This is a genomic window from Pseudomonas sp. RIT-562, assembly GCF_026241895.1.
GTDB classification, from domain to species: Bacteria; Pseudomonadota; Gammaproteobacteria; order Pseudomonadales; family Pseudomonadaceae; genus Aquipseudomonas; species Aquipseudomonas mandelii_F.
The window spans coordinates 284,962-397,868 of sequence record NZ_JAPJIV010000002.1; the positions used below are offsets into that span (position 1 = coordinate 284,962).

Annotated in this window: 110 protein-coding genes and 1 tRNA gene (1 of these 111 running past the window's edge); 24 read left to right on the plus strand and 87 right to left on the minus strand. The window is 59.7% G+C overall.

Features of this window, described 5'->3' with window-relative positions:
* Positions 1–268: 268 nt before the first annotated feature.
* Positions 269–1,978, minus strand: a complete 1,710-nt coding sequence (gene recJ, locus ORL50_RS04105; RefSeq protein ID WP_266010064.1) for a single-stranded-DNA-specific exonuclease RecJ — start codon at positions 1,976–1,978, stop codon at positions 269–271.
* Between the two features lie 64 nt (positions 1,979–2,042).
* A complete protein-coding gene (locus ORL50_RS04110; RefSeq protein WP_008151638.1) occupies positions 2,043–2,585 on the minus strand; it encodes a YaeQ family protein in 543 nt (180 codons plus the stop codon).
* A 145-nt stretch (positions 2,586–2,730) separates the two neighbouring features.
* Here ORL50_RS04110 and ORL50_RS04115 point away from each other — a divergent pair, with 145 nt between their 5' ends.
* Together ORL50_RS04115 and ORL50_RS04120 are read left to right on the plus strand one after the other, a co-directional pair.
* A complete protein-coding gene (locus tag ORL50_RS04115; protein ID WP_266010074.1) occupies positions 2,731–3,930 on the plus strand; it encodes a CaiB/BaiF CoA transferase family protein in 1,200 nt (399 codons plus the stop codon).
* Complete coding sequence (locus tag ORL50_RS04120) at positions 3,857–4,828, plus strand: TIGR02285 family protein (protein WP_266010076.1); 972 nt, start codon at positions 3,857–3,859, stop codon at positions 4,826–4,828. The genes ORL50_RS04115 and ORL50_RS04120 overlap by 74 nt, the downstream gene beginning before the upstream one ends.
* 170 nt (positions 4,829–4,998) lie before the next feature.
* Here ORL50_RS04120 and ORL50_RS04125 read toward each other — a convergent pair whose 3' ends face one another.
* The 10 genes from ORL50_RS04125 to ffh all read right to left on the minus strand — a co-directional run bounded on the left by ORL50_RS04125 (position 4,999) and on the right by ffh (position 14,093).
* Positions 4,999–5,286, minus strand: a complete 288-nt coding sequence (locus ORL50_RS04125) for a DUF3509 domain-containing protein (RefSeq protein WP_266010078.1) — start codon at positions 5,284–5,286, stop codon at positions 4,999–5,001.
* Between the two features lie 221 nt (positions 5,287–5,507).
* Positions 5,508–6,917 carry a threonine synthase gene (thrC, locus tag ORL50_RS04130; RefSeq protein WP_266010081.1) on the minus strand — a complete coding sequence of 470 codons (1,410 nt, stop codon included), beginning with the start codon at positions 6,915–6,917 and terminating at the stop codon, positions 5,508–5,510.
* 66 nt (positions 6,918–6,983) lie between these two features.
* Positions 6,984–8,288, minus strand: a complete 1,305-nt coding sequence (locus ORL50_RS04135) for a homoserine dehydrogenase (protein WP_018926703.1) — start codon at positions 8,286–8,288, stop codon at positions 6,984–6,986.
* A gap of 133 nt (positions 8,289–8,421) precedes the next feature.
* The gene (gene dsbC / locus ORL50_RS04140) at positions 8,422–9,153 is read right to left on the minus strand and encodes a bifunctional protein-disulfide isomerase/oxidoreductase DsbC (protein WP_266010095.1); all 732 of its coding nucleotides are present in this window, start codon (positions 9,151–9,153) and stop codon (positions 8,422–8,424) included.
* Positions 9,154–9,478: 325 nt separating this feature from the next.
* Positions 9,479–10,375 (minus strand): site-specific tyrosine recombinase XerD, encoded by an 897-nt coding sequence (xerD, locus tag ORL50_RS04145; protein WP_266010097.1) that lies wholly within the window; start codon positions 10,373–10,375, stop codon positions 9,479–9,481.
* 99 nt (positions 10,376–10,474) lie between these two features.
* Entirely contained in the window at positions 10,475–10,825 is a 351-nt protein-coding gene (gene rplS, locus ORL50_RS04150; RefSeq protein WP_003175895.1) for a 50S ribosomal protein L19, read from the minus strand.
* A 45-nt stretch (positions 10,826–10,870) separates the two neighbouring features.
* Entirely contained in the window at positions 10,871–11,644 is a 774-nt protein-coding gene (gene trmD / locus ORL50_RS04155) for a tRNA (guanosine(37)-N1)-methyltransferase TrmD (protein WP_178076548.1), read from the minus strand.
* Complete coding sequence (rimM, locus tag ORL50_RS04160; protein ID WP_010463008.1) at positions 11,626–12,162, minus strand: ribosome maturation factor RimM; 537 nt, start codon at positions 12,160–12,162, stop codon at positions 11,626–11,628. The genes trmD and rimM overlap by 19 nt, the downstream gene beginning before the upstream one ends.
* A 5-nt stretch (positions 12,163–12,167) precedes the next feature.
* The gene (rpsP, locus tag ORL50_RS04165; protein ID WP_010463010.1) at positions 12,168–12,419 is read right to left on the minus strand and encodes a 30S ribosomal protein S16; all 252 of its coding nucleotides are present in this window, start codon (positions 12,417–12,419) and stop codon (positions 12,168–12,170) included.
* A gap of 297 nt (positions 12,420–12,716) precedes the next feature.
* Positions 12,717–14,093, minus strand: a complete 1,377-nt coding sequence (gene ffh, locus ORL50_RS04170; protein WP_266010291.1) for a signal recognition particle protein — start codon at positions 14,091–14,093, stop codon at positions 12,717–12,719.
* A gap of 195 nt (positions 14,094–14,288) precedes the next feature.
* Between ffh and ORL50_RS04175 the strand changes: the two genes are divergently transcribed.
* From ORL50_RS04175 to ORL50_RS04185, 3 genes are all read left to right on the plus strand, one after another.
* The gene (locus ORL50_RS04175; RefSeq protein WP_266010293.1) at positions 14,289–15,101 is read left to right on the plus strand and encodes a cytochrome C assembly family protein; all 813 of its coding nucleotides are present in this window, start codon (positions 14,289–14,291) and stop codon (positions 15,099–15,101) included.
* Between the two features lie 12 nt (positions 15,102–15,113).
* The gene (locus ORL50_RS04180) at positions 15,114–16,358 is read left to right on the plus strand and encodes a transporter associated domain-containing protein (protein ID WP_266010295.1); all 1,245 of its coding nucleotides are present in this window, start codon (positions 15,114–15,116) and stop codon (positions 16,356–16,358) included.
* A gap of 244 nt (positions 16,359–16,602) precedes the next feature.
* Positions 16,603–17,919: an MFS transporter gene (locus tag ORL50_RS04185; RefSeq protein ID WP_266010297.1), complete on the plus strand. Its 1,317-nt coding sequence runs from the start codon at positions 16,603–16,605 to the stop codon at positions 17,917–17,919.
* 114 nt (positions 17,920–18,033) lie between these two features.
* On the opposite strand, the gene purT is transcribed toward ORL50_RS04185, so the two are convergent.
* The 5 genes from purT to ORL50_RS04210 all read right to left on the minus strand — a co-directional run bounded on the left by purT (position 18,034) and on the right by ORL50_RS04210 (position 21,264).
* Positions 18,034–19,215: a formate-dependent phosphoribosylglycinamide formyltransferase gene (gene purT, locus ORL50_RS04190; protein WP_266010299.1), complete on the minus strand. Its 1,182-nt coding sequence runs from the start codon at positions 19,213–19,215 to the stop codon at positions 18,034–18,036.
* 100 nt (positions 19,216–19,315) lie between these two features.
* Positions 19,316–19,783, minus strand: a complete 468-nt coding sequence (locus ORL50_RS04195) for a 7-cyano-7-deazaguanine/7-aminomethyl-7-deazaguanine transporter (protein ID WP_266010301.1) — start codon at positions 19,781–19,783, stop codon at positions 19,316–19,318.
* 91 nt (positions 19,784–19,874) lie between these two features.
* Positions 19,875–20,090 (minus strand): DUF1289 domain-containing protein, encoded by a 216-nt coding sequence (locus ORL50_RS04200; RefSeq protein ID WP_266010303.1) that lies wholly within the window; start codon positions 20,088–20,090, stop codon positions 19,875–19,877.
* A complete protein-coding gene (locus ORL50_RS04205) occupies positions 20,087–20,611 on the minus strand; it encodes a gamma carbonic anhydrase family protein (protein ID WP_216744785.1) in 525 nt (174 codons plus the stop codon). Before ORL50_RS04205 ends, ORL50_RS04200 begins: the two co-directional genes overlap by 4 nt.
* 53 nt (positions 20,612–20,664) lie before the next feature.
* Positions 20,665–21,264 carry a CoA pyrophosphatase gene (locus ORL50_RS04210; RefSeq protein ID WP_266010307.1) on the minus strand — a complete coding sequence of 200 codons (600 nt, stop codon included), beginning with the start codon at positions 21,262–21,264 and terminating at the stop codon, positions 20,665–20,667.
* Positions 21,265–21,410: 146 nt separating this feature from the next.
* Between ORL50_RS04210 and ORL50_RS04215 the strand changes: the two genes are divergently transcribed.
* The 3 genes from ORL50_RS04215 (at position 21,411) to leuA (ending at position 24,605) form a co-directional block, all read left to right on the plus strand.
* On the plus strand, positions 21,411–21,962 hold the full coding sequence (locus ORL50_RS04215; protein WP_266010309.1) for an NUDIX hydrolase: 552 nt from the start codon (positions 21,411–21,413) through the stop codon (positions 21,960–21,962).
* A gap of 95 nt (positions 21,963–22,057) precedes the next feature.
* Complete coding sequence (locus ORL50_RS04220; protein WP_266010311.1) at positions 22,058–22,561, plus strand: L,D-transpeptidase family protein; 504 nt, start codon at positions 22,058–22,060, stop codon at positions 22,559–22,561.
* A gap of 364 nt (positions 22,562–22,925) precedes the next feature.
* Positions 22,926–24,605: a 2-isopropylmalate synthase gene (gene leuA, locus ORL50_RS04225; RefSeq protein ID WP_266010313.1), complete on the plus strand. Its 1,680-nt coding sequence runs from the start codon at positions 22,926–22,928 to the stop codon at positions 24,603–24,605.
* A 155-nt stretch (positions 24,606–24,760) separates the two neighbouring features.
* Here the strand turns inward: leuA and ORL50_RS04230 are convergent, their stop codons facing one another.
* From ORL50_RS04230 to trmJ, 21 genes are all read right to left on the minus strand, one after another.
* Positions 24,761–25,552 carry an amidohydrolase gene (locus tag ORL50_RS04230; RefSeq protein ID WP_266010315.1) on the minus strand — a complete coding sequence of 264 codons (792 nt, stop codon included), beginning with the start codon at positions 25,550–25,552 and terminating at the stop codon, positions 24,761–24,763.
* The gene (locus ORL50_RS04235) at positions 25,540–26,688 is read right to left on the minus strand and encodes a pyridoxal phosphate-dependent aminotransferase (protein WP_266010317.1); all 1,149 of its coding nucleotides are present in this window, start codon (positions 26,686–26,688) and stop codon (positions 25,540–25,542) included. Before ORL50_RS04235 ends, ORL50_RS04230 begins: the two co-directional genes overlap by 13 nt.
* A gap of 226 nt (positions 26,689–26,914) precedes the next feature.
* The gene (gene der / locus ORL50_RS04240; protein ID WP_266010318.1) at positions 26,915–28,384 is read right to left on the minus strand and encodes a ribosome biogenesis GTPase Der; all 1,470 of its coding nucleotides are present in this window, start codon (positions 28,382–28,384) and stop codon (positions 26,915–26,917) included.
* Positions 28,385–28,616: 232 nt separating this feature from the next.
* Entirely contained in the window at positions 28,617–29,768 is a 1,152-nt protein-coding gene (gene bamB / locus ORL50_RS04245) for an outer membrane protein assembly factor BamB (RefSeq protein WP_266010320.1), read from the minus strand.
* Complete coding sequence (locus ORL50_RS04250) at positions 29,761–30,402, minus strand: tetratricopeptide repeat protein (RefSeq protein ID WP_266010322.1); 642 nt, start codon at positions 30,400–30,402, stop codon at positions 29,761–29,763. Before ORL50_RS04250 ends, bamB begins: the two co-directional genes overlap by 8 nt.
* Before the next feature lie 42 nt (positions 30,403–30,444).
* Positions 30,445–31,734, minus strand: coding sequence for a histidine--tRNA ligase (hisS, locus tag ORL50_RS04255; protein ID WP_266010324.1), 1,290 nt, complete (start codon positions 31,732–31,734; stop codon positions 30,445–30,447).
* Positions 31,735–31,771: 37 nt separating this feature from the next.
* Entirely contained in the window at positions 31,772–32,881 is a 1,110-nt protein-coding gene (ispG, locus tag ORL50_RS04260) for a flavodoxin-dependent (E)-4-hydroxy-3-methylbut-2-enyl-diphosphate synthase (RefSeq protein WP_266010326.1), read from the minus strand.
* 3 nt (positions 32,882–32,884) lie between these two features.
* Positions 32,885–33,892, minus strand: coding sequence for a RodZ domain-containing protein (locus ORL50_RS04265; RefSeq protein WP_266010328.1), 1,008 nt, complete (start codon positions 33,890–33,892; stop codon positions 32,885–32,887).
* Positions 33,892–34,650: a type IV pilus biogenesis/stability protein PilW gene (gene pilW / locus ORL50_RS04270; protein ID WP_266010330.1), complete on the minus strand. Its 759-nt coding sequence runs from the start codon at positions 34,648–34,650 to the stop codon at positions 33,892–33,894. Before pilW ends, ORL50_RS04265 begins: the two co-directional genes overlap by 1 nt.
* Positions 34,651–34,667: 17 nt before the next feature.
* A complete protein-coding gene (rlmN, locus tag ORL50_RS04275) occupies positions 34,668–35,810 on the minus strand; it encodes a dual-specificity RNA methyltransferase RlmN (protein ID WP_225570637.1) in 1,143 nt (380 codons plus the stop codon).
* 28 nt (positions 35,811–35,838) lie between these two features.
* Positions 35,839–36,264 carry a nucleoside-diphosphate kinase gene (ndk, locus tag ORL50_RS04280; RefSeq protein ID WP_007916882.1) on the minus strand — a complete coding sequence of 142 codons (426 nt, stop codon included), beginning with the start codon at positions 36,262–36,264 and terminating at the stop codon, positions 35,839–35,841.
* Positions 36,265–36,352: 88 nt separating this feature from the next.
* A complete protein-coding gene (iscX, locus tag ORL50_RS04285; protein ID WP_266010355.1) occupies positions 36,353–36,553 on the minus strand; it encodes a Fe-S cluster assembly protein IscX in 201 nt (66 codons plus the stop codon).
* A gap of 14 nt (positions 36,554–36,567) precedes the next feature.
* Positions 36,568–36,909, minus strand: a complete 342-nt coding sequence (gene fdx, locus ORL50_RS04290; RefSeq protein ID WP_064392064.1) for an ISC system 2Fe-2S type ferredoxin — start codon at positions 36,907–36,909, stop codon at positions 36,568–36,570.
* Entirely contained in the window at positions 36,909–38,774 is a 1,866-nt protein-coding gene (gene hscA, locus ORL50_RS04295) for a Fe-S protein assembly chaperone HscA (RefSeq protein ID WP_266010358.1), read from the minus strand. Before hscA ends, fdx begins: the two co-directional genes overlap by 1 nt.
* Positions 38,775–38,825: 51 nt before the next feature.
* Positions 38,826–39,338, minus strand: coding sequence for a co-chaperone HscB (gene hscB, locus ORL50_RS04300; RefSeq protein ID WP_266010602.1), 513 nt, complete (start codon positions 39,336–39,338; stop codon positions 38,826–38,828).
* An 8-nt stretch (positions 39,339–39,346) separates the two neighbouring features.
* Positions 39,347–39,670, minus strand: coding sequence for an iron-sulfur cluster assembly protein IscA (gene iscA / locus ORL50_RS04305; protein WP_028620147.1), 324 nt, complete (start codon positions 39,668–39,670; stop codon positions 39,347–39,349).
* A gap of 28 nt (positions 39,671–39,698) precedes the next feature.
* Positions 39,699–40,085 carry a Fe-S cluster assembly scaffold IscU gene (gene iscU, locus ORL50_RS04310; RefSeq protein WP_028620148.1) on the minus strand — a complete coding sequence of 129 codons (387 nt, stop codon included), beginning with the start codon at positions 40,083–40,085 and terminating at the stop codon, positions 39,699–39,701.
* A gap of 84 nt (positions 40,086–40,169) precedes the next feature.
* Positions 40,170–41,384, minus strand: a complete 1,215-nt coding sequence (locus ORL50_RS04315; RefSeq protein ID WP_266010367.1) for an IscS subfamily cysteine desulfurase — start codon at positions 41,382–41,384, stop codon at positions 40,170–40,172.
* A 50-nt stretch (positions 41,385–41,434) separates the two neighbouring features.
* Positions 41,435–41,926, minus strand: a complete 492-nt coding sequence (gene iscR / locus ORL50_RS04320; RefSeq protein WP_007903581.1) for a Fe-S cluster assembly transcriptional regulator IscR — start codon at positions 41,924–41,926, stop codon at positions 41,435–41,437.
* 238 nt (positions 41,927–42,164) lie between these two features.
* Positions 42,165–42,941, minus strand: coding sequence for a serine O-acetyltransferase (gene cysE, locus ORL50_RS04325; protein WP_266010378.1), 777 nt, complete (start codon positions 42,939–42,941; stop codon positions 42,165–42,167).
* 4 nt (positions 42,942–42,945) lie between these two features.
* Positions 42,946–43,716, minus strand: a complete 771-nt coding sequence (trmJ, locus tag ORL50_RS04330) for a tRNA (cytosine(32)/uridine(32)-2'-O)-methyltransferase TrmJ (RefSeq protein ID WP_122837619.1) — start codon at positions 43,714–43,716, stop codon at positions 42,946–42,948.
* Positions 43,717–43,862: 146 nt separating this feature from the next.
* Here trmJ and suhB point away from each other — a divergent pair, with 146 nt between their 5' ends.
* Together suhB and ORL50_RS04340 are read left to right on the plus strand one after the other, a co-directional pair.
* The gene (suhB, locus tag ORL50_RS04335; RefSeq protein WP_008014726.1) at positions 43,863–44,681 is read left to right on the plus strand and encodes a type III secretion system regulator SuhB; all 819 of its coding nucleotides are present in this window, start codon (positions 43,863–43,865) and stop codon (positions 44,679–44,681) included.
* A gap of 257 nt (positions 44,682–44,938) precedes the next feature.
* Positions 44,939–46,567 carry a hypothetical protein gene (locus tag ORL50_RS04340; protein ID WP_266010383.1) on the plus strand — a complete coding sequence of 543 codons (1,629 nt, stop codon included), beginning with the start codon at positions 44,939–44,941 and terminating at the stop codon, positions 46,565–46,567.
* A gap of 86 nt (positions 46,568–46,653) precedes the next feature.
* On the opposite strand, the gene ORL50_RS04345 is transcribed toward ORL50_RS04340, so the two are convergent.
* From ORL50_RS04345 to queA, 6 genes are all read right to left on the minus strand, one after another.
* Positions 46,654–47,202: a glycine zipper 2TM domain-containing protein gene (locus ORL50_RS04345; RefSeq protein ID WP_266010385.1), complete on the minus strand. Its 549-nt coding sequence runs from the start codon at positions 47,200–47,202 to the stop codon at positions 46,654–46,656.
* A 121-nt stretch (positions 47,203–47,323) separates the two neighbouring features.
* Positions 47,324–48,238, minus strand: coding sequence for a protein translocase subunit SecF (gene secF / locus ORL50_RS04350; RefSeq protein WP_266010387.1), 915 nt, complete (start codon positions 48,236–48,238; stop codon positions 47,324–47,326).
* Positions 48,239–48,247: 9 nt separating this feature from the next.
* Positions 48,248–50,116: a protein translocase subunit SecD gene (gene secD / locus ORL50_RS04355; protein ID WP_266010389.1), complete on the minus strand. Its 1,869-nt coding sequence runs from the start codon at positions 50,114–50,116 to the stop codon at positions 48,248–48,250.
* Between the two features lie 63 nt (positions 50,117–50,179).
* A complete protein-coding gene (gene yajC / locus ORL50_RS04360) occupies positions 50,180–50,515 on the minus strand; it encodes a preprotein translocase subunit YajC (protein WP_007982729.1) in 336 nt (111 codons plus the stop codon).
* 43 nt (positions 50,516–50,558) lie between these two features.
* Positions 50,559–51,674 carry a tRNA guanosine(34) transglycosylase Tgt gene (gene tgt / locus ORL50_RS04365; RefSeq protein ID WP_163019375.1) on the minus strand — a complete coding sequence of 372 codons (1,116 nt, stop codon included), beginning with the start codon at positions 51,672–51,674 and terminating at the stop codon, positions 50,559–50,561.
* Positions 51,675–51,688: 14 nt separating this feature from the next.
* The gene (gene queA / locus ORL50_RS04370) at positions 51,689–52,738 is read right to left on the minus strand and encodes a tRNA preQ1(34) S-adenosylmethionine ribosyltransferase-isomerase QueA (RefSeq protein WP_266010397.1); all 1,050 of its coding nucleotides are present in this window, start codon (positions 52,736–52,738) and stop codon (positions 51,689–51,691) included.
* A gap of 108 nt (positions 52,739–52,846) precedes the next feature.
* Here queA and ORL50_RS04375 point away from each other — a divergent pair.
* Together ORL50_RS04375 and ORL50_RS04380 are read left to right on the plus strand one after the other, a co-directional pair.
* Positions 52,847–52,931, plus strand: a tRNA-Leu gene (locus ORL50_RS04375).
* 178 nt (positions 52,932–53,109) lie between these two features.
* Positions 53,110–53,439, plus strand: coding sequence for a hypothetical protein (locus ORL50_RS04380; RefSeq protein ID WP_266010399.1), 330 nt, complete (start codon positions 53,110–53,112; stop codon positions 53,437–53,439).
* A gap of 224 nt (positions 53,440–53,663) precedes the next feature.
* On the opposite strand, the gene ORL50_RS04385 is transcribed toward ORL50_RS04380, so the two are convergent.
* Entirely contained in the window at positions 53,664–54,047 is a 384-nt protein-coding gene (locus tag ORL50_RS04385) for a hypothetical protein (protein WP_266010401.1), read from the minus strand.
* A gap of 862 nt (positions 54,048–54,909) precedes the next feature.
* Here ORL50_RS04385 and ORL50_RS04390 point away from each other — a divergent pair.
* Positions 54,910–56,064, plus strand: coding sequence for an RHS repeat-associated core domain-containing protein (locus ORL50_RS04390; protein ID WP_266010403.1), 1,155 nt, complete (start codon positions 54,910–54,912; stop codon positions 56,062–56,064).
* 505 nt (positions 56,065–56,569) lie between these two features.
* Here the strand turns inward: ORL50_RS04390 and ORL50_RS04395 are convergent.
* The 9 genes from ORL50_RS04395 to ORL50_RS04435 all read right to left on the minus strand — a co-directional run bounded on the left by ORL50_RS04395 (position 56,570) and on the right by ORL50_RS04435 (position 68,702).
* Positions 56,570–56,938, minus strand: a complete 369-nt coding sequence (locus ORL50_RS04395) for a PH domain-containing protein (RefSeq protein ID WP_150583123.1) — start codon at positions 56,936–56,938, stop codon at positions 56,570–56,572.
* Between the two features lie 54 nt (positions 56,939–56,992).
* Complete coding sequence (locus tag ORL50_RS04400) at positions 56,993–57,352, minus strand: potassium channel family protein (RefSeq protein ID WP_266010405.1); 360 nt, start codon at positions 57,350–57,352, stop codon at positions 56,993–56,995.
* A 120-nt stretch (positions 57,353–57,472) separates the two neighbouring features.
* Complete coding sequence (locus ORL50_RS04405; RefSeq protein WP_266010406.1) at positions 57,473–59,116, minus strand: fatty acid--CoA ligase; 1,644 nt, start codon at positions 59,114–59,116, stop codon at positions 57,473–57,475.
* Between the two features lie 22 nt (positions 59,117–59,138).
* Complete coding sequence (locus ORL50_RS04410) at positions 59,139–60,917, minus strand: acyl-CoA dehydrogenase C-terminal domain-containing protein (protein WP_266010407.1); 1,779 nt, start codon at positions 60,915–60,917, stop codon at positions 59,139–59,141.
* A gap of 6 nt (positions 60,918–60,923) precedes the next feature.
* Positions 60,924–63,434, minus strand: a complete 2,511-nt coding sequence (locus ORL50_RS04415; protein ID WP_266010408.1) for an efflux RND transporter permease subunit — start codon at positions 63,432–63,434, stop codon at positions 60,924–60,926.
* A 16-nt stretch (positions 63,435–63,450) separates the two neighbouring features.
* Entirely contained in the window at positions 63,451–64,539 is a 1,089-nt protein-coding gene (locus tag ORL50_RS04420; protein WP_266010409.1) for a WD40/YVTN/BNR-like repeat-containing protein, read from the minus strand.
* A gap of 69 nt (positions 64,540–64,608) precedes the next feature.
* The gene (locus ORL50_RS04425; RefSeq protein ID WP_266010410.1) at positions 64,609–65,967 is read right to left on the minus strand and encodes a DUF1329 domain-containing protein; all 1,359 of its coding nucleotides are present in this window, start codon (positions 65,965–65,967) and stop codon (positions 64,609–64,611) included.
* A gap of 41 nt (positions 65,968–66,008) precedes the next feature.
* Positions 66,009–68,012, minus strand: a complete 2,004-nt coding sequence (locus ORL50_RS04430) for a DUF1302 domain-containing protein (protein WP_266010411.1) — start codon at positions 68,010–68,012, stop codon at positions 66,009–66,011.
* A gap of 123 nt (positions 68,013–68,135) precedes the next feature.
* Positions 68,136–68,702 carry an RBBP9/YdeN family alpha/beta hydrolase gene (locus ORL50_RS04435; protein WP_266010608.1) on the minus strand — a complete coding sequence of 189 codons (567 nt, stop codon included), beginning with the start codon at positions 68,700–68,702 and terminating at the stop codon, positions 68,136–68,138.
* Between the two features lie 220 nt (positions 68,703–68,922).
* On the opposite strand from ORL50_RS04435, the gene ORL50_RS04440 reads away from it, so the two are divergent.
* Entirely contained in the window at positions 68,923–69,930 is a 1,008-nt protein-coding gene (locus tag ORL50_RS04440) for an AraC family transcriptional regulator (protein ID WP_266010412.1), read from the plus strand.
* Between the two features lie 133 nt (positions 69,931–70,063).
* Here ORL50_RS04440 and ORL50_RS04445 read toward each other — a convergent pair whose 3' ends face one another.
* The 7 genes from ORL50_RS04445 to ORL50_RS04475 form a co-directional block, all read right to left on the minus strand.
* Positions 70,064–71,074, minus strand: a complete 1,011-nt coding sequence (locus ORL50_RS04445) for a YeiH family protein (RefSeq protein ID WP_266010413.1) — start codon at positions 71,072–71,074, stop codon at positions 70,064–70,066.
* Positions 71,071–71,397 carry a Rieske (2Fe-2S) protein gene (locus ORL50_RS04450; protein ID WP_266010414.1) on the minus strand — a complete coding sequence of 109 codons (327 nt, stop codon included), beginning with the start codon at positions 71,395–71,397 and terminating at the stop codon, positions 71,071–71,073. Before ORL50_RS04450 ends, ORL50_RS04445 begins: the two co-directional genes overlap by 4 nt.
* Positions 71,394–72,056: a DsbA family oxidoreductase gene (locus tag ORL50_RS04455; protein WP_266010415.1), complete on the minus strand. Its 663-nt coding sequence runs from the start codon at positions 72,054–72,056 to the stop codon at positions 71,394–71,396. Before ORL50_RS04455 ends, ORL50_RS04450 begins: the two co-directional genes overlap by 4 nt.
* Positions 72,053–73,372: an MFS transporter gene (locus ORL50_RS04460; RefSeq protein ID WP_266010416.1), complete on the minus strand. Its 1,320-nt coding sequence runs from the start codon at positions 73,370–73,372 to the stop codon at positions 72,053–72,055. Before ORL50_RS04460 ends, ORL50_RS04455 begins: the two co-directional genes overlap by 4 nt.
* A 91-nt stretch (positions 73,373–73,463) precedes the next feature.
* A complete protein-coding gene (locus ORL50_RS04465; RefSeq protein WP_266010417.1) occupies positions 73,464–74,516 on the minus strand; it encodes a beta-keto acid cleavage family enzyme in 1,053 nt (350 codons plus the stop codon).
* Positions 74,517–74,603: 87 nt separating this feature from the next.
* The gene (locus ORL50_RS04470) at positions 74,604–75,452 is read right to left on the minus strand and encodes a TauD/TfdA dioxygenase family protein (protein WP_266010418.1); all 849 of its coding nucleotides are present in this window, start codon (positions 75,450–75,452) and stop codon (positions 74,604–74,606) included.
* Between the two features lie 13 nt (positions 75,453–75,465).
* On the minus strand, positions 75,466–76,446 hold the full coding sequence (locus ORL50_RS04475) for a quinone oxidoreductase family protein (RefSeq protein ID WP_266010419.1): 981 nt from the start codon (positions 76,444–76,446) through the stop codon (positions 75,466–75,468).
* Between the two features lie 208 nt (positions 76,447–76,654).
* On the opposite strand from ORL50_RS04475, the gene ORL50_RS04480 reads away from it, so the two are divergent.
* Positions 76,655–78,568: an alkaline phosphatase D family protein gene (locus ORL50_RS04480; RefSeq protein ID WP_266010420.1), complete on the plus strand. Its 1,914-nt coding sequence runs from the start codon at positions 76,655–76,657 to the stop codon at positions 78,566–78,568.
* A 55-nt stretch (positions 78,569–78,623) separates the two neighbouring features.
* Complete coding sequence (locus ORL50_RS04485; RefSeq protein WP_266010421.1) at positions 78,624–79,046, plus strand: bleomycin resistance protein; 423 nt, start codon at positions 78,624–78,626, stop codon at positions 79,044–79,046.
* A 225-nt stretch (positions 79,047–79,271) separates the two neighbouring features.
* On the opposite strand, the gene ORL50_RS04490 is transcribed toward ORL50_RS04485, so the two are convergent.
* Positions 79,272–80,438, minus strand: coding sequence for an aspartate aminotransferase family protein (locus ORL50_RS04490; RefSeq protein ID WP_266010422.1), 1,167 nt, complete (start codon positions 80,436–80,438; stop codon positions 79,272–79,274).
* A 102-nt stretch (positions 80,439–80,540) separates the two neighbouring features.
* Between ORL50_RS04490 and ORL50_RS04495 the strand changes: the two genes are divergently transcribed.
* Positions 80,541–81,446: a LysR family transcriptional regulator gene (locus tag ORL50_RS04495; RefSeq protein WP_266010423.1), complete on the plus strand. Its 906-nt coding sequence runs from the start codon at positions 80,541–80,543 to the stop codon at positions 81,444–81,446.
* Between the two features lie 66 nt (positions 81,447–81,512).
* On the opposite strand, the gene msrA is transcribed toward ORL50_RS04495, so the two are convergent.
* Positions 81,513–82,217, minus strand: a complete 705-nt coding sequence (msrA, locus tag ORL50_RS04500; protein ID WP_266010424.1) for a peptide-methionine (S)-S-oxide reductase MsrA — start codon at positions 82,215–82,217, stop codon at positions 81,513–81,515.
* Positions 82,218–82,240: 23 nt separating this feature from the next.
* Entirely contained in the window at positions 82,241–82,753 is a 513-nt protein-coding gene (msrB, locus tag ORL50_RS04505; protein WP_266010425.1) for a peptide-methionine (R)-S-oxide reductase MsrB, read from the minus strand.
* Between the two features lie 151 nt (positions 82,754–82,904).
* Between msrB and ORL50_RS04510 the strand changes: the two genes are divergently transcribed.
* The gene (locus tag ORL50_RS04510) at positions 82,905–83,621 is read left to right on the plus strand and encodes a response regulator transcription factor (RefSeq protein ID WP_266010426.1); all 717 of its coding nucleotides are present in this window, start codon (positions 82,905–82,907) and stop codon (positions 83,619–83,621) included.
* A complete protein-coding gene (locus ORL50_RS04515; RefSeq protein ID WP_266010427.1) occupies positions 83,618–85,132 on the plus strand; it encodes a sensor histidine kinase in 1,515 nt (504 codons plus the stop codon). Before ORL50_RS04510 ends, ORL50_RS04515 begins: the two co-directional genes overlap by 4 nt.
* A gap of 112 nt (positions 85,133–85,244) precedes the next feature.
* Here the strand turns inward: ORL50_RS04515 and ORL50_RS04520 are convergent, their stop codons facing one another.
* Positions 85,245–86,000, minus strand: a complete 756-nt coding sequence (locus ORL50_RS04520) for a class II aldolase/adducin family protein (protein ID WP_266010428.1) — start codon at positions 85,998–86,000, stop codon at positions 85,245–85,247.
* Positions 86,001–86,197: 197 nt separating this feature from the next.
* Between ORL50_RS04520 and ORL50_RS04525 the strand changes: the two genes are divergently transcribed.
* The 3 genes from ORL50_RS04525 to ORL50_RS04535 all read left to right on the plus strand — a co-directional run bounded on the left by ORL50_RS04525 (position 86,198) and on the right by ORL50_RS04535 (position 89,151).
* A complete protein-coding gene (locus ORL50_RS04525; protein ID WP_266010429.1) occupies positions 86,198–86,707 on the plus strand; it encodes a DUF6622 family protein in 510 nt (169 codons plus the stop codon).
* A 90-nt stretch (positions 86,708–86,797) separates the two neighbouring features.
* Positions 86,798–87,502 carry a hypothetical protein gene (locus ORL50_RS04530; RefSeq protein ID WP_266010431.1) on the plus strand — a complete coding sequence of 235 codons (705 nt, stop codon included), beginning with the start codon at positions 86,798–86,800 and terminating at the stop codon, positions 87,500–87,502.
* 227 nt (positions 87,503–87,729) lie between these two features.
* On the plus strand, positions 87,730–89,151 hold the full coding sequence (locus tag ORL50_RS04535) for an aminotransferase-like domain-containing protein (RefSeq protein ID WP_266010433.1): 1,422 nt from the start codon (positions 87,730–87,732) through the stop codon (positions 89,149–89,151).
* A 142-nt stretch (positions 89,152–89,293) separates the two neighbouring features.
* On the opposite strand, the gene ORL50_RS04540 is transcribed toward ORL50_RS04535, so the two are convergent.
* From ORL50_RS04540 to ORL50_RS04585, 10 genes are all read right to left on the minus strand, one after another.
* Positions 89,294–90,094 carry an N-acyl homoserine lactonase family protein gene (locus ORL50_RS04540; RefSeq protein WP_266010435.1) on the minus strand — a complete coding sequence of 267 codons (801 nt, stop codon included), beginning with the start codon at positions 90,092–90,094 and terminating at the stop codon, positions 89,294–89,296.
* A 14-nt stretch (positions 90,095–90,108) separates the two neighbouring features.
* The gene (locus ORL50_RS04545; RefSeq protein ID WP_266010437.1) at positions 90,109–91,068 is read right to left on the minus strand and encodes a diiron oxygenase; all 960 of its coding nucleotides are present in this window, start codon (positions 91,066–91,068) and stop codon (positions 90,109–90,111) included.
* Positions 91,069–91,135: 67 nt separating this feature from the next.
* Positions 91,136–91,891: a TauD/TfdA family dioxygenase gene (locus ORL50_RS04550; protein WP_266010439.1), complete on the minus strand. Its 756-nt coding sequence runs from the start codon at positions 91,889–91,891 to the stop codon at positions 91,136–91,138.
* Between the two features lie 17 nt (positions 91,892–91,908).
* Positions 91,909–92,784, minus strand: coding sequence for a branched-chain amino acid aminotransferase (locus ORL50_RS04555; RefSeq protein WP_266010441.1), 876 nt, complete (start codon positions 92,782–92,784; stop codon positions 91,909–91,911).
* Between the two features lie 24 nt (positions 92,785–92,808).
* Positions 92,809–94,149 carry a KamA family radical SAM protein gene (locus ORL50_RS04560; RefSeq protein ID WP_266010443.1) on the minus strand — a complete coding sequence of 447 codons (1,341 nt, stop codon included), beginning with the start codon at positions 94,147–94,149 and terminating at the stop codon, positions 92,809–92,811.
* A 29-nt stretch (positions 94,150–94,178) separates the two neighbouring features.
* Complete coding sequence (gene yfcF / locus ORL50_RS04565) at positions 94,179–94,823, minus strand: glutathione transferase (RefSeq protein ID WP_266010445.1); 645 nt, start codon at positions 94,821–94,823, stop codon at positions 94,179–94,181.
* Positions 94,824–95,027: 204 nt separating this feature from the next.
* On the minus strand, positions 95,028–95,495 hold the full coding sequence (locus ORL50_RS04570; protein ID WP_266010447.1) for a cupin domain-containing protein: 468 nt from the start codon (positions 95,493–95,495) through the stop codon (positions 95,028–95,030).
* 82 nt (positions 95,496–95,577) lie between these two features.
* Complete coding sequence (locus ORL50_RS04575) at positions 95,578–96,072, minus strand: RidA family protein (protein WP_266010449.1); 495 nt, start codon at positions 96,070–96,072, stop codon at positions 95,578–95,580.
* 29 nt (positions 96,073–96,101) lie between these two features.
* Positions 96,102–97,382 carry an ATP-grasp domain-containing protein gene (locus tag ORL50_RS04580; protein ID WP_266010451.1) on the minus strand — a complete coding sequence of 427 codons (1,281 nt, stop codon included), beginning with the start codon at positions 97,380–97,382 and terminating at the stop codon, positions 96,102–96,104.
* 57 nt (positions 97,383–97,439) lie between these two features.
* Entirely contained in the window at positions 97,440–98,540 is a 1,101-nt protein-coding gene (locus ORL50_RS04585) for an MFS transporter (RefSeq protein WP_266010453.1), read from the minus strand.
* Positions 98,541–98,689: 149 nt separating this feature from the next.
* Between ORL50_RS04585 and ORL50_RS04590 the strand changes: the two genes are divergently transcribed.
* Positions 98,690–100,108, plus strand: coding sequence for an aminotransferase-like domain-containing protein (locus ORL50_RS04590; protein WP_266010455.1), 1,419 nt, complete (start codon positions 98,690–98,692; stop codon positions 100,106–100,108).
* Between the two features lie 177 nt (positions 100,109–100,285).
* Here ORL50_RS04590 and cyoE read toward each other — a convergent pair whose 3' ends face one another.
* The 12 genes from cyoE to ORL50_RS04650 form a co-directional block, all read right to left on the minus strand.
* Complete coding sequence (gene cyoE / locus ORL50_RS04595) at positions 100,286–101,173, minus strand: heme o synthase (protein ID WP_266010458.1); 888 nt, start codon at positions 101,171–101,173, stop codon at positions 100,286–100,288.
* 11 nt (positions 101,174–101,184) lie between these two features.
* Positions 101,185–101,520 (minus strand): cytochrome o ubiquinol oxidase subunit IV, encoded by a 336-nt coding sequence (gene cyoD, locus ORL50_RS04600; protein WP_247290809.1) that lies wholly within the window; start codon positions 101,518–101,520, stop codon positions 101,185–101,187.
* Positions 101,521–102,147 (minus strand): cytochrome o ubiquinol oxidase subunit III, encoded by a 627-nt coding sequence (locus ORL50_RS04605; RefSeq protein ID WP_045062707.1) that lies wholly within the window; start codon positions 102,145–102,147, stop codon positions 101,521–101,523. It abuts the gene before it with no gap.
* A gap of 3 nt (positions 102,148–102,150) precedes the next feature.
* Complete coding sequence (gene cyoB, locus ORL50_RS04610) at positions 102,151–104,181, minus strand: cytochrome o ubiquinol oxidase subunit I (protein WP_266010468.1); 2,031 nt, start codon at positions 104,179–104,181, stop codon at positions 102,151–102,153.
* Between the two features lie 3 nt (positions 104,182–104,184).
* On the minus strand, positions 104,185–105,129 hold the full coding sequence (cyoA, locus tag ORL50_RS04615) for a ubiquinol oxidase subunit II (protein ID WP_266010470.1): 945 nt from the start codon (positions 105,127–105,129) through the stop codon (positions 104,185–104,187).
* A gap of 828 nt (positions 105,130–105,957) precedes the next feature.
* Positions 105,958–106,467 (minus strand): disulfide bond formation protein B, encoded by a 510-nt coding sequence (locus tag ORL50_RS04620; protein WP_266010472.1) that lies wholly within the window; start codon positions 106,465–106,467, stop codon positions 105,958–105,960.
* Between the two features lie 240 nt (positions 106,468–106,707).
* Positions 106,708–107,484, minus strand: a complete 777-nt coding sequence (locus ORL50_RS04625; protein ID WP_266010474.1) for an ABC transporter substrate-binding protein — start codon at positions 107,482–107,484, stop codon at positions 106,708–106,710.
* 271 nt (positions 107,485–107,755) lie between these two features.
* Entirely contained in the window at positions 107,756–108,205 is a 450-nt protein-coding gene (gene moaE / locus ORL50_RS04630; protein ID WP_266010476.1) for a molybdopterin synthase catalytic subunit MoaE, read from the minus strand.
* Between the two features lie 2 nt (positions 108,206–108,207).
* Positions 108,208–108,450 carry a molybdopterin converting factor subunit 1 gene (moaD, locus tag ORL50_RS04635; protein WP_266010478.1) on the minus strand — a complete coding sequence of 81 codons (243 nt, stop codon included), beginning with the start codon at positions 108,448–108,450 and terminating at the stop codon, positions 108,208–108,210.
* Positions 108,447–108,920, minus strand: coding sequence for a cyclic pyranopterin monophosphate synthase MoaC (gene moaC, locus ORL50_RS04640; protein WP_266010480.1), 474 nt, complete (start codon positions 108,918–108,920; stop codon positions 108,447–108,449). Before moaC ends, moaD begins: the two co-directional genes overlap by 4 nt.
* Positions 108,921–109,160: 240 nt before the next feature.
* Complete coding sequence (locus tag ORL50_RS04645; RefSeq protein WP_266010482.1) at positions 109,161–110,555, minus strand: PhoH family protein; 1,395 nt, start codon at positions 110,553–110,555, stop codon at positions 109,161–109,163.
* Between the two features lie 337 nt (positions 110,556–110,892).
* Positions 110,893–112,017, minus strand: coding sequence for a polysaccharide deacetylase family protein (locus ORL50_RS04650; protein ID WP_266010484.1), 1,125 nt, complete (start codon positions 112,015–112,017; stop codon positions 110,893–110,895).
* Positions 112,018–112,273: 256 nt separating this feature from the next.
* Here ORL50_RS04650 and yaaA point away from each other — a divergent pair, with 256 nt between their 5' ends.
* Positions 112,274–112,907 carry the 5' portion of a peroxide stress protein YaaA gene (gene yaaA / locus ORL50_RS04655; protein WP_266010486.1) on the plus strand. The gene runs 146 nt beyond the window's last position, so the window shows 634 of its 780 coding nt (coding positions 1–634); it begins with the start codon at positions 112,274–112,276; its stop codon lies off the right edge, out of view.

Consider the following 112,907-nt stretch of genomic DNA (forward strand, 5'->3'; position numbering starts at 1 on the left):
GGGCACCTCTCGAATCAGTGGGCAGGCTCCAGGGTTCTGTTTGACAGTCGACGAGTGACAGTAAGGAGATGCAGCACCCGCCCCCGCGGGCAAAAAATTCGACAAGACGTCACAAGGAAAATCAAGCAGTGCTTAGAGCCTAGTCGACAACGGGGGATCGAGGAGGGTTCAGATGTAATGGGTGTCAGAAACATCGAATCGCGAGCAGGCTCACTCCTACACTGGATATGGCGGTGCGCCTGTAGGAGTGAGCCTGCTTGCGAGAGCCTTAACGCGGTTCGATATGGGCAATCATCAACTGCACGGTTTCATTGCCACGAAACTCGTTGAGGTCGAGCTTGTAGGCCAGTTCCACCCACTTGATGGTCGGATTGGGCCAGATGTCGCGATCGATGCCGAAGGCGATGCCATCCAGTTTCACCGAACCGCATTCGCTCCTGAGCACCACTTTCAAGTGGCGTTCGCCAACCACGCGCTGTTCCACCAGCTGGAACATCCCATGGAACAGCGGCTCGGGGAAATGCTGGCCCCAGGGCCCGGCGTGCCGCAGGGCTCGCGCCAGTTCCAGATGAAATTCCTCGACCGCCAGGGTACCGTCCGACAACAGGCGTCCCGTCAGGTCTTCCTCGCGCAGTTGGCGGCGCACTTCGGCGTCAAACGCTTCGGCGAACAGTGGGAAATTCGCTTCCGGCAGAGTCAGGCCCGCCGCCATGGCATGGCCGCCGTACTTGCTGATCAGCGTCGGATGTTGCGCCGCCACCACGCTCAGCGCATCGCGGATATGAAAGCCCTGCACCGAACGCCCGGAACCCTTGAGCAGGCCATCGCCGGCATCGGCAAAGGCGATGGTCGGGCGGAAATAACGCTCCTTCATTCGCGACGCGAGGATGCCGATCACGCCCTGGTGCCACTCGGGGTCGAACAGGCACAAACCGAACGGCATGGACTCGACGGGCAAATCCTTGAGCTGGGCCAGCGCCTCACGCTGCATGCCCTGTTCGATGGATTTGCGGTCCTGGTTCATGCCGTCAAGCTGCACCGCCATTTCCCGGGCCAGGTCCTGGCTGTCGGTCAGCAGGCATTCGATGCCCAGGCTCATGTCGTCCAGGCGCCCCGCCGCGTTCAGCCGCGGGCCGACGATGAAACCGAGGTCGGTGGAGGTGATACGCGCGTGGTCGCGCTTGGCCACTTCGAGAATCGCCTTGACCCCCGGGCGGGCGCGGCCGGCGCGAATCCGCTCTAGCCCCTGATGCACCAGGATGCGGTTATTGGCATCCAGGGGCACCACGTCGGCGACGCTGCCCAGCGCCACCAGGTCGAGCAGCTCACCAATGTTCGGCTGTGGCGTGGTCGCGTACCAGCCAAGGTCGCGCAACCGCGCACGCAAGGCCATCAACACGTAGAAGATCACCCCGACACCGGCCAGCGCCTTGCTCGGGAATGCACAGCCCGGCTGATTCGGATTAACAATGGCATCGGCCAGCGGCAACTCATCGCCCGGCAAGTGGTGATCGGTGACCAGCACCTGCAGCCCCGCCTGTTTCGCCGCCGCGACGCCCTCGACACTGGAGATCCCGTTGTCCACAGTGATCAGCAGTTGTGGGGTGCGGGTCAACGCGACTTCGACGATTTCCGGAGTCAGGCCGTAGCCATATTCGAACCGGTTGGGCACCAGATAGTCGACGTGGGCAGCACCCAGCAGGCGCAAACCCAGCACGCCGACGGTGCTGGCGGTGGCGCCATCGGCATCGAAGTCACCGACGATCAGGATGCGCTGACGCTGCTCCAGGGCGGTCACCAGCAGGTCCACCGCAGCATCAATGCCCTTGAGTTGCTGGAACGGGATCAGCCGCGCCAGGCTCTTGTCCAGTTCAGCCTCGGATTGCACGCCTCGTGCCGCGTACAAGCGGGTCAACAGGGGCGGGATATCACCGAGGAAAGGCAGGATGTCGGGCAGCTGGCGAGGTTCGATGCGCATGGGGTGACGGGTGCTTCTCTTGAATACGTAGGAAAAAACTGATTACCGCGACGGCCGAAGCCGATCAGCCGCGTTCGCCGCTCAGCCACTGCAGCTGGACTTCGTGCTGACCACGGTCATCGGTCACAAAAATGGTGCCTTCGCTGATCATCACGTCCCACTTGATTACGCGCGGCATGTCCTTGGCCAGGGTTTCCAGGACGTCCTGAGGAACAGCAGCGATGTGCACGTTTTTCAGGTTCTTGATCGCTGGGATCACCTTGGTTTCCCAGACCCGCAGGCTGCCGTAGGCCAGCAGACTGGTGCGCTCGGTGCGACGCGAGCACCAGGTCAGGCGATCGGCGTCCGGCTGGCCGACTTCGATCCAGTGCAGAACCCGATCATCCAGGCTCTTTTCCCATAGGGCAGGCTCGTCTACGTCCGACAGACCGCGACCGAAAGACAGCTGTTCGTTGTACCAGAAGGCGTAGGCCAGCAGCCGCACGGTCATGCGCTCTTCGGTTTCCGAAGGGTGCCGGGCGATGGTCTGCTTCACGCTCTCGTAGACGCTGCGGTCGAGGTCGGTAAGGTTCAGTTCAAACTTGTAGGTCGTGGACGGCTGGGCCATGAACGGGCTTCTTGATACGAGGAAAGGCGGCAAGTCTAACCGATGCGACCACCAATCAACGAATTGTCGCGATGAACCTTGGGCGACTGGCGCCCGGCTATGCTAAAACGCTCTACCAGTCAGCCTTTGTCCTACAGGATCCAGCATGCCGTTCACCGCCAAACCGCTCTCAGGTCTGAAAGTCATCGAATTGGGCACCTTGATCGCCGGGCCCTTTGCGTCGCGGATTTGCGGCGAGTTCGGCGCTGAAGTGATCAAGGTCGAATCACCTGACGGCGGTGATCCATTGCGCAAGTGGCGCAAAATCTATGAAGGCACTTCGCTGTGGTGGTTTGTTCAGGCGCGCAACAAAAAATCCCTGACCTTGAACCTCAAGCACCCCGAAGGCCTGGCCATCCTGAAAAAATTGCTCGGCGAAGCAGACATCCTGATCGAGAACTTCCGCCCCGGTGTCCTGGAAAAGCTCGGGCTGGGCTGGGACGTGCTGCACGCCCTGAACCCCAAGCTGGTGATGGTGCGACTGTCGGGATTCGGCCAGACCGGGCCGATGAAAGATCAGCCGGGCTTTGGCGCAGTCGGCGAGTCCATGGGCGGCCTGCGCTACATCACCGGATTTGAGGATCGGCCTCCGGTGCGTACCGGGATTTCCATCGGCGACTCGATTGCCGCGCTCTGGGGCGTGATCGGCGCGCTGATGGCCTTGCGTCATCGCGAGGTCAATGGCGGCCAGGGCCAGGTCGTGGACGTTGCACTGTATGAAGCGATTTTTGCCATGATGGAAAGCATGGTGCCGGAGTTCGACGTGTTCGGCTTTATCCGCGAACGCACCGGCAACATCATGCCGGGCATCACGCCCTCTTCGATCCACACCAGCGCCGACGGCAAACATGTGCAGATCGGCGCCAACGGCGATGCGATCTTCAAGCGCTTCATGCTGATTATCGGCCGCGAAGACCTGGCCAACGATCCTGCCCTGTCCAGCAACGACGGGCGCGACACCCGGCGCGACGAGCTCTACGGGGTGATCGATCGCTGGGCCAACTCGCTGCCGCTGGACACCATCATCGAGCAATTGAATCAGGCGGACGTACCGGCCAGTCGAATCTTCAGTGCCGAAGACATGTTCGCGGACCCGCAGTACCTGGCCCGGGAAATGTTCCTGCAGGCCAAGTTGCCGGACGGCAAGGACTTCAAAATGCCGGGGATCGTGCCGAAACTCTCCGACACCCCAGGGTCCTCGGAGTGGGTCGGCCCGCAACTGGGCGAACACAATGCCCAGGTACTCAACGACCTTGGCTACGACCAGGCCCAGATCGCCAAGCTGCGCGCAGACGGAGCCATTTAAGCTGAAACGCCTGTTGCCATCTGCCCTGCACAACCGCCCGGCCCTGGCGGCTCTCGCGCTATTGACCGGGCTGGTCGCGCCCAATCTGGCACAGGCCAGGGACACGCTGATCTGGCTGCTGCGTGACCTGCCGCCCACGATGATCTTCGAGGGGCCGAAAAAGGGCCAGGGCATCATTGACCAGATGCTGCCGCTGTTGATCGCCGGCATGCCGCAATATGACCACGTGCTGATGCGAGTCAACCGTGCCCGCGGCATGCAGATGCTCCAGGAACAATCGTTTACCTGCGATCCGTCATTGGTCTGGACCAAGGAACGAGCCCAGTGGATCACCTTTTCACTCCCGGCCTTTCGCGCGGTCAGCAACGGCCTGGCGGTGCGCCAGACTGACCGAGCAGTGCTGGATGAGTTTGTCAGCGACGGCGAGGTCGATCTGTCGGCGCTGCTGGCCAGCGGTCGAACCAAAGTCGGGATCGTCGCCGAACGCAGTTACGGCCAGCGCATCGACGCCCTGCTCAAACAGGCATCACCTGCAGCCCTGACTTCCCATCACGGCAACGAAGCCCTAGGCAGCCTGCTGCAGATGCAACGCCTGGGTCGCCTGCAGGTGGTGTTGGGCTACTGGCCGGAAATCCGTTACCTGGCCAATCGCGAACAGATCACTGACGATCAACTGGCGTTCCTGCCGATCAAGGGCACCGATCAATACCTGTCAGGGCACATCGGCTGTTCCCACACGGCACAGGGCAAACAGGCGATCAGCGAGATCAACCAACTGCTGCGCGCATTGCCCCGAGACCGGCTCGACCCGCTCTACGCCGACTGGCTCGATCCGCAAATGCGCAGCGATTACCTGAAGGACACTCGAGTATTTTTCGAGCATCAGGCGCAGCCGTGACAAATCGCAGGCAAAAAGAAACCCCGAGAAGTGGGGAGACAACTCGGGGTTAAACGTGGCCTACATAAAGACCAGTAACAGCAAGCGGCAAGCACCGGAGCACAATGCTTGATCCTACTGTTACATCCTCTGACTGACTGTCCTGCAAATAGGTTCCCGCCTGACGCGATTCAATTTCGACTGGCGAGGAGCTTGTCCTGTGCTGCGTTGCGCAAGGCTGCGATAACACAGGGTTCCAGACGACCTTCGGCGATCATCAGGTCGCGCCGCAAACCGTCGACCACATCCGTGAGCAAGCGCTTGTCGCTCAACTGAGCCTGGTTGAAAGCCCGTTCGACCACGATGGCGCCGGTCGAACTCTTCAGGGTCACCAGGCATTCACCCTGCAGACCCGAAGGGGTCAGCGTGACTTGATACGGGCTCAGAGCCTCACCGAGCAATAGACTGATACTTTCCAAATCGATCACCACTCATTAGTCCGAAAACAAAGTGCCTGGGGCAGGTCTACATTAAATGACCATCGGCCTCAGAAGAAAGTTCTGAATGGTAACTGCAGGGGCGTCGACGTCTCTGGTTGGTGAAGCATGCATGACGAAGATGACAGGGAAAAAACAGCGATGCGCCGCACCAACGAAAAAGCCCGTCGGAAGACGGGCTTTTCAGTTTGCAGCGTTGTCGCTTACAGCGGTTTGCCGCGATTGCCATGCTGGCTGACGAACGCCTGGACGGCTTTCAGATCGTTTGGCAGGACGGTGCAGCGCTCATCGCGTTCGAACAGGTCAGCGAGGTGCACCGGCAGTTCCAGCGCCTTGCCGACACCGGCCTTCAGCACCGCATCGGGGAATTTGACCGGGTGGGCGGTGCCCAGGATTACCATCGGGATGTCCAGGCTGCGACGGCATTCGCGCGCGGCCTTGACGCCGATCGCGGTGTGCGGATCGAGCAGTTCGCCGGTTTGCTCGTAGACTTCGGCGATGGTTTCGCAAGTCTGTGCGTCGTCCACGGCCAGGGAGTCGAACAGCTTGCGGGCTTCGGTCCAGCGTTCCTGTTCGACGCTGAAACCGCCACCTTGCTTGAAGCTGTCCATCAGCCCGGCGATCGCCGCGCCGTTACGACCGTGCAGGTCGAACAGCAGGCGTTCGAAGTTCGAGGAGACCATGATGTCCATCGATGGCGACAGCGTGGCGTGCAGGGTTTCCTTGACGTACTGGTTGCCGCTCATGAAGCGATGCAGGATGTCGTTGCGGTTGGTGGCGACAATCAACTGGTTGATCGGCAGGCCCATGTTGCGCGCCAGGTAGCCGGCGAAGATATCGCCGAAGTTGCCGGTCGGCACCGAGAACGACACCGAACGCGCCGGCCCGCCCAACTGCAGGGACGCGTGGAAGTAGTAGACGATCTGGGCCATGATTCGCGCCCAGTTGATCGAGTTCACGGCCACCAGGCGAGTGCCCTTGAGGAAGCTTTGGTCGGCAAAGCTGGTCTTGACCATTTCCTGGCAGTCGTCGAAGTTGCCTTCGATGGCGATGTTGTGGATGTTCTCGCCAAAGATGGTGGTCATCTGCCGACGCTGCACTTCGGACACGCGGTTGTGCGGGTGCAGGATGAAGATGTCGACGTTTTCGCAGTGTTTGCAGCCTTCGATGGCAGCCGAACCGGTATCACCGGAAGTGGCACCGACGATGACCACGCGCTCGCCGCGTTTTTCCAGCACATAGTCGAGCAGGCGACCGAGCAGTTGCAGGGCGAAATCCTTGAACGCCAGGGTCGGGCCGTGGAACAGCTCCAGGACCCATTCGTTGCCGTTCAGCTGACGCAATGGAGCGACGGCGCTGTGGGAGAACACGCCATACGTTTCTTCAAGAATCTTTTTGAAATCGGCATCCGGAATGCTGCCGGTGACGAATGGGCGCATCACCCGGAAGGCCAGCTCGTGATACGGCAGGCCGGCCCAGGAAGCAATTTCTTCCTGGGTGAAACGTGGCAGGTTTTCCGGGACGTACAGACCGCCGTCGGTGGCGAGACCGGCCAGCAGGACGTCTTCGAAATTCAGGGCCGGTGCCTGGCCGCGGGTACTGATATAACGCATGACTGGCTCCAATAGACAGTGTTCGCAAATCCGGGCCCGCACGCGAGCCCGGTGAACGATAACGGCTTAGTTCAGGTGCTCGACGCGGATCCGCACAACCGGACCGACCACGCCAGCCAACGCTTCGAGGGCGGCGATCGCATCGTTGATGTGCTGCTCCAGGACGCGATGAGTCAACAGGATCATCGGCACCAGGCCGTCATGCTCTTCGACTTCCTTCTGCATGATCGATTCGATGTTGATGCCGCGCTCCGACAGGATGCTCGCCACCTGGGCCAATACACCCGGATGATCCTTGGCCTGAATGCGCAGGTAGTAGGCGCTTTCACAGGCTTCGATCGGCAGGATCGGATGCGCCGACAGCGAGTCCGGCTGGAAGGCCAGGTGTGGCACACGGTTCTCCGGGTCGGAGGTCATGGCGCGAACCACGTCCACCAGGTCGGCGATCACCGACGAAGCGGTCGGCTCCATGCCGGCGCCAGCGCCGTAGAACAGCGTCGAACCGGCAGCATCACCGTTGACCATCACCGCGTTCATCACGCCGTTGACGTTGGCGATCAGGCGATCGGCCGGGATCAGTGTCGGGTGTACGCGCAACTCGATACCGGCGGCAGTGCTGCGCGCCACACCCAGGTGCTTGATGCGATAGCCCAGCGCTTCGGCGTAGTTCACGTCGGCGGTGGTCAGCTTGGTGATGCCTTCGGTGTAGGCCTTGTCGAACTGCAGCGGGATGCCAAAGGCGATGGAAGCCAGGATCGTCAGCTTGTGGGCCGCGTCGATGCCTTCGACGTCGAAGGTCGGATCGGCTTCGGCATAACCCAGCGCTTGCGCCTCGGCGAGCACGTCTTCGAAGGTGCGACCCTTCTCGCGCATTTCCGTGAGAATGAAGTTGCCGGTGCCGTTGATGATGCCGGCGACCCAGTTGATGCGGTTGGCCGACAGGCCTTCACGGATCGCCTTGATCACCGGGATACCACCGGCCACCGCTGCTTCGAATGCCACGATCACGCCTTTCTCGCGTGCCTTGGCGAAGATTTCGTTACCGTGAACGGCAATCAGTGCCTTGTTCGCGGTGACCACATGCTTGCCATTCTCGATGGCTTTGAGTACCAGCTCGCGGGCAACGGTGTAGCCGCCCATCAGCTCTATGACGATGTCGATCTCAGGGTTCGTGGCCACTTCGAAGACATCGTTGGTAATCGCAATACCGGTCGTTTGGAACTGAGGCTTTGGCGTGCGCATGGCAATTTGTGCCACTTCGATTCCACGCCCGGCACGACGAGCAATTTCCTCGGCGTTGCGCTGAAGTACGTTGAAGGTACCGCCACCGACGGTTCCTAACCCACAGATGCCTACTTTGACCGGTTTCACTGTGAACTCCCCATAAAACGGCCGACGCATGGTCGGCCGTGAAAACAACCGCATGCTCGCGGTTCTCTATTAATGGCCCGGCGCAACCGCCGCCGGACCATGATCGTCAAAGGCTGACCGTGACGATGCGAATTTACTTCGCGCCCAGCGCCAGTTTGGCGACTTGTGGCGCAGGCTGGTAGCCCGGAATGACCTGACCGTCAGCCAAAACGATGGCCGGCGTACCGTTCACGCCGATCGACTGACCGAGGGCGAACTGCTTGGAAACTGGGTTCTCGCATTTGGCGGCCTTGATTTCCTTGCCGTCGACCATTTTATCCATGGCGGCTTTCTTGTCCTTGGAGCACCAGACCGCCTGCAGCTGTTCGTCACCCGGCGAGCCCAGGCCCTGGCGCGGGAACGCGACGTAACGCACTTCGATGCCGCGCTTGTTCAGCTCAGGCACTTCGGCGTGCAGTTTGTGGCAGTACGGGCAGGTGGTGTCGGTGAACACGGTGATGTGCGACTTGGTTTCGCCGATGGCCGGGTAGACCACGGTTTCAGCGACAGGGATTGCGTTGACCAGTTTGGAAACACCCAGGCGCTCGGTTTTCTCGGTCAGGTTGACCGGTTTGCCGTCCTTGAGCTGGAACATGTAGCCCTGCATGACGTACTGGCCATCAGCGCTGGCGTAGAGCACACGGCTGCCTTGCAACCTGACCTCATACAGGCCTGCCAGGGGGCTGGCGGAGATGCTTTCTACCGGAACCTCAAGGTCGAGGTTCGCCAGGCTTTTACGAATGGCTTTGTCAGCCGCGTCATCGGCGACGGCAAAGGTGCTGACCAACGCAATGGCTGCGGCGGCGAAAATCTGGGTCAGACGCATGAGAACTCCTGAAGGCGGACAAATGGGACGATCAGAACGCCCGTGCCGAAACACCGGGTCACAACCGCCCACCGTGCAAACCGGCAAAGCCTATCACATAAGGCTGGTGGGGCCGAATGCGGGTGATGCAAGACATCTCGCTGACGGTGGCACGACGCTTTTATGTAGCAGCTGGCGAAGCCTGCGTCCGGCTGCGCAGCAGTCGTGAAATCAAACGCTGCGGTTGTTCAGTTAAATCGTGAGCTCAGGGTTTACGACTGCTGCGCAGCCGGACGCAGGCTTCGCCAGCTGCTACACAAGCATGCGGGCGCGGCCAGGGGTTGTGTCAACCGCGCGGGTGGTGTTTGGCGTGCAGGTCCTGCAAGCGGGCGCGGGCGACGTGGGTGTAGATTTGCGTGGTCGACAGGTCACTGTGGCCGAGCAGCATCTGCACCACACGCAGGTCGGCGCCGTGGTTCAGCAGGTGCGTGGCAAACGCATGGCGCAAGGTGTGCGGCGACAGCGACTTGCCGATCCCGGCGACCTTGGCCTGGTGCTTGATGCGATGCCAGAACGTCTGGCGAGTCATCTGCTCGCCGCGCAAACTGGGAAACAGCACGTCACTGGGACGCCCGCCGAGCAACTCACTGCGAGCGTCGCGCATGTAGCGCTCGACCCAGACAATCGCCTCCTCCCCCATCGGCACCAACCGCTCCTTGCTGCCTTTGCCCATCACCCGCAGCACGCCCTGGCGCAAGTTCACCTGCTCCAGGGTCAGGCTGATCAGCTCCGTCACCCGCAGCCCGCAGGCATACAACACCTCGAGCATGGCACGGTCGCGCTGGCCGATGGCTTCACTGAGGTCCGGTGCTTTCAACAGCGCCTCAACGTCTGCCTCCGACAAGGATTTTGGCAGCGGCCTGCCAAGTTGCGGCATGTCGATACGCAAGGTCGGATCGACCGCGATCAACTTTTCCCGGAGCAGATAGCGATAGAAGCCACGCACTCCGGAGAGAAAGCGCGCAGTAGACCGTGGTTTGTAGTTTTGCTCAAGGCGCCAGGCCAGGTGATCGAGGATCAACTCGCGTCCGGCGTTGATCAACTCCAGTCCCTTGTCCTGCAGCCAGCCGTTGAACAGGGCGAGGTCGCTGCGATAGGCACCGCGGGTGTTATCGGACAGGCCTTTTTCCAGCCACAACGCGTCCAGGAACTGGTCTATCAATGGATGATCGATGGCAGGCATAAGCGCTCAGGCAAGACCGTCAGTACAGTCGGGGGAAGATAAATCGCAGGCAACAAAAAAGCAGCCCGCAGGCTGCTTTTTTTGCATCGGAAGCTGGACTTAAGCCAGTTTTTCCTTGATGCGAGCTGCTTTACCGGACAGGTCACGCAGGTAGTACAGCTTGGCTTTACGTACGTCACCGCGACGTTTAACGGCCATGCTGTCGATTTGCGGGCTGTAGGTCTGGAAAGTACGCTCTACGCCAACACCGTTGGAGATTTTACGAACGGTGAAAGCACTGTTTACGCCGCGGTTACGCTTGGCGATAACAACACCTTCGAACGCTTGCAGACGCGAACGGTCGCCTTCCTTCACTTTCACCTGAACGACAATGGTGTCGCCCGGGGCAAAGGTAGGGATCTCTTTGGTCATCTGCTCTGCTTCGAGTGCAAGGATGATTTTGTTAGTCATGCTGTGCTCCTAAGGTAAATCAACGGATTTACCATCGATACGTTGTTAACTATCGTCCCGCTCGCGGATGTATTCCTCGAGCAGCTTCTTCTCTTCTCCAGAAAGCGAGCGGCTTTCCAGAAGATCGGCGCGTCGTTCAAAGGTCCTACCAAGGGACTGCTGTAAACGCCAACGCCGGATATGCGCGTGATTGCCACTTAGCAACACGTCGGGAACACGCTGATCCGCATACACCTCAGGTCGGGTGTAGTGCGGGCAATCCAGCAAACCATCCGTAAAGGAATCTTCCTCGGCGGAGTCCGCATGCCCTAAAGCTCCAGGCAGCAGTCGTGTAACCGCATCGATCAGGACCATCGCCGGCAGCTCGCCGCCAGACAGTACATAGTCGCCAATCGACCACTCTTCATCGACATGAGCATCTATGAAACGCTCGTCAATGCCTTCATAACGGCCGGCAATCAGGATCAATGCATCCAGATTCGCCAACTCGCGTACCGCCGACTGATTCAGTTGACGGCCTTGGGGGGACAGGTAAATCACCTTCGCCGCCTCCCCGGCTGCTGCCTTGGCCTGAACCAGAGCATCTTCCAGGGGCTTGATCTTCATCACCATGCCCGGGCCACCGCCAAATGGGCGATCGTCCACAGTGTGATGTCGATCCGTCGTGTAGTCTCGCGGATTCCAACAGGTAAGCTGCAACAGCCCCTGTTTCACCGCACGACTGGTGATGCCGTACTCGCTGATGGCGGAGAACATCTCGGGAAACAAACTGATCACTTCTACGCGCAAATTAGCCACGCTTAGAAGTCCGCATCCCATTCCACCTTCATCTCGCCTGCTGCGAGGTCGACTGCCAACACACATTGCTCGGTATAGGGCAACAGGCGTTCGCGATCATCCAGGCTGCCAGCGCAAGGCTTGACCACCATTACATCATTGGCGCCGGTTTCCAGAAGATGATCGATTTTCCCGAGCAATTGCCCGAGTTGATCAATAACCTTCAGACCTTCCAGCTGGTACCAGTAGTACTCGCCGTCGGTCAATTCAGGGAACAGGTTGCGCGGCACGCAGATCTCATAACCGGCCAGAAGACGAGCTTCTTCACGATCATCAAGACCCTTGAGCTTCGCGACCAGGAACTTGTCGTTCCCGCGTCCGCTGACCAGCTCGACCTGTTTGACATTGCCTTCGCGCTTGAGCGTCCAGGTTTTGTACTGCAACAGGTTTTCAGTCGGATCAGTAAAGGAATACACCTTCACTTCGCCGCGAACGCCATGGACAGAGTAAATCTTGCCGATAACGATCAAATCATCAGCAATGGCAGGCGTCGCGTTCATATCGCTCAGGCCGCAGCCTTAGATGCATCCTTCAACAACTGAGCAACGCGCTCAGAAGGTTGTGCACCAACGCTCAGCCAGTAGGCTACGCGCTCTTGGTTCACGGACAGACGAACTTCTTGACCACGAGCAACAGGGTTGAAGAAACCAACCTGTTCCTTGTGCGAACCGTCGCGCGGGTTGCGGCTGTCGGTTACGGTCAAGTGGTAAAACGGGCGCTTTTTGGAGCCGCCAAGGGCAAGACGGATTGTTAGCATGTGAACATCGTTCCTGTAGTCGGTGCTGCAAATCTAAAGGCACAGCGGGCATAGGTGCCCGAAAGGCCGCATATTCTAAGGAATATCCGGACTTTTGCAAATGTCTTTTTCCGGCGGCCTATCGGACGCCATGCAGATTTGCTATAGAGCCGTCGTTGAAAACGGCCAGTCAGCTCCCGCCAAGTGCGGGTTTGCTGTTGATCCCACATCGCTGTGGGTCTGCGCCGACATGACTGCCGGCGCGGATTCTTTGTGTCCAGTCTCGCCAAAATTGAGCAGTATTGGCGTGACTGGACACTAAATTTTCGGCATACCGCCGCCGGGCAACATACCGCCCATGCCGCGCATCATTTTGGCCATTCCGCCTTTGGCGGAGAATTTCTTCATCATCTTCTGCATCTGCTTGTGCTGCTTGATCAAGCGACCAATGTCCTGCACCTGAGTGCCGGAACCCATGGCGATCCGGCGCTTGCGCGAACCGCTGATCAGCTCAGGGTCACGGCGCTCGGCCGGGGTCATGGAGTTGATGATGGCTTCCATTTGCTTGAACTGCTTCTCTGCCGCGCCCTGGGCATTGCCCATTTGCGCCAGGTTCACACCACCGATATTCGGCAGCTTGTCCATGAGGCCGCCGAGGCCGCCCATGTTTTTCATCTGTTGCAGCTGATCGCGGAAGTCTTCGAGGTCGAAGCCCTTGCCCTTCTTCAGCTTCTTGGCCAGCTTGTCGGCCTTGTCCTTGTCGAGGGTCTGTTCGGCCTGCTCGATCAGGCTGAGCACGTCGCCCATGCCGAGGATGCGCGAAGCGATACGCTCCGGGTGGAACGGCTCGAGCGCTTCGCTCTTCTCGCCCATACCGATGAACTTGATCGGCTTGCCGGTGATGGCGCGGACCGACAGTGCAGCACCGCCACGGGCGTCGCCGTCGACCTTGGTCAGGATCACACCGGTCAGCGGCAAAGCGTCGCCAAAGGCCTTGGCCGTGTTGGCGGCGTCCTGGCCGGTCATGGCGTCGACCACGAACAGGGTTTCCACCGGGTTGATCGCAGCGTGCAGCGCCTTGATCTCACCCATCATCTCTTCGTCGATGTGCAGACGACCGGCGGTATCGACGATGACCACGTCGATGAATTTGAGTTTTGCTTCTTTAATAGCCGCTTGCGCGATCTCGACCGGTTTCTGGCTCAGGTCGGAAGGGAAGAAGGTCACGCCTACTTCACCGGCAAGCATTTCCAGCTGCTTGATTGCCGCAGGACGGTAGACGTCGGCGGACACAACCATGACCGACTTCTTCTTGCGCTCTTTAAGGAAGCGCGCAAGTTTACCGGCGGTGGTGGTTTTACCCGCACCCTGCAAACCGGCCATCAATACGACGGCTGGCGGTACGGCGCTCAGGTTCAAGTCTTCGTTGGCCGCGCCCATCAGGCTTTCGAGTTCGGCCTGGACGATCTTCACGAACGCCTGGCCCGGGGTCAGGCTGCGCGACACCTCGGTGCCGACGGCACGTTCCTTGACCGAATTGACGAAGTCCTTGACCACCGGCAAGGCCACGTCGGCCTCGAGCAGCGCCATGCGCACTTCACGCAAGGTGTCCTTGATGTTGTCTTCGGTCAGCTTGGCCTTGCCGGTGACATGGCGCAGCGTCTGCGAGAGACGGTCGGTTAAGTTTTCAAACATTGCGCGATCCTTTCAGGCCCTGTGTAGACCGGGATAATGGCGGCCCAGACCGGAATAAACATGTGCTCGGCGAGCCTGCGGCGTGGGCAGGTCGCGGATTATAGCGAAGACTGCGTCTGGCGGACACCTCGCACTTTCGTGCGATGAGGGTTCTATGCCAAACTCAGCGCCTTTCGGGCTTGCCTAACAGGATTTATGCTCCCCTTGTCACCCAGTTTGCTAACTACCCTCGCCGCCGCCTGCCTCTACGCCGCTGCGACCATCTACCAGGGCACTCGCTTGGCCACCGGCGCCAAGGCGAACAAGCGCCTGTTGGTCACGCTCGGCATCCTGGCTGTCCTGGCCCATAGCGCGAGCCTGCTCACCCACCTGTTGACGCCGATCGGCCTGGGCCTGGATTTCTTCAGCGCCGCCAGCCTGATTGCAGCAGCGGTCATTGCCCTGACCCTGCTGGCCTGCTCGCGTATTCCGGTGGAGAACCTGCTGATCCTGCTGTTCCCGCTGGGCGCCGCGACGGTGCTGCTCGCGCAGTTCGCGCCTGCTGGCACGGTGCAGATCATCGACGAAGCGCCGGGTATCCTCGCGCATATCCTGCTGTCGATCCTGGCTTACGGGATGTTCACCATTGCGGTGTTCCAGGCATTGCTGCTGCTGGTTCAGGATCATCAGCTCAAGCACAAGCACCCTTCTGGGCTGATCAAAAACTTCCCGCCGCTGCAAACCATGGAAAGCCTGCTGTTCGGCTTCCTCTGGGCTGGTTGGACCCTGCTGTCGCTGTCGCTGATTTCCGGCTGGCTGTTCGTCGACAATCTGTTTGCCCAGCACCTGGTGCACAAGACCCTGCTGGCGTGCCTCGCCTGGATCGTCTTCAGCGTGCTGCTGTGGGGCCGCAATCGACTCGGCTGGCGCGGGCACAAGGCTATCCGCTGGACCCTCGCCGGCTTCTGTCTGCTGATGCTGGCCTACTTCGGCAGCAAGCTGGTCCGTGAATACATTCTGCACATCTGACGGGCGGCATTAATGGACGACTTGCCCATAGGGCCGATGCTCGCAGTGATTGCCCTGCTGATTTTGTGGTCGGGGCTGTTCACCGCCATTGAGGTCGCACAACAACACCTGCTGGCCCAGCGCACAGCCTCGCGCGCGAGCGACAAGCCGGTGGCGAAGCTGAATTTCCCGCTCAATAGCCTGATCCTTTGCAACACGCTGTGTCGTGCCCTGGTGATGGTCATCAGCACCCTGCTGGCGATTTTCACCTGGGCGGAAAATGGCCCATGGGCGGCCTGCATCGGCGCGGGCGCAATTCTGCTGGTGTTCGCCGACTATCTGCCGCGTGCGCTCGCCGTGCGTTATCCCGACGCTGTTCTCAGCCTGGGCAACACCTTGCTCGGTGCACCGCTGAAAATCGTCTATCCCGCCGCCTGGTTACTCAACGGCTTGAGCCAGCTGCTGATGCGCCCGTTCGCGCGCAAGGTCAAGGTGGTGCGCCAGAGCGCAGACGAATCCACCACGGATCGCCACGAAGACCACGAACCTGCGTCCTGCCGCCCGCACGTGCTGGCCGGTATCCACGCGCTGGACAACATCACGGTCAATGACATCCTGGTGCCGCGCAGTGACGTCGACGGAATCAACCTCGACGACGATCTCCCGGAGATCATCGAACAGTTGCGCAACAACCGCCGCACTCGCCTGCCGGTGTTTCACAGCGATATCAATCAGGTCGAGGCGGTGCTCAATACCCGGCAGATCCGCCATCTGCTGGCGGACGCCAGCCTGACGATCGAGGCATTGCTCGCGGCCTGCCACGAACCGTACTTCGTGCCGGAGAGCACGCCGCTGCAGCTGCAGCTGCTGAACTTCCACAAGCAACAGAGACGCCTGGGCATGGTGGTGGACGAATACGGCGAAGTGCTCGGAATCGTCACCCTGGAAGACATCCTCGAAGAAATCGTCGGCGAGTTCGAAAGCCAGCACAGCCTGGCCAACCCGCACGTTCATCCACAGCCTGATGGCCGGCTGATGATCGAGGGTGCCGCGTCGATTCGCGAGCTGAACAAGAGCCTGGGCTGGCACCTGCCAAGCGACGGCCCGAAAACCCTCAACGGCCTGGTGACCGAAGCCCTGGAGACCATTCCAGAGAGCTCCGTATGCCTGAAGATCGGGCGTTATCGACTGGAGATTCTCGAGACTGAGGATAACCGCGTGACCCAGGTGCTGGTCTGGCACACCAGTTCGGTGCCGGCCCTCGTGCCCGTCCGTTAGATAACCAAAAGATCGCAGCCTGCGGTAGTTCCTACAGTGGAATGCATTCCGGACGTAGGAGCTGCCGAAGGCTGCGATCTTTTTGCCTCTTGTTGAATCGTTAGCCACCTTCCTATAATCGAGCCGCTTACCCAAGCGCCGCCCCACCCCAGTGCTATCCGCACTCCGCGTTAAACCCACATCCCTGGGTGTTCGACCATAATAATTCGCTCCACTGGGGCACATGACTGTCAGGGATAACCGCATGACAACCAGCACGACTTACAGCGAAACCACGCCTGCACAACCCACCAACTCCGCCACCCGCGTGGCCACGGCGAGCTTTATCGGCACCGCCATCGAGTTCTACGACTTCTACGTCTACGCCACTGCCGCTGCACTGGTGATCGGCCCGGTATTTTTCCCCCAGACCTCCGGCACCGCGCAAATGCTGTCGGCCTTCCTGACCTTTGGCATTGCGTTCCTGGCCCGTCCTCTCGGCTCGGCGCTGTTCGGCCATTTTGGCGACCGCATCGGGCGTAAATCGACCCTGGTCGCTTCGCTATTGCTGATGGGCGTGTGCACCACGCTGATCGGCGTATTGCCGGGCTACGACAGCATCGGAGCCTGGGCACCCATCCTCCTTTGCGTGTTGCGCTTCGGCCAGGGCCTGGGCCTTGGCGGCGAATGGGGCGGTGCGGCGCTGTTGGCGACGGAGAATGCGCCCAAGGGCAAACGCGCCTGGTTCGGCATGTTTCCCCAGCTTGGGCCTTCGATCGGCTTCCTTGCGGCCAACGGCCTGTTCCTGACCCTGGCGATGACCCTGAGCGACGAGCAGTTCCGCTCGTGGGGCTGGCGGATTCCGTTCCTGCTGAGTGCGGCGCTGGTGATGGTGGGTCTGTATGTACGCCTCAAACTCCACGAAACACCGGTGTTCGCCAATGCCATGGCGCGCCAGGAACGGGTGAAGATGCCCCTGGTCGAGTTGTTCAGCCAGTATTGGGCCCCTACGTTGCTGGGGGCTGGCTCCATGGTGGTGTGCTATGCGCTGTTCTACATATCCACAGTGTTCTCGCTGAGCTATGGCGTCTCAACCCTGGGCTACACCCGCGAGACTTTCCTGGCCCTGCTGTGCTTCGCCGTGCTGTTCATGGCGGCTGCCACTCCGCTGTCGGCCTGGGCCAGTGACCGCTACGGACGCAAACCGGTGCTGATCATCGGTGGCGTGCTGGCGATTCTGTCCGGGTTTCTGATGGAGCCGCTGCTGACCCAGGGTTCGACCTGGGGCGTGGCGCTGTTCCTGTGCATCGAACTGTTTCTGATGGGCGTGACGTTTGCGCCGATGGGAGCGCTGTTGCCTGAGCTGTTCCCGACCCATGTGCGCTACACCGGCGCGTCGGCGGCCTACAACCTCGGTGGCATCGTCGGGGCCTCGGCTGCACCGTTCTTCGCGCAGAAGCTGGTGGCGATGGGCGGGCTGAGTTATGTGGGGGGATATGTGTCGGGGGCGGCGGTGTTGAGCCTGATTGCGGTGCTGTGCTTGAAGGAAACGCGGCATAACGATTTGAACAAGGTGGCCTGACAGACCGCCATCGCGAGCAGGCTCACTCCTACACCGGACTTGGATGCGCACAAAATGTATGCCCAACCAGCATTCCCGTAGGAGTGAGCCTGCTCGCGATAGCCGCGCCTCGGTTTACAACTCTACTACGACGGCCTGAGAAGCCCGGGTAGCCTTGGCCCGAGCCGCTTCGATCGACTCATCCCGCGCCAACGCCACACCCATGCGGCGCTGACCGTTAACCTCAGGCTTGCCGAACAAGCGTAGCGCGGTATCCGGTTCGCTCAACGCCGCACCAAGATTGGCGAACGCCGTCTGGGTCGACTGCCCTTCCACCAGAATCACCGCCGAAGCCGAAGGCCCGAACTGACGGATCAACGGGATCGGCAAGCCCAGGATGGCCCGGGCGTGCAGCGCGAACTGCGACAGGTCTTGGGAGATCAGCGTGACCAGGCCGGTATCATGTGGCCGTGGCGACACTTCGCTGAACCACACCTGATCGCCCTTGATGAACAACTCGACGCCAAACAGGCCACGGCCACCCAGGGCCTCAGTCACGGCTTTGGCGACTCGCTCGGACTCTGCCAGCGCGACCGGGCTCATGGCCTGTGGCTGCCAGGACTCCTGGTAATCGCCCTTCTCCTGACGATGCCCAACCGGCGCGCAGAACGTGGTGCCGCCGACGTGGCGCACGGTCAGCAAGGTGATTTCGTAATCGAAATCGATGAAGCCCTCGATGATCACCCGACCTTTGCCGGCTCGGCCGCCTTCTTGCGCGTAGTCCCACGCAGTCTTCACGTCATCGACACTGCGCAGCAGGCTCTGGCCCTTGCCCGACGAACTCATCACCGGCTTGACCACACAAGGGAAGCCGAGGTCTTCGACCGCCTTGCTGTAATCCTCGAAGGTGTCGGCGAAGTGGTAAGGCGAAGTCGGCAGGTCCAGCTCTTCAGCGGCCAGGCGACGAATGCCTTCACGGTTCATGGTCAGCTGCGCGGCGCGCGCGGTCGGAATCACGGTGAAACCTTCGGCCTCCAGCTCGACCAGGGTCGCGGTGGCGATGGCTTCGATTTCCGGCACGATGAAGTGCGGTTTTTCTGCTTCGATGACCGCACGCAGGGCGGCGCCATCGAGCATGTTGATCACGTGGCTGCGGTGCGCGACCTGCATGGCCGGTGCGTTGGCATAACGATCCACGGCGATCACTTCAACGCCCAAGCGCTGCAGCTCGATCACCACTTCCTTGCCCAACTCGCCACAGCCACACAGCAATACGCGGGTCGCGGTTGGCGACAATGGAGTTCCGATACGGGTCATCTCAGGTCCTCAAAGAAGCGGATCATCGAGGGAAGCAACGCCGGGCGCGCATCCCATGGGGAGAAAGCGCGGCATTTTACATGAACCGGCGGGTTTGGCTTCAGCTGGCGACGGCCTGTTTGCGCAGGCGCCAGGCCATGATCAGCCAGACGGCGGTCACGCCCGCGAACTTGGAGGCCATGGCGGTGAGGATCACGGCCGGGGTGAACGCGTCGATCATGCCGAAGAAGATGAAGGTATCGAGCGGAATACTCAGCGCCGAACTTATCCACAGACGGTCGTGCAGTGGGCGCTTGGTGATGCTGAATACCAGCCAGTCAATGCACTCGGAAACCGCGAAAGCCGTGGCGCTGGCCAAGGCGATGGAAGGGTCCGAGGTGACATAGGACAACACCAGCGCCGCCAGCATGGCGATGATTGCCCCATGCCCGAAGCGGGTTTGAACCATGTCGCGCAGCACGAACACCAAACCACCCCAGGCCGACCAGATGATGTCCAGGTGCGGGGCGGAGGAAAAGGCATAGTTGATCAGCACGACGCTGCTGATGTAGGCGATCAGGAAGAGCATGGGGCGTGGAGATACCTGTCAAATTTGCTGCGCAGGGTACTTCAGACATACACCAGCGCCAAATCCAAAACAGAGGTGTTCTGCCGATCATCTACAGGCCTGGGGTTTTGCCGATCATCCAGATCAGCCCACTGGACTTGGCCCGCTCATGGCACAACCCCAACACCTTGCGTCGTTCGTCGTTGTCCATCCGGCTCCAGCGCGTGATCTCGTCGACCGTGCGCTGGCAACCGGTGCAGATGTCATCGTCATCCAGCGCGCAGACGTTTACGCAAGGCGAGCGCACCGGGCGTTCGGCGGTGGTCATTGTTCCTGCTCAACCAAATCGCGGGCATAGCGCTGGGAGTTGTGCACATAGTGCGCGGCGCTGGCCTCGAGCATTTTCTTCTGCTGCTCGGTCAACTCACGCACCACTTTCCCCGGCGAGCCCATCACCAGTGAGCCATCGGGAATTTCCTTGCCCTCGCCGATCAGCGAATTCGCACCAATAATGCAGTTCTTGCCAATTTTTGCGCCGTTGAGAATTACCGCATTGATCCCGATCAGGCTGTAATCACCCACGGTGCAGCCGTGCAGCATCGCATTGTGGCCGATGGTCACGCCGGTGCCGATGGTCAACGGGTAGCCCATGTCGGTGTGCATCACCGTACCGTCCTGGACGTTGCTGTTTTTGCCGATCAGGATCAATTCATTGTCGCCGCGCAGCACAGCGTTGAACCAGACGTTGGCACCCTCTTCCAGTTTGACCTTGCCTACCAGCACGGCGTTGGGGGCAACCCAGCTCTGCGGGTGGGTCTCGACTCGGGCGTCGCCCAGGCGGTATTTCATCTTGTTGTCCTCAGGGCCAGGCCGGCTCGGGTATTGCCATACGAACGATGGCTTCAGGTGTTGATAAAACTTTTGGGCGGCTGGTGCAGGCTGATTTTCGCGTCATACAGCAAGTTGATCAACTCAACGATCATGATCGCCGTCAGGCCCCAGATCTTGAACTCGCCGTACCGATAGCTCGGCACATACCAGCTGCGCCCCTGATAATCGATGCGATGGGTATGCTCGCGGGGATCTTCGCGGAAAAACTGCAGCGGTACACTGAACACCGCCGCGATCTCGGCATCGTTGGCCCGATACTCGACGAAATCAGGGATCACTCCGACATACGGCGTAACCTTGATGCCATGCAGCGAAATCAGCGGGCTGAGAGGCCCGATCACCTCGACCAACCCGGGCGGCAGGCCAATTTCTTCTTCGGCTTCGCGCAGGGCGGTGAAAATCAGGTCAGGGTCTTCCGGGTCACGACGGCCGCCGGGGAAGGCCACTTCTCCGCCATGGGTCGAGAGCCCGCTGGCGCGCAGGGTCAGAACCAGTTCCGGTTCGTCACTGCGGGTGATGGGCACCAGTACGGCGGCCTCGGGAAAACGTTTGTCGGTTTCCAGGGTTCGCGGTGTGTGGTTGCTTACCCGATGCAGTAGCTCGTCCAGCATGAGTGATCTCGATCTGTAACTTACCCTGCATCATGCACCAATCACACCGGCCGCCCAACCCCCGAATAGCCGTCTGTCGCGAAACGACAACTTGCCGACCGGCACTGCCGCACGCCAAGATAGGCGCAGCATTCAGGAACCCAAGCATGAAATTTTGCAGCCAGTGCGGCAACCCGGTGACCCAACGCATTCCCGAAGGCGATTCGCGCCTGCGGTTTGTCTGTGACAGCTGTCACACCATCCATTACCAGAACCCCAATATCGTCGCCGGCTGCGTGGCCACCTGGGGCTCGAAGGTATTGCTGTGCCGGCGGGCCATCGAGCCACGGCTCGGCTACTGGACCCTGCCCGCCGGGTTCATGGAGAACGGTGAGACCATCGAACAGGCCGCCATCCGCGAAACCGCCGAGGAAGCCTGTGCCCGGGTTCGCGACCTGAACATCTATACCCTGATCGACGTGCCGCACATCAGCCAGGTACACGTGTTCTATCGCGCCGAACTGGTAGACCTGGATTTTGCAGCTGGCATAGAAAGCCTGGAAGTGCAGCTTTTCGAGGAAGCCGACATCCCTTGGTCCGACCTGGCTTTCCGCACAGTGGGACGTACTCTAGAATGCTTCTTCGCTGACCGGCGGTCCGAGGTCTACCCAGTGAGGTCGGAATCGATTCCGCCGCTGACTCAGGCGGTCATTGTTTGATTTGTAGTGCGAAATATTGCCAAAGCGAAAAGATCGCAGCCTGCGGCAGCTCCTACAATAAGATAGTTGCGACACCTCTTAGGGATATCGTTTTAATGCGCTGGTTGCTTGCCCTGTTTTGCCTGTCGTTCATTACCCTGTCCCAGGCCTCCACCGTGGTGACCCTGGACGGCAAACGTATCGAAAAGGTGTTGGTGCTCAAGTCTGCTCATCAATTGCAATTGATTGCCGATGGCCAGCCCGTGCGAACCTATCGAATTTCCCTGGGCAAGCAGCCCAAGGGCGCCAAGCTGATGGAAGGCGACAAGCGCACGCCGGAAGGTTTCTATTGGGTGGACTGGCGCAAAGTCAGCGACCGCTTCAACCTGGCCATGCACATCTCCTACCCGAATGCCGCCGACTCCGCGCGCTCGCAGCGTGAAGGTGTGCCGCCCGGGGGCATGATCATGATCCACGGCACTCCCGATACCTACGACTACCCGGAAAACCTGTTCCACACCCTGGACTGGACCGACGGCTGCGTCGCCATGCGCAACATGGACATGCGCGAAGTGTGGGGCCTGGTCCCGGATGGCACGATGATCGAGATTCGTCCGTAACCCGGCTCAGGCCCCCAACCCTTTTAGTCCCCGAGACCACCCGATCGATTGCGCAGTGTTTAGACCCTGAGCAATCATTGGGATAATCAGGCTGAATCCAAGCAATAAAATCTCGTGAATTCTCCTCCCAAGAGTATTCCTCTCAATTTTTTTCGACCGCTTGCCAACCTTCACCCTCGCGGTTAGGGTTGAAGGCATGAAAACCTCTCACACCCTCATTCAGCTTCGCCAGCACCGCAGTCTGTGCCTCGTCAGTGCACGACTGCCGGGCTGAATCGCGGTGCCTCGTCCTACGCTTGACCCCCAGAACTTTTGATCTACCGGCAGGCCGCCTTTTTTCGGCCCCTACAACAAGGATTTCCCGATGAGCATGCTCAAAGACCCGTCTTCGAAGTACCGCGCGTTTCCGACCATCGATATCCCGGACCGCACCTGGCCATCGAAGACCATCACCGCCGCGCCGATCTGGTGCAGCTCGGACCTGCGCGACGGCAACCAGTCGCTGATCGAGCCAATGGACGCGGTTAAAAAGCTGCGCTTCTGGAAAACCCTGGTGCAGGTCGGCGTGAAAGAAATCGAAGCCTCGTTCCCGGCCGCTTCGCAAACCGACTTCGACTTCGTGCGTACCCTGATCGAAGGCAACCACATCCCGGATGACACCACTATCCAGGTGTTGACCCAGGGCCGTGAAGACCTGATCGAGCGCACCTTCGAATCCTTGCGCGGGGCGAAGAAAGCCATCGTTCACTTGTATAACGCGACCTCGCCGTCGTTCCGTCGCATTGTCTTCAACCAAGACAAGGACGGCATCAAGGAAATCGCTGTCAGCGCCGCCAAGTTGTTCGTCAAGTATGCCGCCCAGCAGCCGGACACCGAGTGGACCTTCGAATACTCTCCGGAAACCTTCAGCGCCACCGAACTGGAGTTTGCCAAGGAAGTGTGTGATGCGGTGATCGAGGTCTGGAACCCGACGCCCGAGCACAAGATGATCCTCAACTTGCCGGCCACCGTCGAGTGCGCCACCCCGAACATCTACGCCGACCAGATCGAATGGTTCGGCCGTCACATCAACCGTCGTGACAGCGTGATCATCAGCCTGCACACCCACAACGACCGTGGCACTGGCGTTGCCGCTACAGAATTGGGCCTGATGGCCGGCGCTGATCGCGTCGAAGGCTGCCTGTTCGGCAATGGCGAGCGTACCGGTAACGTCGACCTCGTGACCGTGGCACTGAACCTCTACACCCAGGGCATACACCCTGAGCTGGACTTTTCGGACATCGATGGCGTGCGCAAGGTTGTCGAGGAGTGCAACCAGATCCAGGTGCACCCACGCCACCCATATGTCGGCGACCTGGTCCACACCGCGTTCTCCGGCTCGCACCAGGACGCCATCCGCAAGGGCTTCGCCCAGCAGAAACAGGGCGCCTTGTGGGAAGTGCCGTACTTGCCGATCGACCCGGCCGACATCGGCCGCAGCTACGAGGCGGTGATCCGCGTCAACAGCCAGTCGGGCAAAGGCGGTATCGCCTACTTGCTCGAACAGGAATACGACATCAGCCTGCCGCGTCGCATGCAGATCGAGTTCAGCCAGGTAGTCCAGGCCGAAACCGACCGCGTGGGCCTGGAGATGACCGCGCCGCAGATCTACGCCTTGCTGCAGCGTGAATACCTGCAAGCCAACACCCCGTACGCGCTGGTCAGCCATCGCCTGCAGGAAGAAAACGGCAACAGCTCGGTGGAAGTCGAAGTGTCGAGCAAAGGCCAGGGTGAAACCAATCTGCGCTGGCAGGGCAAAGGCAACGGCGCCCTCGAAGCCCTGGTGGCCGGCCTGCCAATTCCGGTGGAGATCATGGACTACAACGAACACGCGATCGGCGCGGGCACCAATGCCAAGGCGGCGGCCTACATCGAACTGCGAGTCAATGGTGAGCGTGCGGTGCACGGCGTCGGTATCGACGAGAACATCACCACCGCCAGCTTCAAGGCCCTGTTCAGCGCGCTGAACCGGTCGTTGAGCCAGCCGGAAGCAAAAGCGGCGTAAAAGCCTCAACCGCAATGCAAAAGGCCCCTTGGTGCGAACCTTGGGGCCTTTTTGTTTGTGCTGTTTCATGATCAATAGATCGCAGCCTTCGCCAGCTCCTACCTCGGAATGCGGTCTCCTGTAGGAGCTGCCGCAGGCTGCGATCTTTTCCGGTATCAGGTGAACTCGAAGGTATCAGCATCCAGATTCGCCGGAAACCTGGTGCGATACGCCGCCAGCTCGGCTGCATTCAGCACCACCTGAAATACCCCGTCGGCCTCCCCCGCGCTCAGCAAGGTCTCACCCTGGAAATCCAGCACCTGGCTGTCGCCGGTATACGCGAACCCTTTGCCATCGGTACCGACACGATTCACTGCCGCGACATAACACAGGTTCTCGATGGCCCGCGCCGGCAGCAAGCGGTTCCAGTGCTGACGCCGCGCTCCGGGCCAGTTAGCGGTGTACAGCAACAGGTCAGTGTCCTGGGCATCACGACTCCAGACCGGGAATCGCAGGTCGTAGCAAATCAGCGGACGCACCCGCCAGCCTTTCAGCTCGAACTGCACCTGGCGCTCGCCCGGGGTGTAATGGTTGTGCTCACCCGCCATGCGAAACAGATGGCGCTTGTCGTAGTGCAGCACCTCGCCGTCCGGGCGCGCCCATAAAAGGCGATTGCGATGGCTGCCATCACTGGCTTGCACAATGACGCTGCCGGTAATCACCGCGTCGAACTTCGCCGCCTGCAGCCGCAGCCATTTGCTGGTGGGGCCGTTCTCCGGCTCGGCCAAGGTCTCGGATTCCATGGAGAAACCGGTGGTGAACATTTCCGGCAGGATGATCAGATCCGCGCCGCGTGCCTGCTCCAGCAGTTGCTCGAAGTGCTCCAGGTTGGCCTGGCGGTCATGCCAGGCGAGCGTGGTCTGGATCAGCGCGATGTTCAGGTTCGGCAAGGCACTCAGATCACGCATAGTTTTTCCGCTGCTTCACGCAGGGTCTCCTCGCGTTTGGCGAAGCACAGGCGTATCAGGCGCTGCCCTTCGGGCGGAGTCTGGTAGAACACCGAGATCGGAATGCTGGCCACCCCGTGTTCGCGGGTCATCCACAACGCCATGTCGACGTCGTTGAGGTCCGGGCGAATCTGCGAATAGTCGACCAGCTGGAAATAGGTGCCTGCCACTCGCTGGAAACTGAAACGCGACGGCGCCAGCAAGTCGCAGAACAGGTCGCGCTTGGCCTGATAGAACGCCGGCAGCTCCTCGACATGTTCCGGGTGCTCGGCCATGAAGTCGGCCAGGGCGAATTGCAACGGAGTCACCCCGCAGAAACTGACGTACTGGTGAACCTTGCGCATTTCTGCGGTGAGGGCCGGTGGCGCGACCACGTAGCCGGTTTTCCAGCCGGTGACGTGGTAGGTCTTGCCGAAGGAGCTGATCACGAATGCGCGCTGGTACAGCTCTTCGTGGGCGAGCACGCTGACGTGGGGCACTGCGTCAAACACCAGGTGCTCGTAGACCTCGTCGCTGATGAGGTAGATGTCGCGGTCCCGAATCAGCTGCGCCAGTTGGTCCAGCTCGGCGCGACTGATCAGTGCACCACTGGGGTTATGCGGGGTGTTGAGAACGATCATTCGCGTGCGCGGCGTGATGGCTTCAGCGAGTTTCTGGAAGTCGATGGCGAAGTCATCCAGACCCAGCTGCACATGAACGCAACGACCGCCGGCCAATTCCACCGAAGGTTCGTAGCTGTCGTAGCACGGGTCGAACACGATAACTTCGTCGCCGTTATTGATGACTGCCTGTATCGCGCAGAAGATCGCCTGGGTCGCGCCAGGTGTGATCGTCACTTCGCTGTCGGCATCAACGTTGATGCCGTAGCTGCGAGCGATCTTGGACGCTACCTGCTGGCGCAGCGCCGGCAGGCCGGTCATTGGCGAATACTGGTTATGGCCTTGGGCGATGTGGCGGCCGACCGCATCGCACAGTGCCTGCGGGGCGTCGAAATCGGGGAAGCCCTGGGACAGATTCAACGCGCCGGTTTGCGCCGCGAGCTGCGACATCTGAGTGAAGATAGTGATGCCGACATTCGGCAGCTTACTGGTGATCATCGGTGATTCCCTGCTCTGCACCCGGCTCTAACGGCGGCGCGGGAGAGCCCGAGGATAGCCCATACGGCGCCCATAAAAAAAGGGCGCCGGATGGCACCCTTTTTTTGAGATTTCCGTGTGGGAGCGGGCTTGCTCGCGAATGCGATTCTCCAGCCGGCGAATGTGCTGGCGGACAGATCGCATTCGCGAGCAAGCCCGCTCCCACAGGAGTCAGGCCAGACCTGAATCAGCGCTTGTCGCGGCGCTTCTTGTCGGCTTTCTTGTGGTGCGACATCATCCGGCGTTTCTTGTTGACCTGGCGGTCGGTCAGCGAGTTCTTGTTGCCTTCGTACGGGTTCTCACCGCCTTTGAACTCGATGCGAATCGGCGTACCGACCAGCTTCAGCACGCGGCGGTAAGTGTTCTCCAGGTAACGAACATACGACTTCGGCACCTTCTCGATCTGGTTACCGTGGATCACGATGATCGGCGGGTTAGCACCACCCAAGTGGGCATAACGCAGCTTGATCCGACGGTTGTTGACCATCGGTGGTGCGTGCTCGCCAACCGCATCTTCCAGAATCTGGGTCAGACGGTTGGTCGGCCAGCGGGTGACCGCAGACTTGAACGAGTTCTGTACCGACGCGTAGAGGTTGCCTACGCCAGTGCCGTGCAGCGCCGAAATGAAGTGGATATCGGCGTAGTCGACGAAGAACAGTCGACGTTGCAGCTCGACCTTGACGAAGTCGCGCTCGCTCGGCGTCATGCCGTCCCATTTGTTGATCGCGATAACCAGCGCGCGACCCGACTCAATGGCGAAGCCCAGCAGGTTGAGGTCGTGGTCGACCACACCTTCACGGGCATCCATCACGAAGATCACGACGTTGGCGTCTTTGATCGCCTGCAGGGTTTTCACCACGGAGAATTTTTCAACTTCTTCGTGGATCTTGCCGCGCTTGCGCACACCCGCTGTGTCGATCAGCGTGTACTTCTCTTCATTACGCTCGAACGGGATGTAGATACTGTCGCGGGTGGTGCCCGGCTGGTCATAGACGATAACCCGGTCTTCACCGAGCATGCGGTTGACCAGGGTCGACTTGCCAACGTTCGGACGGCCGATGATGGCGATCTTGATCCCGTCTTTTTCGCTTGGGCCAGGAATGCGCTTGGCTTCCTCACCTTCGGCAACGATCTCTTCTTCGCCTTCTTCCAGCTCTTCTTCGTCTTTAGGGAAGTCGCTGAGGGCGATTTCCAGCATCTGAGTGATGCCACGACCGTGGGCGCCAGCGATCGGAATCGCGTGGCCCATGCCCAATGGAGCGAATTCGGCGCGGGCCATTTCCGGGTCGATGTTGTCGACCTTGTTGGCCACCACGTAGGAACGCTTGTTACGTTTGCGCAAATGCTCGGCGATCATCTGGTCGGCGGCGGTGAAACCAGCCTTGGCATCTACCAGGAACAGCACCACATCGGCTTCTTCAATGGCCAGCAGCGACTGCTCGGCCATTTTTTCGTCCATACCGTGCTCGTCACCGGAGATACCACCGGTGTCGACCAGAATGTAGGAACGCCCTTGCCATTTGGCCTCACCGTATTGGCGATCACGGGTCAGACCGGACAAGTCGCCGACGATGGCGTCACGAGTCCTGGTCAGGCGGTTGAACAAGGTGGACTTGCCGACGTTGGGTCGGCCCACCAGGGCGATTACGGGAACCATGCGGCTCTCCACTTCGTTATTTCAGAAAATACAAAAGCCGCTGCTAGGCAGCGGCTGGTGCTCGGGGCAATCATCTCGAAATTTTGTAGGAGCGAGCTTGCTCGCGAAAAACGCCAGGACAACGCGTTTATTCAGGATGCCAACGTAATCGTTGACGTCCATCGCGAGCGAGCTCGCTCCTACAGTCCTACCAAGATGAAGCCGCTTGGGGGTTAAACCCCAAGCATAGTTCTTACTTGATGGTCAGGGCTTCCAGTTTGCCGCTGTTGCCATACACATAAATCGTGTCACCCACCACCAGCGGTCGGGCACGCAGGCCGTCGCTGTCGATGCGTTCGCGACCGACGAAGCGACCGTCCACCTGGCTCAGCAGGTGCAGGTAGCCTTCCAGGTCACCGACAGCCACGTAGCTGGAGAACACTTCCGGAGCCGACAGTTGGCGGCGAGCCAGCGAATCGTTGGTCCACAAGGCTGTGGTGGTACGTTCGTCAACGCCTTCAACGGTGCCCGAGGACAGGCTGACGTAGACGCTGCCAAAACCCTGGGCGACACCGGCATAGCTGGAAGCATCACGCTGCCAGAGCTGACGACCGCTTTCCAGGTCCAGTGCCGCAACACGACCCTGGTAGCTGGCCACGTACAGCGTACCGCCGGACAGCAGCAAGCCGCCGTCGATGTCGACCACACGCTCCAGTTCCGAACGACCCTGTGGAATGGCAACGCGTTGTTCCCACACCGGTACGCCGTTGGAAATGTCCAGGGCGACCACTTTACCGGTCGACAGGCCAGCCACCGCGAGGCGGTTGGTCACGATCGGCGCACTGGTACCGCGCAGGGTCAGGACCGCCGGAGTGCTGTCATACAACCAGCGCTGGTTACCGGTAGCGGCATCCAGGCCGATCAGACGATCATCCTGAGTCTGGACCACCACCACATCACCATTGCTGGCAGGCGGAGCGAGGACTTCACTGGACACGCGAGCGCGCCATTTCTCTTCACCGCTGCTGGCATCCAGGGCAACGATCTCGCCCTTGAGCGTACCGATCATGACCAGCCCGTAACCCACGCCAACGGCGCCGGAAACTGGCAACTCAAGATCTTTTTCCCATTTGACGTCGCCGTTGCTGCGATCCATCGACATCACCACGCCAGTGACGTCGGCGGCATAGATGGTATCGCCATCGATCGCCGGCACCAGCATGTTATAGGTTTCGCCCTGACCGTCACCGATCGAACGACTCCACTGCTTCTGCAAAACCACTTCTTCTTTGAAGTCGGTCAACTCGGCCGGTGGCAATTCCTTTTTGCTGTTGCTGCTGCAACCCGCGGCCATAATGGCCAGGGCCAGCAATGCTGCATGTTTCCAACGGATCACGTCACGCATCCCCTTTGGCCAGGTCATCCAGCTTGATTTGTAGGCCACCTACTGCCGCTTCATCCGACAGTGCCGCCTTGGCTTTTTGATACGCCGTGTTTGCTTCATCTGCGCGACCCAGTTTCACCAGCAGGTCGCCCTTGAGCTCTTCTCGGGTGGCCAGGAATGCGGTGTCGGCGTCGCCTTCGAGCAATTTCAGGGCTTCTTCAGCCTTGTCCTGCGCCGCCAGAACCTGCGCCAGGCGCTGACGGGCGATTTCGCCCAGTGCCGGGTTGGCCGGTTTGGCAACGATCGCCTTCAGTTCGGTTGCCGCGTCATCGAGCTTGCCGCTGTCGACCGCAACCTTGGCCACGAACAGGCTGCCGTACTGCGCGTAAGCACTGCCGCCGAACTCGCTGTTGAGCTTGCCGGCCAGGTCCGAGACACGGGCCGCATCAGGCTTGCCGTCAGGGGTCAGCGTGGTTTCGAGCAGCTGCTGATAGAGAATCGAGGCACCTTGTGCCTGATTGCTCTGATACTTCTGAAAGGCCTGCCAACCGAACACGATGACCAGCGCCAACAGGCCGCCAGTAACCAGGGGCTTGCCGTTGCGTGTCCACCAATCCTTCAAATCCGCCAGGTTTTCGTCTTCGGTACTCGACACCCCAATACTCCTTAATCGCTAAATCGGCTGTTTATGACAGCTTCAACCCTGCACGACGCAGGTGGCCAGGTGTGCAGCAAGCGCATCCCAGGCAATGCTTTGTTGTTCGCCCTGGCCACGCAGGGGTTTGAAACCTACCACTTGCTGGGCCATTTCGTCGTCACCGAGGATCAGCGCGTACAACGCACCGCTCTTGTCGGCCTTCTTGAACTGGCTCTTGAAGCTGCCGGCGCCGGCATTGACTTGCAGGCGCAGGTTGGGTAATTGATCACGCACTCGTTCGGCCAGGGTCAGGCCGGCCAACTCGGCCGCTTCGCCGAAGGCACAGAGGTAGACGTCGACCTGACGGGAGATCTCTTCCGGGATCTGCTCCAGGGTTTCCAACAGCAGCACCAGGCGCTCGATACCCATAGCGAAACCCACGCCCGCAGTCGGCTTGCCGCCCATCTGCTCGACCAGGCCATCGTAACGACCACCGGCACACACGGTGCCTTGGGCGCCCAGCTTGTCGGTGACCCATTCGAAAACGGTCTTGCTGTAGTAATCCAACCCGCGCACCAGCTTGGGGTTGATCACATAAGGAATACCGGCAGCATCCAGGCGAGCCTTGAGGCCCTCGAAGTGCACACGAGACTCTTCGTCGAGGTAGTCGGCCATTTTCGGCGCATCGACCAGCACGGCTTGAGTGTCGGCGTTCTTGGTGTCCAGCACGCGCAACGGATTGGTCTTCAGACGCCGTTGGCTGTCTTCGTCCAGCTGATCCAGGCGCGCCGAAAGGTACTCGACCAGCGCCTCGCGGTAACGCCCACGGGACTCGGCGGTGCCCAGGCTGTTGAGCTCAAGTTTGACCGCATCACGAATGCCCAGCTCGCCCCACAGGCGCCAGGTCAGCACGATCAGCTCGGCGTCGATGTCCGGACCGTCGAGGTTGAACACCTCCACGCCGATCTGGTGGAACTGGCGATAACGGCCTTTCTGCGGACGCTCGTGGCGGAACATCGGGCCGATGTACCAGAGCTTCTGCACCTGGCCACCACCGGTGATGCCGTGCTCCAGCACCGCACGTACGCAGGCCGCCGTGCCTTCAGGGCGCAGGGTCAGCGAGTCGCCGTTGCGGTCGTCGAAGGTGTACATCTCTTTTTCGACGATGTCGGTCACTTCACCGATAGAGCGCTTGAACAGCTCGGTGAATTCAACAATCGGCATGCGGATCTGCTTGTAACCGTAGTTATCCAGCAGGCGCGAGACGGTGCCTTCGAAATGACGCCACAGGGGCGTCTGTTCGGGCAGGATGTCGTTCATGCCACGTATGGCTTGCAGAGACTTGCTCACTATAAATCCTTAAATTCGTTCGGCTCTTCAGTCGGCCTCAGCCGCGCGCGATGACCGCTGCGTCAGCTTCGACCTTCTCGGCCGCTTTCTGGCGGATCAAGCGTTCAAGCTCATCCACCAGATTGTCATTCGTCAGTTTCTGCGACGGCTTGCCGTCGATGTAAATCAGGTTCGGTGTACCGCCGGTCAAGCCGATATGGGCTTCCTTGGCTTCGCCGGGGCCGTTGACCACACAACCGATCACCGCGACATCCAGCGGCACCAGCAGATCTTCAAGGCGCACTTCCAGTTCGTTCATGGTTTTCACCACATCGAAGTTCTGCCGCGAGCAGCTCGGGCAGGCGATGAAGTTGATACCACGGGAACGCAGGTGCAGGGATTTGAGAATGTCGTAGCCGACTTTCACTTCCTCGACCGGATCAGCCGCCAACGAGATGCGAATAGTATCGCCAATCCCTTCGGCGAGCAGCATACCGAGGCCCACGGCGGATTTCACCGTGCCCGAACGCAGACCACCGGCTTCGGTGATCCCCAGGTGCAACGGCTGGACGATTTCTTTCGCCAGCAAACGATAGGCTTCGACGGCCATGAACACGTCGGAAGCCTTCACGCTGACCTTGAAGTCATGGAAATTCAGGCGTTCAAGGTGCTCGACGTGACGCAGCGCAGACTCGACCAGCGCAGCCGGGGTCGGTTCGCCGTATTTTTTCTGCAGGTCTTTTTCCAGGGAACCGGCGTTGACCCCGATGCGAATCGGAATTCCGCGATCGCGCGCAGCATCGACGACCGCGCGCACCCGGTCTTCACGACCGATGTTGCCCGGGTTGATGCGCAGGCAATCCACACCCAGTTCGGCAACGCGCAAGGCGATTTTGTAGTCGAAGTGGATGTCGGCAACCAGCGGCACCTTGACCAGTTGCTTGATCTTGCCGAACGCCTCGGCAGCGTCCATGTCCGGTACGGAAATGCGCACGATGTCGACGCCCGCCGCTTCCAGACGATTGATCTGGGCTACGGTGGCCGCGACGTCGTTGGTATCGCTGTTGGTCATGCTCTGCACAGCGATAGGGGCATCGCCGCCCACGGGCACATTACCGACCCAGATCTTGCGCGATTCGCGACGTTTGATTGGAGATTCGCCGTGCATGACTTATTGACCCAACTTCAGGCGAGCAGTCTCGCCACTGGTGAACGGAGCGACATCAACCACCTGCCCGTTATAGCTGACCTGTGCGCCACGGGCGTAGCCCAGTCGCACGGCGAAGGGTGGCTTGCCGCTGACGGAAACATTTTCGCCTTTACGCTTCAGACCACTCAACAGCACTTTGCCGGTGCCATCGGTGACTTGCGTCCAGCAATCGGCGCTGAATTGCAGGGAAACCTGGCCCTGGCCGGCAACTGCAGCGGCCGGTGCGGCAGCGGGAATAGATGGCGCAACCGGCGCAGTCACCACCGGTGCTGGCACGGCCGGAACGGCCGGAGCCGGAGTCGCCGGAGTCGCGGCAGCCGGCGGTGTAGCCTGCACAGGCGCGGAAGGCGTGGTGGGTGCAGCGGCTGGCGCAGTCACTTCAGCTTCCGCCGGCGTATTGGCCTGCGGCAGTGCCAGGGCAGTAGCGCCCTCGGCCTGGCTTTCAACCACGGCCTGGTCTTCCGGCTCGTCCAGCTGATGGATCTGCGTAGTGCCGTCGGCGCCTTCGACTTCGACGTGCTCCGGACTCAAGGTGGTGAGGTCCTTGGCGCGCTGGGAGGTTTGATCCTGCCACCAGACAAAACCGCCGCCGATCACCGCAACCAGCAGCAACAGACTGACGATGCGCAAAATGGTGTGGGAAACCCGCACCGGCTCTTCGATACGTCCCAGGCTGTGCACATTGCTGCCCTGGGAGTCGGTGCCGGTGGATTGGTCGAACTGTTGGACGAGGACGGTCTGGTCCATGCCGAGCAACTTGGCATAGGCGCGGATATAACCACGCGCAAAGGTGTGCCCCGGCAGCTTGTCGAATGCGCCGGCTTCAAGATTGCTCAGGGAGTTAACGGTGAGGTTGAGCTTGAGCGCCACTTCGGCGAGCGACCAGCCATTGCTCTCGCGGGCCTGGCGCAGGGTTTCACCGGGGTTTACGCGATTCGCTGCTACAACTTCGGGATGCGCCGCTTTCATCATTGCTCCGACAGGTATTGCTGATATTCCGGCGTACCGGGATAGAGTCGTTTTAGTTGCAGGCCATAACTGGCAGCCTTGTCGCGATCTTCAAACACTTTTGCCAACCGAATGCCGAGCAATAGACTACGTGCATTTTGCTCGGTGAGCAGGCTAAAACGATCGTAATAGTCACGCGCGGGCACATAATGCCTGTCTTCGTAAGACAACTCAGCCATTTCCAGCAAAGCGCGTGGCTGTTGACGATTCAAGCGCAGGGCTTTTTCCAGTTGCTGCAGGGCAAGGTCACGCTCTCCCAGCTTCGCAGCGGTCATCCCAAGGTTCTCGAACACTCGCGAACGTTCAGGATACAGGGAGTCGGAAGCGGCTTGTTCGAAGCGCTCGTAAGCTTCCTTGTAATGCTTTTCTTCGTAAAGAAAACTGCCGTAATTGTTGAGGATTCGCGCATCTTTCGGGCGCGAAGATAACGCCTTGCGAAAATGCTCATCAGCCAGCTGCGGCTCCATTTCGGCCTGGAACACCAGGCCCAGTGCCGCATTGGCGTCAGGGTCCGAACTGTCCAGGTCCAGGGCCTTCTTCAGCGGGACCTTGGCGCGTTCGGTCATGCCCTGCTGCAAGTACCCCAGGCCCAACTGCACGTACGCAGCACGCGCTTCGTCGCGGCCCTTGCTGGTCTTCATCGGGTTGTAATCACCCGACAGGACACAACCAGCACACAGGCTGGCCAACAGCAAAAGCAGCGCTAAGCGCAGGGACATAGAGATCCTCTCTTAATTTATTTCGCGGCGTTCTGTGCGATATCGTTCTCGGCGCTCAACTCGCGCACGGCGATATAACGTTCGCTGCGACGGGTGCGATCCAGCACCTGCCCTACCAATTGGCCACACGCGGCATCGATGTCCTCACCACGAGTGGTGCGTACGGTGACATTGAAGCCGGCATGGTGAAGCTGATCCTGAAAACGGCGAATCGCGTTGTTGCTCGGGCGTTCGTAACCGGAATGCGGGAACGGGTTGAACGGAATCAGGTTGATCTTGCACGGAATGTTCTTGAGCAGTTCGATCATTTCAACCGCGTGCTCGACCTTGTCGTTGATGTCCTTGAGCAAGGTGTACTCGATGGTCAGCACGCGCTTTTCGCCCAGGGACGACATGTAGCGCTGGCACGACTCAAGCAGCATCTTAAGCGGATACTTCTTGTTGATCGGTACCAATTGATTACGCAATGCGTCATTTGGTGCGTGCAGCGACAACGCCAGGGACACGTCGATGTGCTTGGACAGCTCATCGATCATCGGCACCACGCCCGAAGTGGACAGGGTCACGCGGCGCTTGGAGATTCCGTAGCCCAGGTCATCCATCATCAGATGCATGGCGGCCACGACGTTGTCGAAGTTCAGCAGCGGCTCACCCATGCCCATCATCACCACATTGGTGATGGCACGGTCGGCGGTCGCCGGGATGCTGCCGAACGATTTGTTGGCAATCCACACCTGGCCGATGACTTCGGCGGCGGTGAGGTTGCTGTTGAAACCTTGCTTGCCGGTGGAGCAGAAACTGCAATCCAGGGCACAGCCTGCCTGGGACGAAACGCACAGAGTGCCGCGTTTGCCCTGGGGAATGTAGACGGTCTCGACGCAGCTGCCGGACGCCACGCGCACTACCCATTTACGGGTACCGTCGGTGGAGATGTCCTCGCTGACGACCTCAGGACCGCGAACTTCGGCAATAGCCTTGAGCTTGTCGCGCAAGGCCTTGCTGACGTTCGTCATGGCGTCGAAATCATCGACGCCAAGGTGGTGAATCCATTTCATTACCTGACCGGCACGGAAACGCTTCTCCCCGATTGAGTCGAAGAATTTTTCCATTTCCTGTTGAGTCAGACCCAGCAGGTTGGTTTTTACAGTCGATGTAGTCATGGATTCACCTTCACTCTTAAGCCAATGCTTAGCGAGTGGTTACTTCAGTAGCTGCGAAGAAGTACGAGATTTCGCGAGCAGCAGCGGCTTCGGAGTCCGAACCGTGTACAGCGTTGGCATCGATCGAGTCAGCGAAGTCAGCACGGATGGTGCCGGCAGCAGCTTCTTTAGGGTTGGTAGCGCCCATCAGCTCACGGTTCAGAGCGATAGCGTTTTCGCCTTCCAGAACCTGAACAACAACCGGGCCGGAGATCATGAAAGCAACCAGGTCGCCGAAGAAACCACGAGCGCTGTGCTCAGCGTAGAAGCCTTCAGCTTCAGCTTTGGACAGTTGCTTCAGTTTCGAAGCTACAACGCGCAGGCCGGCTTTTTCGAAACGGGTGGTGATCTCGCCGATGACGTTTTTTGCTACTGCGTCAGGCTTGATGATGGAGAAAGTACGTTGAACAGCCATGGTGTAACTCCAGAAACGGTAATTTGTGAAAAATTAAACCCGCGAATTATACGCGGGTTCTTGGGTATTGCCTAACCTGCGAGGACGATCAGTCGGCTTCTTCGATCCAGAGCGCCTGAACCGCTTCCAACACCTTCTCACCGCAACGGCCCGAAGTGTTGTCGAAATCCGGAAGTTCCATGATCCATCGCTGCAGGTCCACGAAATTGACAGAAAGTGGATTCACATCCGGCTTGGATTCGGCCAATTCTTCTGCAATGCGCTGAACATCATTCCAACCATAACTCATGACAGTAGTACCAATCAGTGCGGCGCTTCGGCAGCGTGGTTGAGCGAATACTTCGGAATCTCGACAGTGATGTCTTCTTCACCAACGATAGCCTGACACGCCAGGCGCGACTGCGCTTCCAGACCCCAGGCGCGATCGAGGAAGTCTTCTTCCAACTCGTCAGCCTCTTCCATCGAGTCAAAACCCTCGCGGATGATGCAGTGGCAGGTGGTGCAGGCGCAGACGCCACCGCAGGCGCTTTCCATTTCGATATGGTGTTCGTGAGCCAGTTCGAGGATCGACGTGCCGGGTGCAGCGTCGACCACCATGCCTTCAGGGCAGAACTTCTCGTGGGGCAGAAAAATGACCTGCGGCATCAGATATCCTCGATTTCATTCAGATTGCGCCCCGACAGAGCGGCTTTCACCGTCAAATCCATGCGGCGGGCAGCAAAAGCATCGGTCACTTGCGACAGACGCTTGGTCTGCTGCTCGATGGCATAACCATCGGTGCCTTTCATCAATTCGGTCAGTTCCTGCACCTGCATGTCGATAACCATGCGCTCTTCGGCGTCGAGCAGGCGCTCACCATCGACCTCAAGGGCAGCCTGCACCGCCTCGATCAGGCGCTGGGCATCGACCTGCTGCTCGCGCAGTACGCGGGCGACCTTGTCGTCATTGGCATGCTGGAACGAATCCTTGAGCATCTTGGCGATTTCGCCGTCGGTCAGGCCGTACGACGGCTTGACCTGGATGCTGGCTTCAACGCCCGAACCCAGCTCACGAGCCGACACGCTGAGCAGACCGTCGGCATCGACCTGGAAGGTCACGCGGATCTTCGCCGCACCCGCGACCATTGCCGGGATGCCCCGCAGCTCGAAACGCGCCAGGGAACGGCAGTCGCTGATCAGCTCGCGCTCACCCTGCAGCACATGAATCGCCATGGCCGACTGGCCATCTTTGTAAGTAGTGAAATCCTGGGCGCGGGCGACAGGGATGGTGGTGTTACGCGGAATCACCTTCTCCATCAGGCCGCCCATGGTTTCCAGGCCCAGGGACAACGGAATCACGTCCAGCAGCAGCAACTCGCCGCCATCGCGCTTGTTGCCAGCCAGGGTATCGGCCTGGATCGCGGCACCGATGGCCACCACTTGATCCGGGTCGATTTCAGTCAGGGGCTGACGACCAAACGCTTCAGCAACCGCTTCGCGAACACGCGGCACACGGGTCGAACCACCGACCATAACCACGGCATGCACTTCTTCGAGCTCGATACCCGAATCACGCACCGCACGACGACAGGCTTTCAGGCTGCGAGCGACCATTGGCTCGATCAGCGCATTAAAGGCTTCACGCTTCAGCTCAGCTTTCCAGGCGCCATAGGCCACTTCAACCGATGCGGCGTTAGTCAGCGCTTCCTTGGCTGCACAGGCTGCTTGCAACAGGCTGCGTTGCGCACCCGGGTCGAGGTCGGCGGACAAGCCGGCTCTCTCGATGATCCAGCCAGCAATCGCGTGATCGAAGTCATCGCCGCCCAGGGCGCTGTCGCCACCGGTGGCCAATACTTCGAACACACCACCGGTGAGACGCAGGATCGAAATATCGAAGGTGCCGCCGCCCAGGTCATAAATAGCGACCAGACCTTCGGCATGCTGATCCAGACCGTAGGCCACCGCAGCGGCAGTCGGCTCATTGAGCAAGCGCAGCACGTTAAGCCCGGCCAACTTGGCCGCGTCCTTGGTAGCTTGGCGCTGGGCATCGTCGAAATAGGCCGGAACGGTGATTACCGCCCCTACCAGCTCGCCACCCAGAGCCGCTTCAGCACGCTCACGCAACACCTTGAGGATATCGGCCGAGACTTCGACCGGGCTTTTCGGGCCTTGGATCGTCTCGATGAACGGCATGTGCGACTCGCCACCGACAAATCGGTACGGCAGCTGGTCGCCCAACTGCTTGACGTCGGACAGACCACGACCCATCAAGCGCTTGACCGACAGCACAGTGTTCAACGGATCGGTAGCGGCAGCCAGCTTGGCCGACTCGCCCACTTCGACGCGATCGGCGTGGTAGCGCACGGCGGACGGCAGGATGACCTGCCCGTCAGCGTCGGCCAAAGGTTCGGAAAGACCACTGCGCAATGCAGCGACCAGCGAATTGGTAGTGCCCAAGTCAATCCCCACAGCCAGACGACGCTGGTGCGGTTGAGGACTTTGGCCGGGTTCGGCGATCTGCAGTAGGGCCATCGTAATCAGGACTTATCTGTATATCAGGCGTGCGACCGGAGCGGCACTGGGTTAATCGTCGAGGCGCTCTTCTAACTGGCGCACTTCGTAGGTGAGCTTGTCGAGAAACTGCATGCGACGCATCAGGCGTTCGGCCTGATCACGGTGCGCTGCATCATCCCAACAGGCTGCGAAGCTTTGGTTCAGTTCATCCTGGGCGAGCTTCAGGCGGCGCTTGAAGGCTGCGACACCGTCCAGATCGGCCAGGTCTTCGAGCTCTTCGCGCAGCTCCATCTGCTGCAGCAGGAAGTCCGGATCGTGCACCGTGACCTCCAGCGGCAACTCGTGACCACCCATGGCGAGCAGGTATCGCGCGCGCTTTGGGGGGTTCTTGAGCGTCTGGTAGGCCTCGTTGAGGCTCGCGGATTGCTCGAGCGCCAGCCGCTGCTCGCGCTCGGAAGCGTCTGCAAAGCGGTCCGGATGAACGCTGCGCGCCAACTCACGGTAGCGCGTAGCCAGCTGGTCGAGGTCCAGGTTGAAACTCGGCTGCAGCTCAAATAAAGCGAAATGACAAGGAGTACCCACGATCAGCCTCAGATATTGAAGCTTTCGCCGCAGCCACATTCACCGCGCACGTTGGGGTTGTTGAACTTGAAGCCTTCGTTCAACCCTTCCTTGACGAAGTCGAGCTCGGTGCCGTCCAGGTAGGACAGGCTCTTTGGGTCGATGATCACTTTCTCGCCGTGACTCTCGAACACCTGGTCCTCTGCAACCACCTCGTCGACAAACTCCAGCACGTAGGCAAGGCCGGAACAGCCCGTGGTGCGAACACCCAGACGAATCCCCTCACCTTTGCCGCGCCCGTCAAGGGAGCGTCGCACGTGTCGAGCAGCCGCTTCTGTCATGCTGATAGCCATCGTTGACTCCTTACTCGTCGCCCAATGCTTAGATCAAGCCTTTCTTCTGCTTGTAGTCGCGAACAGCGGCCTTGATGGCGTCTTCAGCGAGTACGGAGCAGTGAATTTTTACCGGTGGCAGGGCCAGCTCTTCAGCCAGCTGAGTGTTCTTGATGGTCTCTGCTTCGTCCAGAGTCTTGCCTTTCATCCACTCGGTCGCCAGGGAGCTGGAGGCGATAGCCGAACCGCAACCGTAGGTCTTGAACTTGGCGTCTTCGATGATGCCAGCTTCGTTGACCTTGATCTGCAGGCGCATGACGTCGCCGCACGCCGGAGCGCCGACCATGCCGGTGCCGACATCAGGGTCTTCCGCGTCCATCTTGCCGACGTTGCGCGGGTTTTCGTAGTGGTCGATGACCTTTTCGCTGTAAGCCATGATTCTTAATCCTCACTCATCAGAGAGTCGCTCTTGAAGCCCTGCGCCCGAAGACTGGCAGGGCCGGTTTGCGGCGACTTGAAATCAGTGTGCCGCCCACTCGATTTTCGAAATGTCGACACCGTCTTTGTACATGTCCCACAGCGGCGACAAAGTGCGCAGCTTGGTAACGGCCTCGCAGACTTTCTGCGCGGCGTAGTCGATTTCTTCTTCGGTGGTGAAACGGCCGAAGGTGAAGCGAATCGAGCTGTGTGCCAGTTCGTCGTTGCGGCCCAGGGCGCGCAGTACGTACGAAGGCTCAAGCGATGCCGAGGTGCAGGCCGAACCGGACGAAACTGCCAGATCCTTGAGCGCCATGATCAGCGACTCGCCTTCGACGTAGTTGAAGCTCAGGTTCAGGTTGTGCGGTACGCGGGCGGTCATGCTGCCGTTGATGTACAGCTCTTCCAGACCTTCGACCTGCTTGAAGAAGCGATCGCTCAGGGCTTTGATCCGGACGTTTTCGGCAGCCATGTCTTCCTTGGCCACGCGGAAGGCTTCACCCATGCCAACGATCTGGTGGGTCGCCAGGGTGCCCGAACGCATGCCGCGCTCGTGACCGCCGCCGTGCATGGTCGCTTCGATGCGCACGCGCGGCTTGCGGCTGACGTACAGCGCGCCGATGCCTTTAGGGCCATAGGTCTTGTGCGCCGAGAACGACATCATGTCGACTTTCAGCTTCTGCAGGTCGATCTCGACCTTGCCGGTAGACTGGGCGGCATCAACGTGGAACAGGATGCCTTTGGAACGAGTCAGCTCGCCGATGGCCGCGATGTCGTTGACGGTGCCGATTTCGTTGTTCACGTGCATGATCGAAACCAGGATGGTGTCGTCACGCAGGGCAGCTTCAACCATTTCGGGAGTGACCAGGCCATCGGTGCGAGGCTCGATGTAGGTCACTTCGAAACCTTCACGCTCCAGTTGGCGCATGGTGTCCAGGACAGCCTTGTGCTCAATCTTGGTGGTGATCAGGTGCTTGCCCTTGGTGGCATAGAAATGCGCCGCACCCTTGATTGCCAGGTTGTCGGATTCGGTGGCACCGGAAGTCCAGACGATTTCACGCGGATCGGCGTTCACCAGGTCAGCGACCTGCCGGCGAGCATTTTCGACCGACTCTTCGGCTTTCCAGCCAAACACGTGGGAACGGGACGCCGGGTTACCGAAGTTTCCGTCGACCAGCAGGCATTCACTCATTTTTTGCGCTACACGCGGATCAACCGGGGTGGTCGCAGAGTAATCAAGGTAAATCGGCAATTTCATGGACTATCTCCTAAATCAGGCTGGCTGGCGTGCCGCTAGCTCTTTGGCTGTCATTCGACGGCGGACGCTTCAATCTTGTCCAGGCGCGGCGCCTTGCTGTTGCAACGACGCTGATCCTGACGCTGGGCTACTTCTTGCACCTCACGGCGAGTGACAAGATCAGCCAAGCTGATACCGCTCAGAAATTCGTGGATCTGCAAGCTCAGGTCGCACCACAGGTGGTGGGTCAGGCAGGTGTCGCCTTGATGGCAATCCCCTTGGCCCTGGCACTTGGTGGCATCGACCGATTCGTTCACCGCATCGATCACCTGGGCCACCTGGATGCCCTGCATGTCGCGCGACAGCTGGTAGCCGCCGCCCGGACCGCGGACGCTGGAAACCAGGTTGCTACGACGCAGCTTGGCGAAAAGCTGTTCGAGGTAGGACAGGGAGATGCCTTGGCGCTCGGAGATATCGGCCAGGGACACCGGCCCGTGCTGCGCGTGCAACGCCAGGTCGAGCATGGCGGTCACGGCGTATCGGCCTTTTGTAGTCAGTCGCATGGACAATTACCACGGAGTTCGGAATGGGGCGAGTATGCAATTCCCGAGTATTTAAGTCAACTATAAGACCTAGTACTTTAGTCAGGATTACCCGCAAAAGAGCGGCGGTATCATAGCAAAGGCCTGGCTCTGACAGCCAGTAGTACCGAGCTATCGTTCTTTGCGAGCAAGCCCGCTCCCACATTTGAAATGCATTTCCCTGTAGGAGTGAGCCTGCTCGCGATGCAGTCGAGTCGGTTTAGCTGGCCTGACTTTGGTCTTTGTCCTTCACACAGGCGAAGTCTTCCTCGCGCAACTCAGGCAGATCTTTCGCACAGTAATTACTGCCCAGATCCTTCAACGCCCCACACATCCCCTCCAGCCGCCCATCAACTGCCTGCAGATGATCGAGCAACTGGTTGATCGCGCGAGCCACCGGGTCGGGCATGTCCTCGCCGACTCCGTAGGCATCAAAGCCGATCTTTTCGGCCATGGCCTTGCGTTTGGCATCAACCTCATCATCAGACTTGACGATGATCCGGCCCGGAATCCCCACCACAGTCGCGCCCGGCGGCACGGCCTTGGTCACCACGGCATTCGAGCCGACCTTGGCGCCCGCACCGACCGTGAACGGCCCCAACACCTTGGCACCGGCGCCGACCACCACACCATCCTCAAGGGTCGGGTGGCGTTTGCCCTTGTTCCAGCTGGTGCCGCCCAGGGTCACACCCTGGTACAGCGTGACATCGTCGCCGATCTCGGCAGTTTCACCGATGACGATGCCCATCCCATGATCAATAAAGAACCGCCGCCCGACCTTGGCCCCCGGATGAATCTCGATACCGGTCAGCCAACGACCGAAGTTCGATACCAGCCGCGCCAGCCATTTCAGCTCGGCACGCCACAGGGCACCCGCCAGCCGATGAATCCAGATGGCATGCAGGCCCGGATAGCAGGTCAGGACTTCAAAGGCGTTGCGCGCTGCCGGATCACGATGGAAAACACTCTGGATATCTTCACGCAAACGCTCGAACATTTTTTCAATCCTTCCGCTTTAGAAGCTCACCACGGGCCGCTTTCTGGGTCTCCGTGAGGATGCCACGCAATATATTCATTTCCGCCCGGCTCACCGAGCTTCGTCCGTACAACCGACGCAGGCGCGCCATCAAGTGCCGTGGCTTTTCCGGGTCGAGGAATTCGATGGCCACCAGGGTCTGCTCCAAGTGCTCATAGAATCGCTCCAGCTCATCCATGGTCGCCAACTCGCCACTCTTGGTGGAAGCCACTTCATCCTTCTCGACCTTGCTCGGCTGGCCTTGGGCCGCGAGCCAGGACATGCGCACTTCATAACTCAACACCTGCACCGCTGCCCCGAGGTTCAGCGAACTGAATTCAGGGTCTGATGGGATGTGCACGTGATAATGACATCGCTGCAGCTCTTCGTTGGTCAGGCCGGAATCTTCACGACCGAACACCAGGGCGATCTCGGCACCCTGCCCCGCCTCCTCGACCACTTTGGTCCCGCATTCACGCGGATCCAGCAGCGGCCAGGGGATGCGCCGGTCACGGGCGCTGGTACCGAGCACGAGGTTGCAGCCGACCAGGGCGTCTTCCAGGGTGGCGACGACCTGGGCGTTTTCCAGGATATCCCCGGCCCCGGAGGCCCGGGCATCGGCCTCGTGGTGCGGGAACAACCGCGGTTCGACCAGCACCAGCCGCGACAGGCCCATGTTCTTCATGGCACGCGCAGCCCCGCCGATGTTACCGGGATGGCTGGTATTGACCAGGACGACACGAATGTTTTGCAGCAAGGGAGGCGCTCTCGAACACAATAAAGGGGAGCCGAATCTTACAGCGCCTACTACCGTTAAGCTACGAAAGCGAACGTCGTCCTTCACCTGTAGAAACTTTCTGATAGAATGCCCGGCTTTCTTTAACAACCTTAGGTGACACATCCATGCAGCCCATGCTGAATATCGCGCTGCGCGCCGCCCGCAGCGCCAGTGAATTGATCTTCCGCTCCATCGAGCGCCTGGATACCATCAAGGTCGACGAAAAAGACGCCAAGGATTACGTATCCGAGGTGGACCGCGCAGCCGAACAGAAAATCATCGACGCGCTGCGCAAGGCCTACCCGAATCACTCGATCATGGGTGAAGAAACCGGCATGCACGCTGGCACCGGTATCGAAGGCGAAGAATACCTGTGGATCATCGATCCACTGGACGGCACCACCAACTTCCTGCGCGGCATCCCGCACTTTGCAGTCAGCATTGCCTGCAAATACCGTGGTCGCCTGGAACACGCAGTGGTTCTCGACCCGGTACGCCAGGAAGAATTCACCGCCAGCCGTGGTCGCGGCGCCCAACTGAACGGTCGTCGCCTGCGCGTCAGCGGCCGCACCAGCCTGGACGGTGCCCTGCTGGGTACCGGCTTCCCATTCCGTGACGACCAGATGGACAACCTCGACAACTACCTGGGTATGTTCCGCGCCCTGGTTGGCCAGACTGCCGGCATCCGCCGCGCTGGCTCGGCGAGCCTGGACCTGGCCTATGTGGCCGCCGGTCGTTTCGATGCATTCTGGGAGTCGGGCCTGTCCGAGTGGGACATGGCTGCAGGCGCCCTGCTGATCCAGGAAGCTGGCGGCCTGGTGAGCGACTTCACCGGCGGTCACGATTTCCTTGAGAAAGGCCACATCGTTGCCGGTAACACCAAATGCTTCAAGGCAGTCCTGACGGCCATCCAGCCGCACCTGCCAGCTTCACTGAAACGCTAAGCGACAGCGCCACACAGCACTCTTCGAAGACTGTGTGAAAAACTGCTAATCCGCGTTAGCACAGAAAATGCCCCACATCGAAAGATGCGGGGCATTTTTCGTTTTGGCCTCAATCCCAGGAGCCCGTCGCACCAGCAAGCAGCGATAAATAGTTAGCGCACCGTGCACTGAAGCGCGAGGGATATTGAACAGCCGCCCGAGCGATCCAATCGCCCAGGTGCAATCGACCACTATCCGCTGATTTCTGGAGCAACCTCATGGGCATGAAGCCGCCGAAAAAAGTTACAAACCCCGACAGACCAAAAACGGACCAGCCAGATCGAAACAACCCTGCCGAGGGCAGCACACATCCTCAGACTCCCTTGCCCAGTACTGGCATGACAGGACTGCACCCGGACGGTCGATTGATAACTCCGGAACATCCTCTTACACCTGGCAGCCAGGCGCCAGCCATTGAGATCTTCGATCTCCCTGGCGATACACTCATCAGCCGAACCACAACAGGCCTGTCGCTAACTAACTACTATCTTGCCCCAAGACTGGCAGAACGGTTACCCGCTGCAGATCCCGCAACCGCACTGCGCTCGATTGCCTCAGGACGTCAGTACGTAGATCTCGAAAATGGCTGGACGGTCCTTGTGGGCCTGGATGCACAAGGTCATCTGAGGGCAAGACAGACGTCCGAACTTGCACCCTCCGGGCCGCGCCTGGAGCGGGTGGCAGGCACTCTTGAATGGCGCCCGGTGCAACCAGACAGTCATGCCACCGGCGATTCGGAACTGATTATTTCGCGCCGACCGCTTCCAGATGAAGACGAGGCGACCCCAGCGAAGCGCCCCCGCCGTACCGACGAAAGCGAAATCGACGAAACAAGCCCCACAGACCCGCCCGCGCCACTCGTTCCGCAGCCCCCCAGAGCCGAGCCCTGGAAAAACTGGGGAATCAGCCCGCAACATATGTCCCCCGAAGACATCACCGCAGGAGACCTACGCTACAGAGTACTTCCACACGGCTCAGTACCAGCCCCGCTCGTTGTTTACGTCAAAAATCCTGCGCACCCCGATTACGACTTTGACTCACTGCAGGGAATTCTCATACACGACATCGAACAACAACCCCGAGGCGCCATTCAGATCCCGCCGACCCAGCGCTGGGAAGTCGATCCGACGCTGCCTTTTCGGGGCCCGCTTCCCACTTATGTCGCCACTTACTTCCCGGAGCTGACCACAGCCTCCCTGGTTAATGTTGCCAGACAGCAGTTTTACCTCGCCAACGGCTCGGACAAGGCAACAAGCGCCGGACTGACGACCCTGCGGCAAACATTCAACGACTGGAAGACCTCAAACATCTCTCCACGGCCAGGGCTAGCGGATCCACTACTCATGCTTGCGGTGACGCAAATGACCCCGGGCTTAAAGGCCAACAGAATACTGGAGTTTCCTGCGCTTCCCGACCGTTCGCCCCTGCACCGACTGGAGTTTGATCCCGAAAAATTTACTGATGCATGGCAATACTTCATTTCGACCCAGTCCGCCGTAGATTTGAAACGATTCATGGCCCGCCTGCTGATCCGCAATGGATACACCGTCTTCAAGCCAACAGACGCCACTACTTTTCCGGCACTGGTGTTCAAGCGCACGGGACATGATTTTGTGTTCTACATGACCTTGCATCGCGCTCACGGTCGACGCCTTCACATCCCTGAGTCGAGTAACCAGGCGTTGTTGGAGCACAGGATGTCGGACTTCATTGGCCAGCGGGCAGTGCGAGCGGTCCAGGACGCCAGGACAGCGAACAAGCTGATCTGGCTGAGGGGCGGTAGTCACATCGTGTCGGGGAGCCCATCATCGGTGTTTATCGTGCGAATGGATAACTTGGAGATCTGACCGCTCGCACCTCGCGAAGAGGCGATATCAAAAATGTGGCATTAAAAAGCACTCCGAAGAGTGCTTTTTTAGTCTGTTCCAGCGACTTACTGGCCAGGCTCATTCTGCGAAAGAATCAACTTGCCTTCCTTATCCACCGGAATCTGATTTCCCGGATCGCGATCCATCCGCACCTTGCCTTCCTTGCCATCCAGCGAATAACGAACGTCATAACCAACGACCTTGTCGCTGATGTCATTCACTGTATTACAGCGAGTCTGGGTCGTGGTGTAGGTATCGCGGTTCTGCATACCTTCCTGCACCTTGTTACCGGCATAACCGCCGCCAACCGCGCCCGCAACGGTGGCAATCTTCTTGCCCGTACCGCCGCCGACCTGATTGCCCAGCAGACCACCGGCGACTGCGCCAATGGCAGTGCCGAGGATCTGGTGTTGATCCTTGACCGGCGCCTGGCGGGTCACGGCTACGTCCTTGCACACTTCACGTGGCGTCTTGATCTGTTTCTTGACCGGGTCAACGGCTAGAACTTGCGCATACTCAGGGCCGCTTTTAACCAGGCTGTAGGTGGCAACAGCACCCCCGGCAGTCACACCGACAGCACCTAATACCGCACCAACCAGCAACGACTTGTTCACATGAACCTCCTGACCATCACATGCGGGACAAAGCCCGCGCTTCTCCCAGCCTTGGAGCACAAAAAAAGGCGCGAGTTCAATACTCGCGCCTTTCAGGCCGACAGCTGGAAGACGATAGCCGTTATGGGCGGTCGTCAACTTCCTTGTCAGTAGCCACCGGAGGAATCAGATCCTCAGTGCTCAGGTTCAGCCAGATCAGCACCACGTTGGCGATGTAGATCGACGAGTAGGTACCCGCCAGAACACCGATAAACAGCGCAATGGAGAAGCCCCACAGGTTGTCACCACCAAAGAACAGCAGCGCGGCGATGGCCAGCAGCGTGGACACCGAAGTGGCCACGGTGCGCAGCAGGGTCTGGGTGGTCGAGATGTTGATGTTCTCGATCAGCGTCGCCTTGCGCAGCACCCGGAAGTTCTCTCGAACCCGGTCGAATACCACGATGGTGTCGTTGAGCGAGTAACCGATGATCGCCAGCACCGCCGCCAGCACCGTCAGGTCGAAGGTGATCTGGAAGAACGACAGGATACCGATGGTCACGATCACGTCGTGGATCAGGGACAGGATGGCACCGACCGCAAACTTCCACTGAAAGCGGAAAGCCAGGTAGATCAGGATACCGCCGAGCGCCATCAGCATGCCGAGGCCGCCCTGGTCGCGCAGCTCTTCACCCACCTGCGGGCCAACGAACTCGACGCGCTTGACCGACGCCGGGTTATCGCCGCCGACCTTCAGCAGCGCTTCCGCTACCTGATGGCCCAGCTGCGGGTCTTCACCCGGCATGCGCACCAGCAAATCGGTAGTCGCACCGAAGTTCTGCACGATCGCATCGTGATAACCGGACGTCACCAGCTGCTCGCGCACCTTGGTGACATCGGCCGGACGCTCGTAGGTCAGCTCGATGAGCGTACCGCCGGTAAAGTCCAGGCCCCAGTTCATGCCCTTGGTAGCGACACTGAACAAGGCCAGCAACGTGAGGAACAATGTGACGCCGAACGCAACGTTGCGAACGCCCATGAAGTTGATTGTACGTAACATGGCAGCCCCTTAAATCCACAACTTCTTGAAGTCACGACCGCCGAAGATCAGGTTGACCATCGCGCGGGTCACCATGATGGCCGTGAACATCGAGGTAAAGATCCCGAGGGACATGGTCACTGCGAAGCCCTTGACCGGGCCGGTGCCCATGGCGAAGAGAATCCCGCCGACCAGCAACGTAGTCAGGTTGGCGTCGAGAATCGCGGTGAATGCCCGGCCGAAGCCTTCGTTGATTGCCCGCTGGATGGTCATGCCTGCGGCAATCTCTTCACGAATCCGCGAGAAGATCAGCACGTTGGCGTCGACCGCCATACCCATGGTCAATACGATACCGGCGATACCCGGCAGGGTCAGCGTTGCACCCAGCAGCGACATCAGTGCCAGCAGCAACACCATGTTCACAGCCAGAGCGACCGTGGCAATGATGCCGAAGAAGCGGTAGATGGCGATGATGAACAGCGAGACGAACAGCATGCCCCACAGCGACGCATCGATACCCTTAGTGATGTTGTCCGCACCCAGGCTCGGGCCAATGGTGCGCTCTTCAGCGAAGTACATTGGCGCGGCCAGACCACCGGCACGCAGCAACAGCGCCAGCTCGGACGACTCGCCCTGGCCGTTCAGGCCAGTGATGCGGAACTGAGCACCCAGTGGCGACTGGATGGTCGCCAGGCTGATGATCTTCTTCTCTTCCTTGAAGGTCTGCACCGCTACGTCTTTCTCGACGCCATCCACCACTTGCTTGGTGTAAGTGGTGACCGGGCGCTGCTCGATGAAGATCACCGCCATGCTGCGACCGACGTTGTTACGGGTCGCACGGCTCATCAGCTCGCCACCGTGACCATCCAGGCGGATGTTCACTTCTGGCGTACCTTGTTCGCCGAAGCCGGCCTTGGCGTCAGTCACCTGGTCGCCAGTGATGATCAGGCCACGCTCGATCTGCGCCGCAGGACGATTGCCTTCACGGAACTCGAAAGATTCCGAAGTGGCTTTCGAAGCACCAGGCTCTGCAGCCAGACGGAACTCAAGGTTGGCCGTCTTGCCGAGGATACGCTTGGCTTCAGCCGTGTCCTGCACGCCTGGCAGCTCAACCACGATGCGGTTGGCGCCTTGGCGCTGCACGATCGGTTCGGCAACACCCAGCTCGTTGACGCGGTTACGTACCGTGGTCAAGTTTTGCTTGATGGAATATTCGCGGATTTCCGCCAGCTTGGCCGGGGTCATCGCCAGACGCAGTACCGCCTGACCGTTAAGGTCGGCCGGAACAATGTCGAAATCGCTGAAATTCTTGCGGATCAGTGCACGGGCCTGTTCGCGGGAAGCTTCATCACTGAAACCCAGCTGAATGGCACCGTTGAGTTGCGGCAGGCTGCGATAGCGCAGTTTCTCTTTGCGCAACAGGCTCTTCACATCGCCTTCGTAGACTTTCAGGCGAGCATCCAGAGCTTTGTCCATGTCCACTTCCAGCAGGAAGTGCACACCACCGGACAAGTCCAGGCCCAGCTTCATCGGGTGCGCGCCCAGGTTGCGCAGCCATTGCGGAGTAGTTTGCGCCAGGTTCAGTGCAACGACGTAGTCATCACCCAATGCCTTGCGCACGACGTCCTTGGCCGGCAGCTGATCTTCAGCCTTGACCAGGCGAATCAGACCGCCCTTGCCACCCGCCGTCAGCGAAGTCGCCTTGACGTTGATCCCGGATTCCTTGAGCGCAGTGCTCACACGATCCAGATCAGCCTGATTGACCTGCAGCGCAGTGCTTGCACCGCTGACCTGAATGGCCGGGTCATCAGGATAAAGATTGGGAGCGGAATAAATCAGACCGACCGCCAGCACCGCCAGGATCAGAATGTATTTCCACAGAGGGTATTTGTTCAGCATCACGCCGCCCGCTTATGACGCGGGGCGCCTTGCGCGCCCCGTCGATTGAGTAGAAGTTGAAACTTAGATCGCTTTCAGCGTGCCTTTTGGCAGCGTGGCGGCGATAGCGCCTTTCTGGAACTTCATTTCGACGGTGTCGGAAACTTCCAGAACCACGAAATCGTCAGCTACTTTGGTGATCTTGCCGGCGATGCCGCCAGTGGTCACAACTTCGTCGCCTTTCTGCAGGCTGCTCAGCAGGTTCTTCTGCTCTTTGGCGCGCTTGGCCTGTGGACGCCAGATCATCAGGTAGAAGATGACCAGGAAACCGACCAGGAAAATCCACTCAAAGCCGCCGCCCATTGGGCCTGCAGCAGGTGCAGCAGCGTCAGCCATGGCGTTAGAGATAAAAAAGCTCATTTAGCACTCCAGTTGCAAATGTTGAATCTTGGGGTCAGAAAACTCAGTCCAAAGGCGGAACGGGAAGTCCGCGTTTGGCGTAGAAGGCATCGACAAAGGCGGCCAATGTACCCTGTTGAATAGCCTCGCGCAAACCAGCCATAAGCACCTGGTAATGGCGCAAATTGTGGATGGTATTCAACATGCTACCCAGCATTTCGCCGCACTTGTCCAGATGATGCAGATAAGCACGGGAGAAGTTCTGGCAGGTGTAGCAATCGCAGGTCGGATCCAGCGGCGAATCATCATGGCGATGGAACGCGTTGCGGATCTTCAGCACGCCTGTATCAATGAACAGATGCCCATTGCGGGCATTACGGGTTGGCATCACGCAATCGAACATGTCCACACCGCGGCGCACACCCTCAACCAGATCTTCCGGTTTGCCAACGCCCATAAGGTAACGAGGTTTGTCAGCCGGCATCTGGCCCGGCAGATAATCCAGCACCTTGATCATCTCGTGCTTGGGCTCGCCCACCGACAGGCCGCCAATGGCCAGGCCGTCAAAACCGATCTTGTCGAGCCCTTCCAGGGAGCGCATGCGCAGGTCCTGGTGCATGCCGCCCTGAACGATGCCGAACAGCGCCGCCGTATTGTCGCCATGGGCATTCTTCGAACGCTGGGCCCAGCGCAACGACAGCTCCATGGAAATGCGCGCGACGTCTTCGTCAGCCGGGTACGGCGTGCATTCGTCGAAAATCATCACGATGTCCGAGCCCAGGTCGCGCTGGACCTGCATCGACTCTTCCGGGCCCATGAACACCTTGGCGCCATCTACCGGGGAGGCGAAGGTCACGCCCTCCTCCTTGATCTTGCGCATGGCGCCCAGGCTGAACACCTGGAAACCACCGGAGTCGGTCAGAATCGGGCCTTTCCACTGCATGAAATCGTGCAGGTCGCCGTGTTTCTTGATCACTTCGGTCCCAGGACGCAGCCACAGGTGAAAGGTGTTGCCCAGAATGATTTCCGCGCCAGTGGCGGTGATATCCCGCGGCAGCATGCCCTTGACCGTGCCGTAGGTGCCCACGGGCATGAACGCCGGGGTCTCGACGGTACCGCGCGGGAAGGTCAAGCGACCGCGACGAGCCTTGCCGTCTGTGGCAAGCAACTCAAACGACATACGACTTTGGCGACTCATTCTTTGTCCTCAGGGCCACGTGGTGCGGGGTTACGGGTGATAAACATCGCATCACCGTAGCTGAAAAAGCGGTATTCATGCTCCACGGCGGCTTTATAAGCGGCCATGGCTTCGGGATAACCGGCGAACGCCGAAACCAGCATCAACAGCGTGGATTCAGGCAAATGGAAGTTGGTGACCAGGGCATCGACCACATGAAACGGCCGGCCCGGGTAGATGAAGATGTCCGTATCGCCACTGAACGGCTTGAGCACGCCATCGCGCGCAGCACTTTCCAGGGACCGCACGCTGGTGGTCCCCACCGCCACCACCCGCCCACCGCGAGCGCGACAGGCCGCCACCGCATCCACCACGTCCTGGCCGACTTCCAGCCATTCAGTGTGCATGTGGTGATCTTCGATCTTCTCGACGCGCACCGGCTGGAACGTGCCTGCACCCACGTGCAAAGTCACGAACGCCGTCTCGACGCCCTTGGCGGCAATCGCCTCCAGCAGCGGCTGATCAAAATGCAGCCCCGCCGTCGGCGCCGCCACCGCGCCCAGGCGCTCGGCGTACACCGTCTGATAACGCTCGCGATCCGAGCCTTCATCCGGGCGGTCTATATAAGGAGGCAACGGCATGTGCCCGACGCGGTCGAGCAGCGACAACACCTCTTCGGCAAACCCCAGCTCAAACAATGCATCGTGCCGCGCCAGCATCTCGGCCTCGCCACCGCCGTCGATCAGGATCTTGGAACCCGGCTTCGGTGACTTGCTGGACCGCACATGGGCCAGCACGCGATGACTGTCGAGCACCCGCTCAACCAGAATTTCCAGCTTGCCGCCGGAAGCTTTCTGGCCAAACAGCCGCGCCGGAATCACCCGGGTATTGTTGAACACCATCAAGTCGCCGGGGCGCAAATGCTCCAGCAAATCAGTGAATTGACGGTGTGCCAGGGCGCCGCTGACCCCATCAAGGGTCAACAGGCGACTGTTGCGACGCTCAGCCAAAGGATGGCGAGCAATCAGCGAATCAGGGAGCTCGAAAGTAAAGTCAGCAACGCGCATGATGGGGTTCGTCTAGCAGGGCCGGGAAGTCTAGCGGAAATATCAAAAATTCTCCATGAAACGTGATTGACCAACGGTAATCTCATCTCTATACTTCGCCGCCATTGAGCCCTGATGGCGGAATTGGTAGACGCGGCGGATTCAAAATCCGTTTTCGCAAGAAGTGGGAGTTCGAGTCTCCCTCGGGGCACCAAAATTAAGAAAGGTCTTGCTTTGCAAGGCCTTTTTTTTCGCCTGCGATAAAGCCACCCCGGTGCGAACCCACGTAGGAGCTGCCGAAGGCTCGGGCCGCGATCGGACGATCTTTTGATCTTGCTCGTTGCGCGCGCCCTCCCCCCACCCGGTGAACCATTTCACAAGGATTCCCCACCATGGAATTGCTCCTGGAAGCCGTTGCCCTGTATTGCCTGAAGCTCGCTTATGAGACGGAGGGGTCGAGCCCGATTCTGCGGGATGATCCGATCATGAGTGATTATGAGCGGGAGGTTTTTGGGTTGTTGGTTCGGCGGGGGGATGTAGAGGCGATTCAGGGGAAAGTGGGTGAATGTCTGACCTTGGCCCTGAGCACTGTCGGTGGTGTTGATACAGCACTGGGTCGCGAGCTGCAAAAACTATCAGCGGCTTTCAGCGCTGTGCGGACGATCGACCAGCTTGAAGCGCCCCTTATCGCGCTCAAGGACTATCTGAAAGACATTCAATGAATGAAGGCGGCGCCCGCATTGCGACCGAGGTTCAGGGCGGAAGAAAGACTTGTTTCTTCGAACACACGGCAATGCCGCTAGGGTTGGGGTTGGGGTGCATGGACCAAAAAAGGTGAGAACCTAAAGAGGACCAAAACCTCCAAATTCGTCCATGCCCCAGCGCATGCTACAAGTTGGAATGATTAAAGTGCGCGTTGACTGGCGGAGCACAGGCTTTGAGATCGCTAAAGCCAACCGGCAACTCCACCAATGCCACCAAATAAAAAAAGCAGCCCACAAAGAATTATTATCCCCCAGCGCCAAATAACAAGTAGGCGTTTAAGGGAAGCAGGAAGACTGTTTAAATCTTCACCACTTAGAGTACCGTTTGTTACATGCCGCTTGGGGCATGTGACGAGTGCTGCTATCTCCGCAATCAAGTGCAGTTGGCCCCACACCCCTTGACGCCGGTAATGAGATAACGCCAAGACGGCAGTGCTGTTTTTCAAATATTTAAGCACTACATCCATCTTGGTGTAGGCCAAGTAAAGTGCGAAGCCCATCCAAATGAATATCATTATGAGAAGCGCACCACCTAAAAGTCCGAAAGTCAATTTCGCCGGGCTCATCTACGCATCTCGTAAACGACATCTCCAAATAAATCACCAAGCCCAATACCCACCGCACCACCTGCTAACGATCCCGCCGTCATCACTACCACGCCACATACCAAGGTTCCAATTCCGGCTGTGGGTACGCCAACCGCCAGACAAATCCCACCAACAGTCTGAGCAGTTAAGGCCGCACCTACTAGAGCACCGCCTGCGATTCCGCCGACGAAACTTCCCGCCTCAGTGAATTTAACCCGCTCGCAAGCTTCGGATTTTCCTGTCGTACACACATCCTGCACCTTCAGGGCCGACGCCCCTCCCCCGACCGCTGTACCGACCCAGCCACCGTACTTAAGGTATTTGGAAGCCTTGGCCACTCCCTCAAGATGAGTGGCGTATCCCGGCACCGGCCCCACGCCGCCGACTTCCGTCCACCGATGAACCAGGCTGGGAGGCGAGAGGAACATTTGCCGCCCCGATCATGGGAAGCGCGCCACTGTTAACGATCGATAAACCGCCTCGGGATGAGCGGTTTAACGCAAAGTACAAGGCCGGATAGAAAACCCAAGATGGTCTAGAAAATCAGGAATAATCCTACAAGCCGGGCAGAAAAAACCGACGCAAATGGAGATGGGACAGGTACCCCTTCTGGTGTAGGCCGTAAAAATCAAGAAAAGGGAAGAGGTGAAAAAAAGGAAAATGGACGTGAGGCGGAAAATAATTCGTTCCTTTTTGCGCTCCCCTTTTTGCGCGCTAGCGCACCCCGCTTCTTATGCGCCGACTACTCCCCAGCCGCAGGGCATTCGGATTCTTGGTATCTGCACTATCAGTTCTGCTAGTACCCCGATCTGACGATTCATTCGATACTGAGCGCCTTCATATGGGATTTCCGAGCGCTTATCGCATGTCAATCCAATGTAACCCGTTTCGCCATTATCGCTACGACGCTCTCGACCGCCTTGTTGCCAGCGCACTCTACGGCGAAGCGGAGTGTCAGCGCTTCTACTGCAAAAGACTCCTAACCACAGAGGTAGAGGGGGAGGAACATTGCTCGATCTTTCACAACGACGGCCAAGTGCTAGCACAAAAACAAGGCAGGGGTGACGCTCTTTTCATATCATTACTGACCACGGATCAAAATCGCACTGTCCTGCAGACATCCTCAGGTAAAAATACAACTCACCACATTCTTTATACACCCTATGGTTACACCCAACCTGAAAGCTGGCAAACAAGCTTGCTAGGCTTTAATGGCGAGCGGCCAGATTCGTTAACCGGGCATTATTTATTGGGAAACGGATATCGGGCGTTTAACCCAGTATTGATGCGATTTAACAGTCCTGACAGCTTCAGCCCATTTGGTAGCGGCGGTCTAAACCCTTACGCTTATTGTTTAGGAAACCCAATCACGAGACGAGACCCTACAGGACGTACACCCATTCTGATGGACTCCATCGTCAACGCACTTGTAAAACACAAACCAAGATTGAAAATACCCCGCCCACACCTAATTCCTTCTACAACTTCAAGTCTTAACGGTGCTTCATCAACTGCCGACGGATACTTGTTGGCTGCATTCCATGGCTCTTCAAGTAAGCACCTACAAAGTTTCGAAAAAGGCCTCGACATAAATCTCGCGGGGTCTGCCAACGGACAAAAACACGGAGAGGGATTCTATGCAACACTTGATATCGACTTCGCTGGAAACTACGCCAAAACATCAGTCGACCGAGATTATAGAGGAAACAAACAGGATATTTTCCCGTACGCAGATTTTTCTTATGATCCAGCCATAGCCAACACGTCATACATCGCTGGAAAATCGCCAACCATTTACGGCGTCTATGTTAAAGACTACCCAAGCAAACAGCCGGGTAGAGATTTTACTTTTATTCCAGGCGACCGAGGCACGGCTGTGGGTTCGGAACTCGTTTTCCCTGCTGCCATGTATCAGAACATCCGTCTATTGCCTATACCTTCACTGGCGAATCTGCCGACACCCTGGCTGGGTAATATAAACATAAGGAAGAGCTGAGCGACGGCAAGACGAAGGCATGAGACAGAGTAAAAAACGGACATGAAAAACGGGTATCAGAAAAACGGAGAAAAACGGGGACGCAGTTTTTTACTGCAAAGGTGAACTAGACAAATCTCGAAGAGCAAGACCAGTACCCTTTAGATACTAGGGCTGCGGGGTTGTCTGCGGTGGTGGTGGGTCATTTGGGTTGGTGGTGGGTGATCTGGCGCGTTCGCGGGCAAGCCCGCTCCCACATTGAGTTGTGTTTGGGGGGTGGATTTTTGTTCGCAGGTTACGTTTTTTGTGGGGTGGGGCTGGCATGGCTGTGGTGGGATTTTGGGTGTTGGAGGGCTGGGGGATTGTTATCGCGAGCAGGCTCACTCCTACAGTGGGGCGTGGTGCATGGGAGTTGGCCTGCCAGGTTGGATCTTTCCCGGTGTGGCTTCTGCGGTGGGGCTCGCGTGGATTCTGGAGTAGTTTTGGATGGCCTCGGGCCCCGGCCTTTCGGGGCTTCTCGCTTGCTTCAGAGCAAATGCTGCGAGATCAACTTCGAGATTTCCACCATCGAAGTTCGGCCCGTGAATTCGAATTTCACTCTGCCCAGCGACGAAAAGTAGATCTCCAGTTCGGAGTCCAGGTCGAATGTTCCGGACGTCTCTACCGAATAGGCGACTATGTTTTTATACGGCAATGAGGTGAAGTCTTTCTTGCTGCCCGTAAGTCCTTGGACGTTCACGGCGATGATGCGTTTGTTGGTGAACACCACGCCGTCGCGCATGGACTTGTACGAGTCGATGACTTGCTCGCCGTCCAGCAGCAGCGCGGTAACCCGTTCAGCATATTCGTCGTTCTGCTTGAGTTTAAAAAAGCCCTTGTTGTTGAAGTCGATCATCTGCCATTCCGCCCGATTTAAACGCCCATCTAAGCATGTTGTCGCAGCCTTTACCTACTCCTCCGACCCCGAAGCCGAGTCCGACACCGATGCCTTCACCGCAACCTCTATCGCCCGAACACTCACCGCCGCAAATATCGCCGTCATCAACACGCCGTTGAACCCAAGCAAGATCGCCAACACCCGCGACACGCCAAGCTTGGGCACCAGTTCTCCATAACCAATAGTGAAACCCGTCACGAACGCAAAGTAGATGCCGTCCAGCGCCTTCCAGTCCTCCAGATAGCCGATGATCAGGCCGGAGCCGATGATGATCAGCACCAGCACGGAAATGATCGGCCACACGACTCGAAGGTAGAAGCCGGTGGCTTTGAAGAATTCTCTGCGCACGTTCGATGCATGATTGGCTTTCATGGCATGGGCTCCTGGAGATTGTCTGGGCTGAGGGCTTTGCAGGGTTCCATCAGCTTGGCACAAGCGCCGGAAAGCGTGACATCGCATGCCCCTGCGATGTCGCGCCCGAAGGGGCAGCGCTCAGTTCGCTGCGCTTTCGCGGATCAGTTTTTTATTGATTTTGCCGACGCTGGTCTTGGGAATTTCGGCAACGAATTTGAATTGCTTGGGTATCGCCCATTTATTGATGCGGCCGCGGTCAACGAAGCTTTGCAGGTGGGTTTCGAGGATTTTGCGGTCGAGATAGTGCCCCGGTTCGCACACCACCAGCGCCATGGGGCGTTCACCCCATTGTTGATCGGCGATGCCGACGACTGCGACGGACATGACGGCCGCGTGTTCGCTGATCAGGCTTTCCAGCTCCAGGGAGCTGATCCACTCCCCGCCCGTCTTGATTACGTCCTTGATCCGGTCCTTGATTTCCACAGTACCCATCGCGTCAATCGAGGCCATGTCGCCGGTGTGCAGCCAGCCGTTGTGCCAGAGTTCGGCGCCTTTTTCCGGCTCCTTGAAGTAGCCCTGAGTCAGCCAGGGTGCGCGGACGACGATTTCACCGAGGGATTCGCCATCGTGGACGACATCGGCGCCGTTGCCGTCGATGATTTTCAGGTCGACCATCGGCACGGGAGTGCCGGTCTTGATGCGGAACGGCAACTGGCCGGGAATGGGGTGCTTGAGGTCTTCGTCGCGCAGGTAGGTCAGGCACAGCAGCGGGCAGGTTTCCGACATGCCGTAGCCGGCGTGCACCAGCATGCCTTTGCCGGCGGCTTCGCTGGCGATGCCGAGGGTCAGGGCGCTGCCGCCGAGGAGCATTTTCCAGCCGTCGAATCGCGCAGATTTGCCTTCCTCACAGTTGAGGATCATTTGCAGGATGGTGGGCACGCAATGCGAAAAAGTGACCTTCTCATCCCTGAAAAGCCGGACCAGGCTGTTGGGCTCGTAGCGCCCGGGGTAGACCTGTTTGATACCCATCATAGTCGCAACATAGGGCACGCCCCAGGCATGCACGTGGAACATTGGCGTGATCGGCATGTACACGTCGTCGGAACGCAACAGCGGCTGGCCTTGATAGACGCCCAGGGTGCCGACGGCGTTGAGGGTGTGCAGGACCAGTTGGCGATGGGTGAAGTACACGCCTTTCGGTGCGCCCGTGGTGCCGGTGGTGTAGAACAGCGTCGCCACCGAGTGCTCGTCGAAGTCAGGGAAGTCGTACTGGTCCGAGGCCTGGGACAGCAGGTGTTCGTACTCGCCCAGCATCGGCAAAGACGTATTCACTGGCGTGTCGTCAGTCAGTCGGAGAAATCCCTTCACCGTCGGCAGCTGACCCTGGATCTGTTCCAGCAGCGGCAGGAAATCATCATGCACCAGCACCCAATCATCCTCGGCGTGGTTCATGGTGTAGAGCACTTGATCCGGCGACAGGCGGATGTTCACCGTGTGCAACACCGCGCCGATCATCGGCACGGCAAAGAAGCATTCCAGGTAGCGATGGCTGTCCCAGTCGAGCAGGGCCACAGTGTCTCCGGCCTTGACCCCGGCCGCCGTCAGCGCATTGGCCAGGCGGCGGATGCGCTGGTTCAGTACTTGATAGCTGTAGCGCAGTTTGTCGGCATAGACGATTTCCCGGCCCGGCTCGTAGCGCACGCCGGACAGCAGCAATTGCTTAATCAGCAGGGGGTAGGCGTAGGCGCCTTCAGCAGGCGGGATGATTTTTGTTTTTAGCATGTGGAGTTCCTTGTCCGGGGGCTCAGAACTGCGCCGCGTCCAGTTGATAGAGGCATTCGCTGCCCGCCTTGGCCGACTCGCTCAACGAGTGGATGCGAGGCAGCAGGCGGGCGAAGTAAAACTGCGCGGTGGCCAGTTTGCTGGCGTAGAAATCGTCTGTGGAATGGGTGCTCAGGGCGGCCTTGGCCATGCGGGCCCACATGTAGGCGTACGCGGTGTAGCCGAACACTTGCAGGTACTCGACCGAGGCCGCGCCAATCTCATTCGGGTTGCCCTGGGCCCGGTCCAGCAGCCACGCAGTCAGTGCGTCGAGGGTGTCCACGGCGGCGTTCAATGGTTTGGTGAACTCGCCGAGGTCAGCGCAGGCATTGGCGGTGAAGTTGCGGATTTCCGAGGCGAACAGGCGGTAGAGCGCCCCGCCGCTGCCGACGACTTTGCGCCCGGCCAGGTCCAGGGACTGGATACCGTTGGTGCCTTCGTAGATCTGGGTAATGCGCACATCGCGCACCAACTGTTCCTGGCCCCACTCGCGGATGTAGCCGTGACCACCGAAGACCTGTTGGCCGTGAAGGGTGGTTTCCAGGCCCATGTCGGTGAGGAACGCTTTGGCTACCGGGGTCAGCAGCGACACCAGTTCCTGCGCACGGGTACGTTTGGCCTGATCTTCGCTGAACTTGGCGACGTCCAGTTGCAGCGCCACGTAACTGGAGAACGCGCGACCGCCTTCGTTGAGGGCTTTCATGGTCAACAGCATGCGCCGCACGTCGGGGTGGACGATGATCGGGTCGGCGGACTTGTCCGGGTGTTGTGCACCGGTTGGCGCCCGGCTTTGCAGGCGGTCGCGGGCATAGGTCAAAGCGTTTTGGTAGGAGCGCTCGCCCTGGGCCAGGCCCTGGATACCAACGCCCAGCCGCTCGTAGTTCATCATGGTGAACATCGCCGCCAGGCCTTTATTGGGTGCGTCGATAATCCACCCGGTGGCGCCGTCGAAGTTCATCACGCAGGTGGCGGAAGCCTTGATGCCCATCTTGTGTTCGATCGAGCCGCAGGACAGCGCATTGCGCTCACCCAGCGAACCATCGGGATTGACCAGCACCTTGGGCACCAGAAACAGTGAAATGCCTTTGGGCCCTGCCGGCGCATCCGGCAGCCGGGCGAGGACCAGGTGGATGATGTTTTCAGTAAGGTCGTGCTCACCGCCGGTGATGAAAATCTTGCTGCCGCTGATGGCGTAGCTGCCGTCCGCCTGGGGTTCGGCCCTGGTGCGAATCAGGCCCAGGTCGGTACCAGCGTGGGCTTCGGTCAGGCACATCGAACCGGTCCAGGTGCCGGCATACATTTTTGGCAGGTAACGTTCCTTGAGCTCTTCGCTGGCGTGGGCGTTGATCGACAGGCAGGCGCCGGCCGTCAGCATCGGGTACAGGCCGAAGGACAGGCTGGCCGAGTTGACCATCTCTTCGACCTGCGCCGAAATGACCTTGGGCATGCCCATGCCGCCGAACTGCGGATCACCGCCGACGCCGACCCAACCACCCTCGGCGAACGCCTGGTAGGCCTGGGCAAAATTGTCCGGCGCGGTGACCGAGCCATTGCTCCAGGTGCAACCCTGTTCATCGCTGGCGCGGTTCAGTGGAGCAATCACTTCGGCACTGATTTTTCCGGCTTCTTCCAGGATCGCGTCGGCGGTCTGTTGATCGATCACCTCGGCCAGGCCAGGCAATTTTTCCCACAGCCGGGACACCTGGAGAACCTCGTTGAGTACGAACTGCATGTCGCGCAGGGGAGCTTTGTATTCAGGCATCGTTACTTACTCGGAAGTGGTCAGGGCGTGGGGCACGCCCGGACGTTCAGTGGTTTGGGTAGACGCAACAGGAACGGTGCCGAGCGTTTTTTCGCGCAGCAGGAAGTACGACAGGGCAGGAATAAGGATCAGCGCGCCGAGCATGTTCCACAGGAACATGAAGGTCAGCAGGATGCCCATGTCGGCCTGGAACTTGATCGGCGACCAGACCCAGCACACCACGCCGGCGGCCAGCGTGATGCCGACCAGCCCGACCACCCGGCCGGTGAACGACACGGCGTTGCGGTAGGCCTGGGACAGCGGCAGGCCCTGGCGCTGGAAGTGCAATTGCACGCTGAGCAGGTACAGGGCGTAGTCGACGCCGATCCCCACGCCGAGGGCGATCACCGGCAGGGTCGCGACTTTTACCCCAATGCCCATGGCTACCATCAGGGCTTCACAGAGGATCGAGGTGAGCACCAGCGGCAACAGTGCGACCAGGGTGGCGCGCCAGCTGCGGAAAGTGATCAGGCAGAACAACGTCACCGCCGCATAGACATACAGCAGCATGGTGCGGTTGGCCTCGCGCACCACGATGTTGGTCGCGGCCTCGATCCCGGCTGTGCCGGCGGCAAGCAGGAACTGGCGGTCCTCGGTGCTGTTTTCCCTGGCGAATTTGGCGGCAATCGCCACCACGGCATCCAGGGTTTCGGCTTTGTGATCCTTGAGGAAGGTGATCACCGGCATCAGCGAGCAGTTGTTGTTGAACAGCTCCGGCGAGTTCACCGAGGCTTGCTGCGCGGCGTAGTTCAGCACGTCCTGGTTGCGCTGGATGCTGTTGAGCTTGGGGTTGCCTTCGTAGGTGCCGGCGGTGATCTGCCGCACCGCATTGACCAGCGAAGTGGTCGCCTGCACGCCCGGATATTGTTGCAGTTCCCAGGCCAGGCGATCGGCAAGCACCAGGGTCTTGTAGTTCAGGCAACCCTCCGGCGCGGTCTTGATCATCACCGCGAACAGGTCGCTGGACAGCGCGTAGTGCTCAGTGATGTAGGCGTTGTCGCGGTTGTAGCGCGAGTCTGCACGCAACTCTGGCGCACCGCTTTCAAGGTCGCCGATTTTCAGGTTCAGGCTGACCATGAAACCACCCACGCCCATCAACACTGCAACCAGGACCGCGCCAGTGGCCCATTTGCGCGTGGTGAAGCGGTCGAGCAAGTCCCACAGTTTGCCGAAGCCTTTGTGGTGTTCGGCGCGGGTGTCGATTTTCAGGGCGCGCTCGGCCGCCTTGGCACCGACGCCGACATAGGACAGCGCCACCGGCATTAGCAGCAGCGAGGTGAAGATCAGCACGGCGACACCGATGCTCGCGGTGATCGCCAGGTCCTGGATCACCGGAATGTCGATCAGCATCAGCACCGCAAAGCCCACCGCATCAGCCAGCAACGCGGTGACACCGGCGATGAACAAACGGCGAAAGGTGTAGCGCGCGGCGATCAGTTTGTGAGTGCCGCGGGCGATGTCCTGCATGATTCCGTTCATTTTCTGCGCCGCGTGGGAAACGCCAATGGCGAAGATCAGGAACGGCACCAGCACCGAGTACGGATCGATGGCATAGCCAAGCCAGGCGACGATGCCCAGCTGCCAGACCACCGCGATCAACGAACAGCCGACCACCAGCAAAGTGCTGCGCACACAACGGGTGTAGGCATAGATGATGACCAGCGAGGTGACGACGGCGAGGCCGAAGAACATCATCACCTGGATCAGGCCGTCGATCAGGTCGCCCATCAGTTTGGCGAAACCGATCACCCGGACCTTGTATTGACCCTTGCCCTCGACGCCGGATTTGCGAGCGGCAATGTCGCCGGCGAATTCGATCTTGTCGCGCAGTTGCTCTTCAAGCATCTGCGAAAACGCGTGGTAGTTGATGGGTTGGCCACCGGCAGCGGCCTTGTCAAGCAACGGCACGATCAGCATGGTGGATTTGAAATTACTGGCCACCAGGCTGCCGACCAGACCGGCGCGGGAGATGTTCTGGCGCAATTGCTCGATTTGTTCAGCCTGGCCGGAATACGTATCGGGCATTACCGGGCCGCCCTGGAAGCCTTCCTCGGTGACTTCAGTCCAGCGCACCGCCGGGCTCCACAGCGACTTCATCCACGCACGGTCGACGCCTTCGGTGAGGAACAACTGGTCGTTGACCTGCTTGAGCACGTCCAGGTAACCGGGGTCGAAAATATCGCCCTGAGTGTTCTCCACCACCACCCGCACCGAGTTGCCCAGGCCGCGCAGCGAATGGCGGTTTTCGAGAAAATTCTGGATGTACGGCTGGCTCTGCGGAATCATCTTTTCAAAGCTTGGGCGCAACTCCAGCCGCGTCACCGCCATGAAGCCGAACACCACGGTGGCGATTGCCATCAGCAGCATGAACAGCGGCCGATAGTTAAACACCAGCCGTTCCAGCAGGTTGCCGGAGCGGCAATCGAAATCACGCAGGTCGCGGATCACCGGCATGGCGTCTTGTTTGATATTGCCCATGTCTGGGTTCTCGCTCTTAGGGTTCGAGGGCTGGATCGACGGACAGCGTCCGCACGCCACGACTGCCCGCCACCACCAGCGCACCATCGGCAGATTGGGTGGCACCGGCTATGGGTGTCGGCGTCGTTTTCCGCAGCAGCTGCAGGTTTGCGCCCGAGCCCTGGCTGACGAGCATCTGCCCGCCCTGGGTGAACAGGCGGTAGTGGCCACCGGCATCGATCAGGCCGGCGGTGATGCTGACGTGCAGGCCAGTGTTCAGTGCGTTCCAACTGTGGCCGCCGTCGGTGCTGCGCAGTACGTTGCCGCGCAAGCCGTAGACGAGCACTTCGCCCGGCTTGCCCAGCACGCCGAAGAAGCTGCCCTGATAAGGCGTCGGCACGGCGGCGAAGCGGCGGCGGCTGTCGTCCCATTTGAGCAGCAGGCCTTGCTCGCCCGCGATGTACAGAGCGTCGCCAGTGGAGGCGATGGCGTTGAGGTGAAAGCCTTGGGGGTTATCGGTACGATCCTGGAATGGCGTCCAGCTCAGGCCACCGTCGTCGGTGCGCAGGATCAGGTTGAACACACCGATCACATAACCGACCTTGTCATTGGCGAACCAGACGTCGAGCAGCGGTTTGTCTGCGCCCTGTTCGACCAGGCGCTGGCCCTCGGCAACCAGCAGCGGCCATTGCTCGTTGCCCGGTTCGGCGCTGGCCAGCGTCGAGTAGTGCTTGACCAGCAAGGCACCCATCTGACGCCCGTCGAGTTGCCGGGACCAGGTCGCGCCAGCGTCGCGGCTGTGCAGTACCACGCCGTCATTACCCACCGCCCAGCCTTGGGTGGCTGTTGGGAAGTTCACGGCGGTAAGGTCGGCACTGACCGGTACGGCCGCCTGTTGCCAGCGCTTGCCGGCGTCATCCGAATATAAAATATGGCCGCGCTGGCCGACGGCGATCACGCGCTCACCGGCGCGGGCCATGCCGGACAACGAACTGTTGATCGCCAATGGGCTGACCTTGGCCGGCAGGTCCAGCACATCAACGTAATCGGTCGCGTGAGTGACGCCCTGCATCAGGCCGAGCATCAGGCCAAACGCAACCTGCAGATAATTCTTATACGAACACATACCGCGCCCTCTTCGGAAAACCGCGCCAGGACACACAGTCGTGTGCCTGGCGTTCAAGCCAGCGGTTGGTCAGCGAATGCCGCTGCCGGCCAGGGATTCCGACGACCACTGGGCCTTGGAGAGCGGGTCGATGTACTTGATGCCGCCGTAAGGACCGACCACTCCGTTGATGTTGTAGGAACCGCCCACCAGGTCGTAGATCATGAACGGCGTCGAGTCCGGCACCTGTTTGTCGTAGCTCTGGCTGAGGAAGGCGAAGGAGCCGCGATAGAGCTGGCCACGGGCGTCATATTGATCCGAGGCCAGGGCGCTCCAGCTGTCTTCGTCGAGGTAGAAGCGGCGCTTGGCGTAGATGTGGCGGGCGCCGGCCTTGAGGGTGCCTTCGACCACCCAGACGCGGTGTTTTTCCCAGCGCACGAAGTCCGGTGCCAGGTGATTGGCGGTGGTCAACGCCTTCGGATCCTGGGCATAGGTCAGCTTGTAGGTGTTGTAGGGCTCGATCATTTCCTGCTTGCCCGTAAGCTTCCAGTCGTAGCGGTCCAGCGCGCCGTTGAACACGAACACGTCGTCGTAGGTGCCTGCGCCAGCGGTGCCCGGGTTAGGCGTGTCGTACGCCAGGTTCGGTGCCAGCTTGACCCGACGCTGCCCAGGCAGGTACTGCCAGGCGCGACGCGGTTGCTGCAACGGGTTGGCGGCGTCCTTGAGCATCACCGCTTCGCCCGCTCGCCGCGCCGGGCCGGTGTACGACAGCTTCATCTGGTAATACACGTCGGCGCTGCTGATCGGTTGCGTCAGGTTTTCGTAGATCGGATACGAGATGAACGCCTGCCCGGTGGTCGCCAGGCTCGGCACGCCGGCAGAGTCGACGTTCCACGAGTCGTACTTGGAGTTGATGCTCACGCCCTGGTAACGCAACAGGAAGTTCCACATCGCCTCGTTGCCCGACTGCGGAATCGGGAACGGCACGCCCGGCAGCACGTTGTCGATGGCCAAGCCGTTTTCCAGGGACTTGGCGCCGGTGGCGTTTTTCACGCCATTATCGAGGATCGCTTTGGGCAGCGAGACGGTGCGGTGGGTCGGGTACACGTCGACCCGGAAAGTCGGAAAGCGCTTGGCCAGCTCCACCGTGGTGGCGCTGAGCATGCTCTTGTACTGATCAACGTTTTTGCCATCGATCACCAGCACCGGTTTTTCATTGGCAAAGGGGTCCGGGCGCATGCTGTCACCGGCTTTGAAACTGGCCGGCGCGGTGGTCAGGCCACCGCTGTAGGCGGGGATGGAGCCATCAGCGTTGCCGGCTTTTTCGGCACCCACCAGGGTCAGGCTGCTGCCCAACTGGCTAGCGTCCTGGGTTGAGACAGCGGCCTGTGCCTGGGCGACAAGGATGATGGTCAGCGACGCGGCCAACACGGTTTTCACGAATTTCATCTTGTTATTCTCCTGCTTGCATTGAGCAAATCAGTGGTGCATCAAAAAGTGGTTTTCATCGTCAGGTACACGGCGCCACGGTCTTCAGTCGTTGCGCCGCCACCGGAGAAGGCGGAGTAGCCGCCGGCGTAACAGGCGTAGTTTTCGTTACCGCTGAAGGCGTTCGGCGCAGGACCGTCGCCGCCGTTCGGGCCGGTGCTGACGCCGCTGACATTGCACTTGTCGGCCTTGCCGAAAGAGTCCACGTACTTCAGGTCGACAAAGTATTTGTTGTACACAACGGCCCCGAGGCCGACGGCGTAGTTACCGGTGTCTTTGGCGCCGCCACCGGAGACCGGTGAAACGCCGTCGAGACCGAGGTTGATGGACATCGGCGCGTTGAGGTCGACACCGGGAAATACCTGGTACCAGGTGGGGATGAAGTTGACCGCGACGCCCCAGTTGTCCCGAGTCGGCGCGTCGATGCCGCGATAGGTGTCCTTGCCCTTGTAGAGCGCCTCGTTCTTGCTATCGAGCTTGAGCAGATTGCTGTAGTACAGCTCGCCAAGCAGGGTCGCCGAATCGAACACAGGCGTTTTGCCAATGGTCATCAGACCGTTGAGCGTCCAGTGCAAGGTGTCGCCGGTGGCGGCCATGCTGTCGCCTTTTTGCGGGGTGTCGTACACCACGCCGGTGCTGGCGGTACGCGCTGGCAACAGGCCAAGGCCCTGGCCGAGACCCAGCGGGCTGTTGGTGCTGACAATGGCCGGAATGCTCGCCAGCGGCATGTTGTGGCGGATGTTCAGGTCCGAACCCACGCTCACCCCGCCAACGTCCTTGGACAGGCTCAGGCCGACGATCTTGATGTTGTCGGCATAGGCCATTTGATAGGTGGCGGTGCTCAGCGAGTTGAGGGTGTTGACCACTGCGGGCACCTGCCCTGCCGGCGGAGTGCCGTTGGCGTTGGCCGAACTCAGGCCCCGGGCATCCAGCCAGGCTTGCGGGAGGATTTCCGAGGTTTCGCGGTAGTAGACGCCGAGGGTGCCGTCCAGCCAGGCGGGCGACCACTTGGCCATGAGGCCCCAGTCGCCGCGTTTGTCCGGCGTCAGGTCATGCCCGCGACGCACGTTGGTCAAGCCGTTGCACGGCGCCAGGCCACAACCCAGCGGGCTGCCCGGAACCACGGCGTTGGTGTTGCCGAGCAGGAACGATTGCGCACCAAAACCGACCAGGTCGGAACCACCGTAATAGGTGCCGGCTTCAGGCAGACGCGCGGCATCCCAGTCGAGAAAATATTGGGCACCCACCGTCAGTTCAGGATTGACCGTGAATGACATCGACAGCTGATTACGCGGGACGAACAACTCCTTGGCCTCAGTGCCCGGCGATGCAGCCAGCTTGGCCAGGTCCAGGCCGGACTGGCCGTAGCTATTGGAATGCACCGGGTTGAGAATAGTCTCGCCCCAGAACACGTTGTGCTGGCCAGCCTTGACGCTCAGCAGCGACTCCTCGCCGATTTCGGTGCTGTAGAACACGAAGGCATCGAGGATTTCACCGGACGGACCGTTGTAATAACGCTGGGCATAATTGCTCAGGTGCGGGCTGCCATTGCCGACGTTGTCACTGGTGACGGCGCCCAGGCGCGGGTCGTTGGCGACCAGGCCCGAGCGGGCGTCATTACCGTTGACGAAGGGGTTGGAATTGGAGCCGGTGTTCTCGTAAGCCTTGTCGTACCAACTGGCGGCGCTGACGCGAAAGCCCATGTGATTCTGGTAGACCACGTCCAGCTCGGTCAGCAAGTCGAAACGGTTGGTGATGTTGGTGCCGGCCTTGCGGAAGTTGTAGTCGCCGTCGTTGTTGTTCGGGGTTGCCAACAGGCGTTTATCGGCGCTTTCCGTGCGTACGCCGTAGTTGTACTTGATGGTGTTATCCACACGCACAGCCCAGTCCGGGTCCCCCATATCTATTTCTGCGCCATGGGCGGCGGGCACAAGGGTGGCCAGGATCGCCGAGGCCAGCAGGGTGTAACGTGCAGTGGTGAAGCCATGATTCTTATTGTTGTGCATTACGTGTCTCCGCCTTTTTGTATTTGTTTTAAGCGCAGCCGCCCCCGCGCAAACCTCTGTGGGTGTGCGATTAAGGAATGAGGGCAAATGCCGGTTGGCGTACTGCCAGTCCAGCTCCTTGTATTAGCGGTCCAGCTCCAGGATGAGTGCCTCGGCTTGCGGCCAGTGGCCAAATCCTGCGGCCGGATTGAGATGGCCGACTTCGCCCAGATTGAGCAATTCGGCACCCCAGCCCGTTGCCATGCGGGTGACCGCAGCAAGGCTGGCAAGGTGATCATTGGTGCTGCCGGCGACGATGCTGCGAAACGGCAGCGGGCCTTGGGGCAGCGGATTCCAGCCCTGACTGCGCAGGGTTGCAGAGGACGGATAGTGGGGCGGCCAAACCGCATCCAGATCCGGAGGCGCGGCCAGCAGCGCGCCCTTGATCGGACGACCGAACTGCGCGGCCCAGTGCGCAACCATCAACACACCGGCGCTGTGGGCGACCAGAATCACCGGCCCGTCGATCTGTTCCAGCTCGTGCTGGATTGCCCGCACACGCGCCTGGCAGTCGAGCTTGTCGGTTTCCAGCGGCGGCACGCTGCGGACCTTGCTCAATCTGGCTTGCAACAATGTTTGCCAATGTTCGGCAACGTGCTCGCGCAGACCGGGGACGATCAGAACGGTGGCGGCAGTTTGCAGTTTGTCCACTTCAACACCTTCGCTTTCTCGATTACTCGACTGGCTCTTTGCGCCAGGGGCTTTTTGTAGTGTCGACATTAAAGAGCCCTCAACCGGTGCGCTTTACATTGGACGTCAGGTACTTTTCTTTTCATGACAGATTGTCGGACGACAACTGTTCAACGGCCCACGCGCTGGATATAGTCGCCTCGCTTACGCCGATAGCCATCGACCCACGGAGGACCTTCGCATGCCCAAGCTAGTTCGCGCCGCCGTGTTGACCAACTACCTGGAGGTCACCCAGTACCTGGGGTTCAACCCGCGGGACGTGATGGCGGGCGTTGGCCTGAGCAAGGCCCAGTTGCAAGCCCCCGAGTCGCGCATTCCCATCGATTCTGCCGTGCGCCTGCTGGAAGAATCGGCTGCCGCCAGCGGCTGCCAGACGTTAGGCCTGAGCATGGCCGAGTCGCGCCAGCTCTCGGATTTCGGGGTGGTCAGCCTGCTGCTCAGCCACCAGCGCACCTTGCGCGATGCGTTGCAGGTGGTGCTGCATTACCGGCACTTGATGAATAATTCCCTGGCGATCTTCGTCGAAGAAGCCGGCAAGATGGTGATCATTCGCGAAGAGGTGGTCACCGAATCGCCGATGCCCAGCAAGCAGGCCACTGAGCTGGCCATTGGTGTGATGTTCCGTCTGTGCGCCGCGTTGCTCGGCAGCCACTGGCACCCCTACAGCGTCAATTTCATGCACCAGGCGCCGGAAAACCTGCAACTGCATCGGCGCCTGTTCGGATGCAACCTGGAGTTCGGCAGCGAGTTCAATGGCATCGTCTGTCCCAATACCAGTCTCGACCTGCCCAATCCCCACGCCGATCCCGCCATGGCCCGCTACGCGCAGAGTTACCTCGACTCGCTGCAGAACCATGAGGGCGCCTCGCTGCTGTTCGAAGTGCGCAAGGCGATCTACATGCTGTTGCCCATGGGCCGCGCCACCATCGAGCAGATCGCCCAAACCCAGGGCATGAACGTGCGCACCCTGCAGCGGCGCCTGAAGGACGACGGCTGCTCCTTCAACGACCTGATCAACGACGTGCGCCGCGACCTGGTGCTGCGTTATCTGGAAAACCCGAACTACCCGCTTAGCCGAATTGCCGACATGCTCGGCTACTCCATGGCGAGTTCTTTCACGCGCTGGTTCATCAACCAGTTCGGCATGCCGCCTGCGACGTGGCGGGCGCAGAAGCACAAGCTGTCCTGACCCATAATCGGCGTGTACCCGAAATCACTGTGGGAGCGGGCTTGCTCGCGAAGTGGCCAGCAGATCCAGCGTCAATGCCGCCTGACACACCGCCTTCGCGAGCAAGCCCGCTCCCACAGGTTTTGTATCAGGTTTAAACTGCCCAGCGCAGCAACAACAGCACCAGCACCACCAGGAACACCGTCTCCCCCACCATCAGCAGGATCGGTTTGATACCGACTGCAGCCAACTCCTTCAGACGGGTCTTCATGCCCAAGGCACTGATGGACACCACCAGGCACCAGCGCGACAGTTCGTTAACCGAGCCCTGCACTGCCGGGGCTATCCACCCAGTGCTGTTGACGCAGGCCAGCAGCAGAAAACCGACCGCGAACCACGGCAGCAACGGCGGGCGCTTGGCGGTCGGATCAGCGCCTTGCATACGGGTGATCATGGCCGCCGCGACGATCACCGGCAGCAACATGGCGACCCGCATCAGCTTGATTACCGTGGCCGTGTCGCCGGTCTCGGTCGACATGCTGTAGCCGGCACCGACCACCTGGGCCACATCGTGGATAGTCGCGCCAAGGAACACCCCCGCCACCTGCGGCGACAGCTCCAGCCAGTTGGCAATCATCGGGTAGACGATCATCGCCAGGGTCGATAACGCCGAAACGCCAATCACCGTGAACAGCGTCGCCCGCTCCTTCTGCGGATGATTCGGCAGTGCTGCCGCCAGGGCCAACGCCGCCGAGGCGCCACAGATCGCCGTGGCGCCGCCAGTGAGCATGCCAAACAAACGTTGAAAGCCCAGGGCCTTGGCGGCGATCACGGAAACGCCGATGGTCACCACCACCAGGATCACTACCAGGGCAATCGGCTTCCAGCCCAGCGCGGCCATTTGCTCAAGAGTGATGCGCATGCCCAGCAGCGCAACGCCAATGCGCAACACGGTGCGCGCAGTAAACTCGACACCGGCCTTGCACGGGCCGTCATCGGCAAGAAAATTCAGCGCCATGCCCAGCAGCAAGGCAAACAGCATGACCGGCGCACCGTAGTGCTCGGACAGAAACGACGCGGCCGCCGCCACGATCAGGCTGACGATAAAACCCGGGGCCAATTCGCGCGTGCGGCTATGGAGACGGGTCAGAGCAATGGCGCTCATGGCGCGCCCTCCTCGGGAACAATGACGATGAACGCCTGGCCGTCGACGATCTCGACCGGGTAGTTGTTGACTTTGACCTGCCTGGAATTGAGCAAGTAGCCGCTGTGCAAATCGAAGCGCAAACCATGGGCGCAGCACTGAATAACCCTGCCCTCCAGGCGCCCGCCACACAGCGAGGCGCCCTGGTGCGGGCAGCTGTCATCGATGGCAAACAGTTGCCCGTCGACGTTGAACAACGCCAGGCTTTTGTCTTCGAATTCGAACAGCGCACGGCCACCGGCCTGCGGGTATTTGCCGGCAGGTACGGGAACGCGCCGGGTCATGCCGGGTGGCGCTCGCGCGCACTGTCCTTCAGCGCCTGGTTCATCGCGCCGAGCAGCGCCTGCGCAGGTTGTGCACCGACCACCGTCATGCGGCGGTCGAACTGAAAGCTCGGCACCCCACTGCTAGCGGCCGCAGATCCTGCAAATGGCGTGGCATCGCCCTTGAGGCAATCGAGCAGCACCTCTGAATCGACGCCGCAGGAACGGGCAATAGCCAGCAAGGTTTCACCGCACCCAAGATTTTCGCGTCTCGAGAAATAGGCCGCGAACAGCCGTTCGAGCAGCATTTCACGCTGGGCAACGTTGCCCACCGCGCCAACTCGTTCGAACAAACGATGGGCGTCGGCTGTGTTCGGCATCGTCTCGATGCTGCCGAGATCGATGTTCAACCCAACCGCCGCGGCAGCCTGCTGAACCTGAGCCTGACGCAGGCTCACTGCGTCGGCACTGCCCAGGCGCTGGCGGTAGAAATCGGCGAAGGGCTCGCCTTCTGCCGGCAACTGCGGCAGCAACTGCACGCCATGCCACACCGTGCTCATATTCACGTCCGGATGGCGACTGCGGAACTGGACCTGCGCATGCTCCAACTGGCGTTTGCCGATCAGGCACCAAGGGCAGATAAAATCGAAAAACACATCAATCTGTAAATGACGACTCACAACTTCACCTCTAACCCGGCTTCACGGACGACGTCAGGCACGCTCTGACCCTGAAGGCGGGCAATGTCTTTGTGGTAATGACACTTGGCATAAAAGAACACCGCCGCTGCCGCGAGGCTCACCAGTGGCACCAATTGGAAAGCGGCATGCAGGCCAATCAGGTCGGACACGCGCCCCGTGATGAATGGCCCCGGCGCCAGCCCCAGCATGTTGTTGGCCAACGTCAGCGTGGCGAACGCGGTGCCGTGCACGGAGTAATGGGTCAGGTTGGCAACCATCGCGCCGGCAGGCCCGGTAGTCCCTGTGGCAATCAGCATGCCCAGGCATATGAGCCCCAGTTGCAAAGGTCCCGCTGACAATGCGAACGCCGCCGACAGCAATAGGCAACTGCCCAGGCAAAAACCGATCGCCAGGCTGACCTTGCGCTCCGGCGAGTTGCGACACAGCCGGTCGCTGAGCATGCCGCACACGATCATCCCGGCACCGCTGCATAGCACGATGATCGCGGCCATGCCGCCGGCCTTGTCCGTGGGCATGTCGTAGTAGCGATTCAGGTAGCTGGGAATCCACACCATCACAGTGCCGCCGACGAACAGCTGCAAGCCGCTGCCGATGTAAGTCGCCACCACCGAACGGCTGGACCACAACGTCCGTAACGGCCGCTTGACCCCCACCACAGCCTTGGCGAGCCGTTGCGGAGCGATGCGCGCCTCCTTGACGATGATCGGGTAAAGCACCGCCAGCACCAGGCCAAACAACGCCATGCCGGCGAACGACCAGCGCCAGCCCAGCTTGGCCGCGATAGCACCGCCCAATGCCATGCCCAGCACCGAGCCAAACATGCCGCCGGCCATGAACGCACTGGCCAGGGTGGCGCGCATGTGTTTCGGAAATACTGAAATCACCACCGCAATGCCGACGCTGCCATAGGCCGCTTCGCCAACGCCGACCATGAACCGCGCAATGAACATCTGCTGATAATCCTGCGCCACCGCACAACCCAGGGTGGCCAGGCTCCACAGCAGCGCCATCAGCGCGAGGCTTTTGACCCGACCAAAACGGTCAGCCAGCAGCGACAGCGGGAATGTCAGCAGGCCGACCATCAAGGCGACGATGCCGCTAAGCAGCCCGAGCTGGCCGTCGCTCAGGACCCATTCGCCCTTGAGCAGCGGAAACACCGCGTTCAGCACCTGACGCGACATGTAATCGGAAATCAACAAGCCGAACGTCAGGGCAAAGACGATCCAGGCATATTGGCGCGGAACGCCGACTCCGCTGGAGTCGTCATCGTCTGCGGCGATTGGGTGAAAGGCCATGCAGCCTCCTCAAAGCTTTTATTTATTGTTGTTATCAAGCACGTTGCAGCTCAGTGGACGAGGGGGCACGGCCCCTCGCCCGCTCCATCGGTCAGCCGCGTTGCGGCACACCTTTTTGCCCGGCCCTGCGGTTGGGGGCCATGCCGTTGGCCAGCAGGGTTTGCTCGATGCTGTCGTACTGCACACCGATGCGATAAATCTCGCGGGCTTCTTTGCCACTGGCGACTTCGCGACCCAGCTCATGGGCGATACGCACGGTCTGCTGGATCTGCGCCACCGAGCCGAAACGGTCGCCCTTGTGGTCAATAATAGTGTCTTCGTTGCCTACGCGCGGGTGCATGCCCATGGCCATCGACATGGTGTTGAACGGCATGACGTTCTTGAGCAGCGACTCGGAAGTCAGGGTGCAGCCGTCCGGCGCGCGATGGATGAAATTGAAGAAGTTGAACGGATTCGGCCCGTCAAAACCACCGCCAATGCCGATCCAGGTCAGGTTCAGCGGGCCCATGTAGACACCTCTGCGCACCAGGCGCTCGAGGGTTTCCAGCGCGTGCATGCCGGTCAGCTGAAAGTGCGGCTGGATGCCGTTGTCCATCAGGCGCTTGAGGTGCTCGGCGACCCAGGCGGGACCGGCCGGTACGGTCATTTCGCTGTAGGCGGCGTGAATCATGGGGTTGTCCAAGGAAGTGCCCTTCAGGTACTCCGGGTACAGCAGCTCCATGATGTTCATCTGAGTGGTGTTGATCGCCACCGTCACCTGATCCGGCTTCGGGGTCAGCTCGGCCAGCATGTGCCGGGTGTCGTCGGACAGCCACTTGGCGGCTTCGCCGTCGCTTTCCGGGGCGAAGGAAATCGAACCGCCGACCTGGATGATCATGTCCGGCACCGCTTCACGCACACCGGCGATCAGCTCATTGAATTTCGACAGGCGCTTGGAGCCCTTGCCGTCCAGTTCGCGCACATGCAGGTGCAGCACCGTGGCACCGGCTTCATAGCAATCGACCGCTTTCTGGACCTGCTCATCCATGGTCAGCGGGATGTCTTCGGGAAAGTCTTCCGGCATCCATTCCGGGCCGTACGGGGCCACGGTAATGACCACTTTTTCCATGTTTTCGGGGTGCAGGGAATCGTCGAAGAATTGCATGGCTTGCTCCAGTTTTTATGATTGTCCCGCCCACCCGGAGTCGTGCCGGGCAGACGTGTCAGCGAGTGCGTATGCAGAAGGGGTGGGTCAGTAGGTCTTGTCGCCGATGATCCCGGCGCGCTCCATCTTGCGATGGCACGGCGGGTAATCCATGACGGCATAGTGCTGGGTACTGCGGTTGTCCCAGATGGCGATGCTGTTGGGCTTCCAGCGCCAGCGCACTTGATATTCGGGGATGTACGCCTGGCTGATCAGGTAGCGCAGCAACTCGCTCGCGCCGGGGTTGGCATCCTGGCCGAAGCGCACTCGCTCAGGGGTGTGGTAATTGCTCAAGTGGGTGGTGAAGGCGTTGACGAACAGCACCTTCTCGCCGGTCTCCGGGTGAGTGCGCACCACCGGGTGCTCGGCATCCGGGTACATCGCCTTGAGCGCCAGGCGCTTCTCGATCGGCATGGCCGCACCGAAGCTCGCCTCGATACTGTGGCGGGCGCGCAGGTCGGCGATTTTCACTTTCACCTCGTCCGGCAAATTCTCGTAGGCCAGAACCATGTTGGCCCACATGGTATCGCCACCCACCGGCGGGCACTCGACGCAACGCAGCACGCACCCCATCGGCGGCGCCTCGCGCCAGGTGGCATCGGTGTGCCAGGCGTTTTCGTAGCGGTCCATCGGTTGGTCGGGGTTCTTGTAGATCTGCACCAGCCCCGGATGCTGCGGATCGCTGCCCGCCACCGGATGATCCTCCAGCTCACCAAACCGTCGGGCGAAGGCCACGTGCTCGGCGCGAGTGATGTCCTGGTCCCGCAGGAACACCACCCGGTGCTTGAGCAGTTGGGCACGGATCTCGCCAAACAGAGCGTCGTCGTGCACCGCGTCGGCGAGGTTCACGCCGATCAGTTCGGCGCCGATGCTGCAGGTCAATTGTTCGACTTTCATGGCTGGCCGCTCCTTAAATGACGAAAATCGACGAGCCGGTGGTCTTGCGTGACTCAAGATCGCGATGGGCCTGCACTGCATCCTGCAAGGCGTAGTGCTGGTTGATCTCGATCTTGATCCGACCGCTGCCGACGTGGTCGAACAACTCACCGGCCAGGGCGGCTTTCTCCGCAGGGTCACTGATGTAGTTGGCCAGGGCCGGGCGAGTCAGGAACAGCGAACCTTTCATCGCCAGCAGCACCGGGTCGAACGCCGGTATCGGCCCGGACGCAGTACCCACGCAGACCATCAGGCCACGAGGCTTCAACGAATCCAGCGACCCCATGAAAGTAGTCTTGCCAACGCTGTCGAACACCACGTTGACCCCCACGCCATCGGTCAACTCGCGAACGCGGGCGGCGACGTCTTCGTGGCTGTAATTGATGGTGTGGGCGCAACCGTGAGCCCGGGCTATTTCAGCCTTTTGCTCGGTCGACACAGTGCCAATCACGTTCAGGCCGAGCAATTTGGCCCACTGCGAGACGATCAGCCCGACGCCCCCGGCGGCAGCGTGCAGGAGGATGCTGTCACCGGCCTTGAAGTCGTAGATGCGGCGCATCAGGTACGAGGACGTCAGCCCGCGCATGGTCATCGCGGCGGCGGTTTCGAAACTGATGGTTTCCGGCAGCTTGATCAGCGGCGCAGCCGGGATCAGGCGCTCGGTGCTGTAGGCGCCGAGGGTATTGAGGAAACCGGTGTAAGTGACGCGATCCCCCACCTGCACGTTGGTCACTCCCTCACCAATGGCCTGGACCACCCCGGAGGCTTCAACCCCCATGCCGTTGGGCATCGGGATCGGGTAGGTACCGTTGCGAAAGTAGGTGTCGGCGTAGTTGAGGCCAACCGCTACATGACGAAGGCGGACCTCGCCTGGACCGGGTTCGCCGACTTCGACGTCCTCATAACGTAGAACCTCGGGACCACCGGTTTCGTAAAAGCGTACGGCTTTGGCCATTATTTTTATTCTCCAATCTGCAAGTTGGCGTGCGGCATCGAATTGCGTTGATTGGACTGTAGGTCGCGGCCTGATACGACGCTTCTCATCGGGCGACAATGGCTTTTCATTTCATGACAGATCTGGTCACACAAATTCACATTAGCCTGTCCCGCCGCCACCTGCGTTATCATCGCCGGCCTCTGCGCCCCAAGAGCCATGACCCCGGATGCCCGTAACGCTGCCACCGCCCGCCGATCTTCACTCCCTGCCACCGGTTCTCGCCGGCCCGCTGTTGCGGCGCCTGGAGCCCACGCGGCTGGTGCTGTGGCTGGTGGGTTCGCGGGAGCTGGAGCTGACCCTGCGTCTACAGGGTGTCGCCGACATCCACCTCGCCTCCACTCGATGCACAGTCATTGCGGTGGGCAGTCATGCCTTCGTGCATTTGATCGACGTGCCAATCGACAACGCCCTGCCCTGCGACACCCTGATCGAATATGACTTGTTGATTGACGGGGCCGGGATTGCCGAGTGGGCGCCGCATCTGTTGTATGGAGAGGCACTGCAGCCGAATTTCGTGCTGCGCTCGCGGATCGATCAGTTACTGCATGGCTCCTGTCGCAAACCGCATCATCCTGCGGCCGATGGTTTGCTCTGCGTCGATCAGTTGCTGGCGACCGCGCACCCGCCGCAGCAGCGTCCCGCAGTGTTGATGATGACCGGCGACCAGGTGTATGCCGACGACGTTGCTGGCCCGACGCTGCGGGCGATTCATGCGTTGATCGAGCGGTTGGGGTTGTTCGAGGAACACCTCGAAGGCGCGGTGGTCAGCGACAGCGCCAAGCTCTACGAGCACCCGGCCAGTTATTACCATCGTGCGGATTTGTTACCGGCGCTTGAGAGCAACGAGACGCTGCGTGAGCGATTTTTCGGTGGGGCGCGTAAGCCGATTTTCACCAGCAGCAGCGCCGACAATCATCTGGTGACATTTGCCGAGGTGATGGCGATGTACCTGCTGGTGTGGTCGCCGACCCCGTGGACGCTGATTGCGCCGCAGCCGCCGGTGCTGACTGCGCAGCGGCGCGAGCGTTATGCGCTGGAGCAGACGCGCATTGATGGCTTCACTGCCGGCCTGGGTGGCGTGGCCCGGGCGCTGGCGCACTTGCCGAGCCTGATGATTTTCGATGACCACGATATTACCGATGACTGGAATCTTTCCGCGCAGTGGGAGGAAACGGCCTACGGGCATCCGTTCTCCAAGCGGATCATCGGCAATGCGTTGATTGCCTACATGCTGTGTCAGGGCTGGGGTAATAACCCGGATGTGTTCAAGGATCTGCTGAAGAAAACCGCGCAGTTCAGCGCGACCGGGCAGGACCGTTACCTGGACAGCCCGGTGCAGGATGACCTGATCGACGACCTGCTGAAATTTCAGCAGTGGCACTACGTGCTGCCCACCAGCCCGGCGCTGGTGGTGATCGATACCCGCACTCGCCGCTGGCGCAGTGAAATGACGTTGAAGCAGCCCTCAGGTTTGCTTGACTGGGAAGCGCTGAGCGAGCTGCAGCAGGAATTGCTGGATCACCCTTCGGCAATCATCGTATCGCCGGCGCCGATCTTTGGCGTGAAGTTGATCGAGACTGTGCAGAAAATATTCAGCTGGTGCGGTTTCCCGCTGCTGGTGGACGCGGAAAACTGGATGGCCCATCGCGGCGCGGCGCAGGTAATCCTGAATATTTTCCGCCACTCGCGGACGCCGGGCAATTACGTAGTGCTGTCGGGGGATGTGCATTATTCCTTCGTCTACGAGGTATTTATCCGACATCGCAAGGGCGGTCCGCGTATCTGGCAAATCGTCAGCAGCGGCATCAAGAACGAGTTTCCGCCGACGCTACTGGAGTGGTTCGACCGGCTGAACCGCTGGCTCTATTCCCCGCGTTCCCCGCTGAACTGGCTGACCAAGCGCCGGCTGATGCGCATTGTTCCGCATGTGCCGGAGCATGCTGAAGCGGGTGAGCGCCTGTGGAATTCGGCGGGCATTGGGCAGGTGTTTTTTAATCAGCAGGGACAGCCTGAGGCTGTTTATCAGCACAATTCAAACGGCCTGCCGAAGACGCGGATGGTTGCGCCGGACGAAGACTGACGGGAGACCGGGTTGTCCGTATCGCGAGCAGGCTCACTCCTACAAAGGGATATTTATGTTTGCACGGAGCAAGTTGGTACCTGAACTGATGGTCAGCGATATCGGGAACAGCCTGCATTTCTGGACGGTGTTGGTCGGTATTCCAATTGCCTACGAGCGTCCTGAAGTCGGGTTTGCCTACCTTGACCTGAACGGCGCGCAGCTGATGCTGGAGCAGTACGATCCCGGGGAGGGGCAATGGCTCAGTGGTGCGCTGCAGGCGCCCTTTGGTCGGGGGATCAATCTTCAGATTACGGTTGAATCAGTTGAACCGATTCTGCAGCGGCTGTCTGAAGTTCAATGGCCACTGTTTCGAGCGTGTGCCGACACCTGGTATCGCGCCGACAAGGTTGAAGTGGGCCAGCGGGAATTCCTGATACAGGACCCGGACGGTTACCTGGTGCGGTTGGTGGAAAGCCTGGGGGAACGCCGTTGTTAGAACACCTAGATTTCAATTATCTGCTGGCGACCTATGGCTATGGACGGTGTTCGGTGGCTGCCTGGTGGGGAAAGCCCTTCCCTTCAAAGTGAACGACGGACCCGTAGGAGCTGCCGCAGGCTGCGATCTTTTGATCTTCAGCGGCTTCAATATCGCCGAAAACATCAAAGTCAAAAGATCGCAGCCTGCGGCAGCTCCTACGGGGGTTGTGGGTGAATCGAGAAATCAGATCACCCGACATATCCCTCTGACAATCATCTCCACCTCCCGCTCATCAATCGTCAACGGTGGCAGCAGGCGGATGGTTTTGCCGCGGGTGACGTTGATCAGCAAGCCGTGGTCGCGGGCGGCAATCAGGGTCAGGTCGCGGATGGGTTGCTTGAGTTCGATGCCGATCATCAGGCCGTGACCACGAATGGCCAGCACGTTCGGATTGTCCGCCAACTCGGCACGCAATCTGGCGAGCAGGCGGTCGCCCTGGCGTGCGGCGTTGTGCAGCAAGGCCTGCTCTTCGATTATTTCCAACACCGTGCAAGCAACCCGACAGGCCAGCGGATTACCGCCGAAAGTGCTGCCGTGGCTGCCAGGGGTGAAAAGCTCGGCGGCTTTGCCCCGTGCCAGGCAGGCGCCGATGGGGATGCCGTTGCCCAGGCCCTTGGCCAGGGTCATGACGTCCGGGACGATGCCTTCGTGCTGGAACGCGAACCACTGGCCAGTGCGGCCGATTCCGGTCTGGATCTCATCCAGCATCATCAGCCACCCTTGCCGATTGCACAGTTCGCGCACGGCTTTCAGGTAGCCAGGTGGCGCCGGTTGCACGCCACTTTCGCCCTGGATTGGCTCCATCAGGATTGCCACGATGCGCGGGCCGTGGAGTTGCTGCACCCGATCGAGCGCCTTGAGGTCGCCGAACGGCACTTTGACGAAGTCTCCTGGCAGCTCGCTGAACCCAAGCCGTACGGCCGGGCCATCGCTGGCGGACAAGGTGCCAAGGGTCCGACCGTGGAAAGCGTTTTCCATGACCACCACCAGCGGCTTTTCGATACCTTTGCGCCAGCCGTGCAGTCGCGCCAGCTTCAACGCGGTTTCGTTGGCTTCAGCGCCGGAGTTGTTGAAGAACGCCCGCTCCATGCCGGCTAATTGGGTCAGCTTACCGGCCAGGCGTTGTTGCCAGTCGATGCTGTACAGGTTCGACGTATGCAGCAACAGTCCCGCCTGCTCGCTGATCGCCGCGACGATTTTCGGGTGGGAATGGCCAACGTTGGTCACTGCCACTCCCGCCACCGCGTCGAGGTATTCGCGCCCGGCCTGATCCCACAGGCGCGTACCCAGGCCCTTGCAGAAACTCAGGGCCAGTGGTTGGTAGGTGGTCATCAGGCAGGCGGCGGTCATGACGTAAAGCTCCATCAATTGTCGGTGTTTTTCCAGTATCGTTAGCCACCTGAGCTGGATAAACGCTGCATTCCTTCAATCATTTTAAAGCTGGGCTTGATAATGGATCTGTTCCAGGCAATGACCGTGTACGTGCGGGTGGTCGAGACCGGCAGCATGACCGCCGCCGCGTACCAGTGCGCAATGTCCACCACCATGGTGGGCAATCACCTGCGTGCCTTGGAGCAGCGCCTGGGCGTGCGCCTGCTCAATCGCACCACCCGGCGCCAGCGCCTGACGGAGTTCGGCACGGCCTACTATCAGCGCTGCCTGGAAGTGCTGGGCCTGGTGGCCGACTCCGAGCGGATGGCCGAACAAAGCCAGGACACACCCAGCGGTACATTGCGCATCACCGCACCGCTGACTTTCGGCACTGAAAAACTTGCACCGGCCCTCAGCGAGTTTGCCCTGCGCTACCCCCAGGTCAAACTCGACGTGATGCTCTCCAACGGCCGCCCGGACCTTTTGGAAAACGGCCTGGACGTGGCGTTTCGTCTGGGCGCCATCGAGCCAAGCAACATGATCGCCCGGCCGCTGATCGACTACACCTTGACCATGTGCGCTTCGCCGGACTACCTGGCACGCCGGGGCAATCCGCAAACACCCGAGGACCTGCGACAACATGACTGCCTGGCCTTCGCCTATCCGGCCGGGGACGACTGGCACTCGGTGGAGAAACACTGGCGCCTCAGCGGTCCTGACGGTGAAGTGATGGTAGCGGTCAGCGGCACGCTGCTGATCAACAGCTCCGCGGGCCTGCACCAGGCGGCTCGCACCGGCATGGGTATCGTGATGTTGCCGGACGCGCTGGTGGAGCAGGACCTGGCGAGCGGACAACTCGTGGCCCTGATCCCTGACTATCAACTGCCGAGCCGGCCCATGAGCCTGATTTATGCCCAGGATAGATACCGTCTGCCCAAGCTGCGCCACTTCGTTGATTTCGCGATGCAGCTGTGGGGCAAGCAGTAGTAGCCAGGTTAGGACGGGATGTGCCTTTGAAATAGGCAAGCGCCTGACCGATGTGTAGCCCCAAAATTACCAGCCGCCCTTAACCAGCACCGGTTTTTCCTGGTACCGATCCGGGTACAGTTGCTTCAACTGCGCCACCTTGGGCAGATCGTTGATGACGATATACGGGTAAGTGGGATGTTCGGTCAGGAAGTCCTGGTGTTCATCCTCTGCCGGGTAGAAGCCGTTGTAGCTTTCCAGCCTGGTCACGATCGGCTTGTTGAACGAATGCGCGGAGTCGAGCTGGGCGATGTAGGCCTGGGCGATTTTTTGCTGATCGCCATTGCGAGTGAAAATCGCCGACCGATACTGGGTGCCACTGTCGGGGCCCTGGCGATTGAGTTCGGTGGGGTTGTGGGCCACCGAGAAATAAATTTGCAATAGGGAGCCATAACTCACTTGGGTAGGGTCGAACCTGACTTCTACTGCTTCCGCATGCCCGGTATCGCCGTCGCTCACCCGCTCGTAGCGGGCTGTTTCAGCGGTACCACCGGCATATCCCGACACGGCGCCTTGCACGCCCTTGACGTGCTGGAACACACCCTGCACGCCCCAGAAACATCCGCCGGCGAAGACTGCGGTTTCACTGCGCGCCTGGGTGGTAGGGTCGAATGCCGGAGGTGGGATAACCACTGCGTCCTCGGCACCAAAGGAGAAGGCCGAGCATTGCCCGATCACGCTGGCGGCTGCCAGGCCCAACAGTGTGCGACGCCAGGTGAAGGAGACTTTCATGGGTCTTACTCCCGAAACAAGGATCAAGCTGGAGTGAACTTCATCGCCAGGCCGTTCATGCAGTAACGCAGGCCCGTGGGTTTGGGCCCGTCATCGAAGACATGCCCCAGGTGGCCGCCACATCTTCGGCAGTGCACCTCTTCGCGCACCATGCCGAATGAGCGGTCCTGGCGAATGCCCACCGCGTTGTCCAGCGGTGCCCAGAAGCTTGGCCAGCCGGTACGGCTGTCGAATTTCGTGGCAGAGGAAAACAGTGCCAGGTCACAGCCGGCACAGGTGAAAGTACCGTCGCGGTGTTCATCGTTCAGCGCACTGCTGTAGGCCCGCTCGGTGCCCTCTTCGCGAAGGATTTCGTATTGCTCATCGCTCAACAGGGCACGCCATTCACTGTCGCTGTGAGTCACTTCGAAGACCTCTGCGGCATTGGCATCGCCAATGAATGAGGGGCGACCGGCAAATTTTGGCAATACACCGATCGCCAGGGCTGCAACCCCCAGCCCGCTGCTCGCTACGAGAAACTGCCGTCGAGAAAACATGCTCGTCTCCAAAAATCCAAGGGGCCTTTCATGGAACACAGCCTAGGCTTGGTTTGATCGCCAAATCCTCACGGAGAGTTAAATAAATCGTGATAACTCGCCCGGGGAAAAACCCGCACACTACGCATACTGCGCTGAAGGATTGAGCTTGATGGAACAGACCAAACGCGTCCTCGTGGTCGAGGACGACCTGCATATCGCCGACCTTATCTGCCTGCATCTTCGTGATGAGCAGTTCGAGGTGGTGCACTGCGCAGAGGGTGACGAAGGCATGCGCATGCTGCAGCAGGGAAGCTGGGACGCACTGATACTCGACCTGATGCTGCCAGGGGTCGACGGCCTGGAGATCTGCCGCCGCGCCCGGGCCATGGCGCGCTATACGCCGATCATCATCACCAGCGCCCGCTCAAGTGAAATGCACCGGATCCTGGGCCTCGAGCTGGGCGCCGACGACTATCTGGCCAAGCCTTTCTCCATGCTCGAGCTGGTGGCCCGGGTCAAGGCGCTGCTGCGCCGGGTGGACGCAATGGCGCGCAACCTGAAGATGGACGCCGGCAGCCTGAGTCTCGACGGTCTGTCGATCGACCCGATCACCCGCGACGTCGCCCTCGATGGTCGGCGCCTGGACCTCACGCCCCGTGAGTTCGACCTGTTGTATTTTTTCGCCCGCCAGCCCGGCAAGGTGTTCTCGCGCATGGACCTGCTCAATGCCGTCTGGGGCTACAGCCACGAGGGCTACGAGCATACGGTCAACACCCACATCAATCGCCTGCGGGCCAAGGTCGAGGCCGACCCGACCCAACCGGCACGCATCCTCACGGTGTGGGGGCGTGGCTACAAGTTTGCGGCGCAAGAGGAGCAGCCATGAAGCTGACCCTGACCCAACGCCTGTCACTGGTGTTCGCCGTGCTTTTGCTGGTGTGCTGCGGTACTTCGGCGTGGATGCAGGTGCGCTCCAACCAGATGCATGAGCAGGAGGTGGTGCAGGGGTTGTCGAGGAATCTGGCACAACACATTGCCAATGATACGGTGCTGATGAACACTCAGGGCCTGATGCCGGACGCGGTACGCAACCTGTTCAACCAGCTGATGCTGGTGAACCCCAGCGTCGAGGTGTACCTGCTGGACCCTGCAGGCCGAATTGTTGGCAGCGCAGCGCCCGAAGGGCGGATTCGCCGACAGCAGGTGGACCTGGCACCCATCCAGCGCCTGCTCAATGGCGCTGCCCTGCCGATACTCGGCGACGACCCGCGCAGCACCGAAGCGCGCAAGGTGTTCAGCGCGGCGCCACTAAAAGTCGATGGCAGGCCGGCAGGCTATCTCTATGTGGTGCTGCTCGGCGAAGAACACGACCGTTTTGCCGAAAAAGGCGCAACCAGCGCTGCATTGAACACGGCCTTGTGGTCGATCGGGCTGGTGGCGTTGTTATGCCTGATCGCCGGTCTCACGGCCTTCTCGCTGATCACCCGGCCCTTGAGGCGCCTGACGGGCAATGTCAGCCAGTTCGACATCGATGGCATAGCGCCCACACCTGCGACTCAGGTAGAAAAGGCCGTCAGCCATGACGAGATCGCCACACTCGATGCCGCCTTCCGCCAGATGCAGGCGCGTCTGAGTGACCAATGGCGTTCACTGACTCGCCAGGACCAGGAGCGACGCGAGTTGGTGGCGAACATTTCCCACGACCTGCGCACGCCCTTGGCGTCGCTGCATGGTTATCTGGAAACCCTGTCCCTGAAGGACGCGACCTTGTCCGTTGCCGACCGTCGTCGTTACCTGGGCATCGCCCTCGATCAAAGCCGCAAGGTTGGTGGTCTGGCGCAGTCGCTGCTGGAACTGGTGCGGTTGGAGCATGGGTTTGTGCAGCCCGTGCTGGAACGTTTTTCCCTGACCGACCTGGTGCAGGACATTTTCCAGAAATTCGAACTGACTGCCGAAGCGCGCCAGGTGCAGCTCAAGGCTTGCTTTGCACCCACGGTGTCCGGGGTGTTCGCCGACCTGGGGCTGATCGAGCGGGTACTGACCAACCTGTTCGATAACGCCCTGCGCCATACGCCAGTGGGCGGAGTCATCAGCATCCACCTGGTGCCGCAAGACCGGTTCGTCGAGATCACCGTCAGTGACAGCGGCCCGGGTATTGCTGCGCAGTTGCGCGAGGGGTTGTTTTTGCGCCCGTTCAACATCGGCGGCGCGCGGCGTGATGGGGGCTTGGGGTTGCGTATTGTGCAACGGATCCTGCAACTGCATGGCCGGGAAATTCGTTTGGTGGATGTGCCGGGGCAAGGGGCAACTTTGGTGTTTTCGTTGCCGGTGGATGAGGCAGTTGCGACGCAATTGGCAGTGCGCTCGATGAACCTGAACACACCGGGGCAGGCCTGACACACCGAGGCGCCTGCATCGCGGGCAAGCCTTGCTCCCACAGAGGATGTCCCACAGAGGATCTTGCTGGCTAGTCGGCGATTACGCCAGTCAGCTCACAACAGCAGCCGGATCAATCCCGATACCCCGGAGCCACCCGATCCAGCAATCGAATCAATGCGGCCCAAGCCAATTGCAGCGCGTCCGGGTCATTCAGCTCGCCCTCCTCCAGCGGCCGCCCCGGATCATTGAACTGACGTTCGGTGTGTGCGCACACTTCGGCTGAAGGCAAAATCACTTCACCCGCCGCTTGCGCCGCCAGCTGGATTTCGCAGGCTTTTTCCAGGTAGTACATGCGCAGGAATGCCTGGCTCACGGTCTCGCCCACTGTCAGCAGACCATGGTTGCGCAGCATCAGCACCGACTTGTCCCCCAGGTCCTGCACCAAACGCTGTTGCTCACTCATGTCCAGCGCCACGCCTTCATAGTCGTGGTAGGCCACCCGACCATAGAACTCCATGGAAATCTGGTTAACCGGCAGCAGCCCGCACTTCAACGCGGCGACCGCGCAACCAGCTTTGGTGTGGGTGTGCAGCACGCACTGGGCATCTTCCCGGGCGCCGTGAATGGCACTGTGAATGACAAAACCCGCCGGATTCACCGGGTAGGCACTGGCCTCCACCGCACGACCTTGAAGGTCGATTTTCACCAGGTTGGACGCCGTGATCTCATCGAACATCAAGCCGTAGGGATTGATCAGGAAATGATGCTCGGGGCCCGGAATGCGCACCGAGATATGGGTGAAAATCAGATCGGTCATGCGAAAGTGCGCGATCAGCCGGTAACAGGCGGCCAACTCCTCGCGTAAACGTTGTTCCACAGGGTTCATGTCGACACTTCCTCCGTCACCTTGCACGCTCAAGTCCTTGCCCCAACGCATCCCAACCGTCGAAGCCCCGACGAGCAATAAACACCAATCGCGACTCACTGGCCAGTGCTTCATCCAGGCAGACCGGGGAAATAGTCGCTGCTGAGCACGCTGCACGGTTACTATCCTCCCTCACTTTTCGACACGGACGCGTCAAGATGCTGAACGCCCTGCAAAACACCCCGCCGTGGGTCTACGCGCTGTTCGTGCTGCTCTGCTACCTCGGGATCAAGGCCCTCTCCCCCACGCGTGAGAGCAGAACGTCACTGTTGATCACGCCGCCGATCCTCCTCGCCTGGTCCCTGTATTCGCTGAACCTGTCACTGCATCCCGCATTATCGCTGGGCTTCTGGTTGGTGGCAGTACTGGTGGGCAGCGCCGCGGCATTGCTGATTTTCTCCAGCAAGGATGTCAGGCTGGATGCCAAGGGAACCGGGCTGATGCTGCCGGGGACCAGCAAGACCCTGGTGCTGTATCTGCTGCTCTTTGCCGTCAACTATTACTTCGGCTACGAGGCCGAGGTGCACCCGCAACTGTCGAAAACACTCCCAGTGATGTTGCTCAAGGCCTGTGCGTCGGGGATTGCCAGCGGATTGTTTTGCGGGCGTTCAATCAAGTTTTATCAGGTGTTCCGTTCACTGAAAATCCCACCGGCGACGAATCCGTGACAACGCGGCCCCGGTCCAATAGATTAGGCGGCCTGAAAAGGCCTTGGGCTTTCTCGCCTCATCCAAAGTTAAAGAAGTAGTGAAATTTCAATGTCCGATTCCAATACCGCTGAATCCGTAGTCACCTTGTCGTCCAAAGCGGAATACGAAAACTCCATCAATCTTTCACAGCATGTGCCCCAGGCCAAGACCATCGCCGAGATGGTCCTGGACTCGTTCCAGTCCACCCGTGAAAGCGATCAGATCCGCGAGCTGCGCGCCGCGATCCGCCAGGCTCACGACAGCTTCGACGACGACAAGGCTTACGAACTGATGGGCGAGCTCAAGCAGCTCAAGGACGCCGAAGCCGCCGACATCGCGGCACTCGAAGACCTCAGCAGCAAGTTCCCGATCAGTCGCATCCTGTCCAGCTTCAAAGACGACCCGGCCTTCCAGGAAATCGTCTACGGCCTCGCGCTGAAAGTGCTGAACCAGACACATCAGGCCATCAGCAACCCGAGCAGCAGCAAGGGCAAGACCGCTCGGGCGAAGAAAGAAGTCGAAGTGTTCACCATCAGCAAGGACGGCGTAAGCGTCACCCTGCCGCTGCGCACTCCGCGTTCGCGCCTGAACGTCGATCGCGAAGCCCTGGAGTTCCTCGGCTTCACTTTCATCGGTGAAGGTGATGAGGCAGAGCTGGAAAGCGAAACGTTCCTGGACAACAGCGGCACCGAACAGGCGGTCAACCGCAAGAACATCATTAGCGCGCTGCAGCAGCAGACCGCGTTTGATGGTTACAGCATCGCCGCGCAGTAACACGCCCTTCGCAACATTGATGCAGCGACACAGCGCCTGCCTCCACTAAGCCCCGCCCTCGTGCGGGGCTTTTTATTGCCTGCGAATCAGGCAAGTCCGCGACTACTGTTCCAGTATCGAAACAGCGCCAACACTTCCCTTAACCCTCGAGCACCATGGGTCCGCCTGCGGGGAGCGTAACTCACTGTCCAGCCCGGGACCTCAGTGGTGCAACTGCTGAGGCCCGTATGAACGCACTACCCCTGTACCGTCAGTTAGCCAATCACTACCTTGACGCGATCCGCAGCGGCACCCTGAAAAACGGCGAACGCTTTCCTTCCATCCGCCTGATGATGGAGAAACACGCCGTCAGCCTGTCGACTGCGGTGCAGGTGTGCCGGGAGCTGGAGGGCCAGGGCGTGCTGGAGGCGCGACCGCGCTCGGGCAACTACATTCGCCAGCCGGAACCCTTACCCCTGCCAAAGCCGCCGGCACCGCTGAATGCCGATGCGTATATCGGCATTCATCAGCAGGTGTCGTCGGTGCTCAAGGCCAGCCAGCGAGCGACGATCAAGGTCAATTTCGCCAACCCGTACTGCGCGCCGCAGCTCTACCCGCTGAAAATCCTCCAGGATCACATGGTCAAGGCATTACGTCAGGAGCCGCAACTGCTGGGCTCAACCGCCCCTACCAGCGGCAACCTCGCGCTGCGCAACATCCTCGCCCGCCGCGCGCTCACCAGCAAAACCCACCTGAGCGCCGAGCAGATCGTGATCACCAATGGTGCAACCGAGGCGCTCAACCTGGCCCTGCGCGCAGTCACCCAGCCGGGCGATACGGTTGCCGTCGAATCCCCGACTTTCCACGGCCTGCTGCAGATCCTCGAAAGCCTGAACTTGCGAGTGCGAGAAGTGCCGGCGACTGCGCACTGCGGGATCAATCTGTCTGCCCTGGAGCAATTGCTGCGCGGCCCCGAGTCGATCCAGGCCTTGATCGTAATGCCCAACCTGCAAAATCCACTGGGCAGCATCATGCCCGACTCGCACAAGGCGCGACTGGTGCAGCTGTGTGCCGAGCACGCTACGGTGCTAATCGAGGACGACACCTACGGCGACCTGGTGGATACCGAGCAACCCTTGTCCACGCTGAAGTACTGGGACCGCAGCGATAACCTGATCTATTGCGCCTCGCTGAACAAAACCCTGGCGCCGGGCATGCGCCTGGGCTGGATCAGTGCCGGCAGGTGGCACGACCGGGTGGAGATGCTCAAGCACAGTCAGTCGCGCGGCTGCGAAGCGCTGTCGCAGTTGGCGGTGAGTGCGTTCATGAAGACTCCGTCCTATGAACGCTACCTACGAAGGTTGAGGATAATTCTGACCCAGCAACGCCGGCAGATGCGCTTGGCAATCCTGCGCCACTTTCCCCAGGGCACCCGCGTGACCGAGCCTCGGGGTGGCACTCTGTTATGGGTGGAACTGCCCCCGGGGTATTCGGCGATGCGTTTGTTTCATGACGGGCTGAACGTGGGCATCCAGATTTTGCCTGGGGATATCTTTTCCAATGGGGCGGGGTTTGGGCACTGCCTCAGAATCGCGTGTGGCGCGCTGGTTACGCCGCGGATCGAGGAGGCGTTGGCGACTTTGGGCCAACTCCTGAAAAACCAGGCGTAGGCCGGCGATATATACGTGCCCTGTAGGAGCTGCCGAAGGCTGCGATCTTTTGATGTTTAAGATCAAAAGATCGCAGCCTTCGGCAGCTCCTACAGGGGGAGTTGTTTCAGGCCGGGTTTGGGTGCAGGCCCAGAGGCGTATTTCAGGTCGGAGTTTCGTGCAGGCAGATGATGTGCGGATCATCATTCCAATGCGCAAAACGCTCGGCTATCAGGGGATCGTGGCCGGGGATGACGTGATCCTCGCCGTCTGCCAGGCGCTCGATTTGGCTGAACGCTTCCAGCGACTGCGCCAGGTCATCGATGATCGGAAACGGACTGCGCTGACGAATGTTTACCCACAAATGCGCAGCGTCCGAAGCCAGCACGATCCACCCACGCCGGGTATGCACCCGCACTACCTGGCTGCCCGGCGTGTGTCCACCCACCGGATGCAGGGTCACGCCGGGAGCAACCTCAACCGTGCCTGTGTGCAGGCGCATCCGCCCCTCGAACAGCGGCGGCAGCGCCGACATCACGTCATCCACCTCGTAGGTTTTATTCACCGTGCGATGGGCCATTTTCGGCCCGGTGCAAAAGCGCAGTTCCGCCTCCTGCAGATGTACCGTGGCCTTGGGAAACAACCCCAGGTTACCGGCATGGTCCCAGTGCAGATGGGTCAGGATCAGGTTCTCCACCTGTGCCGGATCAATCCCCAGCTGGCGTAGGGATTCTTCCGGCAGGCGATACATCTGACGGTTGCGCCGATCCGCCGTGGCCGGCTGAAAACAGGTGTCCACCACTATCACCTGCTGCTCATTGCGAATCACCCAGAAGTAATAATCCAGGGGCATCGGCGCGTTCGGATCACCACAGCAGGCGTCGTAGAGGAAATTTTCCCGGGCCGTGCGCTGGGCATTGGCGCCGACTCGGATGGCGAACACTTGGTACTCGGGCACGGTCATGGGCAGCTCCTGATTCAGGCCACGGAGGCAGGCTTGAGCGTCGGTCGGAAGTCGAAATCGATTTGTTCGGTGATGCCCAGGTCCTCGGCCAGACGCTGGAGCCCGCTGTAGTCGCGCATGATCGTCGCGTTGCGGTTGCTCTCGCGGGTGTCGGCGATAATCAATGCCGCGTCCTCGACTCCCAATTGAGTCAGGATCGCTTCCCACATCGAGTAGTCCTGGGCGACAAATGCGCTCAGCGCCACCGACAAAGTGCGTGCGAAAAATTCCCGCTGGAGCGGCTGCATATTCGCGTACATGACCTTGGCCACCTCGGCCAGGACCTTGCTGTGGGCGTACTCGTCACGGTTGTGCAGCTCGGCCACACGCCGGTTTTGCGGCTGGATGCTCTGGTCGTCCGCCAGCAGGTCGAGATACGCGTTGACGCTGATTTCGGCCACCACCGCAAAAGTGATCGAGGCCAGATCCCGCTGCCACTGCTCCGGCAAATCTGCGCGCAGAGCCTGCAGCCGCAGGTAGGTGACTGACGGCGGTAAATCCAGTTCCTGGTCGAGGGCGCGATCGACCCTGGTGCGCTCGATAGCGCGCAGGTGCATCAACGTGTGGTAGTGCTCGTCGATCAACGTCTGCTGCATCGCCTCGCGAAAATGCCAGTCGTGCTTACCCAGGTATTGGCTGGCGATGACGCTTAGGGCAGGGTTTACCACATGCTCCTCTGCAGTGACGGTGCGCAGGTTGTAGCCAATCCAGCCCCAGGTCACCACGTTGCTCTTGAGTTCGTCACTCAGGGCCTGGAATTTCGGGTGATGGAAAAACGGCACCATGCACTCCGGGTAGTCCGGGCGCGCAGGGTCGAACGCTTCGCTGACCTGCAGTTTTTCCGGGGCACACACCGTGGCCCGTTTGGTCCACGCCTGGTTGAGCCGCACGATCAATTGATGATCGACCTTGGCGATCTCGATGGCTGTTTGCATAACGCGATACCTGTAGGACGCGTACCCGCCCAGGAGTACGCAAATTGAATGAACGGCGACGGAAAAATCAGGCCAGCCAATAGCGGGTCAGGTTACGCGCGGGGTCAGTGTATCGACTGCGGGCGTGGATCATGCGCCAGTTGTCCCAGATCAACATGCAGCCATCAGGAATCAACACCGGAGTGTTGTGCTCGATGAAATAGGCCTCCCCCAACACCGCGAACCGCGCCAGCGGCGAGGAGCTGTTCGCCACCAGCGACTGCTGCAGATCCTCCCTGGAAGGATTGACGTCGCCGTAGTGAAACTGGTTGTAGCTGAAGCGGAAGATGTCACCGTCTGCAGTCGGCGTCAGAATGTATTCCCTGACCCGACGTTGCGCGGCTTCCCCGGGCTTGGCCGTGGCGACAAACTCCACTGGCGTATCCACGAGCCACTGGTGCAAATGCGGCTCGGTTTGTTCCAGCATCGCCAGGAACTGGTAGCCATCGACCAGGCCGGTATGGCCGCCGCCACAGGTCGCCTGTTGATGGCAATGCAGTGCCAGGTAGCGTGGCGGCGGGCCATACACCGGCGCCTCGGTGTGCGGGCCGATGCCGTTCATGCTCTGTGAATACGGCAAGTCTTCATAGCCCGGCTTGCGCGTGATCGCGAACGCCATCTGGCCGTTGAACTGCGGGATGATCGGACCGAACTCCTGCAGTGTGCCGACCACGTCGTCGGCAAATTCCTCGGCAGTCAGCACGGTCCAGCCGCGTGCCGACAGCTCTTCGTGGCGGTGCCCCAGTGAAAAATCAGCTTTGAACGCAATCCCTTGATCAGACATGGCGAGATTCCTGGCAGTTATCCGGCGTTGACGGTTGAGGTGTAGGCGGCGATGAATTCGCGACAGGCGCTGGCCGGTCGGTAGCGCTGGTCGTCGATGCTGCGCACGGGGGTGATTTCGGCGGCGGTGCCTGTGAGAAAACACTCATCGAAATCGCCGAGCTCAGTAGGAAGAATCGTGCGCTCGACCACCTGATAATCCAGCGCCCCAGCCAGCTCGATAACGGTCTGGCGGGTGATGCCGTTGAGGAAACAATCGGGCAGCGGCGTGTGCAGCGTCCGGTCTTTGACGAAGAACACATTGGCGCTGGTGGCCTCCGCAACGTGGCCGCGCCAGTCGAGCATCAGCGCATCGTGATAGCCATTGTTTTCCGCATCGTGCTTGCTGAGTGTGGCGATCTGGTAATGCCCGGACGCCTTGGCCTCGAATGGGCTGCTGCTGGGTGGCGGCCGGCGCCATTCGGCGGTCTTCAAGCGAATGCCTTCCATGTGCCCCGCCGGGTCGAAGTAGCTCGGCCACTGCCAGCAGGCGATTGCCACGTGCACTCGATTGAAGCGGGCCGAGGTCGAGATCATTTCGCTGCCGCGCCATGCCACCGGCCGCAAATAACCGTCGACCACGTTATTGCGCAGCAGCAGTTCATGGCTGGCCGCTTCCAATTCGGCCAGCTCATAGGGCAGCTCGAAGTCCATCAACTGCGCCGAGCGATACAGGCGCTCGCTGTGTTCGCGCAGTTTAAAGATCTTGCCGTTGTAGACTCGCTCGCCTTCGTACACGGTGCTCGCGTAGTGCAAACCATGGGTCAACACATGCAGGCGCGCCTCGGACCACTCGACAAACTCGCCGTCGAGCCAGATAAAGCCTTCTCGCTGATCAAACGGAATGCCACTCATATCCCTATCTCCTGATGAATCGTCCTACGCCGTTTCGAGCAGGACCGGTATCAATTCGGGCCCTGTTAGCGGCTCGGTCTGAAAAAAGAAGCGCCGCTCACCGAAGGCCGGACGCAGGTCATCGAACCAGGTGGCGAGGGGATCGAAGCTCGCATGAAAGGTGCGCAGCACCCATTGCGGATCCCGGGCCTGAAGGAACTGCAGCACGAAGACTTTTTCCCCGGCCACAGTCTCGATGCCATTGATCAGCACCTTGCCGTAGAAGGTGCTCATTGAGGGACCGCGCACCGTACGGGCCAACCCGGACACGCTGCGATAGGCTGCCTGGAAGATCTCGAAAGCCCGGGCCAGCGGCATCGCGAAATAATGACGAGGGCCGGTGTCGCGCTCGACGAACATGTAATAAGGCACCGCGCCAAGTCGCACGCCTTCGGTCCAGAGTTCCACCCAATCGGCGGGGTTTTCGTTGATGTGGCGGATCACTGGCGCCTGCATGCGCAACACTGCGCCGGTGGAGCGAATGCGTTCTACAGCCTGGCGGGCGATGGCCTGGCGCAGCTCTACCGGGTGGTTGTAATGCCCCATCACCGAGAGGTGTTTGCCCGCCGCAACGATCCGTCGGAACAGCTCCAGCAACTCGGGGGCATCCTTGTCGCTGACAAACCTCTGCGGCCAGTACGCAACCGACTTGGTACCGATGCGGATGTTCTTGAGGTGCGGCAACTCCAGCAACGGCTCGATGTAACCGGCCAGCGAGCGAGTGTTCATGATCATCGGATCGCCGCCGGTGATCAGCACGTCAGTGACCTCGGTATGTACGCGCAAGTAGTTCACCAGCTCCTGGGACTCGCGGGCATTGAACTTGAGCTCCTCTTCACCGATGAACTGCGCCCAGCGAAAACAGAACGTGCAGTACGCGTGACAGGTCTGGCCTGCCCCGGGAAAAAACAGCACGGTTTCACGGTACTTGTGCTGGATGCCCGGCAGTATTTTGCCGTCGAGGCTGGCGCCGTTATGAGTCAACTGGCCGGCCGGATGGGGGTTCATGCGCAGCCAGATCGCCTCGATCCGGCGCTTGATGGCGGCGGCATCATCCTGCTCGATCAGGTGCTTGAGCGACGAATATTCCTCCGGCAACAGCATGTCCTTATGAGGAAAGGTCATGCGGAAAATCGGATCGTCGGGAATGTTGTCCCAGTCGATCAATGTTCCCAGAACGTATTCGTTGGTACGAAACGGCATCACCCGCGACACCACATTCATGGCTTCCTGCAAGCCGGGCGTGAGCCTGTGCCAGTACGGCGTCTCGCGGATGGTCCGGGCATTGTAAGGTTTGTATTTGTGCAGCTCCGACATTCCCTGCATGGCAGCGCTCCCGATGAATTCCTGGCGAATTACTGGACGACCGGCGCTACACGCTCGATGTCCATCCACCCCCGCACGCTGTCGCGATCCCATTGCCGGCGAACATAGGCGGCCAGTCGCGCGGGCACATGATCGCCATTGGCAAGCAGGCGGTTGAGCATGATTGCCAGGTCGGTATCGGCGATGCTCCAGTCTCCGAACAGGTGATCGGCGCCGCCCTTGAGCAGGCGGTCGGCGACAAAAAACAAACGATCCACGGCCACCAGGGCCTCGTCGGACAAAGGCATTTCTTTTTTGCCGAAGTAGATCAGATCCGCCGGACGCTCCCGGCGAATGATCAACAGGTCACTGCGTAACCAGGCCTGGAGCTGGCGGGCCCGGGCGCGCAGCCGGATGTCGGTGGGCAACAGCTTGCGGGTTTCAGTTGCGATATCGTCCAGATATTCGGCAATGGCCGAGGACTCTGAAAGAGCGAAGTCCTGGTGAACCAGAGTGGGTATCTTGCAAGTCATCGACAGGTTTTGATAATCCGCCTGATAGTTCTCTCGGGCTTTTAAATCAATTGTCACAAGGTCAAACGGAAGTTGTTTTTCTTTCAACGCGACAAATGCCGACATGGCAAATGCGCTGACAAAATCCGCCCCCACGTACAACTTTAACTGTGAACTTTCCATAGATCGCTCCCTTGCTCAAAGACTATTAATCCGTCGCACTGGAATCGATCGTAGATAGTTGCCCGCAGGCTGAACAGATACAGAAATTATCTGTTTATACGGATACAGAGACGCATAGATTGGAGGAGCAGAAATAAAAAAAGGGAGTCGGCTAATGCGGACTCTCGGAAGGACAGCAACAAGAGAATGACTGGCGGCGCGGACTCAGGTAACAGCGTTCTCCATACTGGAAAGCAACGCCAATTGCGGCATGTTGCTCATGTTGAGCATGGCCATCGGCTCGCTGGCGCTGGTGTTGACGAAGCCATGCCGGGTCCAGGCGGGCACCAGCAATACGTCGCCAGCACTGGCGCGCACCGCTTCGCCTTCACCCATTGTCAGCAAGCCGCTGCCGGCCTGTATGACAAACAGATGCCACCAGCCGTGAGCGTGCCCATTCAACACAGCCCCAGGTTTCAACCATTGCATGGACACCGCCACTCCCGGTGTCAATTTGCAGCCTTCGAGGCTGTTGTCGTGGGCCAGTGCGACTATATCAACTTCGCTGGCCGCGAGACTTTCGCGCATTGCTGCAAGTTCATCATGAGTCCAAACTCGCGCACTCAGCGGCGGCTGATTTAAACTCTGGCGAAACTCGTCATATGAAAAAAACGCACCTTGAACATTATTCATCCGCGAATTCCAACTTATACATCGACGTCATTCACCGAACCATAGGTCAACCCATCAACACTGTAAAGCCGACAACCGACACTCATAATGCCGAAGGCCGCAACGCTGCGATCATGTCCACTTCCACCGCCGCATTTTTTGGCAACTGATAAACACCGACCGTGGTTCTCGTATGTTTCCCAGCATCCCCCAGCACATGGCTGAAAACATCCGATGCACCATTGGCCACTTCACTCAGGTCGACAAAGTCGGCAGTGGATTTCACATAAACCGTGACCCGCACCAGCGACTTGATCTTATCCAGCGAACCGATGGCATCGACTATCAACGCCAGCCCGCGCATGGCACTGATGCTGGCGGCTGCCTGGGCATCACTCAGGCTGAGCTCCAGGCCAACCCGGCCTGGGTATTGGATCTTGCCGTTCATGCGCGGCACCATGCCGCTGATGTACAGCTCATCATGGTGCCGTACCAACGGCGCGTAGTGGCCGCCAGCGGTGTTCTCGCCGTAGATGTCGTAACCCAGCTCCTTGGCGAGGATGAGGAAGCGCTCATCGCAGGTAGTGTGTTCAAACATGGGGATATAACCTCTCAATCAATTCGAATTCATCCCACCGCTCTAGCGGGGGGCGCCAGGCAGGCGACTTCCATGCGGGCCTCGACCGCTTCGGCCAGACGCAACAAGTCACTGGCAAGTTGTTCGTAGTCTTTGTTGAACAAAACGATGTGGCCGATAAACGAGGTGTTGTCCTTGACCAGCGCCGTCACCGAGTCGCCGATGCGTCGCTCATACACGGCCTCCACCAACTCGATATCGAGCATCCGCGCTACTACCGCTATATCGGGCAGGTCACGCAACAGGCCACCGGCGGGTGCCCTGAGCAGGCGAATGCCGCAGTAACCCCGGGCGACCGGATCCTGGTGCTCGCACTGCCCCTCGACTGCCCACCTGACCCAGCGTTCCCAAGGGTCGAAGTCGACAAAGGCAATCCGCGCCAGGTCCCAGATGTGCATGCCGCCAGGGCGCATATTGGTTTCCACTGCCGAGGTCAGGTCGCCCCCGCGCAGGAAGATTTCGTTGTGGTAGGCACCGTTTTCCAGTGAGACCAGCCCCGCCATGTGCCGACCGGCCGCTGACAGCCGAGCCTGGGTATCAGTTGGCAGAGGCGCCGGCACCACTTGCTGGATCTCGGCCCGGAAGGCGCCTTCGGTGGTGGTTTTCTCGGTCACCCAGGTGCTGCCGGCGACGTAGTCCCAGCTGTATTCCCGAGCATCACGAATCAATTCTTCCAACACGATGCCGCCGCTGCGATAAGGCTTGAGTGCCTGCCACGCCTCGTCGCATTCGGACGGGTGATGAATCACCCGGCAGCCTCGGCTTGCACCTTCGCAAGCCGGCTTGATGAATGCCCTGCCACCCAGTTCGACAACCCGCTGGCGCAGCTCGGCCAGGCTCTCGACACGGGTCGAAAAGACCGGTCGGTAATCTTCGGGTGCGCTACTTGTGGTGGCTTCGAGCTTGCGGAAGATCTGCTTGTCCAGTCCCGCCCGCGCTTCGCCCGGAGTAATTCCCGGCAGGCCGTAATGAGTGGCCAGGGCCGCGCCGAGCAACACGCCGCGATCGGAAAACGGCAGCACGCCGATCAGTTTCCAGCGGTCGACTGCCAGGCAGCCAACCACCAGTTCCAGGGAATCGGTCACATCCTCGGGCGCCAGTGAGGCGCTGCAAACGTGGTCCGCTACCTGGTCGTCATCGGGCGCAATACGCTCGACCACCAGCATCAGCCTCGCGTTGTAGAGCGTCTTGCAGAGGTCGCGCAGCTTCTGGATATCGTGAACCCGGTTGCCGTTGTACCCGACCACTACTACGCATGACGTCGTCTTCATGAAACCTCCGACCTGTGAAGCAAAAAAACGCTACCGCGATGGCGCATCCCTGCGGGCTCAATCATGTAGAGAAGTGATGGAATTGCGGTTGAGCCAATACCACGCCAGGATCCCGCCCGCGCCTATGGCGGCCAGCAGCAATGCGTTATAGGGCGCCGGGACAACCCGCATGATCAGTACCGTGAGCCCGGCGCCGACGCCCAGGGACACTTCCTTGACGAACATGTTGTTCTGCTTGACCGAGAAGTAATCGAGGTAGCTGAAGGCGCATTCGGCGATGGACAGCAAGGCCACCCAGATCAGCGCACCGAGCAGGGTTTCCACATGAAATGCCGCCGGCGACGAGAGCACCGCGAAGCCTGCGACGATGATCCCGATGACCGCGAGCACTTTGAAGCGTCCGGTGCGTTCGATGAGTTTCATCACCGGCACCTGGGCAAACACCACCACGGCGCTGTTGAGGATCAGCATCAGGCCGTACCAGGCGGGCAACTCGCCGGTTTCGAGCAGGATCGCTTGTGGAAGAATCGAAAACACGCCGAACAGCTTGATGCCCATGATGATGCCGGCGATCGCCCACGGCAGTTTGTTGCGCCAGCCGCTGCCGTCCCGCGTGGCCGCACTGGCTACGGGCGCCTGGGTGGTGAAGGTCGCTCCCATGGCAATCGGCAGGCACAGCAGGACAAAGCTGGCGGCGCCGAGAAAGAACATGGTTGGGGTCAGGAGCGGCGACAGCAGGATCAACCCGGCCAGCAGGCTGCCCATGTTCATCGCCACCCGGTTGTAGGCTGCGCCCTCCTTGGTCTGGGCCGCCTCGCTCTTGATCAGGTACCCGGCGATCGCGATGCCATAGGCAAACAGCGCCGCAGCAAACATCACCATGCCCTGGTTGCTGGTGACCGCCAGCAGCACCAACCCAAGGGCGGCGCAGAGCAAGGTGACGCTCAGCGAACGACGGCCGAGTACCAGCAACGTCAAGGGCAGCAGCAATAACAACGCCCGATAACCCAGGGCCAGAATACTGTTGGTGGCGGTGTCGAGCCAGACGTTGGCCTTGCCCAGCACGGCAAACAGCGACACGGCGGTAATGATCCGGATCGTGAACAGACGGATGTTGGTCACCGGTTTGGCGATGGCTACCGTTGTCTCGACACTCATGCAACACCTCTGGAACCAAGTGATTGTGCGAGCGAAAAACGCTGACAATCAGGAAAGACTGTAAGGTGATGGTAGAGAGAGACACTTGTCTTGATCAGAGCAAGTTCGTATAGAATCGAACGAAGTTTACTGCCGGAGAGACCAGTAAAATGCAGGTTCAGCGCGCAGTCATCGCCGCCATCGAGTTCCAGCCCGGCGTACCGCTGGTGCAGCAGATCGTCGATCAGCTGTCGGTGGCGATCAACCAGGGCGGCCTGCCCCATGGCTCCCGCCTGCCGCCGATTCGCGAGCTATCGGACCTGATGAATGTGGGCAAGTCGACCGTGGTCGATGCCCTGGATCGCTTGCGGGCCAAGGGCCTGGTGGTTTCCCGCCAGGGTTCGGGGCATTTCGTGCACCGCTCCAGCGCTACGCCCAAGCCCGATGCCGGCCCGGACCTGCTACCCCAGGACACGCTCAGCGTAGTCCGCCGCGCAGTGCTGCAGGACAACGGCGCACTGCGCCCTGGCGCGGGCTTTTTACCGTCTTCGTGGCTTCCGGCGGATGAATTGCTCAAGGCCGTGCGCGGAACCTTGCGCGCCGCATCCCTGCGCATGGGCGAGTACGGCGTGGCTGCCGGCTATCCGCCATTGCGCGAGGCGTTGCGAGTCAAGCTGGCAGCCATCGGCATCGAGGTGCCGGTGGAACAGATCGTCACCACGGCCAATACCGTGCAGGCCATCGACATGCTGATGCGCCTGCTGATCAAACCCGGCGACACGGTGCTGCTGGATGATCCGTGCTACTTCACCATGCACACCAATCTGGCCTTGCATGGGGCCAAGGTAGTCACCATCCACCGGGGTGTCGACGGCATGGACCTGGAAGCTTTCGAGCAAACAGTGATTGCCCACCGGCCCGTGCTCTACATGACCAACAACAGCCTGCACAACCCCACCGGACACTCGTTCTCGCCAGCCCAGGTTTATCGCCTGCTGGAGCTGAGCCACCGTTATGGTTTCCACATCGTCGAAGACGATCTGTATTGCGACCTGCAACAACGCAGCACCCCTCGCCTGGCAGCGGGTGGGCTGGAAAACGTCAGCTACGTGTCCGGCTTCTCCAAGACCCTGACGGCCAACAGTCGCGTCAGCTACGCGGTGCTCGCGCCGCAACTGGCAGCGCGAATGATCGGACTCAAGATGGCCGCTGGCGGCATGACCTCGGAGCTGGCCGAGCAGATCATCTGCACCATGCTCAGCGATGGCAGCTACGCCAAACACACCCGCCGCACCGTGGACCGGCTCTACGAGTCGAGCAGCCGGGTGACCGGCTGGCTGCAAGAGGCTGGCTGCTCGGTGTCATCGTTGCCGCACGAAGGGCTGTTCATCTGGACCCGATTGCCCGACGGGTACCACGCCGAAACCCTGGCCCGCAAAGGCCTGGAAATCGACCTGGTCCTGGCCCCGGGCACCCTGCTGAGCAAGGCCCCGGATGCCAGCCAATATTTACGCTTCAACGTTGCCCATAGCGATAACAGCCAGGTGCGGGAGCGGTTCTTTCGATTGCTGGATACAGTGCAGAAATAGCTGACCACCGCCCTCCCGGTAGGAGCTGCCGCAGGCTGCGATCTTCTGGTTTCCGCGATTTCTCTTCACCCCAAAAAGATCAAAAGATCGCAGCCTACGGCAGCTCCTACAGGGGATCGGCAATAAAAAACCCCGCACATCTCTCGAAGGCGGGGTTTTTCCTACAGCATCCGACGCTTAAGGCGCGTACGTCAGCAACAGCTCGGAGGGCACTTTGAAGTCCAGGGACATCATCACGCTCAACGCCGTAATGGTGAAGATCGAGAACACGAACAGCTTGCGTGCCCAGACCGTGTCATCCACTGCCTTGTAGCCGGTCCAGGCCATATACAACCAGTACATGCCCATGGCCGCGGCGACGGCGAGGTAGCTCATGCCGGCGTAGCCACTGAAGGTCAGCATCAAGGTCGCCACGAGGAACGCCAGGATGTAGAGCAGGATGTGCTTCTTCGCCACTTTGATCCCGCGCTTCACTGGCAGCACCGGAATCGACGCAGCCAGGTAATCGTTGAAGCGGAAGATCGCGATGGCATAGGAATGCGGCATCTGCCACAGGCTGAACATCACCAGCAGCGTCAGCGCGGCCATGTCGAAGCTGTTGCTCACGGCTACGTAGCCGATCACCGGAGGCATGGCGCCCGACAGACTGCCCACCAGCGTGCCGTGAACCGACTTGCGCTTGAGGTACAGGCTGTAGAAACCGACGTAGATGACAAAGCCGATCACCGCAAACAGCGCAGCGAGCGGGTTGGCCACCTTGTACAACAAGGCAACGCCGGCGACACCCAGGACAGTCGCGTAGATCAGTGCCAGTTTCAGGGAGATCAAGCCCTGCACCAGCACCCGATTCTTGGTGCGTTCCATCTTCAGGTCGATGTCGCGGTCGATGCAGTTGTTGAACACGCAACCGGAAGCGACAACCAGGGACGTGCCGATCATGGCGGCCAGGAAGATGGCCAGATCGACATGCCCTTTCGAGGCCAGGAAAAATCCGCCTGCCACTGAAAGCACGTTACCGAAAATGATCCCCGGTTTGGTGATTTGGATAAAGTGCTTCAAGGACATCCGGATTTACCTCAGTGCGCCATCATGTTGGTGTGGATGCTGAACATGATCCACAACGACAGGCCAACCAGCAGGACGATCACGATCGCAGCGAACACAAACGCAATGACGTTGTTACGCTGGGCGGCCGAGCGGTCCAGGTGGAGGAAGTACACCAGGTGCACCAGCACCTGGACGACTGCGAAGATCAGTACGATCCACAGGGTCATGGCTTTCGGCAGCGACGGGTACATCACCAGGCCGAATGGAATGACGGTCAGGATCACCGACAGAATGAAACCGATAGCGTAGGACTTGACGCTGCCGTGGCCGGCGTCGTGGCTATCGTGGGAATGAGCGTTAGCCATTTACATAGTCCCCATCAGATAAACAACGGTGAATACGCAGATCCACACCACGTCCAGGAAGTGCCAGAACAGGCTCAGGCAGCTCAGACGAGTCTTGTTGGTCGCCGTCAGGCCGTTTTTCTGCACCTGGTACATCATGATCGCCATCCAGATCAGACCGCTGGTCACGTGCAGACCGTGGGTGCCGACCAGGGTGAAGAACCCGGACAGGAAGCCGCTGCGGCTAGGGCCGTAGCCTTCGGAAATCAACAGGTGGAACTCGTTGATCTCCATGGCGATAAAGCCGGCGCCCAGCAGGAAGGTCATGGCCAGCCAGCCCAGGACCTGAGTCTTCTTGCCCTTGAACAACGCCAGCATGGCGAAGCCGTAGGTGATCGAGCTGAACAGCAGCAGAGCGGTTTCGCCCAGTACGTACGGCAGCTCGAAAATGTCGGCGCCCGATGGGCCACCGGCTACGTTGTTAACCAGTACCGCGTACACCGCGAAGATCGACGCAAACAGGATGCAGTCGGTCATCAGGTAGAGCCAGAAACCGAATACGGTCATCTCGCCCGAGTCGTGGTGATGGTCATCGTGCCCATGTCCATCGACATGGGTGTGTCCAGCATTGGTCACTAAGTTCGACATGGTTTAAGCCTGTTCCAACGAGGTTTCAACACGGGTGGCGTTGGCTGGGATTTTCCCGGCCGCTACCAGACGTTTGTGCTGCTCGGCTTCGATGCGCTCGATGACATCCACCGGCACCATGTAGCCCTGATCGTCACGGGCGGCATGGATAGTGAAGTACACCACGGTGCCAACCAGACCAACGATTGCCAGCCACCAGATGTGCCAGATCATCGCGAAACCGAACACGGTCAACAGAGCACCCATGACCACACCGGTAGCGGTGTTGTTTGGCATGTGGATCGGCTCGTACTTGGCCGGAGCCTGGTACGCGGTGCCGTTTTCCTTGGCTTCGGTGAACGGGTCGATGGTTTCTGCTTTCGGCAGGACCGCGAAGTTGTAGAACGGAGGTGGCGACGAGGTCGACCATTCCAGGGTATGGGCATTCCACGGGTCACCGTGTTCGCACATGTTTTCCGGCTTGTTGCGGTCACGCACACTGACGTACAGCTGGATCAGCTGGCAGGCGATGCCGACAGCGATCATCACCGCACCGAACATGGCGACGTACAGGTACGGCACCCACTCAGGGTTGGTGGTGGCGTTCAGACGACGGGTCATGCCCATGAAGCCCAGTACGTAGAGCGGCATGAATGCGACGAAGAAGCCGGTGATCCAGAACCAGAACGCGGCCTTGCCCCAACCTTCGTGCAGCTTGAAGCCGAACGCTTTCGGGAAGTAGAACGCGAAGCCTGCGATGTAGCCAAATACCGCGCCGCCGATGATCACGTTGTGGAAGTGAGCGATCACGAACAGGCTGTTGTGCAGGACGAAGTCAGCACCCGGGATGGCCAGCAGTACGCCGGTCATGCCGCCGATAGCGAAGGTCACCATGAAGCCCAGGGTCCACAGAACCTGGCTGGTGAAACGCAGACGGCCTTGGTAGATGGTGAACAGCCAGTTGAATAGCTTCACCCCCGTCGGGATCGAGATCAGCATCGTCGCCAGGCCGAAGAAGGCGTTGACGCTCGCCCCCGAACCCATGGTGAAGAAGTGGTGCAGCCAGACCATGAAGCCCAGGATCGAGATCGCGCCCGATGCGTAGACCATCGAGTGGTGACCGAACAGACGCTTGCCGGTGAAGGTCGAGATGACTTCGGAGAAGATCCCGAACGCCGGCAGAATCAGGATGTAAACCTCGGGGTGACCCCAGGCCCAGAACAGGTTGACGTACATCATCGGATTGCCACCAAGTTCATTGGTGAAAATGTGGAAATCCATGTAACGGTCAAGCGTCAGCAGTGCCAGGGTAGCGGTCAGGATCGGGAACGAAGCCACGATCAGGACGTTGGCCCAGGTGCAGGTCCAGGTGAAGATCGGCATGTCCATCAGCTTCATGCCCGGGGTACGCATTTTCAGCACGGTGGCCAGGAAGTTGACCCCCGTTAGCGTCGTACCTAACCCGGATAGCTGTAGCGCCCAGATGTAGTAGTCCATCCCTACGCCAGGACTGTATTGCAGGCCCGACAGCGGTGGATAGGCAACCCAGCCGGTCTTGGCGAATTCGCCGACGCCCAGGGACAGGTTGATCAGCACTACGCCGGATACCAGCAGCCAGAAGCTCAGGGAGTTCAGGAACGGGTAGGCAACGTCACGCGCGCCGATCTGCAGCGGCACTGCAAGGTTCATCAGGCCGGTGAAGAATGGCATCGCCATGAAGATGATCATGATCACACCGTGAGCGGTGAAGATCTGGTCATAGTGTTCAGGTGGCAGGTAGCCAGGTGAACCCTCGGTGGCCATGGCCAGCTGGGTACGCATCATGATGGCGTCGGCAAAACCGCGCAGCAGCATGACCATGGCGACGATGATGTACATCACGCCGATTTTCTTGTGGTCGACCGAGGTCAACCACTCGGTCCACAAGTAGGTCCACTTCTTGAAGTAGGTGATTGCAGCGAACAGCGCCAGACCACCGAGCGCGATCATGGCGATGGTAATCATCACGATCGGTTCGTGGAACGGGACCGCTTCCCAACTTAATTTACCAAACATCGTTTACTCCTCTGCCCCGGCAGCTGAATGCGAACTCATGTCCATCCCTTCCATATGGGCCACTTCTTTCTCTTTCTTCTCGTGGTGCATCGGCTTGCCCGGTTTCATGCCTTCGTACTTGTCGACGATGAACTGGAACAGGTTCGGCGTAACCGAGGAGTAGAGCTCGACTGGGTTGTTCTGGCTTGGTTTGGTAAGGGCTTCGTATTCAGCTTTTTCCAGCTGTTTAGGTGCCTTTTTGACTTCACTTACCCAGGCGTCGAAATTCTCCTGGGAAGTCGAGATCGCTTTGAATTTCATGCCGGTGAAACCTGCGCCGCTGTAGTTGGCAGAGATGCCTTCCATTTCAGCGTCACGGTTGGCAATCAGGTGCAACTTGGTCTGCATGCCGGCCATCGCGTAGATCTGGCCGCCCAGGCCCGGAATGAAGAACGAGTTCATTACCGAGTCCGAAGTCACTTTGAAGTTGACCGGGGTATTCGTCGGGAACACGATCTTGTTGACCGTGGCGATGCCCTGTTCTGGATAGATGAACACCCACTTCCAGTCCAGCGACACCACTTCGATGGTGATCGGCTTGACGTCGGATTCCAGCGGACGATACGGGTCAAGTTCGTGGGTCGACACGTAAGTGACGTAACCCAGCGCAATGATGATCAGTACTGGAACGGCCCACACCGCGATTTCGATCTTGGTGGAGTGCGACCACTTCGGCGTGTACACGGCGTCCGTGTTGGTCGCGCGGTATTTCCAGGCGAACAGGAAGGTCATGACGATGACCGGAACCACGACCAACAGCATCAGCAACGTTGCGGTGATGATCAGGTTTCGCTGCTCCAGGCCCACCTGGCCCGTTGGATTGAGCAAGGTCATGTTGCAGCCTGACAGCAGCAACGTGCCGATCAGCGGCAATAAGCCTAGTAGTCTGGGGTACCTGTTTTTACTCATCTCACGACCTCTAAAGCAGCTTGCGCAATGCAGTTGGGTTTTGATCGCCAACACTTCACCCTGCCAAGGGTTGGCATTTTCTTGGATTGAATAAGGGCTGCCCGTCGCGCGTCAGACGCTGTTCGACAAATCCTGGGCCAGCGGTGAGTTCTTATTCGAATTCGTGGTCAAAGGCCTTGTTACAGACCAATTCCATTTGGTGCGGATAATTGGAAGGCACCGACACCTGGGGAGTCGCATGAAGCGGTGAAGCTTCTCGACACCCTGTTCTGCTCTGGGGTGAGCAGTGCCGGGAATTCAGTGGTGGCGATTGTAGATATGTAACGTTTTATAAACCATGTCTCATCCCGAAATAATTTTTATCCATTCCAGCAACAATCATTCACGGTTTTCGCAAAAGTGCGCCATGGTATCGAAAATAATTCTCAACAAAAACACCAAAAATAGTAGGTCTACCGGGCGCAGTTCAGACAGTATCGAAGGCCCTTCAGCCTCGCGCCACCTCGCCGTAGCCCCTATATGACAAGGGCTCCGGCAAATCGCCGGGGCCTGTTAAAACTGCCTGTTCGAGGTTTTTCGGCTGCGCAGCGCTTACCCGAAAACCAGGCCAATTCGATCGTGCAGAACTGCGCCAATCAGCCATCCTGAAACGCCTTGCGACATCAGCGCTGTGACAACATGTCGCACACCTGTCGCACCCTTGACTGTCACACATCACGCTCTTTTTACTTCTGGAGTGAAACAGGCTTTTACCCACAAAAAATGCCCCGGACCTCTCACGAAGGACCGGGGCATTTTTGTCAGGACGATTGTCGAGGCGATTACACCTCAGCCCAGCGCTTTGCGATTACGCACAGTTAGCAACGGCACCAGAACCACGATCAGCACAAATGCCACCAGTGCCCACTGGGCCAGGGAAAGGCCCAGGATCGGTGGGTACGGAGTGGAACAGAAACCGTCGACCTGGAACCCCAGCGGGAAGACCTTCGCCAGCGGCAGGCCATCGACAATCGGCTGCAGCACATCAATGCCGCAGCTGACCGCCGGGTAGAACTGGGTGTAGACGTGATGGCCGGCCACTGCGACACCGGCCAGCGCGCAGATCACCACCAGGGTTTCGAGGACGGTGATGCTGCGACGGGTGCGCATTGCCGCGCCGATAAAGGCAAACACCGCGATCAGCAACAATGCATAACGTTGCAGGATGCATAGCGGGCAAGGCGCCTCGCCCAGGACGATTTGCATGTACAACGCGCCGCCGATCAGCGCCAGGCAGATGATACCCAGCAACACCAGGTAGCGCCGCTCACGGCCCAACCGCATCGTTTCCTCGCTCATTGCATTTCCCTTCTGAATATCGATTGACCGGAAGTCTACACGCTGGCCCCGGGCTTGGAGAGCCCGAGGTGCGCTGAATAGATGTCGGGGAATAAACGACAGGGCGGTTAAGAAGGGATTAACTTGGGGCAGTTTCCAGATTTTTTGGACTGGCCACTGGCCTCTTCGCGAACAAGCCCGCTCCCACAGCTAGAACGCATTCCAAACTGTGGGAGCGGGCTTGCTCGGGAAAGCGGTTGATCAGTCGCCGTAGATATCCGACTTGAAGTACTTCTCGGAGATCTTCAGGTATTCGCCATTGGCGCGAATGCCGTCTATTGCGCTATTGAGCTCGCTGACCAGCTCGGTGTTGCCCTTGCGCACCGCAATCCCGGCGCCCTCGCCGACGTATTTCGGGTCCTTGAGTTCAGGACCGACGAACGCATAGCCTTTGCCGCGGGGCATCGACAGGAAGTCATTCAGCGGAATGGTGTCGGCGAAGATGGCGTCAAGGCGACCGGCTGCCAAGTCCATGTAGATCTCTTCGTTATTGCTGTAACGCTTGACGTTGACACCCTTGGGCTCGAACACCTCAGTGGCGTAGCGGTCAGTGGTGGTGGCGCGCTGCACGCCGACGTTCTTGCCCTTGAGGCTGGCGTATTGGTCATCCACCACCGCGCCGTCTTTCATCACCAGACGCGATGAAGTGAAGTAGTACTTGTGGGTGAAATCCACCGACTTCTTGCGGTCTTCGTTGATGGTCATGGACGACAGGGCCATGTCGATTTTCTTCACTTTCAGCGAAGGAATCAGCCCGTCGAACTCACCTTCGACCCACACACACTTGACCTTCATCTGCGCGCACAGGGCGTTGCCGATGTCGTAGTCGAAACCGACGATCTCACCCTTGTCAGTCTTGGAGGCAAACGGTGGGTAAGCTGCTTCGATGCCGATGCGCAAGGTTTTCTCGGCGGCGAACACAGAGCTGCACGCCAACAGGCTCAGGGCCAGACCGGTGATGAGGGGGAATTGCTTCATATTCGTTCTCTCGCGGGTTGTTGTTGGTTTGGCAAGACAGAAGAACAAGCTGGAACAGGGGACGGCCTTTTTTGTACTTATAATTCCATACTGGACTTTTGTGTACTGGTCGTCAATCGGGCGATCGGCCGGTGGTCGGGAGACCCTGGGGTGAGACTGGAGGCCTTATCGCGAGCAGGCTCACTCCTACAGGGGATCTTCGTCGGACATGAAGATCCTCTGTAGGAGTGAGCCTGCTCGCGATGGCATAACTGAGAGAAATGAAGACCAACTACTTCCAGCGATCCGCCGCCGCATGATCACTGTCGCGCCCTTCCACCCAACGTGGCCCGTCGCTGGTGTTTTCCTTCTTCCAGAACGGCGCACGGGTTTTCAGGTAGTCCATGACGAAGGCGCAGGCGTCGAATGCCGCCTGGCGATGGGCGCTGGCGGCGCCGACAAAGACGATCGGCTCACCCGGTTCAAGGGCGCCAATGCGGTGCAGCACTTCCAACTTGAGCAGCGGCCAGCGCTGTTCGGCCTCCAGAGCAATCTTGCCCAGGGCCTTTTCAGTCATGCCTGGATAATGCTCAAGAAACATCCCGGCCACGTCGAGCCCGTCATTGAAGTCGCGCACGTAGCCGACAAAACTCACCACCGCTCCCACGCCGACGTTGGCAGCGTGCATGGCATTGAGTTCAGCGCCCGGGTCGAACGCCGTGGACTGCACGCGAATCGCCATGTTCAGCCCCCGGTCACGGTCGGAAAGAACGCGACTTCATCGCCATCACTTACCGGCTCATCGAGCTGGCAGAGGTCTTCGTTGCGGGCGCACATCAGGTTCTGCTCCGTCAGCACCACAGCGCCGTCGCGCCGGGCCAGCAACTCGCGCACATCGTCGACAGTGGCGAAATCACCCGAGACCTGCATGGAATCGACCCCCATCGCTTCACGATAACGGGCGAAAAACTTCACAGTGATGTTCATAGCGGCTCCGCCTGGAAATGCCCGCTCTTGCCGCCGACTTTCTCCAACAAACGCACGCTTTCGATGACCATGCCGCGGTCCACCGCCTTGCACATGTCATAGATAGTCAGAGCGGCAACGCTGGCTGCGGTCAGCGCTTCCATTTCCACCCCTGTCTGCCCGGACAACTTGCAGCGCGCGACGATGCGCACGCTGTCGTCGCCTTCGGCACTGAGCTCGACCTTGACGCCGGTGAGCATCAGCGGATGGCACAGTGGAATCAGATCGCTGGTCTTTTTCGCCGCCTGAATGCCGGCAATCCGTGCCACGGCAAACACATCACCCTTGGGATGACCGCCGCTGACGATCATCTGCAGCGTTTCGGGCAGCATGCGCACCAGCGCCTGGGCCGTAGCTTCGCGGAAGGTCACGGCTTTTTCGGTGACGTCGACCATGTTGGCGCGACCTTGGGAATCGAGATGAGTCAGCACGGGGTTACTCCTGATCAGGAGTGGCGATTGTAAACCTGCGGGTCAATTTTTCGCGAGTGTGATTACAGCCACAGCGCAAATCCCCTGTAGGAGCGAGCCTGCTCGCGATAGCGGTAATTCAGTCAAAATTGATATTGCTTGTCAGACCGCTATCGCGAGCAGGCTCACTCCTACATTTGGATTTGTGTTCATGCACAAAAAAACCGGCGGCCCATAAGGCCGCCCGGTTTCGGTGAGGGGTTACAAATGCGTCTCTGCGTATTCAGCCAGAATCGAGCGAGGCACCCCTTGCAGGGTGATGTGCACACCGTTGGGGAAATCTTTGAAGCGTTCAGTGAGGTACGTCAGCCCGGAGCTGGTCGCGGACAGGTAAGGGGTGTCGATCTGCGCCAGGTTGCCCAGGCACACCACTTTGGAACCGGCGCCCGCACGGGTGATGATGGTTTTCATCTGGTGCGGCGTGAGGTTCTGGCATTCGTCGATCAGGATCAGGCTCTGCTGGAAACTGCGACCCCGGATGTAGTTGAGGGATTTGAACTGCAACGGCACTTTGCTGAGGATGTAGTCGACGCTGCCATGGGTATTTTCATCATCCATGTGCAAGGCTTCGAGGTTGTCGGTAATGGCACCCAGCCATGGCTCCATTTTTTCCGCTTCGGTACCGGGCAAGAAACCGATCTCCTGGTCCAGGCCCTGCACGCTGCGGGTCGCGATGATGCGACGGTAGCGTTTGCTGACCATGGTCTGCTCGATCGCAGCAGCCAGGGCCAGGATGGTTTTACCGGAACCGGCGGCGCCGGACAGGTTGACCAGGTGAATGTCCGGATCCAGCAAGGCGTACAGCGCCAGGCTCTGATAGATGTCACGTGGTTTCAGGCCCCAGGCTTCCTGGTGCAACAGGGGTTCCTGGTGCAGGTCGAGAATCAGCAGGCGGTCTTCTTCGATCTCCTTGATCCAGCCGACAAAACCCTGCTCGTCGATAATGAATTCATTGATGTGCACCGCTGGCAGATTGTCGATCAACTGCACCTGGTGCCAGGTACGCCCATGGTCCTGACGGGTTTCGACATTTTTCACACGGTCCCAGAACGAGCCGTCCATGTTGTGATAACCATTGGGCAGCAACGAAACGTCGTCCACCAGCTGGTCGGTGCTGTAGTCCTCGGCTGCGATGCCACAGGCCCGGGCCTTGAGGCGCATGTTGATGTCTTTAGTGACCAGCACCACGGGCAACTTGGGCTCGCGCGCATGCAGGTCGATCAACTGGTTGATGATGATGTTGTCGTTCAGATGTTCGGGCAGGATGATGTTCGGTTCGGCGCGTTTGCTCATCAGAATTGACAGCAAACCCTTGGGCCCACTTTTGCCCCGCTGGATCGGTACCCCCAGTTCAACGTCTTCAGGGCTGGCTTCACCCAGTGTCTTGTCGATCAGGCGAATCGCCTGGCGGCATTCCGCAGCCACGCTGTGATGCCCGCTCTTGAGCTTGTCCAGCTCCTCAAGCACGGTCATTGGGATGGCGACGTGGTGTTCTTCGAAATTAAGCAGGGCGTTTGGATCGTGAATCAATACGTTGGTATCGAGTACATAAAGGATAGGCTGGTTGGAGGAAGAACTACGTCCGTGATCATCCATACTCGGTCACCTTTGTGGGAGCCATTCGACGCAATACCATGACAGTGCTGCGCCTCGAAGTGGCCACCGAATTCACCTGCGAGGATTCAAGTGAACTGCACACACAACTGGGTCTTGGGAGACGCCACCTGTGTTGCAGGTTTCGGCGGTCTGTCTTCGTAATACTCCAAAACAGGTGACAGGAAAAAGTACTTTGACGCTTTTTTGAAGTTTATTTTTCAGAGTGACGAAAAGCCCTTGGCGTGCAGGCAATGTGCCGTTAAAGTCGGAAGTCCGCCTGCATCGAAACTCCTCGCAAATTCGCCCCGCGCCCAATGTTTCCGGGCTTTCCCCCTATTCAGCGAAAACCGTCCTGACAGTCGTCCCAACCGATGCCACTGGGTGCCGTTTGCGTGATCAGCCAAGGCAGCGCCGTTTTCACCCCATCCTGCTTCACATTGAAGTTGATCACCCCGTGACGCCATAGCAGCATCAGGGTCAGCACCCGTTGCGCGGCCTGATTACCCTTGAGCTTGCCCGCTCCGTCCTGGGCGTCGATGTCCCACAACGCCACCTGCAAGCCCTGCGCCTTGAAGAAGGCCGCGGCGTCCGCTCGACGTTGGCCATCGGGCGGGCGAAACAGCGGCACATAGTTTTCCGGCAGCTTGCTTTTCACCAGGTCGGCGCTGCGCCGTACCGAGTCCTGCCAATCCTGCCAATAGCTGTGGGAACGAAACTCCCAGCCCTGGACGCCGATGCACTGCTGTGAATAAGTCGACTGCAGGCTGGACACCGAGCGCTCGGCAAGTCGCGCCTGGATGTCCTTGCCCAGCACGAAAAAAGTGCCGCTGATATTCGCCTTGCGCAGGTAATCGGTGACCCAGGCGGTGTTGTCCGGGATAGCGTTGGCGGCGCTGTCGAAGGTCAGCAGAAACAGCCGGTCATGCATGTGCTCGCCGTTGCGCTCATAGTCGCCAAAACGATCGACTTCGCTAGGGGTCTGCGGGAACAGCGCAGCCTTGCGCAACAGTTCGTCGAGGTACTGCGCGTGGAACAGGCGGCTCGGCTCGGCCCATTTGATGTAGTAGCTGTCGTCGCTTACCTGGAACTTGGCGGCCTGTTCGCGCAGGGTCGCCATATCTTCCACCAGGAAGCAGAACGAGGCGTCCTGATCGCAGCTCTGCTGGGCGAAGTCATAGTTGGTCAGCAGGCGCTGCCACAGGCGCTCGCGCAGCTGTTGCACGGCATCCGCATTGATCGTGCGCAGGCCCAGGCGTTGCGCCAGGCTGGCGTCGTCCATGGACTCACTGGCCAGCAGCACTCGCGCAAACATGAGGATCTCGGCCCGCGACGCGACGTCGAACAGGGTCGGGTTGCCGAGCTGTTCGGGCCAGGTGCTGCGGTCGAGCGTCGCCACCTCGCCGGGTGCAGCCGTGGCGCCTAGGCTGATGAGGCAGGCAAGGGCTAGAAAAACGATACGCAATGGGATGTCTCCATAACAAAACCCGCGCGGCACTATAGCCGATCCGACAGCTTGGCCGCGTCCCCCTGTAGGAGTGAGCCTGCTCGCGATCGCGGTGGGTCAGCCATCATCAATGATGAATGTGAAACCGCCATCGCGAGCAGGCTCACTCCTACAAGGGAACTGCGTGCAGCCGCCGATCACCTATCACACCCATAGCTGGAGTCAACACGAACAACCCCCTAGAATCGCCGCCACGATTAAAGGAGACGACTTCATGCTGATGGTGATTTCCCCCGCCAAGACCCTCGACTACGAAACACCGCCGGCCACCCAGCGCTTCACCCAGCCGCAGTACCTCGACCATTCCCAGGAGCTGATCCTGCAGTTGCGCGAGCTCACGCCCGCACAGATCAGCGCACTGATGCATGTCTCCGACAAGATCGGCGGGCTCAACGCCGCGCGTTTTGGCAGCTGGACACCCGCGTTCACCCCGGAAAACGCCAAGCAGGCATTGCTGGCCTTCAAGGGTGACGTCTACACCGGGCTCAACGCGCAAACCTTCAGCGAAACCGATTTCGATTACGCCCAGGAGCATTTGCGCATGCTCTCAGGTCTTTACGGCCTGCTGCGGCCCCTGGACCTGATGCAACCGTATCGGCTGGAGATGGGCACCAAACTCGCCAACGCCCGCGGCAAGGATCTATATGCCTTCTGGGGTACACGCATCAGCGAATGGTTGAACGAAGCCCTGGCTGACCAGGGTGACGACGTGCTGCTGAACCTTGCCTCCAACGAGTATTTCTCCGCAGTCAAACGCAGCGCCCTGAACGCGCGCATCATCAATACCGAGTTCAAGGACCTGAAAAACGGCCAGTACAAGATCATCAGTTTCTACGCGAAAAAAGCCC

What these genes read in the sequence shown, in the direction of transcription:
- ORL50_RS04390 (WP_266010403.1), top strand. Translation starts at nt 54,910, where the DNA reads ATGGGATTTCCGAGCGCTTATCGCATGTCAATCCAATGTAACCCGTTT.
- msrB (WP_266010425.1), bottom strand. Translation starts at nt 82,753, where the DNA reads ATGTTTTCTCGACGGCAGTTTCTCGTAGCGAGCAGCGGGCTGGGGGTT.
- ORL50_RS04380 (WP_266010399.1), top strand. Translation starts at nt 53,110, where the DNA reads ATGGAATTGCTCCTGGAAGCCGTTGCCCTGTATTGCCTGAAGCTCGCT.
- iscA (WP_028620147.1), bottom strand. Translation starts at nt 39,670, where the DNA reads ATGGCTATCAGCATGACAGAAGCGGCTGCTCGACACGTGCGACGCTCC.
- ndk (WP_007916882.1), bottom strand. Translation starts at nt 36,264, where the DNA reads ATGGCTGTTCAACGTACTTTCTCCATCATCAAGCCTGACGCAGTAGCA.
- ORL50_RS04420 (WP_266010409.1), bottom strand. Translation starts at nt 64,539, where the DNA reads ATGTGTTCGTATAAGAATTATCTGCAGGTTGCGTTTGGCCTGATGCTC.
- ORL50_RS04545 (WP_266010437.1), bottom strand. Translation starts at nt 91,068, where the DNA reads ATGCAAACAGCCATCGAGATCGCCAAGGTCGATCATCAATTGATCGTG.
- ORL50_RS04110 (WP_008151638.1), bottom strand. Translation starts at nt 2,585, where the DNA reads ATGGCCCAGCCGTCCACGACCTACAAGTTTGAACTGAACCTTACCGAC.
- cyoE (WP_266010458.1), bottom strand. Translation starts at nt 101,173, where the DNA reads ATGTCCTTGAAGCACTTTATCCAAATCACCAAACCGGGGATCATTTTC.
- ORL50_RS04215 (WP_266010309.1), top strand. Translation starts at nt 21,411, where the DNA reads ATGAAATTTTGCAGCCAGTGCGGCAACCCGGTGACCCAACGCATTCCC.
- ORL50_RS04645 (WP_266010482.1), bottom strand. Translation starts at nt 110,555, where the DNA reads ATGGATGATCACGGACGTAGTTCTTCCTCCAACCAGCCTATCCTTTAT.
- rplS (WP_003175895.1), bottom strand. Translation starts at nt 10,825, where the DNA reads ATGACTAACAAAATCATCCTTGCACTCGAAGCAGAGCAGATGACCAAA.
- ORL50_RS04485 (WP_266010421.1), top strand. Translation starts at nt 78,624, where the DNA reads ATGTTTGCACGGAGCAAGTTGGTACCTGAACTGATGGTCAGCGATATC.
- recJ (WP_266010064.1), bottom strand. Translation starts at nt 1,978, where the DNA reads ATGCGCATCGAACCTCGCCAGCTGCCCGACATCCTGCCTTTCCTCGGT.
- secD (WP_266010389.1), bottom strand. Translation starts at nt 50,116, where the DNA reads ATGCTGAACAAATACCCTCTGTGGAAATACATTCTGATCCTGGCGGTG.
- ORL50_RS04560 (WP_266010443.1), bottom strand. Translation starts at nt 94,149, where the DNA reads ATGCAGGGAATGTCGGAGCTGCACAAATACAAACCTTACAATGCCCGG.
- ORL50_RS04495 (WP_266010423.1), top strand. Translation starts at nt 80,541, where the DNA reads ATGGATCTGTTCCAGGCAATGACCGTGTACGTGCGGGTGGTCGAGACC.
- ORL50_RS04115 (WP_266010074.1), top strand. Translation starts at nt 2,731, where the DNA reads ATGCCGTTCACCGCCAAACCGCTCTCAGGTCTGAAAGTCATCGAATTG.
- ORL50_RS04220 (WP_266010311.1), top strand. Translation starts at nt 22,058, where the DNA reads ATGCGCTGGTTGCTTGCCCTGTTTTGCCTGTCGTTCATTACCCTGTCC.
- iscR (WP_007903581.1), bottom strand. Translation starts at nt 41,926, where the DNA reads ATGCGACTGACTACAAAAGGCCGATACGCCGTGACCGCCATGCTCGAC.
- ffh (WP_266010291.1), bottom strand. Translation starts at nt 14,093, where the DNA reads ATGTTTGAAAACTTAACCGACCGTCTCTCGCAGACGCTGCGCCATGTC.
- rimM (WP_010463008.1), bottom strand. Translation starts at nt 12,162, where the DNA reads ATGAACGCGACGCCTGCCATTGCTGATGATTTGATCGTTATCGGCAAG.
- cyoA (WP_266010470.1), bottom strand. Translation starts at nt 105,129, where the DNA reads ATGAGTAAAAACAGGTACCCCAGACTACTAGGCTTATTGCCGCTGATC.
- bamB (WP_266010320.1), bottom strand. Translation starts at nt 29,768, where the DNA reads ATGCGTGACGTGATCCGTTGGAAACATGCAGCATTGCTGGCCCTGGCC.
- queA (WP_266010397.1), bottom strand. Translation starts at nt 52,738, where the DNA reads ATGCGCGTTGCTGACTTTACTTTCGAGCTCCCTGATTCGCTGATTGCT.
- ORL50_RS04120 (WP_266010076.1), top strand. Translation starts at nt 3,857, where the DNA reads ATGCCCAGGTACTCAACGACCTTGGCTACGACCAGGCCCAGATCGCCA.
- ORL50_RS04580 (WP_266010451.1), bottom strand. Translation starts at nt 97,382, where the DNA reads ATGAAGACGACGTCATGCGTAGTAGTGGTCGGGTACAACGGCAACCGG.
- ORL50_RS04475 (WP_266010419.1), bottom strand. Translation starts at nt 76,446, where the DNA reads ATGGCCAAAGCCGTACGCTTTTACGAAACCGGTGGTCCCGAGGTTCTA.
- ORL50_RS04175 (WP_266010293.1), top strand. Translation starts at nt 14,289, where the DNA reads ATGCTCCCCTTGTCACCCAGTTTGCTAACTACCCTCGCCGCCGCCTGC.
- hscA (WP_266010358.1), bottom strand. Translation starts at nt 38,774, where the DNA reads ATGGCCCTACTGCAGATCGCCGAACCCGGCCAAAGTCCTCAACCGCAC.
- tgt (WP_163019375.1), bottom strand. Translation starts at nt 51,674, where the DNA reads ATGTCGTTTGAGTTGCTTGCCACAGACGGCAAGGCTCGTCGCGGTCGC.
- xerD (WP_266010097.1), bottom strand. Translation starts at nt 10,375, where the DNA reads ATGCCTGCCATCGATCATCCATTGATAGACCAGTTCCTGGACGCGTTG.
- pilW (WP_266010330.1), bottom strand. Translation starts at nt 34,650, where the DNA reads ATGTCCCTGCGCTTAGCGCTGCTTTTGCTGTTGGCCAGCCTGTGTGCT.
- ORL50_RS04395 (WP_150583123.1), bottom strand. Translation starts at nt 56,938, where the DNA reads ATGATCGACTTCAACAACAAGGGCTTTTTTAAACTCAAGCAGAACGAC.
- secF (WP_266010387.1), bottom strand. Translation starts at nt 48,238, where the DNA reads ATGTTACGTACAATCAACTTCATGGGCGTTCGCAACGTTGCGTTCGGC.
- ORL50_RS04490 (WP_266010422.1), bottom strand. Translation starts at nt 80,438, where the DNA reads ATGACCGCCGCCTGCCTGATGACCACCTACCAACCACTGGCCCTGAGT.
- ispG (WP_266010326.1), bottom strand. Translation starts at nt 32,881, where the DNA reads ATGCACGGCGAATCTCCAATCAAACGTCGCGAATCGCGCAAGATCTGG.
- ORL50_RS04425 (WP_266010410.1), bottom strand. Translation starts at nt 65,967, where the DNA reads ATGAAATTCGTGAAAACCGTGTTGGCCGCGTCGCTGACCATCATCCTT.
- ORL50_RS04555 (WP_266010441.1), bottom strand. Translation starts at nt 92,784, where the DNA reads ATGAGTGGCATTCCGTTTGATCAGCGAGAAGGCTTTATCTGGCTCGAC.
- moaE (WP_266010476.1), bottom strand. Translation starts at nt 108,205, where the DNA reads ATGGCGATTCGCGTGCAGTCCACGGCGTTCGACCCGGGCGCTGAACTC.
- ORL50_RS04515 (WP_266010427.1), top strand. Translation starts at nt 83,618, where the DNA reads ATGAAGCTGACCCTGACCCAACGCCTGTCACTGGTGTTCGCCGTGCTT.
- ORL50_RS04205 (WP_216744785.1), bottom strand. Translation starts at nt 20,611, where the DNA reads ATGAAATACCGCCTGGGCGACGCCCGAGTCGAGACCCACCCGCAGAGC.
- ORL50_RS04570 (WP_266010447.1), bottom strand. Translation starts at nt 95,495, where the DNA reads ATGAATAATGTTCAAGGTGCGTTTTTTTCATATGACGAGTTTCGCCAG.
- ORL50_RS04265 (WP_266010328.1), bottom strand. Translation starts at nt 33,892, where the DNA reads ATGAAAGCGGCGCATCCCGAAGTTGTAGCAGCGAATCGCGTAAACCCC.
- ORL50_RS04185 (WP_266010297.1), top strand. Translation starts at nt 16,603, where the DNA reads ATGACAACCAGCACGACTTACAGCGAAACCACGCCTGCACAACCCACC.
- suhB (WP_008014726.1), top strand. Translation starts at nt 43,863, where the DNA reads ATGCAGCCCATGCTGAATATCGCGCTGCGCGCCGCCCGCAGCGCCAGT.
- yfcF (WP_266010445.1), bottom strand. Translation starts at nt 94,823, where the DNA reads ATGGAAAGTTCACAGTTAAAGTTGTACGTGGGGGCGGATTTTGTCAGC.
- ORL50_RS04620 (WP_266010472.1), bottom strand. Translation starts at nt 106,467, where the DNA reads ATGAGCGAGGAAACGATGCGGTTGGGCCGTGAGCGGCGCTACCTGGTG.
- moaD (WP_266010478.1), bottom strand. Translation starts at nt 108,450, where the DNA reads ATGAACATCACTGTGAAGTTTTTCGCCCGTTATCGTGAAGCGATGGGG.
- ORL50_RS04450 (WP_266010414.1), bottom strand. Translation starts at nt 71,397, where the DNA reads ATGACCCGGCGCGTTCCCGTACCTGCCGGCAAATACCCGCAGGCCGGT.
- ORL50_RS04625 (WP_266010474.1), bottom strand. Translation starts at nt 107,484, where the DNA reads ATGAAGCAATTCCCCCTCATCACCGGTCTGGCCCTGAGCCTGTTGGCG.
- ORL50_RS04550 (WP_266010439.1), bottom strand. Translation starts at nt 91,891, where the DNA reads ATGTCTGATCAAGGGATTGCGTTCAAAGCTGATTTTTCACTGGGGCAC.
- rlmN (WP_225570637.1), bottom strand. Translation starts at nt 35,810, where the DNA reads ATGACTACATCGACTGTAAAAACCAACCTGCTGGGTCTGACTCAACAG.
- msrA (WP_266010424.1), bottom strand. Translation starts at nt 82,217, where the DNA reads ATGAAAGTCTCCTTCACCTGGCGTCGCACACTGTTGGGCCTGGCAGCC.
- dsbC (WP_266010095.1), bottom strand. Translation starts at nt 9,153, where the DNA reads ATGCGTCTGACCCAGATTTTCGCCGCCGCAGCCATTGCGTTGGTCAGC.
- purT (WP_266010299.1), bottom strand. Translation starts at nt 19,215, where the DNA reads ATGACCCGTATCGGAACTCCATTGTCGCCAACCGCGACCCGCGTATTG.
- ORL50_RS04195 (WP_266010301.1), bottom strand. Translation starts at nt 19,783, where the DNA reads ATGCTCTTCCTGATCGCCTACATCAGCAGCGTCGTGCTGATCAACTAT.
- ORL50_RS04430 (WP_266010411.1), bottom strand. Translation starts at nt 68,012, where the DNA reads ATGCACAACAATAAGAATCATGGCTTCACCACTGCACGTTACACCCTG.
- ORL50_RS04585 (WP_266010453.1), bottom strand. Translation starts at nt 98,540, where the DNA reads ATGAGTGTCGAGACAACGGTAGCCATCGCCAAACCGGTGACCAACATC.
- ORL50_RS04480 (WP_266010420.1), top strand. Translation starts at nt 76,655, where the DNA reads ATGCCCGTAACGCTGCCACCGCCCGCCGATCTTCACTCCCTGCCACCG.
- ORL50_RS04440 (WP_266010412.1), top strand. Translation starts at nt 68,923, where the DNA reads ATGCCCAAGCTAGTTCGCGCCGCCGTGTTGACCAACTACCTGGAGGTC.
- ORL50_RS04590 (WP_266010455.1), top strand. Translation starts at nt 98,690, where the DNA reads ATGCAGGTTCAGCGCGCAGTCATCGCCGCCATCGAGTTCCAGCCCGGC.
- ORL50_RS04180 (WP_266010295.1), top strand. Translation starts at nt 15,114, where the DNA reads ATGGACGACTTGCCCATAGGGCCGATGCTCGCAGTGATTGCCCTGCTG.
- cysE (WP_266010378.1), bottom strand. Translation starts at nt 42,941, where the DNA reads ATGTTCGAGCGTTTGCGTGAAGATATCCAGAGTGTTTTCCATCGTGAT.
- ORL50_RS04575 (WP_266010449.1), bottom strand. Translation starts at nt 96,072, where the DNA reads ATGTTTGAACACACTACCTGCGATGAGCGCTTCCTCATCCTCGCCAAG.
- ORL50_RS04465 (WP_266010417.1), bottom strand. Translation starts at nt 74,516, where the DNA reads ATGCAATTCTTCGACGATTCCCTGCACCCCGAAAACATGGAAAAAGTG.
- rpsP (WP_010463010.1), bottom strand. Translation starts at nt 12,419, where the DNA reads ATGCTAACAATCCGTCTTGCCCTTGGCGGCTCCAAAAAGCGCCCGTTT.
- ORL50_RS04605 (WP_045062707.1), bottom strand. Translation starts at nt 102,147, where the DNA reads ATGTCGAACTTAGTGACCAATGCTGGACACACCCATGTCGATGGACAT.
- ORL50_RS04410 (WP_266010407.1), bottom strand. Translation starts at nt 60,917, where the DNA reads ATGCCTGAATACAAAGCTCCCCTGCGCGACATGCAGTTCGTACTCAAC.
- ORL50_RS04460 (WP_266010416.1), bottom strand. Translation starts at nt 73,372, where the DNA reads ATGGCCTTTCACCCAATCGCCGCAGACGATGACGACTCCAGCGGAGTC.
- der (WP_266010318.1), bottom strand. Translation starts at nt 28,384, where the DNA reads ATGGTTCCCGTAATCGCCCTGGTGGGCCGACCCAACGTCGGCAAGTCC.
- trmD (WP_178076548.1), bottom strand. Translation starts at nt 11,644, where the DNA reads ATGGGATGCGGACTTCTAAGCGTGGCTAATTTGCGCGTAGAAGTGATC.
- ORL50_RS04385 (WP_266010401.1), bottom strand. Translation starts at nt 54,047, where the DNA reads ATGAGCCCGGCGAAATTGACTTTCGGACTTTTAGGTGGTGCGCTTCTC.
- ORL50_RS04415 (WP_266010408.1), bottom strand. Translation starts at nt 63,434, where the DNA reads ATGGGCAATATCAAACAAGACGCCATGCCGGTGATCCGCGACCTGCGT.
- ORL50_RS04525 (WP_266010429.1), top strand. Translation starts at nt 86,198, where the DNA reads ATGCTGAACGCCCTGCAAAACACCCCGCCGTGGGTCTACGCGCTGTTC.
- iscX (WP_266010355.1), bottom strand. Translation starts at nt 36,553, where the DNA reads ATGAGTTATGGTTGGAATGATGTTCAGCGCATTGCAGAAGAATTGGCC.
- ORL50_RS04405 (WP_266010406.1), bottom strand. Translation starts at nt 59,116, where the DNA reads ATGCTAAAAACAAAAATCATCCCGCCTGCTGAAGGCGCCTACGCCTAC.
- iscU (WP_028620148.1), bottom strand. Translation starts at nt 40,085, where the DNA reads ATGGCTTACAGCGAAAAGGTCATCGACCACTACGAAAACCCGCGCAAC.
- fdx (WP_064392064.1), bottom strand. Translation starts at nt 36,909, where the DNA reads ATGCCGCAGGTCATTTTTCTGCCCCACGAGAAGTTCTGCCCTGAAGGC.
- ORL50_RS04445 (WP_266010413.1), bottom strand. Translation starts at nt 71,074, where the DNA reads ATGAGCGCCATTGCTCTGACCCGTCTCCATAGCCGCACGCGCGAATTG.
- ORL50_RS04235 (WP_266010317.1), bottom strand. Translation starts at nt 26,688, where the DNA reads ATGATCACCAGTAAGCTGCCGAATGTCGGCATCACTATCTTCACTCAG.
- ORL50_RS04210 (WP_266010307.1), bottom strand. Translation starts at nt 21,264, where the DNA reads ATGCTGGACGAGCTACTGCATCGGGTAAGCAACCACACACCGCGAACC.
- cyoD (WP_247290809.1), bottom strand. Translation starts at nt 101,520, where the DNA reads ATGGCTAACGCTCATTCCCACGATAGCCACGACGCCGGCCACGGCAGC.
- thrC (WP_266010081.1), bottom strand. Translation starts at nt 6,917, where the DNA reads ATGCGTTATATCAGTACCCGCGGCCAGGCACCGGCCCTGAATTTCGAA.
- ORL50_RS04400 (WP_266010405.1), bottom strand. Translation starts at nt 57,352, where the DNA reads ATGAAAGCCAATCATGCATCGAACGTGCGCAGAGAATTCTTCAAAGCC.
- ORL50_RS04315 (WP_266010367.1), bottom strand. Translation starts at nt 41,384, where the DNA reads ATGAAATTGCCGATTTACCTTGATTACTCTGCGACCACCCCGGTTGAT.
- ORL50_RS04230 (WP_266010315.1), bottom strand. Translation starts at nt 25,552, where the DNA reads ATGCGTGATCTGAGTGCCTTGCCGAACCTGAACATCGCGCTGATCCAG.
- leuA (WP_266010313.1), top strand. Translation starts at nt 22,926, where the DNA reads ATGAGCATGCTCAAAGACCCGTCTTCGAAGTACCGCGCGTTTCCGACC.
- yajC (WP_007982729.1), bottom strand. Translation starts at nt 50,515, where the DNA reads ATGAGCTTTTTTATCTCTAACGCCATGGCTGACGCTGCTGCACCTGCT.
- ORL50_RS04470 (WP_266010418.1), bottom strand. Translation starts at nt 75,452, where the DNA reads ATGAAAGTCGAACAATTGACCTGCAGCATCGGCGCCGAACTGATCGGC.
- ORL50_RS04535 (WP_266010433.1), top strand. Translation starts at nt 87,730, where the DNA reads ATGAACGCACTACCCCTGTACCGTCAGTTAGCCAATCACTACCTTGAC.
- ORL50_RS04200 (WP_266010303.1), bottom strand. Translation starts at nt 20,090, where the DNA reads ATGACCACCGCCGAACGCCCGGTGCGCTCGCCTTGCGTAAACGTCTGC.
- ORL50_RS04340 (WP_266010383.1), top strand. Translation starts at nt 44,939, where the DNA reads ATGGGCATGAAGCCGCCGAAAAAAGTTACAAACCCCGACAGACCAAAA.
- ORL50_RS04530 (WP_266010431.1), top strand. Translation starts at nt 86,798, where the DNA reads ATGTCCGATTCCAATACCGCTGAATCCGTAGTCACCTTGTCGTCCAAA.
- ORL50_RS04520 (WP_266010428.1), bottom strand. Translation starts at nt 86,000, where the DNA reads ATGAACCCTGTGGAACAACGTTTACGCGAGGAGTTGGCCGCCTGTTAC.
- ORL50_RS04540 (WP_266010435.1), bottom strand. Translation starts at nt 90,094, where the DNA reads ATGACCGTGCCCGAGTACCAAGTGTTCGCCATCCGAGTCGGCGCCAAT.
- cyoB (WP_266010468.1), bottom strand. Translation starts at nt 104,181, where the DNA reads ATGTTTGGTAAATTAAGTTGGGAAGCGGTCCCGTTCCACGAACCGATC.
- ORL50_RS04510 (WP_266010426.1), top strand. Translation starts at nt 82,905, where the DNA reads ATGGAACAGACCAAACGCGTCCTCGTGGTCGAGGACGACCTGCATATC.